Source organism: Erwinia sp. S43, assembly GCF_016624745.1.
GTDB classification, from domain to species: domain Bacteria; phylum Pseudomonadota; class Gammaproteobacteria; order Enterobacterales; family Enterobacteriaceae; genus Erwinia; species Erwinia coffeiphila.
Genome location: NZ_JACVTX010000002.1, coordinates 115343 through 230685, shown reverse-complemented (window position 1 = coordinate 230685; position 115343 = coordinate 115343). Strand labels below are relative to the sequence as shown.

The 115343-nt window shown below is 56.5% G+C and carries 105 protein-coding genes and 1 pseudogene (2 of these 106 running past the window's edge); 63 read left to right on the top strand and 43 right to left on the bottom strand.

All coding sequences use genetic code 11. The features are described 5' to 3' along the window. Both IBT47_RS03275 and IBT47_RS26950 read left to right on the top strand, forming a co-directional pair. A protein-coding gene (locus tag IBT47_RS03275; protein ID WP_200559144.1) for a LysR family transcriptional regulator crosses the window boundary here: on the top strand, window positions 1-32 show its end. 883 nt of this gene lie to the left of the window's left edge; only the last 32 of its 915 coding nucleotides appear in the window; the start codon falls outside the window, past its left edge; the stop codon is at window positions 30-32. A 153-nt stretch (window positions 33-185) separates the two neighbouring features. Continuing rightward, window positions 186-950 (top strand): antibiotic biosynthesis monooxygenase, encoded by a 765-nt coding sequence (locus IBT47_RS26950; RefSeq protein ID WP_234471676.1) that lies wholly within the window; start codon window positions 186-188, stop codon window positions 948-950. Between the two features lie 107 nt (window positions 951-1057). Here the strand turns inward: IBT47_RS26950 and IBT47_RS03265 are convergent, their stop codons facing one another. The 3 genes from IBT47_RS03265 to IBT47_RS03255 all read right to left on the bottom strand — a co-directional run bounded on the left by IBT47_RS03265 (window position 1058) and on the right by IBT47_RS03255 (window position 4676). Then, window positions 1058-2188 carry an alpha-hydroxy-acid oxidizing protein gene (locus tag IBT47_RS03265; protein ID WP_200559143.1) on the bottom strand — a complete coding sequence of 377 codons (1131 nt, stop codon included), beginning with the start codon at window positions 2186-2188 and terminating at the stop codon, window positions 1058-1060. Continuing rightward, the gene (mdlC, locus tag IBT47_RS03260; protein WP_200559142.1) at window positions 2185-3780 is read right to left on the bottom strand and encodes a benzoylformate decarboxylase; all 1596 of its coding nucleotides are present in this window, start codon (window positions 3778-3780) and stop codon (window positions 2185-2187) included. Before mdlC ends, IBT47_RS03265 begins: the two co-directional genes overlap by 4 nt. A gap of 233 nt (window positions 3781-4013) precedes the next feature. Next, window positions 4014-4676, bottom strand: a complete 663-nt coding sequence (locus IBT47_RS03255) for a GntR family transcriptional regulator (RefSeq protein ID WP_200559141.1) — start codon at window positions 4674-4676, stop codon at window positions 4014-4016. A gap of 124 nt (window positions 4677-4800) precedes the next feature. On the opposite strand from IBT47_RS03255, the gene IBT47_RS03250 reads away from it, so the two are divergent. The 5 genes from IBT47_RS03250 to IBT47_RS03230 all read left to right on the top strand — a co-directional run bounded on the left by IBT47_RS03250 (window position 4801) and on the right by IBT47_RS03230 (window position 8934). Continuing rightward, window positions 4801-5277 carry an OsmC family protein gene (locus tag IBT47_RS03250; protein ID WP_200559140.1) on the top strand — a complete coding sequence of 159 codons (477 nt, stop codon included), beginning with the start codon at window positions 4801-4803 and terminating at the stop codon, window positions 5275-5277. Window positions 5278-5408: 131 nt separating this feature from the next. Continuing rightward, the gene (locus IBT47_RS03245) at window positions 5409-5849 is read left to right on the top strand and encodes a VOC family protein (protein ID WP_200559139.1); all 441 of its coding nucleotides are present in this window, start codon (window positions 5409-5411) and stop codon (window positions 5847-5849) included. Between the two features lie 33 nt (window positions 5850-5882). Further along, the gene (locus IBT47_RS03240; RefSeq protein WP_200559372.1) at window positions 5883-6353 is read left to right on the top strand and encodes a GNAT family N-acetyltransferase; all 471 of its coding nucleotides are present in this window, start codon (window positions 5883-5885) and stop codon (window positions 6351-6353) included. A 213-nt stretch (window positions 6354-6566) separates the two neighbouring features. Further along, window positions 6567-8264 carry an assimilatory sulfite reductase (NADPH) hemoprotein subunit gene (cysI, locus tag IBT47_RS03235; RefSeq protein ID WP_200559138.1) on the top strand — a complete coding sequence of 566 codons (1698 nt, stop codon included), beginning with the start codon at window positions 6567-6569 and terminating at the stop codon, window positions 8262-8264. 391 nt (window positions 8265-8655) lie between these two features. Next, a complete protein-coding gene (locus IBT47_RS03230) occupies window positions 8656-8934 on the top strand; it encodes a hypothetical protein (RefSeq protein WP_200559137.1) in 279 nt (92 codons plus the stop codon). Window positions 8935-8972: 38 nt separating this feature from the next. Here the strand turns inward: IBT47_RS03230 and cyoD are convergent, their stop codons facing one another. From cyoD to cyoA, 4 genes are read right to left on the bottom strand one after another with little or no spacing between them, the layout of a single operon-like run. Then, the gene (gene cyoD / locus IBT47_RS03225; protein WP_200559136.1) at window positions 8973-9308 is read right to left on the bottom strand and encodes a cytochrome o ubiquinol oxidase subunit IV; all 336 of its coding nucleotides are present in this window, start codon (window positions 9306-9308) and stop codon (window positions 8973-8975) included. After that, complete coding sequence (gene cyoC / locus IBT47_RS03220) at window positions 9309-9923, bottom strand: cytochrome o ubiquinol oxidase subunit III (RefSeq protein WP_200559135.1); 615 nt, start codon at window positions 9921-9923, stop codon at window positions 9309-9311. Between the two features lie 2 nt (window positions 9924-9925). Further along, window positions 9926-11905 carry a cytochrome o ubiquinol oxidase subunit I gene (gene cyoB, locus IBT47_RS03215; protein ID WP_200559134.1) on the bottom strand — a complete coding sequence of 660 codons (1980 nt, stop codon included), beginning with the start codon at window positions 11903-11905 and terminating at the stop codon, window positions 9926-9928. 17 nt (window positions 11906-11922) lie between these two features. Next, on the bottom strand, window positions 11923-12849 hold the full coding sequence (cyoA, locus tag IBT47_RS03210) for a ubiquinol oxidase subunit II (protein ID WP_200559133.1): 927 nt from the start codon (window positions 12847-12849) through the stop codon (window positions 11923-11925). A gap of 363 nt (window positions 12850-13212) precedes the next feature. Here cyoA and IBT47_RS03205 point away from each other — a divergent pair, with 363 nt between their 5' ends. Both IBT47_RS03205 and IBT47_RS03200 read left to right on the top strand, forming a co-directional pair. Then, the gene (locus IBT47_RS03205; protein WP_200559132.1) at window positions 13213-14517 is read left to right on the top strand and encodes a PLP-dependent aminotransferase family protein; all 1305 of its coding nucleotides are present in this window, start codon (window positions 13213-13215) and stop codon (window positions 14515-14517) included. Window positions 14518-14668: 151 nt separating this feature from the next. After that, window positions 14669-15556 carry an SDR family oxidoreductase gene (locus tag IBT47_RS03200; RefSeq protein ID WP_105591873.1) on the top strand — a complete coding sequence of 296 codons (888 nt, stop codon included), beginning with the start codon at window positions 14669-14671 and terminating at the stop codon, window positions 15554-15556. A 42-nt stretch (window positions 15557-15598) separates the two neighbouring features. Here the strand turns inward: IBT47_RS03200 and IBT47_RS03195 are convergent, their stop codons facing one another. Further along, the gene (locus IBT47_RS03195) at window positions 15599-16267 is read right to left on the bottom strand and encodes an alpha/beta fold hydrolase (RefSeq protein ID WP_370569854.1); all 669 of its coding nucleotides are present in this window, start codon (window positions 16265-16267) and stop codon (window positions 15599-15601) included. Window positions 16268-16501: 234 nt separating this feature from the next. Between IBT47_RS03195 and IBT47_RS03190 the strand changes: the two genes are divergently transcribed. The 3 genes from IBT47_RS03190 to IBT47_RS03180 all read left to right on the top strand — a co-directional run bounded on the left by IBT47_RS03190 (window position 16502) and on the right by IBT47_RS03180 (window position 18330). Beyond that, window positions 16502-16894: a VOC family protein gene (locus tag IBT47_RS03190; protein ID WP_200559131.1), complete on the top strand. Its 393-nt coding sequence runs from the start codon at window positions 16502-16504 to the stop codon at window positions 16892-16894. Window positions 16895-17227: 333 nt separating this feature from the next. Continuing rightward, window positions 17228-17797 carry a TetR/AcrR family transcriptional regulator gene (locus tag IBT47_RS03185; protein ID WP_200544848.1) on the top strand — a complete coding sequence of 190 codons (570 nt, stop codon included), beginning with the start codon at window positions 17228-17230 and terminating at the stop codon, window positions 17795-17797. A gap of 56 nt (window positions 17798-17853) precedes the next feature. Next, window positions 17854-18330, top strand: a complete 477-nt coding sequence (locus IBT47_RS03180; RefSeq protein WP_105591868.1) for a DUF1348 family protein — start codon at window positions 17854-17856, stop codon at window positions 18328-18330. 55 nt (window positions 18331-18385) lie between these two features. On the opposite strand, the gene IBT47_RS03175 is transcribed toward IBT47_RS03180, so the two are convergent. Then, window positions 18386-18943 carry a histidine phosphatase family protein gene (locus IBT47_RS03175; protein WP_234471675.1) on the bottom strand — a complete coding sequence of 186 codons (558 nt, stop codon included), beginning with the start codon at window positions 18941-18943 and terminating at the stop codon, window positions 18386-18388. 40 nt (window positions 18944-18983) lie between these two features. After that, window positions 18984-19385: a helix-turn-helix domain-containing protein gene (locus IBT47_RS03170; RefSeq protein ID WP_200559130.1), complete on the bottom strand. Its 402-nt coding sequence runs from the start codon at window positions 19383-19385 to the stop codon at window positions 18984-18986. A 113-nt stretch (window positions 19386-19498) separates the two neighbouring features. On the opposite strand from IBT47_RS03170, the gene namA reads away from it, so the two are divergent. Beyond that, window positions 19499-20575, top strand: coding sequence for an NADPH dehydrogenase NamA (gene namA, locus IBT47_RS03165; RefSeq protein WP_200559129.1), 1077 nt, complete (start codon window positions 19499-19501; stop codon window positions 20573-20575). A 155-nt stretch (window positions 20576-20730) separates the two neighbouring features. After that, complete coding sequence (locus IBT47_RS03160) at window positions 20731-21342, top strand: TetR/AcrR family transcriptional regulator (protein WP_200559128.1); 612 nt, start codon at window positions 20731-20733, stop codon at window positions 21340-21342. Window positions 21343-21473: 131 nt separating this feature from the next. Here the strand turns inward: IBT47_RS03160 and IBT47_RS03155 are convergent, their stop codons facing one another. Both IBT47_RS03155 and IBT47_RS03150 read right to left on the bottom strand, forming a co-directional pair. Further along, window positions 21474-22139, bottom strand: coding sequence for a DUF3313 domain-containing protein (locus IBT47_RS03155; protein ID WP_200559127.1), 666 nt, complete (start codon window positions 22137-22139; stop codon window positions 21474-21476). Window positions 22140-22244: 105 nt separating this feature from the next. Next, window positions 22245-23114: a DMT family transporter gene (locus IBT47_RS03150; protein ID WP_200559126.1), complete on the bottom strand. Its 870-nt coding sequence runs from the start codon at window positions 23112-23114 to the stop codon at window positions 22245-22247. Window positions 23115-23256: 142 nt separating this feature from the next. On the opposite strand from IBT47_RS03150, the gene IBT47_RS03145 reads away from it, so the two are divergent. Continuing rightward, window positions 23257-24129, top strand: a complete 873-nt coding sequence (locus tag IBT47_RS03145; protein WP_200559125.1) for a LysR family transcriptional regulator — start codon at window positions 23257-23259, stop codon at window positions 24127-24129. A 164-nt stretch (window positions 24130-24293) separates the two neighbouring features. Continuing rightward, window positions 24294-25295 (top strand): type I glyceraldehyde-3-phosphate dehydrogenase, encoded by a 1002-nt coding sequence (gap, locus tag IBT47_RS03140; RefSeq protein ID WP_200559124.1) that lies wholly within the window; start codon window positions 24294-24296, stop codon window positions 25293-25295. Window positions 25296-25437: 142 nt separating this feature from the next. Here the strand turns inward: gap and IBT47_RS03135 are convergent, their stop codons facing one another. Beyond that, entirely contained in the window at window positions 25438-26316 is an 879-nt protein-coding gene (locus tag IBT47_RS03135; RefSeq protein WP_200559123.1) for a LysR family transcriptional regulator, read from the bottom strand. 125 nt (window positions 26317-26441) lie between these two features. Between IBT47_RS03135 and IBT47_RS03130 the strand changes: the two genes are divergently transcribed. Next, the gene (locus tag IBT47_RS03130; RefSeq protein WP_105591859.1) at window positions 26442-27167 is read left to right on the top strand and encodes a pirin family protein; all 726 of its coding nucleotides are present in this window, start codon (window positions 26442-26444) and stop codon (window positions 27165-27167) included. Window positions 27168-27235: 68 nt separating this feature from the next. Here the strand turns inward: IBT47_RS03130 and IBT47_RS03125 are convergent, their stop codons facing one another. After that, window positions 27236-28861: an MFS transporter gene (locus tag IBT47_RS03125; protein ID WP_200559122.1), complete on the bottom strand. Its 1626-nt coding sequence runs from the start codon at window positions 28859-28861 to the stop codon at window positions 27236-27238. Window positions 28862-29051: 190 nt separating this feature from the next. Further along, complete coding sequence (locus IBT47_RS03120) at window positions 29052-30929, bottom strand: amidohydrolase (protein ID WP_200559121.1); 1878 nt, start codon at window positions 30927-30929, stop codon at window positions 29052-29054. 316 nt (window positions 30930-31245) lie between these two features. On the opposite strand from IBT47_RS03120, the gene IBT47_RS03115 reads away from it, so the two are divergent. The 5 genes from IBT47_RS03115 (at window position 31246) to IBT47_RS03095 (ending at window position 38436) form a co-directional block, all read left to right on the top strand. After that, on the top strand, window positions 31246-31932 hold the full coding sequence (locus IBT47_RS03115) for a hydrolase (RefSeq protein ID WP_105592021.1): 687 nt from the start codon (window positions 31246-31248) through the stop codon (window positions 31930-31932). Between the two features lie 62 nt (window positions 31933-31994). Continuing rightward, complete coding sequence (locus IBT47_RS03110; protein WP_105591856.1) at window positions 31995-32153, top strand: DUF1427 family protein; 159 nt, start codon at window positions 31995-31997, stop codon at window positions 32151-32153. 25 nt (window positions 32154-32178) lie between these two features. Continuing rightward, on the top strand, window positions 32179-32430 hold the full coding sequence (locus IBT47_RS03105; RefSeq protein ID WP_200559120.1) for a XapX domain-containing protein: 252 nt from the start codon (window positions 32179-32181) through the stop codon (window positions 32428-32430). Window positions 32431-32470: 40 nt separating this feature from the next. Next, window positions 32471-32857, top strand: coding sequence for a response regulator transcription factor (locus IBT47_RS03100; RefSeq protein ID WP_200544861.1), 387 nt, complete (start codon window positions 32471-32473; stop codon window positions 32855-32857). Further along, on the top strand, window positions 32854-38436 hold the full coding sequence (locus IBT47_RS03095) for an AAA family ATPase (RefSeq protein WP_200559119.1): 5583 nt from the start codon (window positions 32854-32856) through the stop codon (window positions 38434-38436). Before IBT47_RS03100 ends, IBT47_RS03095 begins: the two co-directional genes overlap by 4 nt. A 36-nt stretch (window positions 38437-38472) precedes the next feature. Here the strand turns inward: IBT47_RS03095 and IBT47_RS03090 are convergent, their stop codons facing one another. Both IBT47_RS03090 and IBT47_RS03085 read right to left on the bottom strand, forming a co-directional pair. Further along, window positions 38473-39093: a response regulator transcription factor gene (locus IBT47_RS03090; RefSeq protein ID WP_105591852.1), complete on the bottom strand. Its 621-nt coding sequence runs from the start codon at window positions 39091-39093 to the stop codon at window positions 38473-38475. Between the two features lie 768 nt (window positions 39094-39861). Beyond that, window positions 39862-40071 (bottom strand): YdgH/BhsA/McbA-like domain containing protein, encoded by a 210-nt coding sequence (locus IBT47_RS03085; RefSeq protein ID WP_200559118.1) that lies wholly within the window; start codon window positions 40069-40071, stop codon window positions 39862-39864. Between the two features lie 455 nt (window positions 40072-40526). On the opposite strand from IBT47_RS03085, the gene IBT47_RS03080 reads away from it, so the two are divergent. Next, on the top strand, window positions 40527-40994 hold the full coding sequence (locus IBT47_RS03080; RefSeq protein WP_200559117.1) for a helix-turn-helix domain-containing protein: 468 nt from the start codon (window positions 40527-40529) through the stop codon (window positions 40992-40994). A gap of 146 nt (window positions 40995-41140) precedes the next feature. Here the strand turns inward: IBT47_RS03080 and IBT47_RS03075 are convergent, their stop codons facing one another. The 6 genes and pseudogenes from IBT47_RS03075 to IBT47_RS03050 form a co-directional block, all read right to left on the bottom strand. Next, entirely contained in the window at window positions 41141-41794 is a 654-nt protein-coding gene (locus IBT47_RS03075) for a flavin reductase family protein (protein ID WP_200559116.1), read from the bottom strand. 1 nt (window position 41795) lies between these two features. Further along, window positions 41796-43220: a M24 family metallopeptidase gene (locus IBT47_RS03070; protein ID WP_200559115.1), complete on the bottom strand. Its 1425-nt coding sequence runs from the start codon at window positions 43218-43220 to the stop codon at window positions 41796-41798. Between the two features lie 25 nt (window positions 43221-43245). After that, entirely contained in the window at window positions 43246-44070 is an 825-nt protein-coding gene (locus tag IBT47_RS03065; protein WP_200559114.1) for an ABC transporter permease, read from the bottom strand. After that, window positions 44063-44890: an ABC transporter permease gene (locus IBT47_RS03060; RefSeq protein ID WP_200559113.1), complete on the bottom strand. Its 828-nt coding sequence runs from the start codon at window positions 44888-44890 to the stop codon at window positions 44063-44065. Before IBT47_RS03060 ends, IBT47_RS03065 begins: the two co-directional genes overlap by 8 nt. Window positions 44891-44899: 9 nt before the next feature. Beyond that, the gene (locus IBT47_RS03055; protein ID WP_105591845.1) at window positions 44900-45949 is read right to left on the bottom strand and encodes a PotD/PotF family extracellular solute-binding protein; all 1050 of its coding nucleotides are present in this window, start codon (window positions 45947-45949) and stop codon (window positions 44900-44902) included. A 10-nt stretch (window positions 45950-45959) separates the two neighbouring features. After that, window positions 45960-47060, bottom strand: a pseudogene (locus IBT47_RS03050) (ABC transporter ATP-binding protein). Between the two features lie 540 nt (window positions 47061-47600). Here IBT47_RS03050 and IBT47_RS03045 point away from each other — a divergent pair. The 3 genes from IBT47_RS03045 (at window position 47601) to IBT47_RS03035 (ending at window position 50414) form a co-directional block, all read left to right on the top strand. Continuing rightward, entirely contained in the window at window positions 47601-48704 is a 1104-nt protein-coding gene (locus tag IBT47_RS03045) for a sugar phosphate isomerase/epimerase family protein (RefSeq protein WP_200559112.1), read from the top strand. A gap of 72 nt (window positions 48705-48776) precedes the next feature. Further along, on the top strand, window positions 48777-49502 hold the full coding sequence (locus IBT47_RS03040; RefSeq protein WP_200559111.1) for a GntR family transcriptional regulator: 726 nt from the start codon (window positions 48777-48779) through the stop codon (window positions 49500-49502). A 3-nt stretch (window positions 49503-49505) separates the two neighbouring features. Continuing rightward, a complete protein-coding gene (locus IBT47_RS03035) occupies window positions 49506-50414 on the top strand; it encodes a LysR family transcriptional regulator (protein WP_200559110.1) in 909 nt (302 codons plus the stop codon). Window positions 50415-50420: 6 nt separating this feature from the next. Here IBT47_RS03035 and IBT47_RS03030 read toward each other — a convergent pair whose 3' ends face one another. Then, window positions 50421-50906, bottom strand: coding sequence for a universal stress protein (locus tag IBT47_RS03030; protein WP_200559109.1), 486 nt, complete (start codon window positions 50904-50906; stop codon window positions 50421-50423). A gap of 180 nt (window positions 50907-51086) precedes the next feature. Here IBT47_RS03030 and IBT47_RS03025 point away from each other — a divergent pair, with 180 nt between their 5' ends. From IBT47_RS03025 to IBT47_RS02975, 11 genes are all read left to right on the top strand, one after another. Next, window positions 51087-52634, top strand: coding sequence for an MFS transporter (locus IBT47_RS03025; RefSeq protein WP_200559108.1), 1548 nt, complete (start codon window positions 51087-51089; stop codon window positions 52632-52634). A 9-nt stretch (window positions 52635-52643) separates the two neighbouring features. After that, window positions 52644-53696 (top strand): HlyD family secretion protein, encoded by a 1053-nt coding sequence (locus IBT47_RS03020; protein WP_200559107.1) that lies wholly within the window; start codon window positions 52644-52646, stop codon window positions 53694-53696. Beyond that, window positions 53693-55108 carry an efflux transporter outer membrane subunit gene (locus IBT47_RS03015; protein ID WP_200559106.1) on the top strand — a complete coding sequence of 472 codons (1416 nt, stop codon included), beginning with the start codon at window positions 53693-53695 and terminating at the stop codon, window positions 55106-55108. Before IBT47_RS03020 ends, IBT47_RS03015 begins: the two co-directional genes overlap by 4 nt. Before the next feature lie 485 nt (window positions 55109-55593). Beyond that, the gene (locus IBT47_RS03010) at window positions 55594-56757 is read left to right on the top strand and encodes an FAD-dependent oxidoreductase (protein WP_200559105.1); all 1164 of its coding nucleotides are present in this window, start codon (window positions 55594-55596) and stop codon (window positions 56755-56757) included. Window positions 56758-56771: 14 nt separating this feature from the next. Continuing rightward, a complete protein-coding gene (locus IBT47_RS03005) occupies window positions 56772-57578 on the top strand; it encodes a transporter substrate-binding domain-containing protein (protein WP_200559104.1) in 807 nt (268 codons plus the stop codon). A 114-nt stretch (window positions 57579-57692) separates the two neighbouring features. After that, a complete protein-coding gene (locus IBT47_RS03000; protein ID WP_200559103.1) occupies window positions 57693-58637 on the top strand; it encodes an amino acid ABC transporter permease in 945 nt (314 codons plus the stop codon). 13 nt (window positions 58638-58650) lie between these two features. After that, window positions 58651-59469, top strand: coding sequence for an amino acid ABC transporter ATP-binding protein (locus tag IBT47_RS02995; protein WP_234471674.1), 819 nt, complete (start codon window positions 58651-58653; stop codon window positions 59467-59469). After that, window positions 59462-61471: an FAD-dependent oxidoreductase gene (locus IBT47_RS02990; RefSeq protein WP_200559102.1), complete on the top strand. Its 2010-nt coding sequence runs from the start codon at window positions 59462-59464 to the stop codon at window positions 61469-61471. The genes IBT47_RS02995 and IBT47_RS02990 overlap by 8 nt, the downstream gene beginning before the upstream one ends. 26 nt (window positions 61472-61497) lie before the next feature. After that, entirely contained in the window at window positions 61498-62307 is an 810-nt protein-coding gene (locus tag IBT47_RS02985) for a transporter substrate-binding domain-containing protein (RefSeq protein ID WP_200559101.1), read from the top strand. Between the two features lie 12 nt (window positions 62308-62319). Then, on the top strand, window positions 62320-62664 hold the full coding sequence (locus IBT47_RS02980) for a hypothetical protein (RefSeq protein WP_200559423.1): 345 nt from the start codon (window positions 62320-62322) through the stop codon (window positions 62662-62664). Next, window positions 62640-63197 (top strand): AlpA family transcriptional regulator, encoded by a 558-nt coding sequence (locus tag IBT47_RS02975; RefSeq protein WP_200559100.1) that lies wholly within the window; start codon window positions 62640-62642, stop codon window positions 63195-63197. Before IBT47_RS02980 ends, IBT47_RS02975 begins: the two co-directional genes overlap by 25 nt. 64 nt (window positions 63198-63261) lie before the next feature. Here the strand turns inward: IBT47_RS02975 and IBT47_RS02970 are convergent, their stop codons facing one another. Then, a complete protein-coding gene (locus IBT47_RS02970; protein ID WP_200559099.1) occupies window positions 63262-63543 on the bottom strand; it encodes a hypothetical protein in 282 nt (93 codons plus the stop codon). Between the two features lie 32 nt (window positions 63544-63575). After that, window positions 63576-64997 (bottom strand): PLP-dependent aminotransferase family protein, encoded by a 1422-nt coding sequence (locus tag IBT47_RS02965; RefSeq protein ID WP_234471673.1) that lies wholly within the window; start codon window positions 64995-64997, stop codon window positions 63576-63578. 345 nt (window positions 64998-65342) lie between these two features. On the opposite strand from IBT47_RS02965, the gene IBT47_RS02960 reads away from it, so the two are divergent. From IBT47_RS02960 to IBT47_RS02925, 8 genes are read left to right on the top strand one after another with little or no spacing between them, the layout of a single operon-like run. Beyond that, window positions 65343-65825, top strand: a complete 483-nt coding sequence (locus IBT47_RS02960) for an MSMEG_0572/Sll0783 family nitrogen starvation response protein (protein WP_105591827.1) — start codon at window positions 65343-65345, stop codon at window positions 65823-65825. A 13-nt stretch (window positions 65826-65838) separates the two neighbouring features. Next, a complete protein-coding gene (locus IBT47_RS02955; protein ID WP_200559098.1) occupies window positions 65839-66819 on the top strand; it encodes a Nit6803 family nitrilase in 981 nt (326 codons plus the stop codon). Beyond that, complete coding sequence (locus IBT47_RS02950) at window positions 66800-67909, top strand: MSMEG_0568 family radical SAM protein (RefSeq protein WP_200559097.1); 1110 nt, start codon at window positions 66800-66802, stop codon at window positions 67907-67909. Before IBT47_RS02955 ends, IBT47_RS02950 begins: the two co-directional genes overlap by 20 nt. Before the next feature lie 10 nt (window positions 67910-67919). Continuing rightward, the gene (locus tag IBT47_RS02945; RefSeq protein ID WP_200559096.1) at window positions 67920-68480 is read left to right on the top strand and encodes an MSMEG_0567/Sll0786 family nitrogen starvation N-acetyltransferase; all 561 of its coding nucleotides are present in this window, start codon (window positions 67920-67922) and stop codon (window positions 68478-68480) included. Continuing rightward, window positions 68477-69442 carry a sll0787 family AIR synthase-like protein gene (locus IBT47_RS02940; RefSeq protein ID WP_234471672.1) on the top strand — a complete coding sequence of 322 codons (966 nt, stop codon included), beginning with the start codon at window positions 68477-68479 and terminating at the stop codon, window positions 69440-69442. The genes IBT47_RS02945 and IBT47_RS02940 overlap by 4 nt, the downstream gene beginning before the upstream one ends. Window positions 69443-69455: 13 nt before the next feature. Further along, complete coding sequence (locus IBT47_RS02935) at window positions 69456-69746, top strand: MSMEG_0570 family nitrogen starvation response protein (RefSeq protein WP_200559095.1); 291 nt, start codon at window positions 69456-69458, stop codon at window positions 69744-69746. Between the two features lie 17 nt (window positions 69747-69763). Beyond that, on the top strand, window positions 69764-71026 hold the full coding sequence (locus tag IBT47_RS02930; protein WP_200559094.1) for an MSMEG_0569 family flavin-dependent oxidoreductase: 1263 nt from the start codon (window positions 69764-69766) through the stop codon (window positions 71024-71026). Beyond that, window positions 71001-72686 carry an AMP-binding protein gene (locus IBT47_RS02925; protein WP_234471671.1) on the top strand — a complete coding sequence of 562 codons (1686 nt, stop codon included), beginning with the start codon at window positions 71001-71003 and terminating at the stop codon, window positions 72684-72686. The genes IBT47_RS02930 and IBT47_RS02925 overlap by 26 nt, the downstream gene beginning before the upstream one ends. A gap of 97 nt (window positions 72687-72783) precedes the next feature. Here IBT47_RS02925 and IBT47_RS02920 read toward each other — a convergent pair whose 3' ends face one another. Then, window positions 72784-75213, bottom strand: coding sequence for a membrane-bound PQQ-dependent dehydrogenase, glucose/quinate/shikimate family (locus IBT47_RS02920; protein WP_200559093.1), 2430 nt, complete (start codon window positions 75211-75213; stop codon window positions 72784-72786). 333 nt (window positions 75214-75546) lie between these two features. Between IBT47_RS02920 and codB the strand changes: the two genes are divergently transcribed. From codB to IBT47_RS02885, 7 genes are all read left to right on the top strand, one after another. Beyond that, window positions 75547-76815 (top strand): cytosine permease, encoded by a 1269-nt coding sequence (codB, locus tag IBT47_RS02915; protein ID WP_200559092.1) that lies wholly within the window; start codon window positions 75547-75549, stop codon window positions 76813-76815. Between the two features lie 2 nt (window positions 76816-76817). Then, window positions 76818-78053 (top strand): PucR family transcriptional regulator, encoded by a 1236-nt coding sequence (locus IBT47_RS02910; protein WP_105591817.1) that lies wholly within the window; start codon window positions 76818-76820, stop codon window positions 78051-78053. Then, window positions 78050-79288, top strand: a complete 1239-nt coding sequence (codA, locus tag IBT47_RS02905) for a cytosine deaminase (RefSeq protein WP_200559091.1) — start codon at window positions 78050-78052, stop codon at window positions 79286-79288. Before IBT47_RS02910 ends, codA begins: the two co-directional genes overlap by 4 nt. Before the next feature lie 494 nt (window positions 79289-79782). Beyond that, a complete protein-coding gene (locus IBT47_RS02900; protein ID WP_200559090.1) occupies window positions 79783-82215 on the top strand; it encodes a membrane-bound PQQ-dependent dehydrogenase, glucose/quinate/shikimate family in 2433 nt (810 codons plus the stop codon). Window positions 82216-82341: 126 nt separating this feature from the next. Then, window positions 82342-83166 (top strand): sugar phosphate isomerase/epimerase, encoded by an 825-nt coding sequence (locus IBT47_RS02895; protein WP_200559089.1) that lies wholly within the window; start codon window positions 82342-82344, stop codon window positions 83164-83166. A gap of 106 nt (window positions 83167-83272) precedes the next feature. Then, window positions 83273-84184, top strand: coding sequence for a myo-inosose-2 dehydratase (gene iolE / locus IBT47_RS02890; protein ID WP_200559088.1), 912 nt, complete (start codon window positions 83273-83275; stop codon window positions 84182-84184). A gap of 14 nt (window positions 84185-84198) precedes the next feature. Next, complete coding sequence (locus IBT47_RS02885) at window positions 84199-85629, top strand: sugar porter family MFS transporter (RefSeq protein ID WP_200559087.1); 1431 nt, start codon at window positions 84199-84201, stop codon at window positions 85627-85629. Between the two features lie 97 nt (window positions 85630-85726). Here IBT47_RS02885 and hisC read toward each other — a convergent pair whose 3' ends face one another. The 6 genes from hisC to IBT47_RS02855 all read right to left on the bottom strand — a co-directional run bounded on the left by hisC (window position 85727) and on the right by IBT47_RS02855 (window position 91614). Then, entirely contained in the window at window positions 85727-86851 is a 1125-nt protein-coding gene (hisC, locus tag IBT47_RS02880) for a histidinol-phosphate transaminase (protein WP_200559086.1), read from the bottom strand. A gap of 12 nt (window positions 86852-86863) precedes the next feature. Then, window positions 86864-87979: an iron-containing alcohol dehydrogenase family protein gene (locus IBT47_RS02875; RefSeq protein ID WP_200559085.1), complete on the bottom strand. Its 1116-nt coding sequence runs from the start codon at window positions 87977-87979 to the stop codon at window positions 86864-86866. 11 nt (window positions 87980-87990) lie between these two features. After that, window positions 87991-88749, bottom strand: coding sequence for an ABC transporter ATP-binding protein (locus IBT47_RS02870; protein ID WP_200559084.1), 759 nt, complete (start codon window positions 88747-88749; stop codon window positions 87991-87993). A gap of 13 nt (window positions 88750-88762) precedes the next feature. Beyond that, complete coding sequence (locus IBT47_RS02865; protein ID WP_200559083.1) at window positions 88763-89599, bottom strand: ABC transporter permease subunit; 837 nt, start codon at window positions 89597-89599, stop codon at window positions 88763-88765. Between the two features lie 18 nt (window positions 89600-89617). Beyond that, the gene (locus tag IBT47_RS02860) at window positions 89618-90613 is read right to left on the bottom strand and encodes an ABC transporter substrate-binding protein (protein WP_200559082.1); all 996 of its coding nucleotides are present in this window, start codon (window positions 90611-90613) and stop codon (window positions 89618-89620) included. A gap of 563 nt (window positions 90614-91176) precedes the next feature. Next, on the bottom strand, window positions 91177-91614 hold the full coding sequence (locus IBT47_RS02855; RefSeq protein WP_200545062.1) for a VOC family protein: 438 nt from the start codon (window positions 91612-91614) through the stop codon (window positions 91177-91179). A 299-nt stretch (window positions 91615-91913) separates the two neighbouring features. Here IBT47_RS02855 and IBT47_RS02850 point away from each other — a divergent pair, with 299 nt between their 5' ends. The 5 genes from IBT47_RS02850 to IBT47_RS02830 all read left to right on the top strand — a co-directional run bounded on the left by IBT47_RS02850 (window position 91914) and on the right by IBT47_RS02830 (window position 98147). Next, window positions 91914-93947: a beta-galactosidase gene (locus tag IBT47_RS02850; RefSeq protein WP_200559081.1), complete on the top strand. Its 2034-nt coding sequence runs from the start codon at window positions 91914-91916 to the stop codon at window positions 93945-93947. Continuing rightward, window positions 93944-95368, top strand: coding sequence for an MFS transporter (locus tag IBT47_RS02845; protein WP_200559080.1), 1425 nt, complete (start codon window positions 93944-93946; stop codon window positions 95366-95368). The genes IBT47_RS02850 and IBT47_RS02845 overlap by 4 nt, the downstream gene beginning before the upstream one ends. 88 nt (window positions 95369-95456) lie before the next feature. Next, window positions 95457-96335: an arabinose operon transcriptional regulator AraC gene (gene araC, locus IBT47_RS02840; protein WP_200559079.1), complete on the top strand. Its 879-nt coding sequence runs from the start codon at window positions 95457-95459 to the stop codon at window positions 96333-96335. A gap of 215 nt (window positions 96336-96550) precedes the next feature. Beyond that, complete coding sequence (locus IBT47_RS02835) at window positions 96551-96895, top strand: helix-turn-helix domain-containing protein (protein WP_123333512.1); 345 nt, start codon at window positions 96551-96553, stop codon at window positions 96893-96895. Further along, complete coding sequence (locus IBT47_RS02830; RefSeq protein ID WP_200559078.1) at window positions 96885-98147, top strand: type II toxin-antitoxin system HipA family toxin; 1263 nt, start codon at window positions 96885-96887, stop codon at window positions 98145-98147. Before IBT47_RS02835 ends, IBT47_RS02830 begins: the two co-directional genes overlap by 11 nt. A 102-nt stretch (window positions 98148-98249) precedes the next feature. On the opposite strand, the gene IBT47_RS02825 is transcribed toward IBT47_RS02830, so the two are convergent. Further along, window positions 98250-99320, bottom strand: a complete 1071-nt coding sequence (locus IBT47_RS02825; protein WP_200559077.1) for a LacI family DNA-binding transcriptional regulator — start codon at window positions 99318-99320, stop codon at window positions 98250-98252. 261 nt (window positions 99321-99581) lie between these two features. Between IBT47_RS02825 and IBT47_RS02820 the strand changes: the two genes are divergently transcribed. Beyond that, entirely contained in the window at window positions 99582-100844 is a 1263-nt protein-coding gene (locus IBT47_RS02820; protein ID WP_200559076.1) for a maltoporin, read from the top strand. Window positions 100845-100947: 103 nt separating this feature from the next. Here IBT47_RS02820 and IBT47_RS02815 read toward each other — a convergent pair whose 3' ends face one another. Genes IBT47_RS02815 through IBT47_RS02790 form a run of 6 tightly spaced genes read right to left on the bottom strand, consistent with a single transcriptional unit; the run spans window position 100948 to window position 108063 of the window. Continuing rightward, entirely contained in the window at window positions 100948-101262 is a 315-nt protein-coding gene (locus IBT47_RS02815; RefSeq protein ID WP_105591803.1) for a glucose PTS transporter subunit EIIB, read from the bottom strand. Between the two features lie 58 nt (window positions 101263-101320). Beyond that, entirely contained in the window at window positions 101321-103378 is a 2058-nt protein-coding gene (locus tag IBT47_RS02810) for a beta-galactosidase (protein ID WP_200559075.1), read from the bottom strand. Window positions 103379-103424: 46 nt separating this feature from the next. Continuing rightward, window positions 103425-104618 (bottom strand): glycosyl hydrolase 53 family protein, encoded by a 1194-nt coding sequence (locus IBT47_RS02805; RefSeq protein ID WP_105591801.1) that lies wholly within the window; start codon window positions 104616-104618, stop codon window positions 103425-103427. 3 nt (window positions 104619-104621) lie between these two features. Then, a complete protein-coding gene (locus IBT47_RS02800) occupies window positions 104622-105473 on the bottom strand; it encodes a sugar ABC transporter permease (protein ID WP_200559074.1) in 852 nt (283 codons plus the stop codon). A gap of 10 nt (window positions 105474-105483) precedes the next feature. Continuing rightward, a complete protein-coding gene (locus tag IBT47_RS02795; RefSeq protein ID WP_305038772.1) occupies window positions 105484-106791 on the bottom strand; it encodes a carbohydrate ABC transporter permease in 1308 nt (435 codons plus the stop codon). A 51-nt stretch (window positions 106792-106842) separates the two neighbouring features. Beyond that, complete coding sequence (locus IBT47_RS02790; RefSeq protein WP_200559073.1) at window positions 106843-108063, bottom strand: extracellular solute-binding protein; 1221 nt, start codon at window positions 108061-108063, stop codon at window positions 106843-106845. Between the two features lie 303 nt (window positions 108064-108366). Here IBT47_RS02790 and IBT47_RS02785 point away from each other — a divergent pair, with 303 nt between their 5' ends. From IBT47_RS02785 to IBT47_RS02770, 4 genes are all read left to right on the top strand, one after another. Further along, window positions 108367-109497 carry an ABC transporter ATP-binding protein gene (locus tag IBT47_RS02785; RefSeq protein WP_370569853.1) on the top strand — a complete coding sequence of 377 codons (1131 nt, stop codon included), beginning with the start codon at window positions 108367-108369 and terminating at the stop codon, window positions 109495-109497. 445 nt (window positions 109498-109942) lie between these two features. Further along, window positions 109943-111247, top strand: a complete 1305-nt coding sequence (locus tag IBT47_RS02780) for an enolase C-terminal domain-like protein (protein ID WP_200559071.1) — start codon at window positions 109943-109945, stop codon at window positions 111245-111247. Between the two features lie 130 nt (window positions 111248-111377). Further along, the gene (locus tag IBT47_RS02775; RefSeq protein WP_200544899.1) at window positions 111378-112760 is read left to right on the top strand and encodes an MFS transporter; all 1383 of its coding nucleotides are present in this window, start codon (window positions 111378-111380) and stop codon (window positions 112758-112760) included. Between the two features lie 156 nt (window positions 112761-112916). Then, entirely contained in the window at window positions 112917-113225 is a 309-nt protein-coding gene (locus IBT47_RS02770; RefSeq protein ID WP_200559070.1) for a type VI secretion system tube protein Hcp, read from the top strand. Window positions 113226-113244: 19 nt separating this feature from the next. Here the strand turns inward: IBT47_RS02770 and IBT47_RS02765 are convergent, their stop codons facing one another. After that, window positions 113245-113535, bottom strand: a complete 291-nt coding sequence (locus IBT47_RS02765; RefSeq protein ID WP_200559069.1) for a hypothetical protein — start codon at window positions 113533-113535, stop codon at window positions 113245-113247. Then, on the bottom strand, window positions 113536-114042 hold the full coding sequence (locus IBT47_RS02760; protein ID WP_200559068.1) for a DUF2778 domain-containing protein: 507 nt from the start codon (window positions 114040-114042) through the stop codon (window positions 113536-113538). A gap of 269 nt (window positions 114043-114311) precedes the next feature. Here IBT47_RS02760 and vapB point away from each other — a divergent pair, with 269 nt between their 5' ends. Continuing rightward, complete coding sequence (gene vapB / locus IBT47_RS02755; RefSeq protein WP_200559067.1) at window positions 114312-114542, top strand: type II toxin-antitoxin system VapB family antitoxin; 231 nt, start codon at window positions 114312-114314, stop codon at window positions 114540-114542. Between the two features lie 141 nt (window positions 114543-114683). On the opposite strand, the gene IBT47_RS02750 is transcribed toward vapB, so the two are convergent. Beyond that, window positions 114684-115343 carry the 3' portion of a lysozyme inhibitor LprI family protein gene (locus IBT47_RS02750; RefSeq protein WP_200559066.1) on the bottom strand. Its footprint extends 567 nt past the window's final position, so the window shows 660 of its 1227 coding nt (coding positions 568-1227); its start codon lies off the right edge, out of view; it ends in the stop codon at window positions 114684-114686.

Sequence of the window (115343 nt, the reverse complement as noted above, 5' to 3'; positions counted from 1 at the left end):
ACCTTGCCGATCCCGCCTGGCGCTGGCCCTGACAGGCGAGGCATTTGATTGACCGCAATCGTGCCTGTGTTTTCAATTTTGAAACGATAGCTTTCATTCATTGCTGTTTTCAGCGCTTCTGAAGTTTTTTATTGTTACCCCACGCCACCGAAAACGGGGCATTCACTTAATACTTCAGGAGCAACATGATGAAAACCGCTATTCAGTTACTGCAAAACTATCTCGATGTTATTCAGAATCCGCAGGCTGCCGCCGCACTGTTTGCCGAAGATGGCGTTCTTGAGCTGCCTTACCTGCAGACGCTGGGTTTACCGCACCGCGTGCAGGGCCGCGAAGAGATCCAGGCCTTTATCGCCGGGTTGTTGAAAAAGGTGCCGGATTTCCGCTTCCGCAACATCCGGTTCCTGATCGATACGCCTGCTCAGGCGTTTGCCGAATACAGCGTTGAGGCGGAGGTTCCCGCTACCGGCCAGATCTATAAGCAAACCTATGCCGGGCGTCTGGTGGCAGAAAAGGGGCAGATTACTCTGCTGAGAGAGTCAATGGATACGCTGGCCGCGCAGCGGGCCTTTACTGACGGGCGTATTTCCACCGCTGGCGATCACGATAAAACCCAGCCAACGGCGATCGTTGTCAGCGCTTATTACCGCGTGCATCCTGAAGACCGCCAGACATTTATCGACGCGGTAAAACCGGAAATGCAGGCCGCGCAGCAGCTTCCCGGCTGTGTGTTCTATGCTTTCTCACAGGACCTGGTCAATCCCGATGCCTTCCATCTTTCTGAAGGTTGGGCAGATATTGACGCTTATGAACGTCATGAACATTCTGCGACCTTTTTACAGGCGTTATCTACCGTGGTGAAAGAAGTCCGTATCCTGCATCGTGAAGGCGTTCGTTATGATGTGGCAAAACAACATATTGACGATCCGCGCGGAAAAGTGACGGACTGAACCGAAATCGAACTCTCTAACAGACCGGTGAAGATGATAAACGGCCGGCCGGGAAAGCTCCCGGCAGGCTGTCCGGCAATATGATTGCATCATCCCTGGTCATCAGTTCAGGACATTCGCTGAAGATATGCCGCTGACAAATCGTCTACGGCAGGGCAGCCAATCTGTGCCAGGTTACAGTCCACTTCACTCTTCAGCAGCGCAATAACCTCATCAACGCCCCGCAGCCCCCGCGCTGCCAGCCCGTAAAGGGTTGCCCTGCCCAGTAACACCATATCTGCACCCAGACACAGCGCTTTAACGATATCCGAACCCCGTCGGAATCCACTGTCTGCCAGTACCGGGCTGTCGATGCGCGCGGCCACTTCGGCCAGCGTTTCTAGTGGGGAAAGATTGCCGTCCAGCTGGCGTCCACCGTGGTTGGACAGGATCACCCCGTCTGCGCCGCAGGCCACGCACAGCTCAGCATCCTCTGGACGGATAATGCCTTTGACCAGCAGCTTGTGTGGCCACATTTCGCGAATGCGTTTCAGGCTGTTCGGGTTAAAACCGGCGTCCATCTGGCGGCTCATCACCGCTGCCTGCGCTTCCAGACTGCCGCTTTCGGCGCTGACAAAATTCGCCAACTGCGGCATGCCGTTTTGCAGGAAACGCATTGACCATGCTGGGTGACAACAGCCTGACATCAGTAGCGAAGGCGTAATCTTCAGCGGCAGGCTGAACTGATTGCGCCTGTCGCGTTCGCGGTTACCGTTAACGCCAACATCCACCGTGACGATAAGCGTGGTATAGCCCGCGTTCAGCGCGCGCATCACCAGCTGCTCCGCCAGTTGCTGTTGAACAACATAGAGCTGGAACCATTTTTCACCCTCGGCGCAGCGGGCGACGTCTTCAATCGACGCATTGGAGGCGGTTGAAAGAATAAACGGAATATTGGCGCTTGCGGCAGCCTTAGCCAGTTTTATATCGCCACCGGGCCAGAGTGCGCCGTTAAATCCCGTGGGCGCAATAGCAAAAGGCGCACTCCAGTTTTTCCCGAACAGGTGCGTGGAAATATTACGTTCGCTGACATCCACCAGTCGGTGGGGCGTAAAGCGCCACTGGTCAAACACGTCGCGATTGTGCACCAGACCTTTTTCATCCTCGGCACCCCCTTCAAGGAAATCAAAAATGATTCGCGGCAGCGTTTTGGCTGCCAGCCGCCGGTAATCTTCAACGTTGACCAGCTTGCCCTTCATTGCTTCTCTCCCTGTTCTGTCCAGCAGGTTTCTACCTCAATTAATGCCGGTTTACCCGAGGCGCGAGCCCTGCTGACGGCATCGCTGATTTGTTCCGGCGTGTTGGCCCGGAAGGCCTGGACACCGTAACCTTCTGCCAGCTGTGAAAAATGGATATCCGGCAGGTTCAGGCCGGGAATATCGGTGGCATTCAGCACGTCGGCGAACCATCTCAACGCGCCGTAAGTGCCATTTTTCATCACGATAAAGATCACCGGGATGGCATAGTGCGCGGCGGTCCATAGCGCCTGAATGCTGTAGTTCGCCGAACCATCACCCACCACCACAAACACCTGTCGATCGGGGCTTGCCAGTTGAATACCAACACCGGCAGGCATGGCAAATCCCAGCCCGCCGGCCGCTGCGAGGTAGTAGCTGCCCTGAGTGGCGATATTGATACACTGCCAGAGCGCCGGAATGGTTGAGGTCGATTCATTGACGAAGATGGAATTTGCCGGGGCGACGCTGTTTAATATATCGAAGACGGACTCTGCTTTGAGCGGACGGGAGGCCGCGACGGGTAACGGTGCAGGCAGTGCATCGGGCATGGCTTTAGCGCGGTCGGCAACGTGACCTGCAAGCTGGCTTAGAATGGGATGGATATCGCTAATCCAGGCATCGCCCACCGGCGCGCGAGCGGCTTCCTGCTGGTCGCAGGAGATCAGGATCAGTTCAGATCCCTCAGGCAGAAAAGGCCCTGCCTCAAACTGGTGATAGCGAAACACCGGCGCGCCGATAACGAGAATTAAATCGTGACCGGACAGCAAACGGCCGATGGAGGCAATTCCGGCAGGCAACATTCCTCTGAAACAGGCGTGGCGCGTTGGAAACGCGCAGCGCGGCGAAGAGGGTGCGGCCCAAACCGGGCACTTCAGCTTTTCTGCCAGTTCGACAGCGTGATTGTTCGCCCGCGCGGCATCGACATCGGCTCCCAGCACCAGCACCGGATTTGTTGCCGTATTGATGCGTTGAACCAGTTCCGCCAGTTCGTCACTGCTTAAAGAACGTGCGTTTTTGACCCGTCGGTTCAGCAGGCTGGCGGATGATTCATCGGCGCGCTTATCCCAGTCGTCATACGGGATGGAAAGATACACCGGTCCGGGTGCTTCAGAGGTGGCGGTATGAATAGCGCGGCTGAAGGCATGAGGTACTTCCTGCGCGGATGCCGGTTCGCGGCTCCATTTGACCAGCGGTTTTGGTAGCGTTGTCGCATCGGTATTGGTCAGCAGCGGCTCCAGTGCGACCATGGCGCGGTTTTGCTGACCGGCGGTAATAATCAGCGGTGAGTGACCGTTGCAGGCGTTGGCCAGTGCCCCCATCGCGTTCCCGGTACCTGCTGCAGAATGGAGGTTGACCAGCGCGGGTTTACCGGATGCCTGGGCAAAGCCATCTGCCATGCCCAGGGCAACGCCTTCGTGCAGGGCCAGTACGTATTCAAAATCTTTGGGGAAATTTTTCAGGAAGGGCAGCTCGTTGGAACCCGGATTGCCGAACACTTTATTGATGCCGTTGCGGCGCAGTAATTCGTAAGTCACATTACGTACAGTCTTCATCGTAGCGTCTCCCTTAACGATGGTGATCCGTCATGATCCTCAACGTCAGTCTTTAACCCTGCGTTGAGTGCGGATCCAGCGTATACCAGGAGGCCATCGGCCTTTTTGTGAAAACGCGACAAATGCCTGTAACTGAAACACTTTGTTAATATTTGGTTTTGCTTTGTGGGGAGGCGGCGCTATCGCATGAGCCTGCTTCAACCGTTTTCAAAGAACCCGTTCAGACTCTTCTTTCAAGATGATGATTTACGCTCAGCAGAGCGAGCCACGGCATCCAGAACGATTTTCCCGGCTGACAGGATATGCTCAATGGTCATTTCACGCGCTTTCTCCGCATCGCCGCTCCGGCAGGCGTCAAGAATAGCGGCGTGTTCATCTTGAAACATCGGTGTATCGGCAAGCAGCTTCCGCTGCAGGTGTTCATAGCGCTCTATCTGGTTGCGCAGTTCAGCAATCAGCAGCAGCTGGCGTGGATTACCGCAGGCAGCATAGAGAATGTTATGGAACTCCAGATTCAGCGCCCCTTGCTTTTCTGTATCGTTTGCACCACCCAAAAGATGGTGGACAAGCTCGGCTCGCGCCAGGGATTCGGCATCGAAATCAGGTACGCTGTAGAAAATTGCATCGCCTTCCAGTAGCGCTCGCAGGTGGTAAATATGGCGAATATCATCGGCTGAAAGCGTTCTGACTACCGCCCCGCGATTAAGATAGAGATCCACGAGCCCTTCCTGTTCCAGCAGCCGGATGGCTTCCCGCATCGGAACGCGGCTGACTGAAAACTGGCTGGCGAGGTCGCGTTCCACCAGTCTGGTGCCTTCTGTCAGCGTACCGTTGTTAATCATCGCCCTTAGACGATCGGCCAGAAGACTGGCCGTGGATTGCGTTTTAAGTGTCATAAACATCCCCTGTTGATTTTGGTTTAATGGTATACCATTATGATATTCTCAACCAGAGCGGGGTAAGCAGCACGCTGTCTCTGGGGCAATAAACAACGGGAAATTCCAGACAGGAGAAATCATCATGGCGCAGCGCGAGCATCACTATCGTGTAAATATCGAATGGGTGGGTAACAAAGGGCAGGGTACGGAATCCTATAAAGCGTACAGCCGTGACTTTACGATTTCAGCATTAAATAAAGCTGAGATAAGCGGTTCGTCCGACCCGGCTTTTCTCGGTGACAAATCGCGCTGGAATCCGGAAGACCTGCTGCTTGCATCGGTATCGGCCTGCCATAAGCTGTGGTATTTGCATCTTTGCGCAGAAGCGGGGATCAGCGTGTGTGCCTATCTGGATCGTGCAGAAGGCTCGATGATTGATGGCGATCGCGGGCATTTTACCCGCATCACATTACGCCCTGAAATTGTGATTCGCGAAGGTGATGACATCCAGCTGGCGACAGACCTTCATCATCAGGCCCATGAACAGTGCTTTATCGCTAACTCTCTTAATTTCCCCATCGAGTGTCAGCCTGTAATTTCAACTTCATCAGAGGGATAATCGATTTTACTCAATCGTCGGCGTACCGTTGGCTGTTGGTCCTGGGAATATTGTTCTACTCGTTCACGTAATCTTGCTAAGTTATCGACATCAGAATGTACTGATGTCGCTAACATGAAAAGGGAAGCACCATGACGCAGGATTTAGCAGGAGTTGATGTTCTCTTCGTTGCCGGTTTTGGCCCGGTCACGCGCAGCACCGAAGCCAGCGCTGCATTTTATCGCGACGCTTTCGGTTTACCGCTAAAGGCGATGGAAGGAAATGAAGATTATCTGCTGAGCGAGCACGATGCGCTGGGTGGGGTAAAACATTTCGCCCTGTGGCCGCTGGCGCAGGCCGCATTGTCCTGCTTCGGCAGCGAGCGGTGGCCATCTGACCTGCCTGAACCACAGGGATGGATCGAATTCGAAGTGCGTGATATCCAGGCGGCGACCCGCACGCTGGAGGCAGCAGGCTATCGTTTGCTGGTGGCACAGCGCGAAGAGCCATGGGGCCAGACGGTGACGCGCCTGCTCAGCCCGGAAGGCCTGCTGACGGGCGTGACCTTTACACCCTGGCTACGCGACGCGTAATGAACGGCAGGAAATCAAACTGAGAGGTCAATGATGAATATCAGAAAGGCATTACCGTCTGAAGCTGAAGTGTGCTGGGATGTACGCAATCAGGCGATACGCCACGGATGCCGGGAATGTTACGACGCGGAGGTTATCCATGCCTGGACACCGGAAGCGATGCCGGAGGGATATCGTCGGGCGATTACCCATCATCCCTTCTTCGTGGCAACAGACGCGGATAATCAACCGGTTGCGACCGGATTTCTCGATCTGTCGTCCGGCAGCGTTGAAGCTATCTTCACCCTGCCTTCTTTTACCGGCAGGGGGCTGGCTGGGAGTATCCTGGAGGCTATCAAACAGGAAGCACGGCAGCGCGGCTACAGTTCGCTGACGCTTTCTGCCACGCCGAATGCCCGGTCGTTTTATGAAAAGCACGGATTTATCTTTATCACTGAGAATCTGTACCCTTCTGAACTTGCCGGTGCGTCGCTTCGCTGTAGTGATATGCGAATTGATCTATAACCTTTCCCACACTGATATTTCAAATTGATATAATAATAAGTCGACCTTTCATGGCTGGCTTATTATTTGTTTAATTGATAGATGTAATAAATAAAAGCGGTTAATAAATCAGGGTTAACTGTTATAGCTCGCTAAATTGTTTCTGTGCATTGTTACAGTCAGTATTCAGTGATTAACTTTCTGCTCATTATGATAAAGAGTGGTAAGTCTATTATGAGCGATGAAAAACTTTCTGATAACGAACGATTAAAAGGCGATAGCGCATTACTTCGCGGCACCATCACCAGCGATCTGGATGATAATATTACCGGTGGCTTTAGCGGCGATAATTTTCAGCTGATACGTTTTCACGGGATGTACCAACAGGACGATCGCGATATCCGCCAGGATCGTATTGCGCAAAAGCTTGAGCCGCTGCATACCGTGATGCTCAGGATAAGACTGCCGGGTGGAATAATTACCCCGCAGCAGTGGCTGGGTATCGATGAGTTTGCGCGCGATAATACATTATATGGCAGCATTCGTATTACCAACCGGCAGACGGTACAGTTTCACGGCGTATTAAAACATAATATTAAACCGGTTCATCAGCTACTTCACCGGCTGGGGCTGGATTCCAGGGCCACCGCCGGTGACGTCAACCGCAATGTGTTATGCACGGCCAATCCTGTTGAGTCGAATTTACATATTGAAGCTTACGAATGGGCGAAAAAGATTTCCGAACATCTGTTACCCCGCACCAATGCCTACGCCGAAGTCTGGCTGGATAAAGAAAAGGTGTCGCTGAATGAAGAAAAGGAACCTATTCTCGGCACCACCTATCTGCCGCGAAAATTTAAAACCGCGGTGGTTATCCCGCCACAGAATGATGTGGATCTTCACGCCAACGATCTGAACTTTATTGCCATCGGTGAGAATGGAAAGCTGACCGGTTTCAATGTGCTGGTCGGTGGCGGTCTGGCCATGACCCAGGGCGATGTTTCCACCTGGCCACGCCTTGCATCGGAATTTGGTTTTATCCCGCTGGCAGAAACGTTGCAAATTGCCGAAGCGGTGGTTGCGGTGCAGCGTGACTGGGGCAACCGAAGCAACCGGCGCAATGCCAAAACCAAATACACCCTGGAGCGTGTGGGCGTTGAAGTGTTTAAAACCGAGGTGGAAAAGCGAGCGGGGGTCAGCTTCCTGCCGGTCAAACCCTATCAGCTTACCGGGCGCGGGGATCGCATCGGCTGGGTAGAGGGTGTGGACGGGCAGTGGCATTTAACGCTGTTTATTCCCAGCGGGCGGCTGATTGATAAACCCGGCTATCCGTTTAAAAGCGGCGTTGCGGAAATCGCGAAAATTCATCAGGGTGACTTCCGCCTGACGGCGAATCAAAACCTCATCGTGGCGGGCGTCAGTGAGGAGAATAAGCAGCAGATTGATGCCATTGCCCGCCAGCACGGCCTGATCGACGATACGGTCACCAGCCTGGAAAAAAATTCCATGGCCTGCGTATCGTTCCCCACCTGTCCGCTGGCGATGGCCGAGGCCGAACGCGTACTGCCTGATTTTGTGAAAAGCCTCGAACAGTCACTGGATCGCCATGGGCTTAGTGACGAATCGATTGTGTTCCGCATCACCGGCTGCCCGAACGGCTGCGGCCGCGCCATGCTGGCGGAAATGGGGCTGGTGGGCAGAGCGCCCGATCGCTACAGCCTGTATATTGGCGGCAACCGGCAGGGCACGCGCATACCACGGCTTTATCGCGACAATTTCAGCAGCGCTGAATTGATAGAGATGATGGATGAGCTGATCGCCCGCTGGTCTGAAGGACGGGAGGAGAATGAAGGTTTCGGTGACTTTGTTATCCGCAGCCAAATCGTTGCCCCGGTGATGGATTCCGCCAGAGATTTCCATGCCGTCAGCTAAGGGTGGAACATCATACATCGGTTACAATACTCAAGATTATATGCAATCGGTTTATATTGCCGCAGTTTTATTCCTTATTAAGGGATAAGAAAAAAGCTATGCAGAGGGATTTTTAATTTTCCACATAAAGCGTAATAAACGTCATAATTGTAGTGGTAATCATTATTATAAATAGAGGTGGTTATTAACAATAACAGTCAGTGAAATAAAAACTATAACAGTTTTATTTATATATTTAACTTTACCTGGTCTGATGTGGGGTGTAGTATTTATTTCGACAAGGGAGGTGTTGTTGTTTAAGTGTGTGATCCTCCTATTCATACGCCCGCCCCGTTTTGGGGTCGGGCTTTTTTTGTTATTTCAATGCGGGTTGAATTAAGCGGAGTCAGTTATGGAATTAAAGAGGGTGAATAAAAAAGAACGCGGTAAAGGTGGATGTTTAATGCTGATGCTGGCGGCCTGCATTTTTATCGCGGCGGTATATGGTGTGATGATCCTCTGCATGACTATGCAGGATAAATCATCCGCAAAGGAAAATTCGTTAAAGCAGATTGATGCCTGCAATCAGACAGAGCGAGAAGGTAAAGATAAAATAAGAGATTACTTCGATAACGAATCCTGCACCGAACTGATTAAACAGCACGCGGCGAAATTTAAAAATGAACACTGAAAAATGGCCTGTTGAATAGAAACAACAGGCCATTTTTATTATCGGTTAATCATCATGTGGTAATGCATACTCCAGATGATCCAGATTGACAGCCCGATAATGATTAACAGAATCAGCAGGGTGAAAACAAAGCTTGCCAGATTCCAGCCGTCCTCGGTCTTACGATTTAAATGCAGGAAATAAACCAGCTGTACTAGCAGCTGCGCCACCGCCGTGACCACAAAAAGGGTGATGGTGACCCAGCGCGGGCCAACCGGATACATCACCAGCATAAAAGGGATCAGCGTGAGCACTACGCAGAGCACAAAGCCGGTGATATAGCTTTTATAGCTGCCGCTATCGTGGCTGTCGGAATGTAAAACCGCCTTGCTCATTTAATAGACCCCCAGCAGATAAACAACGGTGAACACGCAGATCCAGACCAGGTCGAGGAAGTGCCAGAACAGGCTCAGGCACTCCAGCCGCAGGGTGGTTTTGCCACCCAGCCCCCGGGTCATAATCTGATGGATCATAATACCCATCCAGATCAGACCAATGCTGACGTGCAGGCCGTGGGTGGCCACCAGAGTAAAGAACGCCGACAGCCAGGCACTGCGATCGGGACCGGCATTGTTCTCAATCAGATGGTGGAACTCGTTGATCTCCATTCCGACAAAGGCGAGGCCGAACAGAAAGGTCACTGCCAGCCAGAACAGCACCTGATTCTTTTTCCCCTGGCGCAGCGCGAGCATCACGAAGCCACAGGTGATGCTCGACAGCAGCAGCATAAAGGTTTCGGTGAGCACGTAGGGGATCTCAAAGATGTCCTTCGGCGTTGGCCCACCGGCAAAGGCATCGCTTAACACCGCGTAGGTGGCGAAAAAGCTGCCGAACAGAATGCAGTCGGACATCAGATAAATCCACAGACCCAGCTTGGTGCCGTGATCGTGATGCTCGTGGTCATGCTCTGCCTGATGATGCAGAGCCGGAGTGAGTGTGTGACTACTCATAGTTAAGCCTTTTCCGTAACTGAATGAATGCGCTGGTTTTCGATCTTTTCAATCTCTTCCGCCGTGACGGTGTACTCAATGTCCTGGTCGTAGACGCGCAAAAAGACGCCGGCGGCCATACCAAATACGCAGAAGATCGCCAGCCACCAGATATGCCAGATCAGCGCGAAGCCAAGCAGCGTGCCGATCATCGACACCACAAACGGCGAAGCGGAATTGCGCGGCATCTGGAATGCATCGTATTTAGCCGGTTTTGGCGGCAGTCCTTTTTTCTTCGCTTCGTGCCAGTAGTCGAGGCTGTCGACATGGGGAACGACGGCAAAGTTATAGAACGCCGGTGGTGATGCGGTGGCCCACTCCAGCGTGCGGCCGTCCCACGGATCTTCCGCGCAGGGTTGCTGCCGCTGTTTATAGTGGTCGCGGACGCTGACGTAGATCTGCGCAAGGAAGAAAAGAATGCCGAACAGGATAAAGAAGGCACCGACTTCCGCGATCTTCAGATAGGGTCCCCAGTCCGGGTTAGTGTAGTGGTTCAGGCGGCGGGTCATCCCCATAAAGCCGAGGATATACATCGGGATAAAGGCCAGATAGAAGCCGATAATCCAGCACCAGAACGAGTAGCGACCCAGTTTTTCATTCAGCTGAATGCCGAAGACTTTCGGGAACCAGAAGCCGAAGCCTGCGAAGTAGCCGAACAGCGCGCCGCCAATAATCACGTTATGGAAGTGAGCCACGAGGAACAGACTGTTGTGCAGCAGGAAGTCCGCGCCGGGGATGGCTAACAGCACGCCGGTCATGCCGCCGACGGTAAAGGTGACCAGTGAACCCAGTATCCACAGCATCGGCGTGGTAAAGACCAGATTGCCGCGATACATGGTAAACAGCCAGGTGAAGATCTTCACCCCGGTCGGGATGGCGATAATCATGGTCATAATGCCGAAGAAGGCGTTAACGCTGGCACCGGAGCCCATGGTGAAGAAATGGTGCAGCCAGACGATAAACGACAGAATGCCGATCGCCACCGTGGCGCTGACCATAGAGGTGTAGCCGAACAGTTTTTTGCGCGCAAAAGTAGGAGTGACTTCCGAGAACACGCCAAAGGCGGGCAGCACCAGAATGTACACTTCCGGATGGCCCCAGGCCCAGATCAGGTTCACGTACATCATCGCATTCCCACCCAGTTCATTGGTGAAGAAATGCATATCCAGATAGCGGTCCAGCGTCAGCATCGCCAGCGCCGCCGTCAGGATCGGGAACGCGGCAACGATAATCGCGCAGGTCACCAGGGTGGTCCAGGTGAATACCGGCATGGTCATCAGCTTCATGCCCGGCGCACGCATTTTCAGGATGGTGACAAACAGATTCACCCCGGTCAGCAGCGTACCCAGCCCCGAGAGTTGCAGGCTCCAGATATAGTAATCGACCCCCACCCCGGGGCTGAACTTGATCCCCGATAGCGGCGGATAGGCCACCCAACCGGTCTGGGCGAATTCGCCGACGCCGAGTGACAGGTTGACCAGAATCACCCCGCCGACAAACAGCCAGAAGCTGAGCGCGTTAAGCCAGGGGAACGACACATCGCGCGCGCCAATCTGCAGCGGCATGATGATGTTCATCAGCCCGGTAATAAACGGCGTGGCGACGAAGAAGATCATAATCACCCCGTGAGCGGTGAAGATCTGATCGTAGTGATGGGGCGGCAGGAAACCTTCGCTGCCGCCACCGGCCACTGCCAGCTGAGTACGCATCATAATCGCATCCGCAAAACCACGGATCAGCATAATCAGCGCCACGAAAATATACATAATGCCGATGCGTTTATGGTCAACGGTGGTCAGCCAGTCGTTCCACAGCACGGTCCATTTTTTAAACCAGGTAATCCCGGCCACCACCGCCAGGCCGCCCAGAATAATGGCGGCCACCGTCACCATGACGATGGGCTCGTGATAGGGGATTGCATCAAGTGTTAATTTGCCAAACATCGCTTGCTCCATCGTTCTTATTCGCCTGCGTGGTTCACAGGCATTTCGGCTGAACCCATATTCATCCCGGCGTGCGCGTCATCTGCGTGCCGGTCCATGCCGGAATCCATGTACTGATCGATAATCCGCTGGAACAGCTCCGGCTCAACGCTTGAGAAGTGTTCAACCGGATGTTTTTCGGAAGGCAGGGCCAGCGTTTTAAAGCCACTGAAGCTCAGCGGATGGTTCTGCGCTTTAATCCCGCTGACCCAGCGCTGGAAATCACCGTCGGAGGTCGAGTGGGTGATGAACTTCATGTCTGAGAATCCCGGGCCGCTGAAATTGCCGGAGATACCGTCAAACTGCCCGGTTTCATCGGCAATAAGGTTCAGCTGGGTACGCATTCCGGCCATGGCATAAATCTGGCCGCCCAGCTGCGGAATGAAGAAGGTATTCATCGTTGAGTCAGAGGTGATCTGGAAGGAAACCGGGCGGTCGACCGGAATATAAAGCTCGTTAACCGTGGCAATGTTCTCTTCCGGGTAGATAAACACCCACTTCCAGTCGGTGGCGACCACTTCAACGGTCAGCGGCGGTTTTGCAGATTCCAGCGGCTTGTAGGGATCGAGGCGGTGGGTGCTTATCCATACAATAATTGCCAGCGCGATGATAATGATCAGCGGTATCCCCCAGACAACCACTTCGACTTTGGTGGAATGCGCCCATTCCGGAGTGTATTTCGCCTTTTTGTTCCCTGCGCGATAGCGCCATGCAAAGGCAAAGGTCATCAGAATCGCCGGAATCACCACGATCAGCATCAGCAGAATCGCGGTGATAATCAGGTTTCCCTGTTCCTTACCTACCTGTCCTTTGGAGTTAAACAGCGTCCAGCTACAGCCGGTCATTAAGGGAATAATTGCCAGAACAATCATTGCCTTAACTGATTTTATTGTGTTCTTCAACATCCTGAATACCCTATAATTTCTTCGCATTTATGCAGAGTTCCGCAGGCGAAATGTTGTATCCTTCTGGCAATACGCGGTGCTCAGATAGCGCTTTTACGTTTATCTGTTCCACACCATTCTTAGTCGACCCTGTTATCAATTTGTTATCCTCTTTTTGGTTTTGTGTTTATATGCCAACAAAATCCATACAAGATAGCGATTAAATGCATTTTATTTGCAACAACAGGCGCTTTTTATACTCTTATGTATGGGTATTTTAAAGGGTGATCTATGTCATTTGCCGAAAAAAAGAAGACAACATCGATAAAAACGCATTGGATCTATCCAATAAAGCCGGGCAATGGGGCAAGATATAAGCAGATCGTGAATATGGTCACCGCCGCGATCGACGCCGGAGAGCTGTTGCCCGGTGACCGGATGCCAACCCAGCGCGAACTGGCGGAGATGCTGAAGGTGGATTTGACCACGGTCACCCGCGCCTACAATGAGCTGCGTGAAAGAAATCTGACGCAGGCGGCGAGCGGCCGGGGATCGTTTATCTCCTATCAGCCGGATACGCTGTCGCATATCGACCTGAGCATGAACACCCCGCCGGGATCGGCAAAAATACTGCCGCTGATAAGCCGCTCCTTAGAACGTTTGCAGTCCTCGATTGATGCGGAATCGCTGATGACCTATCACGTGGGGGCAGGTTCAGCAGTAGAGCGCAATGCGGCGGTGAAGTGGCTGAAACCGCTGCTCGGCGAGTTCGACAGCCAGCGGGTGGTCGCCTGCCCGGGTGCGCAGACGGCCATCAGCGCGCTGCTCTCACTGCTGACCAAGCCCGGTGATGTGGTGGTGACGGATGAACTGACCTATCCGGGATTTATCTCCGCCGCCCGCCAGCATAATTTGCAGATTGTCACCGTAGCAGCGGATGAGCAGGGGATGGACCCCGACGGACTGATCCACGCCTGCAAGACCTACGGTGCGAAGGTGGTGTATCTGAATCCGACGATCCACAATCCTACGGCCCTGACGATTTCCGCCGGGCGACGTAAAGCCATAGCGGAAGCGCTGACAGCGCATAACCTGACGCTGATCGAGGATGACCCTTACGGCCTGCTGCCCGATGAGCCGCCTGCGCCGATTGCCACGCTGGCACCGCACAATACCTGGTATGTCTCCACGCTGTCGAAGTGCCTGACCCCTGGCGTGCGGGTGGCGTGGGTGATTTGCCCCGAATCCACATCCTGGGAGCCGCTGGCGGGCGTTATCCGCGCCAACGTATTGATTGCTAACCCGCTGATGCTGGCGGTGACGGCGGACTGGATTAACGCCGGGGCGGCGATGGAACTGTTGCAGGAACTGCGTCAGGAAAACGCCCAGCGCGTGGCGTTAGCCAACAGCATTCTGCCCGGTAAAATCATTTCCAGTCCGTTTGGCCTGCACGTCTGGCTGGCCGGAGAGGCGGGGTTCGATCCCCATTCGCTGGTTCATTCGGCGGCGAAAGTCGGCCTTGGAATTACGCCCTCGTACGTGTTCTCACCCGTTGGGGGCGTACTGTCCGGCATTCGAATTTCTCTCGGCGGCGCGCGGGATCTCTCCCAGCTTGCTAACGCTTTACAACGGCTGAATAACGTGCTGAAGAACGCCAGCCATACACAGGTTGGTGGGGGATATGTCTAATAAATAGATAAAAATAACCGGCGTAAATTAACGAAATATTATTTAACGCCGGTTTTCAGATTGTGAGTAAATATGTCTCCATGGGCTTTGACTGGCGAATGAAAATATCTGTGCCAGGCTTAAATCTCACTGAAAAACTGAAGGAGAATACATGCCTACTCACAAGAATATTAATCCTGTTGACTACCCTGTACCTCCCTTCGTCGAACAGCCTCAGCCAATGCCGGGGCTGGCCAGTAAGATGATTCCCGTGCCCGATCACGGCGAAAAAAGCTATAGAGGCAGTGGTCGCCTTGCCGGGCGCAAAGCGCTAATTACCGGTGGTGACTCCGGCATTGGCCGTGCGGTGGCGATTGCCTACGCCCGTGAAGGTGCCGATGTGGCAATCGGCTATCTGCCTGAAGAGGAGCCCGACGCGGTGGAGGTTATCCGACTGATCGAGGCGGAAGGGCGGAAAGCCGTTGCGCTGCCGGGCGATATCCGCAGCGAAGCATTTTGCCAGCAGCTGGTAAAAGAGGCCGCTGAAAAACTGGGCGGACTGGATATTCTGGTCAACAATGCCGGCCGCCAGCAATATAACGAATCGATTCGAACGTTAAGTACCGAAGATTTTGACGCGACATTTAAAACCAATGTCTATGCCATGTTCTGGATCACCAAAGCGGCACTGGAATATCTTCCGCGCGGCGCGTCAATTATAAATACCAGCTCGGTTCAGGCCTATAAGCCCAGCGAAATTCTGCTGGATTATGCACAGACCAAAGCGAGTATTGTCGCCTTCACTAAAGCGCTGGCAAAACAGCTGGGTAAAGAGGGCATTCGCGTCAATGCCGTAGCACCTGGACCCTACTGGACCGTGCTACAGTCCAGCGGCGGCCAGCCGCAGGAGAAAGTAAAAGAGTTTGGCGCTTCGGCCCCGCTCGGCAGACCCGGTCAGCCAGCGGAAATTGCGCCGCTCTACGTCACGATGGCGTCGGTCGAAAGCAGCTACACGTCCGGCCAGGTGTGGTGCTCGGATGGTGGCACCGGCACGCTGTAAGAGGGAAATCGAGCGCTGGTGATTACAGCGCTCGCATTCAACTTATTTGATACTGTTAACCGCTGCTACAATGACGTTTGCCACGGCTGCCGGCTGGGAAATTTGTGGCGTATGGCTGGCCGCAAGGTGCGTGGTGCGGGCGTTGATTTTCTTCGCCATCGCATTTTGCAGGCCGGTATCCAGCATATGATCCTGCTCGCTGACGATGTACCAGGACGGCTTCGTCTGCCACGCCGCCGCGCTGGCTTTCTCGGCAAAGACGTGGCTCTGCACCGTTCCCTGGGTGGCATACATCAGCCCGGCCTGCTCTTCGGACACATCCTGCGCCAGATGTTTTGCCACGCCCTCACGAGTGAGTTTCAGATAACCCTGGCTGTCCGCATCAATATGGCTGAAGCCGGAAGGTGTCGGGTAACCCTGAGTTAAATCGCTCACCGACTGGCCTTGGGATGGCGCAAATGCTGCAACGTAAACCAGCGCTTTCACTTTTTCATCCACGCCTGCCCCGGTGATCACCGCGCCGCCCCATGAATGCCCCACCAGAACTACCGGGCCTGCCAGCCTGTCCAGTGTGCGTTTGGTGGTGGCGACGTCTTCGGCCAGCGAGGTCAGCGAATTTTGCACGGCAACCACATTCAGCCCTTCAGCCTGAAGAAGAGGAATAACCTGATTCCAGGCGGAGCCGTCCGAAAACGCTCCGCGAACCAGCACCACCGTCGGTTTAGCGGCCTTATTCTCTACGCCCGCGACCGGAGAATGACGCCCGCGCTGCGCGGTTTTCTGGATTTTTGCGTGGCGCGGTTTGGCCAGGGCTAAAGAGTTTAATTATACGATGTGAAGCGCAAAACGTTTTCCCCCTCAGGGCATGATGACTGAGTTAAAGTGAGAACGGTTCCGTTCATATCCATCGTCGACCAAATCAATTACTGAAGGAGAGCAAAGATCATGTCATTGACCACCGGCGTGCATCACATTGGCCTGGCCGTATCCAAACTTGAAGAAAGTGCTGAGTTTTTCACCAAATTACTGGGCTGGGAGGAAGTTAAACGACGTGAAGATTATCCCGCCATCTTCGTGAAAGATGAGTCGATAATGATTACGCTCTGGAAAACGCAGACCGAAGAACCCGTTAATTTTGATCGCAAACTGAATGTCGGGCTGCATCACTTAGCCCTGCGGGTTAACAGCAAAGAGAAGCTGTTCCAGCTCCATGATCTGTTGCAGGCCAATGGTATTGAAATCGAATTTGGGCCAACACTCCTCAGAGGCGGTCCGTCAATGCACATGATGTGCTACGAGCCGAGTGGTATAAGAATCGAGTTTCATTATTCTGAGTAAGTGATTGACCCCATTTCCCTCCGGGCCATAGCAGCGTATTGATTTTACAGTCTTTTCGTTAAGGGTGATCGCGCTTGTGGTCACCCCTGTCCGGCGCAAGATCCGCCATCTCCACCGCTGACCCCGTCCCTTCACCCGTTCTGCTGCTACCGCTTAATCTGCCCTGAACACTCCCGCATCCTCAGATACTTCCGCTTAAGACCAGAAACTGATGCATTTTTTTATCATAAAAATCAGTGCCCTATGTTTAATTTTTTATCGTGCATCTTCATCACAGGATCTTTTTTATAAAAATACGTTGACGAGGTAGAACGATCGTTCTACCTTTAGGGCATGAAAACGAAAACGAGCAATACCCGAGAAAAGATCCTGCAGACCGCTGAGCAGCTCATTTATCAGAACGGTATCCACGCAACAGGCATGGACCTTCTGGTTAAGACCTCAGGAGTCGCGAGGAAAAGTATTTACCGCCATTTTGCAAACAAGGAGGACGTGGCCGCAGCGGCGTTAAACGAGCGCGACGAGCGGTGGATGCACTGGTTCAGGACCGAGTCTGATAAGGGCGAAACGCCGCAGGATCGCATTCTGAATATGTTCACCGTGCTGAAAAGCTGGTTTGAGTCCGACGGTTTCCGGGGCTGTGCGTTTATCAACACGGCCGGGGAAGTAGGGGACCCTGACGATCCTGTCCGCCAGATAGCCAGGATGCATAAACAGAAGCTGCTGGATTACGCCCTTGAAGTGGCCGGGCAGCTGAACGTAGAACACCCGGCGGTTTTGGCCAGGCAGCTGCTGATTCTGATGGAGGGGGCGATCACCACGGCATACGTAATGGGTGACGCGAGTGCAGCCGACAACGCCAGGGACGTGGCGAAGCTTTTACTGGAACAGGTCTCTTCCTGAGGCCTGTATTTCGAAAAGATTGATGACATTAAACCAAAATCTACAGGAGATTCACCATGACAGATTCACAAGTTCGCCCACCGCTTCCGCCTTTCACTCTGGAAACGGCCATTGAGAAAGTCCGACTGGCTGAAGATGGCTGGAACACCCGCGATGCGGCAAAAGTGGCGCTGGCTTACTCGCTGGATACTCAATGGCGCAACCGTGCCGAGTTCGCCAATAACCGTGAAGAGGCGCAGGGCTTCCTTGACCGTAAGTGGAAGAAAGAACATGAATACCGTCTGATTAAAGAGCTGTGGGCATTCGGCGGCAACCGTATTGCGGTCCGCTACGCTTATGAATGGCACGATGACTCCGGTAACTGGTTCCGCTCTTACGGCAACGAAAACTGGGAGTTTGAGGCTGATGGCCTGATGAAACGTCGCTTCGCCTGTATCAACGACATGCCGATCAAAGAGAGCGAGCGCAAATACTTCTGGCCGCTGGGCCGCCGCCCGGACGATCATCCGAGCCTGTCAGACCTGGGACTGTAAGTCCGTATGTTATTCCGCATAAAGCCCACGGCGACTGTCCTCGCCGGGGCTTTTCTTACCGAACCGAATACACCCCCGCACCCCAATAGCCTTTCCCCGGCTGGCTTTCCTCCTGCCAGCACAGCGACTTCAGCTCGCGGGCGATGAGGCGGTTGATAATCCCGTGCCCCATCAGCAGTACGGGGCGCTGACTTTCCCTGGCCAGTTCGACCAGCATCACTGCGGCCCTGGCCGCACGCGCTTTCGCCATTTTCAGCGATTCAACCTGACGAGAAAGTCCGCAAAGCCACAGCAGGCGATAAACCACCGCCCAGTGAAACGGGGAAAGCCGAACGCCGGGAACGAGGTACAGCGGCAGTTCTGCCTCTTTGAATACTTCATCGACCAGCACCGGCTCGCAGCCCAGGGTCTGAAGCGAGGAGATCGCGCGGGGCAGTGGACTGCTGATGGCAACCGGTTCTTTTTCTATCAACGCGATGGCTGATTGCGGCGGTATGTCGCCGCCCGTATCTGAAATATCGTACTGCTTAACCCAGTCGGCCATCTCCCGGGACGTGACTTTTGCCGCACCCACAAACGTCGGTTTGCCGTGGCGCATCAGAATAATTTTCATCGGTATCCCTGGCTGGTGATTCATTTTTACCGCTGCCGCATCATTTCACCGGATCGGCCAGCGCCTTTTTGAGCTCGTCCAGATCTTCCTCAATCGCCGTTTTCATACCGCGGCGCTCAAGCCACTGTCGGCCCCACAGACTCAGATCCAGCACCAGCTTGTTCAGCTCCCGGCCTTCATCGCTGAGTGAGTACTCGACTTTCGGCGGCACAACAGGATACACCTGCCGCAGGATCAGTCCATCCTCTTCCAGCTCGCGCAGCTGTTTGGTCAGCAGACGCTGGTTGATGCTGGGCATTGAGCGCTGCAGTTCGCTGAACCGCTGCGTACCGTCCTTGAACAGGTGATAGAGGATCACTCCCTTCCATTTTCCGCCCATGATATGCAGTGCGGCTTCCATCGAACAGCCCGGTGCAGAGTCGTAGTTACGTAGTTTTTTCATAGTAATCCTACAGTTACCTTTTGGTAAGTATATGAATTTTTTTAGTGTATAAACGAAAATTAACCCTATGGTACTTTCAGCGCTCTGAATATCAATCGCTTTTTGGAGTTGCTATGTCTGCTTTACTTTTTGAACCCATCACCATTAACGGCGTGCAGTTTCGTAACCGCATCGCCATGTCGCCGATGTGTATGCACTCGGCATCCGATGACGGGGAAACCAACGATTTTCACGTGATTCACTACGGCGCACGGGCGTTAGGCGGCGCGGGTCTGGTGATGCTGGAAACGGCAGCGGTGCTGCCGAATGGTCCCATTGGACCCGGTGATATCGGTATCTGGGACGATCGCCACATTGAAGGGCTGTCCCGGGTGACGTCGGCCATTCAACGCTTTGGCGCGAAAGCGGGTGCGCAGATTGGCCATGCCGGTCGCCAGCTGGGGATCGACCTGCCGTCCATTGCGCCATCGGCCATTCCCTTTACTGCAGAATCCCGCGTGCCGCAGGCGATGAGCGTGGAACAGATTAAACAGGTTATCCGCGCGTTCGGTGAGGGGGCCCGCCGCGCCCGCGAGGCCGGTTTTGACGTGATTGAAATCCACTGCGCCCACGGCTATCTGCTGAACCAGTTCCTCTCTCCGCTGGCGAACACGCGGACCGACGAATACGGCGGCAGCCAGGAAAACCGCTACCGCATTGTGCGCGAGGTGATCGATGCTGTGCGCCGCGAGTGGAACGGCCCGCTGTTCCTGCGGATCTCATCGACGGACTATGCCGAAGGCGGCAACCGCCCGGAAGATTTTCTGCTGTGGGGCAAATGGATGAAAGAGCAGGGGATCGATCTGATTGACTGCTCCAGCGGCGGCATCGCGATGGTGCAGGTGAACACTTATCCGAACTATCAGGTTCCGGCCGCCGAACTGCTGCGCCGCGAACTGGATATCAAAACCGGTGCGGTTGGCCTGATTGAAACCGGCCGCCAGGCGGAAGAAATTTTGCAGAACTGCCGCGCCGATATAGTGCTGGTGGGGCGTGAAATGCTGAAAGATCCGTTCTGGGCACGTACCGCTGCCGACGATCTTAACGCGGTGATGCCGGTTCCGCCGCAGTACACCCGCTACGGCTCCGGCTGGCAGCGTTCGCAGCCGCGCCTGCCGGCGGCGGAGTTAGCCAGCACGGTTGAGCGTTAATCTCGATACTCAGGAGAGCCTGTTCACCTTTGCAGAACATGGCTCTCTAACGAACCTCAATAATGTTTTCCCGATCTCACTCTCTGTTTGCGTCGTACTTCCTATTATGAACCCACTGGTTTTGTTATCATTCATACTGGTTTTAGGAGGAAACAATGCGAACGCTGACTGATGAAAAACGGAATGCCATTCTTGCTGCTGCCTCGGCGGTGTTTCAGGAGTTTGGCTATGAACGGGCATCGATGAATGAAGTGGCTAAGCGCGCCGGGGGATCTAAGGCGACGCTGTATAACTATTTTCCGTCCAAAGAAGCGCTGTTTGAAAGCGTGGTCAGAACCTACAGTACCCACTATCTGACCCAGGCCGCCAGCGGATTAGCGGGGAAAGAGGCTGCGGGCCTTAGCCTGGAAGAAAAGCTCACCGTGTTCGGCAGGCGCATGCTCAGCGTGTTAACCACCGACAGCCAGGCGATGCAGCTTTATCGCGTCGTGGTGGGTGAGGCGGGGCATTCGGATATTGGCGAACTGTTTCGTGAATCCGGCGTACGGGAAAGCATGACCGCACTAACCGTGCTGATGCAGGCGTCTATGGCGCAGGGGGCATTGGCTGTCAGCTCACCGGAACTGCGGGCAAAGCAGTTTACGTCACTGGTCAAAGCGGAAGTGGATGAGCTGCTGCTGAAAAGACAAGTGGAAACCCTCAGCGAAGCGCGAATTCAGGAAATGGTATCTGCGGCCGTGACGCTGTTTATCAAAGGTGCCTGCTAAACCGGGCATGTTGATGTTAAAAAAATCCTGCAGCCAGCATCGCTGCAGGATTGCCCTGGTGGTGGCAGACTTAAAGGAAGCGGTCACTGAACCCGACCGGTAACGGCATTACTTTCGTGGGCGTATCGCGTTCACTGTAATTTTTCCAGCAGCTGATCGGCACCTTTATCAATGCCGGTTTCGGCCGCGCTGAGTGCGCCAAAGGTCGCGCCCACGTTCATTGCATTAGGATACTGCTCGGCGATATAGGCCAGCAGCAGCTCATTGGTTGCCGTATCATGGATCTCCACCGCGTAGTTCACATAGCCGCTCATCAGACCGCGCCCGCCTCTGACGGACTGAACGATATTGTAGGGGCCGCCCGCCAGATCGAATTTGGTGAAGGTGCCGATCACCTGCGGTGTGGTATCCGCACCGGTCAGCGTCAGTTTTAAATTCAACGTGCCGGGGGCCGGGGAAGAGACAACCTTGAATTTTTTACCCAGCACCTCGCTGAACTTTTTCTGCATATAGTCTGCCAGCTGCTGGCGGTCGGAGCGTTCAACGTCATTGAACTGACCATCGCTGCCCTGATAAATCGTCACGGGCGCAATATTGATGCTGTCGTATTTCTTCCAGTTAACCGGGGACGCGTACTTGAACGGGATGCGGTCGCTGTCCTCCGACGGATTGGCCGTCAACCGTGAGGAAGAGTCCAGCCCCGCGTACTTATTCGGTGCCGATCCCGCACACCCGGCCAGCAGGGCGACGGAGGCTAACAGGGCCAGAGAGGGAATTTTTCGTGCGATTAACGTCATGGTGCTCACTCCTTAAAATAACTGGAAACACAATAACTAAACTGTACGGTACAGTTATGATATTTTATTATCGCAGTGTCAAGGGGGAACCGTTGCGTAGGGTGATTAAATTTTCTTCACGCGCGGCGCACGAAACACCAGCACGATACCCAGCAGAATCGCCGTCATCCCGGCGATGCCGGACCACGGCAGGCGGTTGCCGAGCAGCAGATAATCCAGTACGGCGGTAATCACCGGTACCAGATAAAACAGACTGGTGACATTCACGATGCTGCCGGCGCTGAGCAGACGATAAAACAGCAGCTGCGCGACCACGGAAATCAGCACGCCGAGGAACAGCGCCGAGGCGATCAAGTCGGCATTAATGCGAAGGTGGAAAGCTTCGGTCGGCAGAAGCAGCAGGCACAGCAGCAGGCTGATGGCGTACTGCATCGGCAGGATCTCCGCCGGAGCCTGGCGGTTCTTCTTCTGCTTGAGGGTGCCGCAGGTCATAAAGCCGAGTGCGGCAAGCGCGCAGGCCACGCCGGAGAGGGGCAGGCGTGAGGCGATCAGGCTCTGCCAGACCATCAGCACCAGCCCGCCCAGCGCAATCAGCAGGCCACAGAGCCGCAGCCCCTGCAAACGGCGCTCGGTCAGGCACAGCGTCAGAATCGGCTGAATGCCCATAATCGTGGCGATGGCTCCCGGCGTGACGCCGTCTGACATCGCCCGGAAGTAACACACCGAATAGCCGCCAATCAGCATCAGCCCGGTCAGCGCTACCCGCAGGCGCGTTCCTTTGGCGGGCAGCGCGGTTTTGCGCAGGCCGCTGATAATCAGCAGCGCGGTAAGGGCAATGCTAAAACGCACGATCAGCAGGGCCAGCGGCGAGGCGTTATCCAGCCCCAGGCGGGTGAAAATCGCCGCCGATCCCCACAGCAGCACAAACCCGGAAGTCGCGCCCTGCGCGGCCAGGGTGGTTTTACAGATACGCATCGATGTCGTTGTTCCTTATGTCTTTGGTTCAGGCCGGGCAGATGCCGCTTCAGATAACGGGCAATCTACCATCGGCTTTGAAATGATAAAAACGAATGTTTATCATGGACTGCATGACAAAATCAGATGGGTAGATCGCCGGATGGATATCAATATTCAGAAATACAAAGCCTTTATCAAAGTGGTGGAGCTGGGCAGCTTTACCCGTGCGGCTGAGAAACTGTTTTATTCCCAGTCGGCGATTAGCCGGATGATTAACGATCTGGAAAAAGAGTGGCAGGTATCGCTGTTTGAACGCAACCGTAGCGGCGTGCGGCTGACCTCCGACGGCATCACGCTGCTGCCCTTTGCGAAAAGCGTCTGTGAGGAATACCTGAAGCTGCAGGCGGAGGTGGATGCGCTTAACGGGCTGCAGTCCGGCATGATCCGTATCGGCACCTTTTCCAGCGTCGCCACCCATTGGCTGCCCGGGATACTTAGCGCCTTTCAGCGCGATTACCCGAATATAGATTTCGAACTGCTGCTGGGGGACTACAGCGAAATCGAGTCGTGGATTGCCGAGGGCCGCGTCGACTGCGGCTTTACCCGCCTGCCATCACAGCCGGGGCTGGAAACGATATTCCTGGAAAAAGATGATTATCTGGCGGTGCTGCCGCAGGATCATCCGCTGGCGGAAAATGATCTCGTTCCCCTTGCCGCACTCTGCGATCGGCCTTTTATCCTGCTGGAAAAGGGCAGCAGTCACGAAATATCCGAGATATTCAGCGCGGCGTCGCTGAGCCCGCGCGTCAAATTCACCCTGTGGGATGACTACGCGGTGATGGCGATGGTCGCACAGGGGTTGGGCGTCAGCATCTTGCCCCGTCTGATCCTGAGAAGCGTGCCGCATCAGATTGTCACCCGGCCGATAGACGGTGCCCCGTATCGTGATATCGGGCTGGCGTTAGGCAGCAGCAAAACCTGCTCCCGCGCCGTTCAGCAATTTATTTCTTACCTGAGTTACCGAAATCTCTGATCTATCGGAGAAAATAGCCTCATTCACTTTTTTTGACGTTAGACGACAAAGCTTTTCGCTGTTTGTTCTTCGCTATGGGGATTATGCTTTTTAACAGCTGCGCAACACCCGGCTGATTAAGCGGGTGGCGTAATCAACTACTGAACAGAATGGTGGAGAGCCCCATGAAAAAGATTGGCATCAATGGTTTCGGACGTATCGGCCGCCTCGTGCTTCGTCGTATTCTCGAGCAAAACGAGCCGGTGGAAATCGTGGCAATTAACGACCTCACCTCGCCGGAAATGCTTGCCTACCTGCTGAAGTATGATTCCAACTACGGCGCGTTCCCCGCCTCCGTCAGCGCCGGTGAAAAATCGCTGGTTGTGGGCGGCAAAGCGATCACCGTCTTCGCTGAAAAAGACGCGCGCAACATTCCGTGGGGCGATCTGGGCGTTGACGTGGTGATTGAGTGTACCGGCTTCTATACCTCAACCGAAAAAGCGCAGGCGCACATTGATGCGGGCGCGGCACGCGTGCTGATCTCTGCCCCGGCCGGTGAGATGAAAACCATCGTTTATAACGTCAACGATGACCAGATGACGGCGGACGATACCATTATCTCCGTCGCGTCCTGCACCACCAACTGCCTGGCACCGATGGCGAAAGCGCTGAACGACAGCTTCGGCATCCGCGTGGGCACCATGACCACGGTTCACGCCTACACCGGCACCCAGGCACTGGTTGACGGGCCGCGCGGCAAGGACTTCCGCGCCTCGCGTGCGGCGGCAGAAAATATTATTCCGCACACCACCGGCGCGGCGAAAGCCATTGGTCTGGTGATCCCGGCGCTGTCGGGCAAGCTGAAAGGCCATGCGCAGCGCGTACCGACCAAAACCGGTTCGGTAACCGAGCTGGTCAGCGTGCTGGAGAAAAAAGTGACGGTGGCCGAAATTAACGCCGCGCTGAAAGCCGCCTGTGAGAATAACGAATCGTTCAAATACAACGATGACGAGATCGTTTCCTCGGACGTGATCGGCCTGCCGTTTGGTTCGATCTTCGATGCAACCCAGACTGAAATCAGCGAAGTGGGCGATTTGCAGCTGGTGAAAACCGTCTCCTGGTACGATAACGAGTACGGATTTGTGACCCAGCTGGTGCGCGTGCTGCATAAGTACATCAGTCTGTAAGCCGATACGCCGATACGCCGATACGCCGATACGCCGATACGTTGAAAAGCTGAAATGTTGAGACGCTGAAATGTTGAGACGTTGATAAGTTAATACGGGCCGCCGTTTCTCAACTACTGAGAAGCGGCGGCCCGTTTGCGTTTCAGCGCCCCAGCTCGGCCAGTAAAAAGTCGATCAGCACGCGGATGGTTTCACTCTGCTGACGATGCTGCGGATACACCGCGCTAAGCATCAGTGACGACGGATGGCACGCATCCAGTACCGTGACTAAATCCCCACGCTTCAGCGCCTCACCGACGATAAACTTCGGCAGCAGCACCAGACCCAGCCCGGCCACCGCCGCATCGCGCAGCACCTCGCCGTTATTGCTCTGCATCGGACCGCACACGGCGAAAACCTTCGTTTTACCCTCAACGTTCAGCTCCCAGCCGTACTGTCCTTCTCGCCCGAAGCGCAGGCAGGCGTGGTGCTGCAAATCCTCCGCCACCTGAGGCGTGCCTGCCCGCTGAAGATAGGCCGGGCTGGCGCAGATCACCCGCTTCAGCTCACCCAGACGGCGGGCCATCAGCGTGGAATCCGCAAGGGTGCCGATGCGAATCGCCATATCAAACCCTTCGCCAATCACGTCCACGTAGCGGTCCGCCAGTTCGGTGTGCAGCTGCACGGCGGGATGGCGGGCCAGAAAGGTGGCCAGCAGCGGCGACAGATGGCTCATGCCGAATGACATCGGCATGCTCAGGCGAAAGGTGCCGTGCAGCTCGCGGCGGTGCTCCGAAACCGACTGCTCCGCCTCCTGAATGTTGTCGAGGATCTTCAGCGCGTGCTGGGCAAAGGTCTGCCCGGCGTCGGTCACCGATAGCTTACGGGTGTTGCGGACCAGCAGGCGTGCGCCGAGCGACGCCTCCAGCGCGGCCATGCGGCGGCTGACGTACTGCTTGGACAGCAGCAGCTGTTCGGCCGCGGCGGTGAAGCTGCCGGCGTTAATCACAGCGACGTAAATTTTGAGGTCTTCTATCTGCATATTGTCCACTAAAATGTGACAGTGATTGCCGGTGAAGGCCATTGTTGGGCATATGAGTTTACTTATATTCTGTCTCTATCGGAAGGGCAAACGCCCGCCACCCAACAAAAACTAAGGAACACATCATGATCGAGCAAAGACTTTCAGCACAGCGCGGCCTGGGCGATCACGGCTGGTTGCATTCACGTCACACTTTCTCATTCGCTAACTACTGGGACCCAAAACAGGTCGGTTTCTCAGACCTGCTGGTGATTAACGATGACCAGGTGGCCAAATCCCGCGGCTTTGGCGCACACCCGCACAGCAACATGGAGATCATCTCCTACGTACTGGAAGGTGCGCTGGCGCATAAGGATTCCATGGGAACCGGTTCGGTGATTGTCCCCGGTGACGTGCAGTTGATGAGCGCGGGCAGCGGCGTGACCCACAGCGAGTTCAACCATTCGCAGACGGAAGGCGTCCACTTCCTGCAAATCTGGATTGTGCCAGCGGAAAAAAATACCGCGCCGGGCTATCAGCAGGTTTCCGTGCCGGACAGCGAAAAGCGCGGCCAGATGCGGCTGATTGTCTCGCCGCAGGGCACCGACGGGTCGCTAAAGGTGCGTCAGGACATGCGGATTTACGCCGGTCTGTTTAACGGTGACGAAAGCCAGACGGTGACGCTGCCGGACGATCGTTACGCCTACATTCACGTTGCCCGTGGCAGCATCACCGTTAACGGCATTGAGTTTAAGGAGGGCGATGGTGCGCGGGTTCGCAACGAGCAGACGCTGACCTTTACCCAGGGTGAAGATGCGGAAGTCCTGCTGTTCGATCTGCGCCCGGTGGAAGTTAACCAGCCAACCCGCTAAGCGGCAGATAACATTAAGCGCTGACCCCGGTCAGCGCTTTTTTTATGCGTTAACGTTAAGCGAGTCGTTTAAACCGGGGCCACCAGATAACGAACGTCCGGCACGTTATCTTTCTGGTGAAATTCCCACACCCGGTTCTGAATTTTCTGATCGTTCATGGTGTAGCGATCCTGCTGGCGCAGGTGCTCCATCCAGGAACCCACGATGAAGGTTTCCACAAAAATACCCGGCTGCAGGATATCTTCATACACCGACCAGTTAATGGCCCCGCCGCGCCGCCTGACCCGTCGCATATCCTGCATACAGAGGATAAAGTCATGCGCATCCTCTGCACGGATCAGATATTCATAGCTCACCATCACCGGTCCGCGATCGTGATGAATATCCAGTGCCGGAACGGCGCTGTCGACATTGCTGAGGTCAAGATCCAGGTCCGGGTCCTGATTCAGCCGCCAGCGCAGTACCGTCGTGCTGGCCAGTATCATGCCGACCGTGGCCACGCACAGAGACACCGGAATACCGTAATGCGAGGCCAGCTGCCCCCATACTGCGCTGCCGACGGTCATGGAGCCGAAGAACACGGTAAGGTATACCGCCAGCGCGCGGGCTTTCACCCATTTCGCCGCGCTGCGCTGCGCCCCCAGATTCAGCGTGGAGAGCACCGCAATCCACGAGAATCCGGTGAAGAACTCGAAGGCGTTCAGCAGCCAGAAATTTCGCACAAAGGCCAGCGCCAGCAGGGTAACCGCGAACATCAGGCTGGACAGCACCATCAGCCGATCCGGGTTAAAGCGCTGGCGCAGGCGCGGCAGCAGCACGGCACCGAAAATCGCCCCGACGCCGATAAACGCCAGCATAATCCCGTAGCCGCCGGGGCCGAGATTTAATTCGCGGCGGGCGACCAGCGGCAACAGCGCCCAGCCCGCGCTACCGAAGACAAAGAAGGCAACCGTACGGACCAGCACGTTTCTCAAAACCGGTGCGGCATGCACGTAGCGTAAACCCGCGCGCACCGCAGAGAAGAAGTGCTCCGGCGGCAGGCGCTGCACCGCAGGTTCCGCTTTCCAGCGATAAAGCACCCACGCCACGCCGAGAACGGACAGCGCGTTGAGCAGGAACACCATCCACGGACCGGCAAAGGAGAGGATCAGGCCGCCCAGCGCCGGGCCAATGGCACGGCTGATATTAATGCCCAGCGAGTTAAGCGCAATGGCCGGGCCAAGTTCCTCCTTGCGCACCAGATCCGGCACGATTGCCTGGAACGGTGGTGAACTCATCGCCGCCCCGGCGCTGAGCAGGAATGCCGCGATCAGCAGGATCAACGGCGTCACGTGGCCGGTAAAGGACAGCACGGTTAGCCCGGCTGCGGCAATAAACACCCACAGCTGAGAAAACAGTAAATACTTTCGCCTGTCGACAATGTCGGCCATCACCCCGGAAGGCAGGGCAAACAGAAACATCGGCAGGCTGGCGGCCGCCTGCACCAGCGCCACGCTGAGCGGATCGGCGCTGAGCGTCAGCATGGTCCAGTTGATGCCGACATCGTTCATCCAGGAACCGATGTTAGAAACGACGGTGGCAATCCACAGCAGGCGAAAGACCGGCTGGCTCAGCGGCTGCCACGGTGATGTTCCGGCCTGCGGCGATTCGGCAACCTCCGGCGTGGCGCTGTGAATATCGTTAGTTTGCGCCATAAGCGCACCTCCTGTTACCAACCCGCCCTGAAAGGCATCCGCAATCGCGATCTTTCATTCGGCGTCGGTCGGTGACTAAAGTTAAGCGCCTCAGGAAACCCGGCAAGACGGCACGTCACGCTGGAATTCAGGCGCAGAAAAACCGCCCCGTAGTGATACGGAGCGGCAGAGTTAATCGTGTTTCAGGGGATCAGAATGCGAAGCAGCTGCAGCCCAGCGCGCCCCAGAAGGCGTTGTCCTCGGCCACCGGCACGCTGGAACCGCGTGCGATATCATGATGATGGCTGTGCACGCCGCACGGGCCACTGCACTGGTGAGGCTGCGAAGCAAAGGCGGCACGACCGTTTGCCTGCGGCGGGGCGCTGCGGTAGTGGCCAGGGAATTTGATCACCGGTGACCATTCCGGCAGTACCGGAATCGACGGTGGCGCCTCGGAGGTAAACGATCCCGCTGCATACACCACGTTGCCGTCGACCACGGTCAGCACCGACTCAATGCCTTTGATCTCTTCTTCCGGCACCGCAAAGTAGTCTTTGCTCAGCACGGCCAGGTCCGCCAGCTGACCGGCTTTGATCTGGCCTTTTTTACCCTGCTCGCTGGAGAACCACGCGCTGCCCTGGGTCCACAGCATCAGTGCGGTATCGCGATCCAGACGGGCGTTGACGTCATACATCTGCATGCCGCCGACAGTGCGGCCGGAAACCAGCCAGTACAGCGCGGTCCACGGGTTATAGCTGGCCACGCGGGTGGCATCCGTTCCCAGCCCGACCGGCACGCCGGTTTCCAGCATCCGCGCAACCGGCGGCGTGTGTTTGGTGGCTTCAATACCGTAGCGTTCGGCAAAATATTCCCCCTGGAACGCCATGCGGTGCTGCACCGCGATGCCGCCGCCCAGCTCTTTGATGCGATCGATATTCTTCTGGGTGACGGTTTCCGCATGGTCGAAGAACCAGTGCAGGCCGTTGAACGGAATATCACGGTTCACCTTCTCGAACACATCCAGCATGCGGCTGATGGATTCGTTATAGGTGGCGTGCAGGCGGAACGGCCAGCGGTGTTCCACCAGGTGGCGCACCACGCGCTCCAGCTCATCTTCCATCCCCGGCGCCAGGTCCGGGCGCGGCTCAAGGAAATCCTCGAAGTCGGCGGCGGAGAACACCAGCATCTCGCCCGCGCCGTTGTGGCGGAAGTAGTCTGTCCCCTGGCCCGGGGTCAGCATATCGGTCCACTTTTCGAAGTCTTCCAGCTCGTGGCCCGGGCGCTGCGTGAACAGGTTATAGGCGATACGCAGCGTCATCTGCTTTTTCTCGTGCAGCTCGGTGATCACTTCGTAATCTTCCGGGTAGTTCTGGAAGCCGCCGCCCGCATCGATGGCGCTGGTCAGCCCCAGACGGTTCAGCTCGCGCATAAACTGGCGGGTGGAGTTGACCTGCTGTTCCAGCGGCAGCTTCGGCCCTTTGGCCAGCGTGGAGTACAGGATCATCGCATTCGGACGGGCAATCAGCATACCGGTCGGGTTGCCGTTGCTGTCGCGCTGGATCTCACCGCCCGGCGGGTTTGGCGTATCGCGGGTGTAGCCCACCACTTTTAACGCCGCGCGGTTCAGCAGGGCGCGGTCGTACAGGTGCAGCACAAAGACCGGGGTATCCGGCGCGGCTTCGTTGATCTCTTCCAGCGTTGGCATGCGGCGCTCGGCAAACTGGAACTCATTCCAGCCGCCGACCACGCGCACCCACTGCGGGTTTGGCGTGCGCAGGGCCTGTTCCCTCAGCATACGCATGGCGTCGGCAATCGACGGCACGCCTTCCCAGCGCAGCTCCAGGTTGTAGTTCAGCCCGCCGCGGATCAGGTGCAGGTGTGAATCGTTCAGCCCCGGTACTGCCGTGTGCCCCTTCAGATCGATGATCTTCGTGCCTTCACAACTGTGCTGCATCACCTCGGCAAGGGTGCCGACTTCCAGAAACTTGCCGTCGCGGATCGCCACAGCGTCGGCAATCGGATTTTCGCGATCGACGGTATGAAAACGGCCGTTGGTTAAAATCAGGTCTGCTTTACCCAGCGTTACCATAGAACCTCCTGAACTGAGATGTCCGAATCAGGCCGACGGCCACGGACAAAGAAAATCGCTGCCGCAAAGGGCAGGACGTATAGGTAGATGGCGGGATTATGGTCAGCAGGGTGGACGAGCGTCTAGTTATACAAACGGATAGGTATCCCTCCGTATAGGTATACACAGAGATAATAGTGCGGCGAAAAAAAGCTTCGTAGACTGCGCTCCATGGTCAACCCGGGACGCTCCACAGAGCCGTGACCCGGGTGATGCAGAGTCATTAACGTCGTCATTTTTTATTAATCCAGCAACATTAACCTCAATGGGTATTACTATGACTAACTCGAAGCTTGAAGTCCTGACGCCACATAACAGCCAGATCATCTTCATCGACCAGCAGCCGCAGATGGCCTTTGGCGTGCAGTCAATCGACCGTCAGGTGCTGAAAAACAACACCGTTGCGCTGGCAAAGGCGGCGAAGGTCTTCAATATCCCAACCATTATCACCACCGTGGAAACCGAAAGCTTCTCGGGCAACACCTATCCGGAGCTGCTGGACGTGTTCCCGGGCCAGGACATCCTGGAGCGTACGTCAATGAACTCCTGGGATGACCAGAAAGTGCGTGATGCGCTGGCGGCGAACGGCAAGAAGAAAGTGGTGGTGTCCGGCCTGTGGACCGAAGTGTGTAACAACAGCTTCGCCCTGTGCGCCATGCTGGAAGGCGGCTACGAAATCTATATGGTGGCTGACGCATCTGGCGGTACGACCAAAGAAGCGCATGACTACGCGATGCAGCGCATGATCCAGGCCGGTGTGATCCCGGTGACCTGGCAGCAGGTGATGCTGGAATGGCAGCGCGACTGGGCACACCGCGATACCTACAACGCCGTGATGGACATTGCGAAAGAGCATTCTGGTGCTTACGGTATCGGCGTGGATTACGCCTACACCATGGTGCACAAAGCGCCTTCACGTCAGAAGAGCGAACACCGTACCCTGGCTCCGGTCCCGGCACGTTAATTGTTCTTTGCCGGCCGGTGCCCCGTGCGCCGGCTGGCTTTGACTTATGACGGGGGAAAACCATGAGTCCATTACTCGTTTCGCTGGGCGCAGGTGTGTTGATCGGGCTGGTTTACGCGCTGCTGAACGTGCGCTCACCGGCACCGCCCGCCATTGCGCTGATTGGCCTGCTGGGCATGGTTATCGGTGGTCAGCTTGCCGCGCAGTTCCTGTCGCGTTGATTTCTGCTAACAGGATGGGGTGAAGATGTTAAAGTCTTACGCTATTTCACTGCTGGTCGGCATGCTGGCCGGTGTGATTTATTCACTGATCGCCGTTGATTCACCGGCTCCACCGATTTTCGCGCTGGTGGGACTGTTTGGCATGCTGGTGGGGGAACAGATTATCCCGCTGGTTAAACGGTTGATTAAACGAGAGCCGGTGACGCTCACCTGGTTTAAACAGGAGTGCGTACCGAAAATCAGCGGCACGCCGCCGCCAGACGCAAAGTCTGGTTAAGGACGCTCTCACGTTCCTGAGCATTTCAAAGGATAACAGCATGCAGCTGTCGCAGCGCATTGTCGTCGTTGATGACGAACGTTCCGTTCGCAGTGGGTTGAGTAACCTGCTCCAGTCGGAGGGATACTCAACCCGGATTTATGAGTCGGCGGAAACGCTGCTGGATGATGCCGATGCGCTGGCAGAGGCTGCGCTGTTTATCATTGATGTCAGGCTCAAAGGGATCAGCGGTTTTGAGCTGTTTATCGAACTTACCCGGCGCATTGAAAATCCGCCGGGTATTATTATTTCCGGCAACGGTGATGACAACACGCTGCGCTATGCCATCAGCCTCGGGGCCATCGCGTTTTTACCGAAGCCCATTGATATCGATACGCTACTTGATAGTGTGCGTCTGGCGCTGGCGACGGACAGGAGGCGCAGATGAGTACACTGCCGGAGGCGCATCCTCCCTTTGAACCCAGCGTATTTTCCCTGTCCGATGAGCTTATCATCACCGCCCTGGCGCAGGAGGGAAACAGCGAATGGTTTTTATGCCGCCATCCCTCATCAGGCGAACAGTTTGTTCTCACCGCCGCCGCCAGCGAAGCCGCTCAGTTTCAGGTTTCACAACTGCTTAAAAATGAATACCTTCTGCGCGACAATCTCTCAACGCAGTGGGCGCTGAAGCCCTCTGCCCATACGCTGTACCACGGTCGCTATGCGCTGATTTACCCGGATTTCGCCTATCAGACGCTGGCCGATATGATGCGCGAGCAGCGGCCATCGCTGGAGAGCTTTCTGCACAGTGCCGCCATGCTGGCCGGTACGCTGGGGATGATGCACCAGCAGGGGCTGATCCACGGAGATATCAAACCGGCCCATTTTTTCGTTAGCGGGGAGGGCGGTTTCAGGCTCGGTGGTTTCGGCCTGTCCTGTCCTGCTTCGGAGGTGCTGCTGCAAACGCAGCTGCCCGCATCGGGCGGTACACTGGCCTATATGTCCCCGGAGCACACCACGCGCACCACCCAGCGGGTCAGCAGCCTGAGCGATCTCTACAGCCTCGGCATCGTGTTGTATGAGCTGCTGACCGGCAAACTGCCGTTTGGCACGCCGGGAGCCGGGCATTCTGAGTGGGTGCATCATCATATTGCCTCCGAGCCGCTTCCTCCTGAACGGGTGCGTCACGATATCCCTGCCGTGGTCTCGGCGATCGTGCTGCGTTTACTGTGTAAATCGCCGGAGCAGCGCTATCAAAGCGCCGAAGGGGTGCAGGCCGATCTGCGCCGCTGCCTGTCGCTTATCACCCCCGACGGCCAGATTGAAGGCTTTGACCTCGGTTCACAGGATCTGCCACAGACCGGCCCGTCTTCGGATGTGATGTACTACGATCACCCGCAGGCACAGGAGGTGCTGGACGCATTTGAGCGGTTCAGCCACAGTGGCAAGCACAAGCTGGTGATGATTGGCGGTGCACTCGGTTCGGGGAAGACGTCGCTTATCGCTTCCGCCGCGAAAAAACTACAGCAGAAGAAACTGCTGCTGACGGTGGTGAAAGCCGATCGGCATTCGCCGATTCTGCCGCACGGTATCCTGATCTCCGCTATCCGTACGCTGACCCTGCAACTGATGGGACTGCCCGCGATGGATATCGCCCGCTGGCGCGCGCATTTTACCCGCCTGCTGGGTGACTACAGCGAACTGGCGATTCACTTTTTTCCCGAACTGGGCGTATTGCTCAATCAGAAAGGCCACTTCGCGGTCGATATCCACTCGCTGGATGCCCGCGACCGCTTCAACACCATGGCCTGCAGTATGATTAAAGCGTTTGCCACCCCCGGCAGACCGCTGGTGATGATGATTGATGATATTCACTGGGCAGATCGCGCCAGCCTGGCCCTGCTGCAAAACCTGCTCAGCCAGAGTGAAGATATTCCGCTGATGGTGGTCGTGAGCCACAAGGATTTCGCTACTTTGCCCTGCCAGACTATGCGCGGGCTGCTGACCACGCTGCGGGCATCGGCCGTGCGGGTCACCGACATTACGCCGCAGAGCCTGAGCATCAAACAGATTGCCCGTCGGCTGGCGGGCATGTTTCACGTGCGGGCGTCCGCCACCTGCGAACTGGCGCGGGTAGTGCATGAAAAAACGGGCGGCAATCCGCTGTTTACTCAGGAGTTTATCCGCCAGGCCGTGCAGCACGGCTTAATCAGTCACCGTAAATTCCCGCTGACCTGGCACTACGATCTCGATGCGATCAAGGCCTGCCAGTACAGTGAAAATGTTGCCAGTCTGGTCTTACAGCGCATGGAGATTGTGCCGGACATCACCCGGCGGGTGCTGAGTAGCCTGGCGTGCCTGGGCGGCTCCGGCGGGCTGACTCTGCCCGGCAAAGTGTTGAATCTGACGCAGGAAGAGATCCGCATGCACCTGCTGCCGGCGGCGGTGGCGCAGCTGATTACCCTGCATCAGGATGACTATGCTTTTACTCACGATCGTGTGCATGAAGCGGCAATCAACCTGATCGGTACGGATGAGAAAGATCGTCTTCACCTGCGTGCCGCCAGCCTGCTGGCAGAGCGGGCCAATGAGGATCTCAGCAACGATGCGCTGTTTCGGGTCGTTCATCATGTGGCCGCGATTAAAAACGCCGGGCTGCTTCGTCAGAGCGCGAGCCGATATCGTCAGCTGATCCTGCTGGCAACCCGGCGGGCAAAAAGCACCGGGGATTATGTTTCGGCGCTGCGATTTTTACAGGCCACCCAGCGAATGGATGCGCCGCTGACGGCGGAAGAAGATTTCACCTTTACCCTGGAAGCAGCGGAGTGCGAATTCCTGCACGGCAACCTGTCGACCGCGCAGGGCCACTGCACTAAGCTGCTCAGCGCACCGGGGAACCCCACCGATAAGGCGATTGCCGCCTGCATGATGGCGGAAATCCATATGCGCCGGTCAGACAGCAAGCTGGCGCTGGAGACGGCGATTGCGTGGCTGGCGGTGTTCGGCATCCATCTGAACCGCGAGCCGGACAAAGCCGAGTGCGATGCCGCCCGCATCAAACTCAAGGAGCAGGTGGGTAAAAACCCCTATACCCGCCTTAGACCGCTGCCGCTGATGACCTGCCGTAAAACCGAAGCGATCATGAATCTGATGGCCAGCGCCTGCATGTTCGCCGCGTTTGTCAGCCCGCGCCTGCACTTTATGATCGTCTGTAAAATGCTGCATCTGACTATGGACAAGGGCATGACCGGTGCCTCGACGTTTGCGCTTTCCTGGTATGGCGTGCTGTGCGGCGATCATTACAACGAATACAGCCGGGGATTTGCCAGCACGCTGCTGGCCCGCGAACTGGTCTATAAACACGATTTCACCAGCTTCAAGGCACGCACGCTGCTGCCGCTGGACCAGGTCAGTATCTGGACCATGCCAACCACCTATTCTATCGAATGTGCCAAAACCACCTTTGACACCGCTGTCGCCGTAGGGGATCGCACGTCTGCCTGCCTGGCCCTGCGCCACCTGGTGATGAACTATTTAACGCGCGGCGATCACCTCGAAGGGGTGCAGACCTCCATCGAGCGCGGCCTGGCGTATGTCAGCAAGGCACAGTATCGGGACGTTGAGGTGATTTTGCAGATGCAGCGCGACTACGTGCTGTTTCTGCGTTTCGCCGGGGATGAGCCGTTCTCCGGCAAAAACTTCACGCCGGTGCCCATTTTGCAGATGAAACCGGGCACCGCCATTGAACCCCTTCTGCTGATGCAGTTCTGGTCGTGGCTATATCGCGGCATGGCGCACTTCTTCGCCGGGGAATATGCCTGCGCCAGCGACTGCTTTGCCCAGGCCGCGCCGCTTACCGGTTCGATCCCCGGTCATATACACCGGCTTGATTTCCACCTCTACAGCGCGCTGTCGGTGACTATTCCGCTCACTTCACAGGCCTGTACCGAGGAACACCGGCAGTTTGTCGCCGCACACTATGAAATGATTGCCACCTGGGCGGTTGAAAATCCGCGCACCTTTGCCGATAAAGCCGGGCTGCTGCGCGCGGAAATGCTGCGTCTGGAAGGGGATTCACTGCAGGCCGCACAGCAGTACGAGCTGGCAATCACCCTGTCGCGCGAAGGCCGCTTTGACCATATCAACGGCCTGGCCTGCGAGCTGGCCGCTGGCTATGCCAGCACCTGTGGACTGAGCGTGGCGGCGGATGGCTATATCAAAGGGGCCATGGCGGCCTGGGAGCGCTGGGGGGCCTGGGCCAAAGTCAGACAGCTGGAGCTGCGCTATCCTCACCATGGCTCTTCGCAGCGCCACGCCGCCTTCAGCACGGTGTCGTTTGAGCAGAGTGCGGAACTGAGCGATTTGCAAAGCGTGATTACCGCAGTGCGGGCGCTGACCGAAGAGATTAACCTCGACCGGCTGATCAACACGCTGATGATGATGCTGCTGGAAAGAGCAGGTGCACAGCACTGCCTGCTGATCCGCCTGCTGGACGGCAACGTGCCGGAAATTGAGGCGCGGGCGGCCACCACCGCCGACGGTATTCGGGTGAAAATCGTGCAGGAAACACCGCTGGCTACGGATTTGCCGCTGTCGGTGCTGTCGGCGGTGATCCGTACCGGGCAGGAGATCCGCACCGGCAAACCGGAGGTGTTCAGCCCGTTCAGCCAGGACCCTTACCTGGTGGCCTCCGGCGCGGCGGTGATGTGCGTACCGATGTTTAAGCAGGCGCGTATGGTCGGGGTGCTGTATCTGGAAAACCGCCTGATGCCGGATGTGTTTACCGCCGAACATTCGCGCGTGGTATCGATGCTGGGCGCGCAGGCTGCCGTCTCACTGGAAACCGCGCGGCTGTATGCCGAGCTGATGGAGGAGAACGTTAACCGCCGCCGGGTTGAAAAACAGCTGCGCGCCAGCCAGACCTCGTTGATTATGGGCGAGAAAATCAGCCATACCGGCACCTGGCACTGGAATCTGGCAAAGGACCAGATGATGATTTCTGAAGAATATCGCCGCATCCTCGGCCTGCCACAGGAGCAAACCAGCCTGTCGATGGTGGAGTTTATGACTATGGTGCATCCTGACGACCATGGCTGCATCAGCGAGTTAGTCAGAGAAAGCGTGATTGACGGCGTCAGTATGCAGGCGGAATTTCGTATTATTCGCCGCGACGGCGAGTGCCGCTATATCAAGGGCATCGGCGATCCCGTCGAGAATCTGCCCGACGTCAGCGAGTATTTCGGCACCATTTCCGATATCACCTCGCAGCGCCTGGCTGAAGATGCCGTACGCATCGCGCAGGCCGATCTCGCCCGTGTTTCCCGTGCGACCACGGTCGGGCAGCTTACCGCCTCGATTGCTCATGAGATTAATCAGCCGCTGATGTCGATTGTGGCGAATGCCGGTGCCAGCATGCGCTGGATCAAACGCGGCCCCGAACATATCGACAACGCCTGCCACGGCCTGCAGGAAATTCTGAGTGAAGGGAAGCGCGCGGGGGACATTATTCGCGGGCTGCAGGCGCTGACCCGCAATCAGCTCTCTGAGTTTGCTCCGGCAAAACTGCACCATCTTGCGCGGGATATTCTGTCTCTTTCGCGTATGGAGCTGGAACGGCGCTGGATCTCGCTGGATTTAGATTTGCGCGCGATGAATGACAACATTTACTGCGAGCGGGTACAGATCCAACAGGTGCTGCTGAACCTGGTGGTGAATGCGATTGATGCGATGGTAGAAAAAGGTCGGGGTTCCAGCGTGCTGAAGCTGTCATCGTGTAATCCGACCCCGGATACGATTCTTTTCGAAGTGGCGGATAACGGCACCGGCCTGTCGGATGAGGTGATATTGCGTATTTTCGACTCTTTTTACACCACCAAAAAAGAGGGAATGGGGATGGGACTGACCATCAGCGAAGGGATTATCAAAAGGCATAAGGGCGAACTGAAAGCGGAGAACCGCACGGGCGGCGGCAGCCGGTTCTGGTTTACGTTGCCAACGGAAGCCGAAAGCTCACATCCTGTCCCCTGAAAAACGACCCAGAGAATGTTCGGGGCCTGCAAAACGCTAGCGGCTGGCTGATTTAACGATGCTGAGCCGCTCGGCGGCCCTGACCAGGTCCGACAGCGATCGTACCTGCATTTTTTCCATCACCCTGCGCTTATGTACCTTGGCAGTGATCTCACTGACGCCCATCTCGGCGGCAATTTGTTTATTCTGCAATCCGCCAATCGCCAGCATCATGACTTCGTTTTCACGCGGGGTCAGCGTCAGATGGCGCTCGGTTAATGCCAGCTTTTCCTGCGCAGCTTCCATACCCTGTTCGGAAATCCGTAGCGCTTCTGCCACGGCCTGCAGCAGTTGTTCAGGATCGACCGGCTTGGTTAAAAACTCACAGGCTCCGGCCTTCATCGCCTTTACCGTGATCGGAATGGTGCCGAACCCGGTAAGAAAGATGGTGGGAATTGAGTAGCCGCGTTCGCTGAGCGCACGCGTTACATCGAAACCGTCAGATCCTGGCATATTGATATCGACAATCAGACAGCAAGGGCCTGTGGAGAGTGATTCTGCAAGGAAAGACTGAGGAGAGGTAAACGGGGCGACACGATAATCTTCAGATTTAAGCAGGTTGGTCAGTGCGGCAATCACGGATGCATCATCATCAACAAGATAAACAGTATGATTCATTGGCAGATTCTCAGTTGATGTTATGGTCGTAACGAGAAGGTATGTACTTTAAGGTGCGAGATATTTAATTTGTAAGGATTATATAAAGGCCGCATCCTTTGATTATTAAATACTATACCAACTATCTGTAAATGACGACTATTTTTCTTACGGCTGGATTGTCGTTAACTTGATGAAATCATGTGCAAAATGCATTTTGCGTGGCCAGTTTATTGTAAATGACCATGATGGAGTGATTATTGCAAAATATTTCCCGCTGGTGAATTGATACTGTTATTAAGAATAATCTTAGTTATCATGACGAATTTTTTACTCTGACGTTGGTCAATACTTATCTTAATACCTCATTTTTGGGGAAATAGTTAAATAATATTATTCAAAAAGGTAAAAAGTAATGAAACGTACCGGACGTTATTTTCATATTATCACGCGGTAATATTATCCTTGCAAAAAGAAGGGAATAAAGTGGATCGGGATTTTATGGGCAATTAACATCCGAATCGATCATAAAATTAACTCCTTGCGGTGATGTTTGATACTTCCGGGCTTTTCTGCGGCAATGCTTAAAAAGCAAATAGAAATTGGCGGATTATGATGGAGGGAAGGCGCGAGAAATCAGCGTGAAATTTTTCTTATCATTAATAAGCAAAGCGGATGAGGATGACGCAACAGAGAGGAACGGTGTGAAACAAACCCATGCAGGGCGCACTCCCGGCCGCCTGCGATTAACCGTTCACAGGCGTCAGGAGAGAGTTCCGGTATGGGAGATTATTTGATCAGCTCGGCGGTAACGTAAGCCTGGTTATCCACGCGTGCACCGGTAATTTTATAGCTTGCACCACTCTGTTTTGCCTGTGCGGCCACTTTAGCTTCTGCCGCGTCCAGAGTAGAGGCAGTTGCGGAGATGTTTTGCGCCATGCTGCCGAATGAAACCAGAGCCAGTGCGGATACTGCAACGAAAGTTTTGATAGATTTCATGATTAATTCCTCAGTTGATTTTGTTTTGTGTGAAGCATTTCGCCTCGATGGAATGCATAGTAGACCTGTGGCGGGATGAAAAACATCCCTGTCTTTTGCTGAAGTAAGTCAGAAAATTTGAACAATGTTGAGCGAGTCATATGGCTGCCTGTAAATTGCGTGTTTGCCTGGCAGACAACGGCAGTTCAACCACTCAGGCACATCTTAAAAGCGCATGAACGTGCTTAAAGGGGGGGGACGAATCATGGCTGGGATTTTTCGCGTTTAATTGTCCATTTAAAAATTAATCAATTATCTCTTCGTATAATTATCTGCCTGTATACCTATCCATCTGTATAATTTATTTTTCCACTCCGCTAAGTAGATAATCATCCTCCACTTTTAGCTTGCTCGCCGAGCGAATAACTTCGATTTATCCGCTGTCCGATCTGTAAAATGAGCGGAATGGAGAAAACATGCACATTATCAGCCCTGAACGAGAGCCGTTAACCCGCAAGGAGCCCTGCTCGGCATGGGGAATCAAGTCGGTGGTACAGGATATTCTTCCGTGGATCGAAGATAACCTTGATAACGAACGTATCAGGGTCAGTACCGTCACCCGCAAGAGCGGCTATGGCCATTCGCACTTCCAGCGCGTGTTCAGAAAACAAACGGGCTACAACCTGGCCGAATATATTCGCACCCGGCGTTTGATCCGCGCGGCACAGTCGCTGTTGTTTACCGATAAAGACATTATGCAAATCGCGTTTGATAACGGATTTACCAGCCAGCAAACCTTCTCACGAACGTTCCGTAAGTATCTGAATGTGCCGCCTGCTACGTTCAGAAAAAGGCACGCCCGGCGGGCGCAGCAACCGCGAAACAGCGTTATCTTTGCCTGGCGCTGCCTGTCCGGTGCGGAGCAACATCGTTTCACCTGCTAGTGCTGCTGGCGAGCTGCCGCGACGGCGCTTCGCCAGCATCAAACGACGTGGCTGTGCTTCATCAGATTACCTACGAAACACCGATCTTCAGCGGTTTTTCGGACACAAGAAAGAAGATAATCAACGGTGAGCGGGATTATCTTGCCTTACGTTCGCGATAACCCTTCCCACTGCTCCGGGGTCAGAGTTTTCACATCAAACTGGTCGCGGGTGCGGCAATAGGTGTTGCCGCCCATGCGGCCAATGGCATCCATCAGCTGCTGATCGATGTGCAGATTCTCGGGATTAACCACATCGCTACGCACGTAAACGCCCACCACTTCGCCCAGAATGATTTCCCGTGCCGGGCCAACCTGCAGGGTGGTGTGGCGGCGGCACTCCAGCGCGGCCGGGGCGGAAAGAATGCGCGGGCTGCCAACCCGGTGACCCGCAACGGAGGCCAGCCCGGCTTCCTCCAGTTCGTTCACCTCGGGGCCAAATTTGATTGCGCAGATCTCCATCTGACGCACCTGCGCATCATCGACGATATGCACGGTAAATTCGCCGGTTTCACGGATATTGCGTGCGGTATCCTTAAAACGCATGTCGCTGTAGTTTTCCACGCCGATGGCCACAATCGCCGGGTCGTGCGTCAGCACGTTAAAGAAGCTGAACGGCCCGGCGTTCGGTTTACCGTTTTTATCGACCGTGGTCACCAGAGCAACGGGCCGGGGGATAACAGTACCTATCAGGATCTTATAGCGTTCCCGCTCGTTCAGTTCGGCAAAATCAAACCATGTATGATTTTCAGGCAGGCTCATATCAGACTCCGGCGCGAACGCGGTGGGTTTCCAGCGGGGTATGGCGGCTGAGGTTCTCAAAACCGTCCTCGGTGACAACGTAACAGTCACCAATGTTACACCCTGCCGACAGCGGCTCCAGCCACTGCGTATGTAGAACAAACACCATACCGGTTTCCAGCCGATCGTAGTTGTGCGATGAGATGTTGAAGCTGTTTTGCCCGCCCGCCATACCAACCGAATGGCCAAGATTCGGATTGTGCGGTCCATGGGTTGCCGGGTAAACATGCATCAGTTTACGCCCCTGGGCTTCCCAGTCGACATCGCGCACGTACTGCTGCGGGATCAGCCGCGCCTCGCCGTCCGGCATCGCAGACCAGTTGTAGGGCATGGTGCGCGCTTCGGCATCGTTCAGCATGCCCTGCTCAATCATTGGGCCAAAGGCGGCATTGTTGATATCGCGCATCAATGCACCGGGCTTAATCAGCCGCTCGGCGCGCTTCACGCCTTCAGTACAGGCTGCCAGTACGGTTTCCTGGCGCTCGGTAATGTCACCCACAGCAATCATGCGCGCCGTTTGTGCGGTATAGCCACGCCAGGTGACGTTAGAGATATAGAGGTTGATCAAATCTCCCGGACGCACGACGTGTCCGTAGGGCTTGCCGCAGTGCGTACCAAATTCGTTAATACCAATCTGGTAACCGTCGCCGGTTTCGCCACCAAAGGCCATTTGCGCGGCGGTGAAGGCGGCAAAAATTTCATGATCGGTGACGCCCGGTTTGGCCACATGATACGCCGCCTGAGTGCCGATACTGATTAACTGTGCGGCCGCGCGGAACATCTCGATTTCACGCGGGGAGCGAATTTTTTGCAGGCGGTCGAGAATCGGGTTATCGCTGACAAAGCGACAGCCGGGCATGAAGGTGTGCAGCGCGGCCTGGAAGGTCAGCGATGTCCGATCGCCAATTTCCCCAATCTGCGCTTTGCTCAGGCCGAAGCGGGCGAGGATGTCCGCGCATTTCTCTGCGGTTTTCAGGACGGCATCGCCGGGGCGATCGGCATACTCGCGGCCAATCGGCCCAATCTGCCAGATATCTTCAACCAGCAGCGGTTCACCCGCAGGCGGCAGCAGCACCGACTGCGTGAAAAAGGAGAGCAGGGTCAGCGGCTTGTCGGCGTCGGTGGGAATAATCAGTACCCCTTCGCGCATCCAGTCGCAGAGGTAACGCAGGTAAGCGTTGGACGCATGAAACCAGCCGACGCTGCCCGCATGGACGACAAGCGCATCGTGACCGGCCTCTACCGCCTGGCGACGGATGCGTCTGAGTCGCTCGGCGAACTCGGCTTCCGGCAAAGGCAGCGGTGCCGAAAAGGTGAAGTCCGGCTGGAAATCGGCCAGCAGAGAGCCGATGCGATAGCCCGCCGATGCGGTCGCATGAGTATGCATAATAGTTCCTTGTGAAATCAGTCGATCAGTGATTTTGCGGTCGCGGAGCCAGCACCCGACGAGCGACCAGTAATCCCAACAGGGTGAGGCCAATCAATATCCCGGAGATCGCCGCCACGCGGACGTCCAGTGATTCTTCAATCAGCGCAAACATTCGCAGCGGCAGTACCGTGGTACTGGCGTCCGCGAGGAAAAGTGACACCGTGACGTTATCCAGCGACTGGATAAACACCAGAAACGCACCGGCCAGAATGCCCGGCATCAGCAGCGGCAGCGTGACGCGGCGCAGCGTCATAAACCAGCTGGCCCCCATGGTGGTCGATGCTTCGGCCAGCGACGGGTTCATCCCCTGAGCCACCACCGAGGCAGCGCGATACATCAGTGGGCCAAACACCACGATATGACCGGTGACCGTCAGCCAGAGCGAAGGCTGGAAGCCGACAAAATTGGCGACAATCAGCGCGGCCAGCCCGTAAACCAGGCTCGGCATCACCAGTGGCGCAAGCAGCAGGGGTTCTATGCTGTTCACGCTTTTCCGTTTCATGCGCGTCATTCCAATGGTGGCTGGTACCGCAAACAGCAGCGATCCCGCCACCGCCAGAGCGGCAATTTTCAGCGAATTGCCCGCCGCAATATGCTCGGTTGCGGAGCGAACCGGGTCCAGCAGCGCTTCATACCAGCGCAGTGAAAACCCTTCCGGCGGGTATTTCAGCGTCTGACCGGCGGTGAAGGACATCATCAGTGCGATAACGATCGGCGCGATCAGATAGATCAGGCAGAGTACGCCAAAACCGTAGACAAACACCTTGTAAAGCAGCGCTGGAACAGGATTCTCGCGAAAATTAAGCATGACCGTTCAGCCTCCTGTGGCGTGAAATCATGGAGAGGGCAACCAGTAAACAGCCGGTGGACAGCAGCAGTACAACCGCAATCGCCGAGGCCAGCGGCCAGTCAAACAGCGTGCCGACTTCACGATAGATCAGCTGCGGAACGTAGACGTTGCGTGCCCCACCGATCACCGCCTGGGTGACGAACGAGCTGCTGGTGCTGGCAATCACCAGTATCCAGCCGGCCAGCAGACCCGGCAGCATGACGGGCAGCATCACGGTAATCAGAATGCGCCACGGACCGGCACCGGAAACCTGTGCGGCTTCGGTCAGTGAGTAAGGCGTGCGGGTCAGAATGGCAATCAGCGGCAGCAGGATCAGCGGCAGATCGATCTGACACATCGCCATCACCAGCCCCAGCTCGGTAAACATCAGGCTGGTGGGCGCGCCGGTGATCCCCAGCGCCATCAGCGCATCGCTGATCGGCCCCTGGCGGCCCAGGATGACGATCCACGCGAATGTACGCACCACGTTGCTGGTCAGCATCGGGATCAGCGTCAGAAAAATAATCATCTGCCGCATCGTGCGCCCGCTGTGCCAGTAAAGCAGGGCAATCGGCAGGCCCAGCAGGGTGGTGCCGATGGCCGTCTCCAGCCCCAGTCGGGCGGTGTTCACCAGTACGCGAAAGTTAAAAGCATCGCCAAAAAATCGCGCGTAGTGTTCAAGGGTAAGCCCGCCGGGGTGGATAAAGCTGAATCCGATCAGTACAACGAGCGGCACGGCAAAAAACAGCACCGACAGCACCAGCATCGGAACAACATAAGGAAAGCCGCTCTGCTTCATTCCGTCACCTCAGCCTGCAACAAGGGTGTCAAATTCGCGTATCCATGCATCGCGATTTTTGTTGATGCTGTCCCAGTCGGGATAGACCAGCGTTTTCAACTGCTCGCGAGTGACATAGGCGGCGATCTCCGGCGTCAGTGCGACTTCGCTGTTGGTGGGAAACATTTCGGCCGGTGGCAGCTTGAACCGGTCCTGCGCCGCCTGCGAGATGGCGGCATCCATATAGGCGTAGACCGCATCGGCATTGCGACTGCCGCTGGCAAGATGAATGTTGACCGGGGCGGCCGGGGAACCACTTTCCGGGTGAACAAACTCGGCATTCATCCCCAGGCTTTTCAGGCGCGCCACGTTGCCGGTACTGCACATAAACACCGCGATTTCGCCCTGCTGGAACAGCGTCATCTGATGGTTGGTACTGTCGACGATGTTTTTCATCTGCTCGGGATATTTGCGGAACAGGTCGAACACCGCTTTCATATCGTCCGGGCCGCTGCCGTAGAGTTTGGCGATTTCCGTGTAGGCCATCACCGCCGTGTTCGAGGCAAAGCCGGTCCAGGACACCAGCCCTTTGTAAGCCGGATTTTCAAAAAGGTCTTTATAGCCACGCGGACGCGGCACCAAATCCGGGTTATAGGCAATGCCGTTCACTTCCACAGTGACCGTAGGCCCGTACTCCCCCTGAAAATCGGGGGCGATCAGGTGCCAGTTCTTCAGCCTTGTCGGATCGATTTTCTGAATCAGGTTGTTTTGTACTGCCACCGTCATCTGCCCCGGTGACATCAGCAGCGCGTCGTAGGAAGGATTTCCCCGACTTGCCATCACTTTTGCCAGCTGATCCTGCGCCATCGCCGGGGCGATAGTCAGTCCGTAGCCCTCTTTTTGCAGCATCGGCGTGAGGACAGTTCGATAGGCATCCTCCCAGGTTCCGGGGAAGGTCGCCGCTACCGCGCGGCCTTTATCGGCAGCCATCGCGCGCAGTGAAACGGGTAACATTGCGGCGGCGGCGGAGCCTGCCAGTAGCTGACCAAACCGACGACGACTGATTGGGAAATCTTTCATGGTGTTGACCTCAGGTTAAGCATTCAGGGTTGCGGTTCAGCCGGGAAGGCGTGACAGCGTGTGGTATCAATGTCGGCAAAGAGTGACGTGCCGGGTAACGGGGCCGCTGTACCGGGGCGGCGGACCTCAGGGCGCGCAGGCTGCTGCCGCAGTCCAGTTTCAGTTCATGAAGCAGCACCGGGCCAAGCTGCACGGAAACGGTGACCGTCACCTTCTGGCTGTTCTCGCCGGGTTGAGGCAGCAGACGCACTTCCTCCGGACGACAGGTCAGGGTCACTTTTGATCCAGGGGTAAAGCTGAGACGGCGCGGCAGGCGCAGCGTGGTATTGTCCGCCAGGCCGACCAGCGTGGTGTCATCGTCAAAACGCAGCACGGTGGCAGGCAGCTGATTGGCCTGGCCAATAAAAGTATTCACAAACAGCGAGCGGGGCCGGTCGTAAACCGCCATGGGGGTATCGATCTGCTCAACGTGGCCTTTGTTCATCAGCACCAGGCGATTGGCCAGACTCTGCGCCTCTTCCTGGTCGTGGGTGACGATCAGCGTGGTAATACCCAGCGTTTTTTGCAGATGCAGCAGCTCCACCTGTAAATCAAAGCGCAGGGCGCGATCCAGTGCTCCAAACGGTTCATCGAGTATAAGCAGAGAAGGGCGACCGGCAATCGCACGAGCAACCGCCACCCGCTGCTGCTGGCCACCCGACAGTTCACGCGGCAGACGGTTGCCGAATTCATCGAGCCGCACCATCGCCAGCATCTCTTCAACCCGCTTCTGCCGTGCCGGGCGGGAAATCTGCTGACACGCCAGCGGATAGGCGATGTTTTCCGCAACGGTCAGGTGCGGGAAAAGCGCGTAGTTCTGGAAAACCATACCGATGCCGCGCGCTCTGGCGGATAACGATGCGAGATCGTCATCCCCCAACACGATTTTTCCTGCCTAAGGCTGGATCAGTCCGGCGATCGCCCGCAGCACCGTTGATTTGCCACAGCCGCTTGGCCCTAAAAGCGCAACGACTTCTCCGGGTTCGATAGTGAAGGAGATATCGTTTATCGCATTACTGCCGCCGTAGCTGTGAGTCAGGCCCTGCACGCTCAGGCGCTTGCGTAAGGACATGGATTGCATTTCTGCCATAGTGCTTCCCTGGTTGAAGGTGCTGAAAAAAGCCAGGAACGATGTATCAAGGAGATAGCAAGCGATGTGCCAGATTGAATGAAAGAATGAGTTTTGTTTTTAACGATATGAAATTAAACGAAAATATATTTAAAATATAAATTCGCACAAAGTTTCGCATAAATATGAATCTTTAATTAATCCTGTTTTTACTCATCAATGCTGTTCACGGTGGTGCAAAATCATCCTCATATTGGTGCATTCGCATACACTGGTGGGGAGTTGCCGGAAGATGCAGGAGCTGTAAAGTCTGGTGATTGTGATGAATTATTTAATTAAATCATTGTGATAGATAAATGCTTTGCTTTTCACCGTCATTATTATCCTTGCAATCAAAATTAATAATTAACTTTCGAATATAGTTAAAACAAAAATTAATTATATAAATGTTATTTAAAATTAGTTTGTTAGGTGATTTTTTCCTTTTGTGGCACATGATTTGCACCCTCTCTGAGCGTTACTAACTATCAAAAGGAAAGAGTCGTGAGATTAGGTATCGATGGGTTGAAGCTGCCCGAAGTGAAAAAGCGCGGCGCGCTGGCCAGTCTGGATCATGTCAAGTCTCTGGGGCTGGGTGGGGTGTTCTTCAGTACACTGCTGGATATGAGCCCCACGCTGGATCGCGGTGCGCTGCGGGAACTGCGCAGCAGGGCCGACGAGCTGGATCTTTATCTGGAAGCCGGACTGGGAAAAATTAATCCGTTCTGCAACGCCGAAGTGCCTGAACTGCGTGCCGCAGGCGGCGGTGACATTATTGCAGGGCTGATCCGGATGATTGAGGCCGGTGCTGAAATTGGCTGCCGTGAACTGTGGGTTTCCTCCGGGAACTTTAAACCGCAGTTTCCCGGGCGCTTTGCGGTTGATCGCTTCCGCACCGACGTCAGCTGGGAAGATCAGCTGCTGGCCACGGAGAAAGTGCTGCGTTTGCTGGCTCCCGTGGCGCGGGCGCACGGTGTGCATATGAATATCGAAACCCATGACGAGATTACCTCATTTGAGATCCTGCGATTGATCGAGGCGGTAGGCGAGGATTGCGTTGGCGTAGTGCTCGACACGGCGAACATGCTGCAGCGGGGTGAACATCCGCTGCTGGCGGCACGCAGGCTGGCACCCTGGGTACGGCAAACCCACATTAAGGACGCCTACGTTGGCCGCGCGCCGGGCGGGCTGGACTTCCAGCCGCGCCCCTGCGGTAGCGGTATTGTGGATTTTTCCCCGATTCTGGCCCTGCTGGCCGGGGTGAATCCGCAGATTAATCTGTCGCTTGAAATTGCTCAGTCCTGCGAGGATAAGCCGCGCCAGGCCTGGCCACGGCAGTGTATTCAGATAGACGATCCGCTGTGGCGCGCGGGCCATCCGGACCTCAACGAGCAGGAGCTGGATGCCTATTTCGTCATGCTGGATGCCTTTGAACAGCAGGTTGCCGCCGGAGAGATTGCCGACTGGGAGAGCTATGAACGCGCGCACTATGGCTATCCCAGCTATCAGCATCAACCCTACGGTTACACGCAGACCGTAGGCTTTATTCAGCAATCCGCCGATCATATCCGCGCACTCTGCGCCGCACAGGGCATCGATTTAAGGTAAAAGTTGCGCAGGAATTTAATTACAGAGATAGTGAAGCAACCGTCTGAATTCAGGTGTGAACAGGGAGAAAACATGAAAAAGCCGCGCGGCCGTCCTGCGGCAGCCGATAAAAGCGCCGACAGCCATGATGATGTCTCTGAGCGGATACGCATTACGCTGGCGAAAGCCATCAGCGAGGGTGCGTTAAAACCGGGCAGCAAAATTCTGGAAGAGGCGATTGCCGATCACTTCGGCGTCAGCCGTACCGTGGTTCGCGGTGCGCTGGGCGTGCTGGAGAGCGATCACCTGCTGGAGCGCAAACGCAATCGCGGCACTTTTGTGGCCGAACCCGGCATTGAGGAAGCGCGCAGCCTGTTTGAGGCCCGCCGCAAGCTGGAAGGTATTTTACTTGAGCTGGTGGCCGCAAGGGTCACTGCTGCCGAGCTGGAATCGCTGGAAAAACTGGCTGACGAGGAAGAACGGGTTCATCAGCACGGTGACGAGAAATCGCGTGCCGTGCAGTCCGGACAGTTCCACATCGCACTGGCGGACCTTGCGCACAATGCGGTGCTGACTGAAGTCCTGGCGAAAATTGTTGCCCGCCTGTCGCTGGTGATGTCGCTGTATGAGGATCATCGCCATGACGACTGTGGCGCGGATCATCACCGGATGATTGTTCAGGCTCTGAAGGATAAAAATCTGCAGCAGGCCCGGCAGCTGATGGAGCACCATCTGGCCGATATCGAAAGCCGCGTCAAGCTGACAACCGGGCAGGGCGATCGCCATTCGTTTATCTCCGTGCTGGAGAATTTTTCCTGACCGATGAAAATTCCTGATTTAAATCTGATTATTGCGCTGGATGCGCTGCTGGACGAGGGTTCGGTGATTGGTGCCGCGCGCAGAATGAACCTCAGCCCGCCGGCGATGAGCCGCACCCTGACCCGTATCCGGCATCAGCTGGGCGACCCGATTCTGGTTAAGTCGGGGCGGAAAATGGTGCCCACCCCCCGGGCGCTGGCGCTCAGGGACGAAGTCCATCAGGTGATGGGCGAGGCGATTCGCCTGCTTCAGCCGCAGTCGGGGGTGGATTTATCCCAGCTGGAGCGCACCTTCACGCTGCACGCCAACGATGTGTTTATCAGCGCGTTTGGCGGCGTGCTGCTCAGCCGCCTGCGGCAGGAGGCGGTCAATGTCGGCCTGCGCTTTACCCCGGAAAACGGCAGCGATGAAGACAGCCTGCGCGACGGCAAGGTGGATCTGTATATCAGCGCGATGCGACCGCTGGGTGACGATATCCACGTGCAGTCGCTGTTTTCCACCCATTTTATGGGGCTGGCGCGAGAGGATCATCCGATTTTCGCCAGCGAGATCACCCCGGAATCCTTTGCCCGCTATGAGCAGATCAGCGTGTCGCGGCGCGGGCGCGCGCGGGGGCCGATCGACAAACGCCTGGCGGAGCTGGGGCTGGTGCGCCATATCTCGCTGGTGGTGCCGACCTTCCATTCGGGAGTGTTTTCGCTGGGGAATTCCGATCTGATACTGCCGCTGCCGGGCCACGTGGTCCGCGCGGTGCAGGAGATGGGGATTAAAACGCGGGCGTTTCCGCTGCCGGTGGAGCTGGATGCCATTCCCATCGTGCAGGCCTGGCATCCGCGATTCCAGAACGATCCCGCCCATCAGTGGCTGCGGCGGACTATTCACCAACTCTGTGTTCAATCCGATGGGGCGTAACCTGGCTTAGCACGACTGCTCCGTCTCTTCGTTTTCAACCAGCACCGGACAGGCCGCGAGGTCGATCACTTCCTTCACGATGGAGTGTTCGACCCAGCGCTTCAGCGACGATAAATGCCGGTGCCCCATCACAATCAGATCGACCTTCAGCCTTGCCGCCTGCTGGATAATCACCTGCGTCGGCTCACCGCCGACGATCAGCCCGCTCACCTTGCGATTCTCCCAGCGCAGGCTGCCAACGGCCTGGTTCACCGTTTCCTGCGCGGCCTGATATTCGCGATCTGCCGGAGGGTAAATCAAACCGTCGCTGGCCTCCGTTGCATGCTGTTCCTCCAGGTAAAAATAGTTTTCCTCTGGCAGCAGATAGGCGCCGTCGACCACGCACAGAATATGTATTGTTGCCGGGTGTCCGGCGGTGATTTTACGGCTGAGCTCAATCACCGCCAGCGACTGCGGCGAACCGTCCAGTGCGACAAGTATCGTATTAAACATGCTGTTTCCTTCTTAGACAGGGTTAAAGCACGCATCTTCCGGTTCTCAGGCGGGTAAATAAATGCCTCCGGGCGCATCTGACCAGTGCGCCAGACGCACGCCTCGGCTGCACACATCGCAATTCCTGTCCCTCCTGCATCTTTCTAGACTGTGCGCCTGATCGACTGGAAAGGATGAATTATGCAAACACTCGCGCAACCCAAAGCTGCGCCGCCCGCGGCGGCGTTTGACCTGCGCATCATGACAGGGCTGACCGGTATTTTGCTGGCATCGCTGGTGGCCGGATTAAACGAGCACGTAACGGATATCGCCATGACCGACGTTCGCGGCGTGCTGTCGGTCAGCCACGATGAAGGCAGCTGGCTGACTACGCTGTATGAAGCCGCGCAGGTGGCGGCAATGGCGTTTGCACCGTGGTTTTCGGCCACGCTGTCGCTGCGCCGTTTTACCTTCGGCGTGACTGCCGTGTTTATGCTGGCGGGGATGCTGTGCCCGCTGGCACCCAATCTGCCGACTCTCTACGTGCTGCGCACGATCCAGGGACTGTTTGGCGGCTGCCTGCCGCCGATGCTGATGAGCGCGGCGCTGCGTTTTTTACCGCCGGGGATCAAGCTGTACGGCCTGGGGGCCTATGCGCTGACGGCAACGTTCGGACCGAATCTGGGCATCCCGCTGGCGGCGCTGTGGACTGAGTACACCGGCTGGCAAATGGTGTTCTGGCAAATCATCCCGATCTGCCTGCTGGCGATGGCCGCCGTTTCCTGGGGTATTCCACAGGACCCGCTGCGGCTGGAACGCTTCGCGCAGTTCAACTGGGTGGGTCTGCTGCTCGGACTCCCGGCCATTACCTCGCTGGTGGTGGTGCTGGAGCAGGGCACGCGGCTGGGCTGGCTGGATTCACCGTTTATCTGCCGGATGCTGCTGCTGGGGCTGACGACCCTGACGCTGTTTATGATCAACGAATGGTTCCATCCGCTGCCGTTTTTCAAAGTGCAGCAGCTGGCGCGGCGTAACTTAAGCTTCTCGCTGATTACCCTCGGCGGGGTGCTAGTTGTTCTGGTGGCGGTGCCGGGGATCCCGGCTGGGTATCTGGCGGAGATCCAGGGCTACCGGCCGCTGCAAACCGTGCCGCTGGCGCTGTACGTGGCGCTGGGTCAGCTGGTTGCGCTTCCGCTGGTCTCGGCGCTGTGCAATTTCACCCGCGTTGACTGCCGCTGGGTGCTGGCCTGCGGTCTGGGTCTGATCGCCGTGACCTGCTACCTCGGCAGCGCAATGACCTCCGACTGGATACGCGACAACTTCTACGGCCTGCAAATGCTGCAAATCCTCGGGCAGCCGATGGCGGTGATACCCCTACTGATGCTGGCGACCAACGGCCTGCCGCCCGCCGAAGGGCCATTTGCTTCGGCGTGGTTTAACACCGTGAAGGGCATGGCGGCGGTGGTGGGTAGCGGCGTACTGGAAGGGTTGACCACCGCGCGTGAGCATTTTCACTCGAACACGCTGGTCAATCAGTGGGGCAACAGCGGTCAGGCGCTGTCGATCCCTTCTTCTGACGGTGAAGGCCTGTCTGCGCTGGCGGAACAGATCCACGTACAGGCGGTGGTACTGGCTTCCGCCGACGTTTATCAGGTGATGACTCTGCTGACCGCGATTCTGATTTTATTTATTCCTTTAATGGCAACCCGCGTGTATCCACCGCGACCGCTTGCCGCTTCTCATGCATAAGGCTTGAACATGACTTTATTGAAATTGACTAAGAAGAACGTAGCGATTGTGGCCGGGGCCGCCGTACTGGCCGTGGCGGCGGGGATCGGGTTTGGCCTGCTGGGCGACAGCGCTGACCAGCGAACCAACGATGCCTTTATCCGCGCCGACTACACCGTGGTCACGCCGCGTATCACCGGGCAGATTGCGCGGGTGGCAGTAAAAGACAATCAGTATGTGGAACAGGGGCAGCTGCTGGTGGAGATCGATGACCGCGATCTGCTGTCGGAACTGAACGCGGCAGAGGCCAGCGTGGTGGTGCAGCAGGCCACGGTGGCCAATGCCAGCGCCAGCCTGGCGCAGCAGCAGTCGATGATTGCCCAGGCTGACGCCACGCTGGCCGCCAGCCGGGCCGGTTATGTCTTTGCTAAAGCGGAACTGGCGCGCTATCTCGACCTGGCCGCCCACGGCGCGGGCAGCCAGCAAAATGCCCAGCTGGCACGATCGCGGATCGACACCGCTCAGGCCAACGTGGCACGCGATACCGCCACGCTCAACGCCGCCCGGGCGAAAACCGTGGTGTTACAGGCGGAGTTCCAGCGGGCGCAGGGGGAGCTACAGCGATCGCAGGCGATGCTGGATACCGCCAGACTGAACCTGTCGTACACCAAAATTCTGGCTCCGATTGCCGGATGGGTCGGGCAGCGCGTCGTGCGTGAGGGGGCGTACGTCACGCCAGGCACGCCGATGCTGGCGGTGGTGCCGCTGAATAAAGCCTACGTGGTGGCCAATTTTCAGGAAACCCAGCTTGAGCACGTGCGGCCCGGGCAGCGGGTGGATATCCGCGTCGACAGCTTCGGCGGGGCGCTGCTGCACGGTGTGGTAAATAGCTTTGCCCCGGCGACGGGCGTCACCTTCTCGGCGATTACGCCGGATAACGCCACCGGCAACTTTACCAAGGTGGTGCAGCGTATTCCGGTCAAAATTGAACTCGACGGCGGCCAGCGGCAGGCAGAACAGCTGCGGGTGGGCATGGCGGTGGAGGCCACTATTCATACCGTGAAGGCAGGAGAGAAATCATGAAACTGACGGCCTTAGCCACCAGTATTTTGCTGCTGAGCGGCTGCATGGTTGGCCCGGACTTCACGCCGCCTGCGGTGAAAAGCCCGAAGACGTGGCCGCAGGGTCACGCACCGGGGCGCATTGCTGAGCGCGAACTGCAGCCGCAGTGGTGGCAAATTTTCCATGATGACACGCTGACCGCGCTGGTTGAGCAGTCCGAACGCAGCAACCTCGATGTGCAGGCGGCGGGCGCGCGTCTGTTACAGGCGCAGGCGGAGCACCGCGTGGTGACCGGGGAGAGCCTGCCGTCGGTTGACGCTACGGCGTCGTACCAGCGCGCCCGCAACAGCCAGAACGGGCTGCAGGATATCTCCGGGCTGGGCGGTAAAAAGGCCTGGAGCGTGTGGCAGCCGGGCATCGGCGCATCCTGGGAGCTGGATATGTGGGGACGGCTGCGGCGGGAACGCGAATCGTCCGCCGCCCGCGTAGAGGTCAGCGACGACCAGCGCCGTGCGGTGCTGTTAACCGTGCAGGCGGCGACCGTCAGTGATTATTTCCAGCTGCGCAGCGTGCAGCTCCAGCGCGATATCAGCCTGCAAAACCTGGACATCGCCCGCCACAGCCTGAAGCTGACCGGCATCCGCATGGACGACGGCGTGGCTACCCGGCTGGAGGTGGCCCAGGCGCAGGCGCAGGTTGCCTCGGTGGAATCGACCCTGCCGATCCTCGAACAGCAGGAAGCGCACCTGATGAATTCGCTAAGCTTCCTGCTGGGTGAAAACCCGGGGGCGTTAACCGAGCGGCTGGCCGGGAGCCGACCGCTGCCGCTGACGCCGCCGGAAGTGCCGGTCGGTCTGCCGTCCGAGCTGGCGCAGCGCCGACCGGATATCCGCGCCGCCGAGGCGCAGCTGCATGCGGCCACCGCCGACATTGGCGTGGCGACCGCAGATTTCTATCCAAGTATTACCCTGAGCGGCAACGTCGGGCTACAGGCGATGCAGTTCAGCCAGCTGGGGAACTGGGGATCGCGCCTTTACAGCTTCGGTCCGTCGCTGAATCTGCCGATATTCGAAGGCGGACGGTTGCGCGGCCAGCTGGCGCTGAAAAAAGCACAGCAGCAGGAAGCGGCAATCCACTTCCAGTCCACGGTGCTCAAGGCCTGGCATGAAGTGAGTGACGCGATGGTGGATTACGACACCTATCAGCGCCAGCGCAGCCAGCTGGCAACCCTGGTGGAAAACGATCGCATCGCGCTGGCGGCGGCCTCGAAGCAGTACGAGGCGGGTGCCACCGACTTCCTCAACGTGCTGACCATGCAAAAAGAGCTGCTGGCTTCGCAGCAGGAGCAGGTAAAAAGCGATGCCAATGTGTCGCTGGCGCTGGTACGGCTGTATCAGGCGCTGGGAGGAGGATGGGAGAGCGGGAAGAGTTAACCCTCGCGGTCTCATAAAGTAAAACGCTCAATTAAAAAGGTTACGCAACTGGCGTAACCTTTTTATTGTCGGCGGTAAAAATACCCGATGACGGCTTATTCAACCCACAACGATCGGATTATTATATTGATTCACTGAAATAACGATAAATCCCGGCCTTTTTTAAAAAGAGTTTATTAATTTTTTTAATTCATTATGTTCATTAAAGAATAAAGAAACCGTTATATAATTTTTCGCATATCTGTTTTACCGAATTACATAGCCGATATAGTGATTTTACAACCCCCTCTGACCATTCCAGTATGGTTGTCTTATTCAGGCGGAATGAATGATGGCAGATGCCATATCGATTATTTCTCCCTGTCTCCCGTTTAATATTTTGCGCACCTGATGCTGAACGCTTTCCCCGTGCCGCCTGTCCGCTGCGCGTAAGGGAGAGCCGTCGACATGCGCAGATCGTATTTTCTTTTAAGGCTGTCGCCATCATGACCATCAAGATAGCAGTGGTAGGACTGGGTGCGCTGGGCTGTGCAACCCTGCTGGCACTGGCACGCAAAGGCTTTCACGTTGAGGGATTCGAGCAGTATCGCGTCGGGAATAATATCGGTGCATCAGGGGGGCGTTCTCGTCAGCATCGACTGATCTACGGTGAAGGCGCTGCTTACACGACCTTGCTCCAGCGCGCCAGCCAGCTCTGGCATCAGTTGGAGGAGGAACAGCAAACCCAGCTGTTTTGGGGGGGAGGATGCCTCACCATCGGTACGCCTGACAGCCCGTGGTTTACGGCGGTGGAAAACTCGGCGAAGCAGCAAGATCTGCCCTATGAGCGATTATCGCGCGCGGCGCTGAATCAGAGATTCCCGCGCCTGAATATTAATGAAGATGAGGAAGGCATTTTTGACCCCGCCGGGGGCATTTTGCTGACGCATGAACTGCTGCTGGCGTCCGCCGAACAGGCGCAGCAGCTGGGGGCAAAGGTGCATGAACAGACTCAAATCGATCGGATTGTGGCGCGAGACGGCGCGGTCGAACTGACCATTAACGGTAAGGTAAGCTCTTTTGACCGGGTGATTGTGACCACCGGTGCGTGGAGCAAGCGGCTGCTCCCCGATTTACCCATCTCCTCACGCCGACTCGGTATGAGCTTCCACTTGGGCAAAGAAACCGGCTTCGACAGTGTGGCGTTCCCGCCGACGATGCGCGTAAGCGCCGGGCGGGCGATGTGGAATACCCAGCCCCTGCCGGATGGCAAAAACTTTAAATTCTTTGTGGGCGATGCCGAGCTGAATGAACAGCACGACCCCGAACTTGTCGCCACGGAAGCCACTAGCAGTCTGACGCCTGTTCTCCACGAGCGCCTCGATCGTCACGTGACGGATGCGGTGAACGGCGCACACCGTACCATTGTGGGCGGCGGCACCTGGCCGGAAGCCTACACCCACGATCAGGCTCCGCTGATTGGCGAACTGAAAAACCATCCCCACGTCTGGATTGGCATTGGCCTGTCCGGGCATGGCTTCAAACTGGCCCCCGCGCTGGGCGAGTTGCTGTCTGAGGCCGTTGCAGGCGAAGTCAATATTGCCCGCGACTGGCCTCTCTTTTCGCCTGAACGGCATTTTGCTGAACCGCAGGCGGTTTACTCTCGATAATCACCGGGTATCTCATGAAGAAAATATTACTGGCTGCTTTAATCGGTAGCCTGACGCACGCTGCACTGGCCGCGCCTTTAGCGACAACGTTAAAAGATAAACAGCTGCACGGCATTATGCAGAATGACTACGAACCGGTCGTCTTTGTAGACGATAAGGGGGAGAACAGCGGCTATTTCTACGAAATAGTTTCAGCGGCGGCAAATAAGCTGGGCGCGAAGCTGGACGTTAAGAATGGCACTTTTGATACCTTTATTCCCGGTCTGCAGAGCCACCGTTACGATCTGGCGCTCGGCACCGATGCCACCGTGCCGCGCCAGCAAGTGGTGGATATCGTGCCTTTGATTGATGCCGGTTATTCGTTTATTACCCGCAGCGATGGCCCCGTAAAACTCTCCAGCGAGCTGACATCGCTCTGCGGTCATTCCGTTGCCGCACTGGCCGGGCAATCTACTATTGACGCGCTGAACCAGCAGGCAGCGGCCTGCCAGCAGCAGGGTAAACCGGCGCTGAAGGTGGCCATCTATCCGTCGCGCTCTGCGGCGTGGCTGGCGGTAAAAAGCGGTCAGGCGGAACTCACCCCGGTCTATACCGGCGAAGCGGGCTGGATAGTTAAAAAAGATCCAACCTGGCGAGTTACCGGGCCGGTATTTAACAGCGGTCAGTCCGGTTTCGCCGTTGATAAACAGCAGGGACATGCCCAGCTGTGGGCTGACGCGGTGAATGCGTTGATTGCTGACGGCAGTTATCAAAAGATTTTACAGAAATACGGTGTAGAAAGCGTGGCGCTGAAAACGGTGGTGATCAACCCGGCTAAATAAGCCCCCGTCAACATCGTAAAAAACCGGCAAAGGAATGCATAAATCGGCATTGAGCAGAATAGTGATAACTGACTTAATGCCATTTCATTACCTTTATTGTTAACCGGTAATATCATGAGTGAAATAAATGAAAGCCTGGTGAAAGTTGTGCCGGGTCATACTATTCGACCGCCCAATCAGGCCGTTTCGTCCTCTAATTTCGACACGCTACAGCGTATTAATCAGGCGGAAGAAAAACACGGCGTTCGCCAGGCGTGGCGCTGGCGCAGACATCTTTCTGCGATCGCCGTCAGCGCTGTGTTAATTATTTTAATCTGGCAGGCAGCGGAAAACCCGGCATTTGACTGGCCGCTGGTCGGGCATTATTTATTTGACGGCCAGATCCTAAAAGGCCTGTGGACAACACTCTGGCTGACCGCTCTGGTGACCCTGCTGAGCGTGGTCTTTGGTGTTGTGGTTGCTTTAATGCGGCTCTCGCGTAATCCGGTCGTTTCACTTTTCGCCTGGAGCTATATCTGGCTGTTTCGCGCCACGCCACTGCTGGTGCAGCTGCTGTTCTGGTTCAACATTGGCTATCTTGTACCGCGCCTGACGCTGGGCTGGCCCGGCGGTGAGCCCTGGTTCAGCGTGTCAACGAACGATCTTATTAGCGCGATTGGCGCCTCGATTCTCGGTTTAACCCTGCACGGCATGGCTTATTCAGCGGAGTTTATTCGGGGAGGGCTGCTGGCGGTTCCGCAGGGGCAGAAAGAAGCGGCCACCATGCTGGGACTTTCGCCGTCAGAGATATTTATCAAAATTACCCTGCCGCAGTCGCTTCGCACGATTATTCCTGCACTGGGGAATTTCCTGATTGATAATTTAAAAGGCACATCAATTATCAGCGTGGTGGCGGTGACGGAGCTACTCTATTCTGCCCAACTTATTTACAACCGAAATTACAAAATTATTCCGTTATTACTGGTGGCGACATTCTGGTATGTGGTTGTCACTTCCATATTGTCTTTATTACAACACTGGAGCGAGCGTTATTACGGTCGCGGGTATCATCGAAAATAATTAAGGTTCTGCTATGAGCGAATCCCCTGTCCCGGCTTTGGATAATAAAAAGTCGACGGTGCTGCGCGCCCGTCGTTTACAGAAACGCTATGACGATAACATCGTCCTGCAGCATATCGACCTTGATATTGTCGAAGGTGAAGTGCTGTGCCTGATTGGTCCATCGGGTTCGGGTAAAAGTACCCTACTGCGCCTGCTGGCAACGCTGGAGTCGCCGGACAGCGGGGTGGTGTTTTTTCACGACACGCCGCTGGGCATCGTGGAGCGAAGCGGCAACTTATATACCGCCCCGGAAAAAATCATCCGGCAGCAGCGCGATCGCATTGGTTTCGTCTTCCAGCAGTTCAACCTGTTTCCGCATCTGACCGTTCTGCAAAACGTCATGCTGGCCCCGCGCCTGCAGGGCCAGCGTGGGAAAGCCGAAGGTAAAGCGCGCGCGCTGCTGGAACGTGTTGGCCTGGCGCACAAAGCGGATGCCTGGCCCGCATCGCTTTCAGGCGGGCAGCAGCAGCGCGTGGCCATTGCCCGAGCCCTGGCGCGCGATCCCGCGTTGATCTTGTTTGATGAGCCGACCAGCGCGCTCGACCCCGAGCTGGTTAATGAAGTGCTGGCGGTGATGACCGATCTGGCGGCAACCGGGATCACTATGGTGGTTGCCACTCATGAAATGCAATTTGCCCGCCGGGTTGCCAGCAATGTGGCTTTTCTGGATAAAGGCCACATTGTGGAATATGGCTCACCGCAGCAGGTGCTCGATGCCCCCCAGCAGCCGCGGACGCGGGCCTTCCTGCAACAAATCTCCTCTCTGCGCAGCGAGGCCGAACATGTCTGAGATCATCGTTAAAACACCGGTATTTGAGGCCGTTTTCCAACCGCTGCGGGTGGGGCATTTGCTGCTGCGAAACCGCATCATCAACTCCGGCCACGGTACGTCTCTGGGGCCGGGTACGCACAACGAAGATTTACTGGCCTATGAAGCGCGGCGGGCTGAAGGCGGCGCGGCCGTAGTGATCACTCAGGCGAATGCGGTCAGTGCGGGCTGCGGTGATTTTTACGTGCACGATGAAGCGCGGGACGGCAAATACGATCGCCTGGCCAGCCGGATACAGGCGCACGGTGCTTACTGCTTTGTGCAGCTTAATCATCCCGGCCGTCAGGCGTTTCTTGGCCCGAATCGCAGTGACGAAATTTTGTTTTCCGCGTCGGCAATCCCGCAGCGCGAATATGGAGGCGCAGTCCGCGTGCCGCTGGCGCTGGATGAGGCGCAGATTGAACAAATCATCGACGATTTCGCCGCCGCTGCGGAGGCCGTCGCGCAGACGAAAGTGGATGGCATTGAACTGCATTTTGGCCACGGCAATCTGGTGCAGCGATTCCTCAGCCCGGAAACCAATGTGCGGGAGGACCGCTGGGGTGGCAGCGCGGAAAACCGCAGCCGTTTTGCGCTGGCGATCCTGGAACGTATCCGCGCCCGCATCGGCACCCGATTAGTCGTGGGCGCGCGCGTCAATCTGGAACTGGCACCGCAGGCGGAAGAAAGGGCGGAACTCACCGAGCAGATTGTGGCGCTGGGCAACAGCGGCCTGCTGGATTATCTCTCCGTGAGCGGTGGTAATTTTTCCAGCGGCTGGGGGGTGGCAACCAATCTCCCGGACTCCAGCTTTCCGCCTGCATTGTGGCAGCAGGCGGCGGCCACGTTGAAACGTCGATTACCGCATTTACCGATCTGGCTGGCCGGGCGCGTGCTGAACGTGGCGCTGGCGGACAGGTTAATTACCGAGGGTGTTTGTGACGCTGTCACCATGGCGCGCGAGCTGGTTGCCGATCCCGATCTGCCGCGCAACGCGCAGCAGGGAGCAAGCGACCGCACGCGCCCCTGCGTCGGCATCCAGTCCGGCTGCTGGCAGCGCGTTGCCGACGGCAAGCCTATTCACTGCGCATTCAATCCGGTTGCCGGACGTGAAGCCGAGGCCGCACGCTGGCAGGCTCAGGTCAATGACAAAGCCTTAAAAGTGGTGGTGGTCGGCGCCGGGCCTGCCGGTCTGGAGGCCGCGCGTAATGCGGCTTTGCAGGGGCATCAGGTGGTGCTGTATGACCGCGCATCGCGGCCCGGCGGGCAGCTGGCGCTGATAGAACAGGTGCCTCATCGCCAGGATCTGCGCAATATCATCGACTGGTATGTCCGCGAACTGACGCACAGCGGGGCAGAGTTTCGCCTGGGTGAAGAGGTGACGCTGGAAAAACTACGCGCGGCGGCGGCCGATCGGGTGATTATCGCCACCGGCAGTCAGGAAACCGCGGTCGGCAGCGGGCACGCGGGTTTTTCGGGCGAGATCCTCACCGTTAATCAGGCGTTACAACACGCCTCCGGCGTTCCCGATTCGGTGATGGTTTATGACGAATGGGGCGGCCGCGCGGCACTCAGCGTGGCCGAGTTTCTCGCGCAGCAGGGCCATCAGATTGAGTTTGTCACCTCCCTGAAATGGGCGGGACAGGGACTGAATGACACCGTTCGGCTACCCGCAGTGAGTCGTCTGGCGAAGCTTGGGGTGAATTTCCAGGCCGAACACCGCGTGGCGCTGTATCAGGGATGTTTACAGGTACAAAATCAGCTCAGCGGTGCGTGGAACCCGCTCTCCGATTCATTCGCCATGCTGGTGACCTCACTGATCCCCGCCGGGAATAACGCGCTGTATCTCGCCGCGAAGCAGGCCGGATTTTCTGTACAGCTGGTGGGGGATGCCCGTGCACCGCGCGGACTCACTGAAGCCACGCGGGAAGGCTATCTGGCGGCGCGTTCATTTGGCAACGTTTCTTTAATTCAGGCTTTGTAGCCGTCACTTCAACTGGGGAAAAAAGAATGAAAAAGAGCTTTATTGCACTGTCAGTCCTGCTGGCGGCGAGCCAGGCTAATGCCACCACGATCGCCAACTCACCCTACGAGGGAAAAACGCTGGTCACCGCAATCCAGTATGACTGGGAGCCGCTGTCGTACAAAAACGACCAGGGGCAACCAACGGGCTATTTTTACGATATTGCCAATGAGGCAGCACATCGCCTGGGGGCAAAATTAGCCGTGACCAGCGGTGATTTTGCCACCGTGATACCGGCGATTCAGTCGGGTAAATTCACGCTGGCGGCCGGGCTGGACGCCACGCCAGAGCGGCAGCAGGTGGTCGATATCGCCTCAACGGTGCGGGCGGGCTACCAGCTGATTGTGCTGAAAAACTCCCCCCTGAAACAGGACGTGAAGCTCAGCGATCTGTGTGGTAAAAACGTTGCGCTGCTTGCCAGCCACCCGTCGACGAAAACCTTTGAGCAGATCTCACAGCAGTGTGAATCGAGTGGCAAATCAGCGGTGAAAGTGAGTCAGTTCCCCGATCGCGGGGCGACCTGGCTGGCGCTGCGCTCCGGTCGTGCAGATGCCACATTGGGTTATACCGGGGAGAATGGCTGGCTGTTGCAGAAACAGGCTGATTTAAAGCGCGTCGGGCCCATCTTTGACACGGTCTATGCCGGAATTCCCGTCAGTAAATCTTCAGGCAATGCGAAATACTGGGTCGAAGCGATCAATTCATTGATCAAAGATGGCACTTACCAAAAGATCCTCGCCAAATATGGCGTTGAGGATGTCGCCATTGATCATTCTGAGCTTAACCCGGGGAAATAGTCACCCGGGCTGATGGCGGGTGCAACCGCTTTGTCGTCTGCTGCTGGCGCAGGAGGTGGGGAGGTGGTATATCAGGCCTGGAAAGAGGGGCAGGTATTCTTCTACGTCAGTGGCAACGTGCTTGAAATTACGCCGTTGTTGACATTCGTCAACGGTCACAATAAGATCCTACAATCGGAGGCTAAGGAAGAGACATCCGAACAAGTGAAAAGACATCCGAACAAACACATTCAGGCAGCGATTGAATATGCATTGAGTCAGGGCTGGACTTGGGTTCCATCAGGTGATTCGGCACACTGCTTCTGCAAGTGCACACTAAACGAAGAGGCATTATGGCGCTTTATAACTTCACGCTGACGCTTTCAGGTGTCACGTATGAAACCGAAGGACTGGAAGACGCGCTGTATGAAAGTGGCTGTGACGATGCGCTGATCTGCGCATATGGGAACTCTATCTACGTTGAGTTTGACCGTGAAGCTGATTCCCTGGATGAAGCTATTGCATCAGCGGTTGAAAATATCGAATCAGCCGGAATCGGCGCTGTGGTTGCCTCTGTCGATTCTGCCCTGGTGGGGTTGAGCGATATCGCTGAAATCACACAAATGTCACGGCAGGCTATTGCGATGCTGAAAGATGGTACGCGCGGCAGCGGCGACTTCCCATGCCCTATCCAGCGTATCAAAGGTCAGTCCCCGCTTTGGGACTGGGCGGACGTGGCTGAATGGCTGTTGAAAAACGGCCGACTGAAAGAGGGCAGCGAGCTGGTTGTTAACGCTCGCGTATTAAGTAAATGGAATCTGGCGCTGAGGTCCAGCGCCTCAAAAGACTTTAAAGAAGTCGAATCCATCGCAGCATCACTGGTTGAGAGACGCCGAAGAACGGTCGCATAACTTCCTTCAGCTTACTCATCAACGATCCTGCTATTGGCACTCCCACATCATTCTCTCCCGCATATCAGATTCTGATCGGCCGACGAGTAAGAATTTTGACGAAGGCACCGACCAAAAGCGCAGAGTAGTACAGGGGAACGAAAACTAACCCTAAGGCAATCAGCATCGCACCGGCGGAGAGTAATAACGCCACGGTGCTGTCGGGGGATTGTAAGGCCAGCAGCCCCTTTTCAATTCCCGTCAGAAATGCCAGCCCCTGTAGCTTTGCGTAAAGCCATGACGTGCCGACCAGAACCGTACCGATCCAGAAGCTTATCCAGCAAAGCGCTGAAGTAAAACTAACCATCGTTTGTCGCTCTCCCTCCCTTTTTAGCTATTTTACAACAGGATGCTGTGATAGTGCTCTGGGTACTGCAACACGTGGGAAATCGTCTGGAGATTTTCTGCGCACAGTTCGCGCGACCACGCGCCGCCCAGGCAGATGCGCAATGCGTCGGGGGGATTGTTATCGGTACAGAACGCCGCGCTGGAAACGGCACTGACGCCGAGTTCGCGCAGCTTCACGGCCACTTCTGCCGGATTCCAGTTATGGTGGCGCGGCAGCAGCAGCCACAGGTGAAATCCCTGCTTAGAGGCACGCACGGTGAACGGCTGCAAAATATCCGCTGCCAGTTTCTGGCGGATGCCGGCTTCCACACGAATCGAGTCCAGCACGCGGTCGGCGGTGCCATCCTGAATCCACTGCGCGACCAGGCCATTGGTTATCGGGCTCGCCATCACATTCAGTGCGCGCAGCGCCCCGGCCAGCAGCTCCGTATTGCGCCTGCCCGGTCCCTTAACGAACGCGGTGCGTAAGCCGGGACCGAAGCATTTCGACATGCCGGTAATATACCAGGTCAGCTGCGGTATCAGCTCACTGAAACTCGCAATGTGCTCCGTTGCCAGCGCGGCATAGGCTTCATCTTCAATCACCGGAATGCTGTAGCGTTCGGCGACATCGGCCAGGGCTTCGCGTCGGCGCAGGGGAATGGTCAGCGTGGTGGGGTTCTGTAGCGTCGGGTTGACGTAGAGCGCGCCGATATTTCCCGTCTGACACTGATGCTCAAACGCACGTGGCAGCGGGCCGTCTTCGTCACAGGGCAGCGACTGTAGAGGAATGTTCAGCTGGCTGGCAATGGCTTTCAGACCGGGATAAATCAGCGAGGCCACCGCCACACTGCCACCCCGGCGGCACAGCAGAGTCAATAACCCCACCAGCGCACTGTGGATACCGGGCGTAATCAGCACCTCCTCAACGCTGACCGGCGGCAGCTGCTTTTCCAGCCACACTTTAGCCATCACCTTATCGTCAGCCGTGCCGCCAAAATCCTGATAGCGCAGCAGGTGGATAATGTCTTTCTGCGCGAACATGTTAACAGCCCCGTCGCGGATAGCCTGCGCCAGCTCTTCACCCGGCTCAATCGGCGAGTTCATCGTCATCTCGTAACTGCTGCCGCCGGTGAGCGGTACGGCAGGCACCTTGCCGCGGATAAAGCTGCCCAAACCCGGCCGGGAATCAATCAACCCGCGCCGTTTCGCTTCGGCATAGCCCCGGGTCACGGTGGTGTAGTTAAGCGACAGCGACACGGCCAGGTCGCGAAGGGGCGGCAGCCGGTCGCGTGGCTGAAACTCCCCGCTGTTAATGCCGTCAGCAATGATATCGGCGATCAGCAGATAAGCCGGGCGCTGGGTCTGATGAGTGAGATGGGTGTTCCAGCTGCTGGAGAGTTTGGTCAGCATCGTCGTCGCGCCTCGGGTCATAGCAAGACCCACACTATGCAGCCCGCCGTGACCCTCTGCAATCAAATTCCTATTGATTGCATCATTGATTGCATGATGATTTTCGTTGTGTGCTTTTTTGGTGCAAAACAGCATCAAACCAGTGCATTTCTGCCGTTATCGTCCACTGATGTCCGTGAAAAAGTCAGGGGATTACGCCGGATAAAAAATTTTTTGGCTCACAAAATAAGCAATTGATAGGAGCTTGATTGCATCGGGTGAAATCGCGGCTGGCACGTCCCTTGCTCCCGTTAATACAGCATCACCTGCGGATGCGCCAACATGGGGAGCCAGACTCCCCCAGACACTAAACGGGAGAAACGTGCTATGCCAAAAGTCACATTACCAGCTCATGCCACCGGTGATTTCTTTGTCGATTACGAAGAGAAGGTGTTCGAGGATGTGAAAGCGGAACCGGGCCAGAAGGCGTTAGTGACCTTCCATACGGTGGCCTTTGAAGGATCGATTGGCTTCGTCAATATGCTGCAGGCCACCCGGCTACAGCGCAAAGGGTTCGAAACCTCGATCCTGCTTTACGGCCCGGGCGTTTTACTGGGCGTGCAACGTGGCTACCCGACTATCGGCGCGGAAGCGTTTCCCGGTCATCAGAACTATGCCAACCAGCTGAACAAATTCATGGCCGAGGGCGGCAAAGTGTACGCCTGTCGTTTTGCACTCCAGGCGCTGTACGGTCACGGCGAGCCGTCGCTGCTGGAGGGCGTGCGCCCGATCAACCCGCTGGATGTGCTGGATCTTAAGCTGCTGCACGTGCGTGACAATGCACTGGTTATTGACACCTGGACCATGTAAGCGGAGGTGCAAGATGGCTGGATCACGCATTATCCGCGCCGCTGCAGCTCAGATTGCTCCCGATCTTTACGAGGCCAGCAAAACGCTGGCCAAAGTACTCGAAGCAATCGACAAGGCCGCAGAACAGGGCGCTGAAATCATCGTATTTCCTGAAACCTTTGTTCCCTATTACCCGTACTTTTCGTTTATCACTCCCGCGATGACCGCCGGTGCTGAACATCTGAAACTTTACGAGCAGGCGGTGGTGGTGCCCGGTCCAATCACTTATGCCGTCGGCGAGCGTGCCCGCGTGCGCAAGATGGTGGTGGTGCTGGGGGTGAATGAACGCGATCGCGGCACGCTGTACAACACGCAGCTGGTGTTTGATGCCAGCGGAGAGCTGGTGCTCAAACGCCGCAAGATCACCCCAACTTATCATGAGCGGATGATCTGGGGGCAGGGGGACGGTGCCGGGCTAAAAGTGGTTGAAACCGCCGTCGGCCGCGTGGGCGCGCTGGCCTGCTGGGAGCACTACAACCCGCTGGCACGCTACAGCCTGATGACGCAGCACGAGGAGATCCACTGCAGCCAGTTCCCCGGTTCACTGGTGGGGCCAATTTTCGCGGAGCAGATGGACGTCACCATCCGCCATCATGCGCTGGAGTCCGGCTGCTTTGTGATCAACGCCACCGGCTGGCTGACGGAGGCGCAGATCGGTGAACTGACAGCCGATCCCACCTTGCAGAAAGGGCTGCGCGGCGGATGCAACACCGCGATTATCTCTCCGGAAGGCCGCCATCTGGTGCCGCCGCTGACGGAAGGGGAAGGTATCCTGGTGGCCGATCTGGATATGGCGCTGATCACCAAACGTAAGCGGATGATGGATTCCGTGGGGCACTACGCCCGCCCGGAGCTGCTGAGCCTGGTGCTGAATAATACGCCAGCACGCTACGTGATCCCCCACAGCCCTGAGGCTGAACCAGAAGGAGCGCGCGATGCAGAACGCCCCACTTAATCGTCAGCAGCTGATCACCGAGCTTCTTACCCAGGGAGTACAGGTGATCAACCCGCAGCAGCAGCATGCCAGCCGCCACGGCGGGGCCGGGCCTTCCGATCATCAGGCGATGAATATTGACGGCGTGACGGTGATGGTGCCGGTCTACACCCATTCCGCCCACCGTTCGCCGTGGCAGGTGAAGCACGAAGAATCGGGCACAACCCGCCTGTACAACCAGAGCATTCCCGTGCGGGAGATCGGGATTACCCGCAAGCCGCGCTTCTATGAGCGGCAGACGGAGGAGGGAATACCTTATTCACAGATTGCGACCCTGCACGGCACCGACGTGCTGGCGACTACGGTACTCCAGACCTGTATTCGTTATGAAAATCGGGCCAAAGCCTGTCAGTTTTGCGCCATCGGCCAGTCCCTGGCGGCAGGGAGTACCATCGCCCGCAAGACGCCCCAGCAGCTGGCCGAAGTGGCTAAAGCGGCGGTGGAATTAGACGGCGTTAAACATATGGTGATGACCACCGGCACGCCGTCGGGCAGCGACCGGGGCGCGCGCATCCTGGTGGAAAGCGCCGAAGCGATTAAAGCCGCCGTGAATCTGCCGCTACAGGGGCAGTGCGAACCGCCGGGCGATCCCCGCTGGTTTCAGCGCCTGAAGGATGCCGGTATCGATGCATTAGGCATGCACCTGGAGGCCGTTACGCCAGAAGTGCGTGCGCGCATCATGCCGGGTAAAGCGCAGGTCAGCGTCGATCAGTATCTGGTTGCCTTCGCCGATGCGGTGGCGGTATTCGGTCGCGGCCAGGTCAGTACCTATATCCTGGCGGGGCTGGGGGATACGCCGCAGGCCATTCTGACGCTGTCGGAGAAGCTGATTGCGCTGGGCGTTTATCCCTTCGTGGTGCCGTTCGTACCGATCAGCGGCACACCGCTGGAGCATCACGCCGCGCCGGACAGCGCCTTTATGACGTCAATTCTGCAACCGCTGGGACAGATGCTGAATCAGGCCAATCTTCGCTCCCGCGATATCAAAGCCGGCTGCGGCCGTTGCGGTGCCTGTTCGTCACTCTCCAGTTTTGAGCAGGCGATGGCCTGAAGGAGTACCGATGAATCACTACGCGGGATACACCATAAAATGGGTCACGCTGCCGTGGGAGCGGCAAAAAGCCTATGACCTGCGCCAGCGCGTCTTCTGCCATGAGCAAAAGCTGTTCCAGGGCGACGATCGCGATGACATTGATAAGCACGCCTGCCTGCTGGTCGCGCTGGGCAGCGTCGGCGGCTGGCACGATGAGGTGGTGGGCACCGTGCGTATTCATCAGCCGGAGCCGGGCATCTGGATCGGTTCCCGACTGGCCGTGGACAGCCTCTACCGACGTCAGGGGCAGCTCGGCCCGACCCTGATTCGGCTGGCGGTATGCAGCGCCCATGCGCTGGGCTGCACGGCCTTTTATGCCCAGGTTCAGCACCAGAACGAACCGCTGTTCAGACGGATGCACTGGCACACGCTGGACAGTTTCGACCTGCACGGCGTGCGGCATGTGCGCATGCAGGCCGACCTTAATTTCTATCCTCCCTGCCACGATCCCCGCAGCGGGATGGTGATCGGCAGCGCCACGCGGCCACGCGTTGCCTGGACCGCGGACTTCCTGACGGGGGCGGCATGATGGAAAACGAACTGACCGCGCTGATTTCCCGTCTGCATACTTTCAGCGGCCTGGTCCACAAGCAGGATATTCAGCTTATTGCGCAGCAGCTGCGTGAAGCGTGGCCTAACCCCTGTGCCAACGGCGATGACGGCGCGCTGATCCCCGACGGCGAGGGGTACAAGCTGCTGGCGATGGAGGGATTTATCAATCGCTTTGTCGCGGAAGATCCGTGGTTCGCCGGCTGGTGTGGCGTGATGGTGAACCTGAGCGATATCGCTGCGATGGGCGGGCGGCCGCTGGCCATCGTTAATGCTTTGTGGAATGACTCGCTGCCGCACGCCGAGCGGATCGTACAGGGAATGGCAGCCGCCTCCCGGGCTTATCAGGTCCCAATCGTCGGTGGGCATACCAACCTGCGTGGCGATCGGCCACAGCTTGCGGTGGCGGTGCTGGGCGAAACGCGGCATCCGCTGAGCAGCTTTCTGGTGCAACCGGGGCAGGCACTGATGGTGGCGATCAATTTGCAGGGGCGCTGGCATCCACCGGGCCACAACTGGGATGCAGCGACGGAGGCTGACCCTGCCGCACTGCGGCACGCGCTGGCCTTACTGCCTGAACTGGCAGCTTCGGGCCGGGTCCATGCCGCGAAGGACATCAGCCAGGCCGGGCTGGCGGGCACGCTGGTCATGATGCTGGAAAGCGCTGGCGTCGGGGCTGAAATCAATCTGGCCGAGATCCCCATTCCGCCGCAGGTTGACCTTCAGCAGTGGCTGTGTGCTTTCCCCAGCTTTGGTTTTCTGCTTGCCGTGGAGCCGGAGCAGTGTTCAGCCGTACAGCAGCAGTTTAACAGCGGCGGTATCGCCTGCGCGCGCGTCGGCCACTTTACCGCTGACAGACAGCTGATGATGCAACTCGGGCAGCAGCGCGCCTGCTACTGGGATCTTGACCAACAGCCGTTAACCGGCATGAGCAATCACTAGAAAGGAGCGAGCAATGCCTGCAATGCACTTTGTCGTTTGCTGGCCGGACGGCAGCAAAGAAACCTGTTATTCCCCGTCTACGGCGATTGAGAAACACCTGTTGGTCAATCACCCCTACCGGCTGGATGAGTTTATCGCCACGACGGTCCGCGCGCTGGATGAAGCCAGCGAACGGGTGAAAGCAAAATTCGGTTATTTCTGCTCCAGCGCGATGGATCAGTCGGCGGCAATCAGGCTCAGGGCGCAGCAGTTCAGCCCGGAGCAGGTCGTCATTGTCGAAACTATTAAGCCTGTAACGGCCTGACAACAAGCGGACACCTTATGAACAATCATTATCCTGTGGTCATTATTGGCGGCGGGCAGGCCGGGCTCGCCATGAGCTGGCATCTGACGCAAAAGCACATTCGCCATATCGTACTGGAACGCCATCAGCTGGCCTGGGCGTGGCGGCATCAGCGCTGGGACAATTTCTGCCTGGTGACCCCTAACTGGCAGTGCAGACTGCCGGGATTCCCCTATGACGGCAGCGATCCGAACGGGTTTATGCTGCGTGACGATATCGTGGCTTACATCGAACGCTATGCCCGCAGCTTTAACGCCCCGCTGCGTGAAGGGGTGACGGTGGAGCAGGTGACTCAGCGCGGTGAAGGATTCCAGCTGCGCACCTCCGCCGGGGAGTTTCTCGCCGACCGGGTGGTGGTGGCCGTGGGCAATTACCATCGCCCGCGTTTCCCTGAAATTGCGGCACAGCTGCCGAAACACATTGCTCAGGTGCACTCCGCCGACTACAAATCCTCGCAGCAACTCCCTGAGGGAGAGGTGCTGGTGGTGGGGTCCGCGCAGTCGGGCGCGCAGATCGCCGAAGATCTGCATCTTGACGGCCGCCGCGTGCATTTATGCGTCGGCAGCGCGCCCCGCGTGGCACGCTTCTATCGCGGCAAGGATGTGGTTGAGTGGCTGGAGCAGATGGGCCATTACCGTTTAACGGTGGACAATCATCCGCTGGGCGAAGACGCCCGCCGCAAAACCAACCACTACGTCACCGGGCGCGACGGCGGACGCGACATCGATCTGCGGGCCTTTGCCTTACAGGGCATGCAGCTTTACGGGCGGCTGCTTGGCTATCGCGAAGGCCAGCTGCTGACGGCCGATGATCTGCAACACAATCTTGACGGCGCGGACGCCACCTCGCAGAAAATCAAAGACAGTATTGATGTCTGGATTGCGGAGCAGGGTATTGATGCCCCGGCGGAGGCGCGCTATCAGCCTCTGTGGCAGCCTGAGCCCGGGGCCAAACCGATAGACCTGCGCAATATCAGCGCCATTATCTGGGCCGTCGGTTTTCACACCGACTTCAGCTGGATTGATGCTCCCGCCTTTAACGCCAGCGGCTATCCTCGCCATACCCGCGGCGTGTCGGTGCACCCAGGGCTGTATTTCCTCGGTCTGCCGTGGCTGTGGACGTGGGGATCGGGCCGCTTTGAAGGGGTGGGCGAAGATGCCGAATGGCTGGCACAACATATTGCACATCACGCTGCGCGCGCGGAGCCTGCTGAAAATGACTATGTTAACGATGCACGATGATCGGGATGGATTCAGCCTGGCGTTCTGGCAGCAGGAAGCGCGCCGCATCCACTGGCAGCGCCCTTTCCGGCAGGTGGTGTCGCTAACGGAACAGGGGCCGCGCTGCCGCTGGTTTGCTGATGGCCGCACGAATTTGTGCTTCAACGCGCTGGATCGCCATCTGGATCGGCGCGGGGAGCGATGCGCCATTATCCATCGCGACTATCAGGGGCAGACGCATCGCCTGAGCTATCGCGAACTGTGGCAGCAGGTCAATGCGCTGAGCAGCCTGATGATTCACTGGGGCATTAAACCGGGCGACCGTGTATTGATCGCCCTGCCGATGACGCCGCAGGCCGCGGTAGCGATGCTGGCCTGTGCGCGTATTGGGGCGGTACACGTCGTGGTGTATTCCGCGACGACCGGCGATGCCCTGGCTCAGCGCATCGCGGCCTGCCGCCCTTTGCTGCTGCTGCATCACGGCGACCCGCGCGGGCGCGGCATCCTGCCGCCTGTTCCGCCCTCGTCAGAAACGATGCGGGTCGTTGATACCGCATCGGTTGAGTTCGCTGAGCACCTCGCCCGGCATCAGGGGCAGATCGCGCCCTGCGTGTGGCTGGGGTCCGGCCAGCCGTCACATATTCTGTTTACCTCCGGCACCACCGGCACGCCGAAAGGCATCGTGCGGGATACCGGTGGCTATGCCGTTGCCCTGCTGGCGAGCCTGCATCATCTGTTCAGGCTCGGCGACGATGAAATCTGCTTTACCTCGGCGGACGTCGGCTGGGTAACCGGGCACAGTTATGGGGTTTACGCGCCGCTGCTGGCGGGTTTAACCACGGTGATGTGCGAGGCCAGCCCGGCAAACGCGCCCGGCCAGAGCTGGTGGCAGATGATTGATGCGCTGGGCATCACGCGCGTGCTGACCATTGCCGGTGCCATTCGTCTGGCACGGCAGCAGGGCGCGCCGCGCGGCCTTTCTTCCCTGCGCACCCTCTACCTTGCGGGGGAACCGCTCGATGATGCCACCGAACAATGGGTTAAAAATCATCTGGCGGTGAGATGTGAAAACCACTACTGGCAGACGGAATCCGGCTGGCCGCTGCTTGCCGGGGAAGGATCGGCGCTGAACGCCGTTTTTAGCCGCAGGGTAGATATCGTTCATCCGGGAACGCACCAGCCCTGCGCGGAGGGCGTTGCCGGGCTGCTGGTGGTGAAAGACACATTAGGCCCCGGCGCGATGCTGACGTTATGGGACGGCGATGAGGCGCACGACCGGCAATACTGGATCAACATCGCCGGGCGCTGGCATTACCTGACCCACGACTGCGCGGTCAGGCAAAATGGCCGGATTGTGGTGCGGGGCCGCATGGATGAAGTGATCAACGTTGGCGGCAAAAGGGTGGCAACGGCCGAAATCGAAAATGCGCTGACCGGGCTGGAGGGGATCGTGGAAGTGGTTGCGACCCGCGTACCGCATCACCTTCTCGGCGAAATGGTCGCGCTGTACGTGGTGACTCAGGACTCAGATGCGCAGCAGCAGGAGATATTGAAACAGCAGATCCGCGAAACGCTGACGGCGCGATGCGGGCGGCATGTGCTGCCTCGGCGGATCTATTTCCGGCAGTCGCTGCCTAAAACGTTTTCGGGGAAAATCGTCAGGCGAATGCTGGCGGTTTAACGCGGGGGAGTGGGGTAGGATTGCTGTGGCAGAGGCATTTTCGTGGGGTCAGAACCGGTCATCCCGCTAAGGATGACCGGCTTTCCAACCTGTTAAATCACGGCAGTTTATAAGCAATCACGTAATCACCGCGATCCGGCGAATTACGCGCGCCGCCTGCGGAGATCAGCAGATACTGCTGACCGTCTACCGGCGATTTGTAGCTGATTGGCGTGCCCTGGCTGCCGACCGGTAGGCGGGCTTTCCACACTTCTTTACCCGTTGAGGTATCGAAAGCGCGCAGATAGTAGTCCTGCGTTGAGGCAATAAACACCAGGCCGCCCTGCGTGGCGAGCGTCCCGCCAATGGTCGGCATACCGATTGGCATCTGCAGGCCAATTTTCACCCCAAACGGTCCGGTATCCTGGACGGTGCCAACCGGAACCTGCCAGGCAATTTTCTGCGTTTTCAGGTCAACGGCGGTCAGCGTGCCGAACGGTGGCTTCTGGCAGGGGATTTCCAGCGGCGACATAAAGCGCACTTTCGCATTGATCGCATACGGGGTGCCTGACAGCGGCAGAGGGCGACTGATGGCCGCCGCTTCGTTACCGTCGTTTTTCATGCCCTGGATTTCTGGCGAAGCCGGGATCAGCTGTACTTCCAGACCCACGCGCATATCGTTGATAAACAGTAAATTATTAACCGGATCGGTCGACAGGCCGCCCCAGTTCATACCGCCCAAAGAACCGGGCAGATTCAGTGAAGGATCGGTGCCCGGCGGGGTGAACAGCCCGTTGTAGCGTTTGGATTTAAACTGAATACGGCACAGCAGCTGATCGAACGGCGTTGCACCCCACATATCCGACTCTTTCAGTACATCCGCGCCAATGGTCGGCATGCCAACGGAGAAGGGCTGCGTCGGCGAGTAGTTTTCATCCGGGATCTGCCCCTGGGTGACCGGGCGCTCTTCCACTTTGGTCAGCGGCTTGCCGGTTGCACGATCCAGAACAAACAGCTGGCCTGACTTGGTGCCGAAAATCAGCGCCGGCGTTTTTTTACCGTCCGCACCCGGGAAATCAGAGAAGGACGGCTGCATCGGAACATCGAAGTCCCACAGATCGTTGTGAACGGTCTGATACACCCATTTTACCCGGCCCGTGCTGGCATCAACCGCCACCATCGACGCACCGAACTTACGGTCCAGATCGTTATGCTTGACGCCCCATAAATCTACCGCCGCGCTGCCGGTCGGCATATACACGGTGTTTGAATGGCTGTCGTAAGACATCGGCGCCCACACGTTCGGCGTGGAGCGGGTATAGGTTTTATCCCCCTCCGGTGCCTGTTTCTGCTCAGGGTTACCCGGGTCAAACGCCCAGCGCAGCTGGCCGGTGATCACATCGAAGCCGCGAATGACGCCACCGGGCATATCGGTCGCCACGTTATCCGCCACGCGGCCACCGATGACCACGGTGGTGCCCGCCAGCGTCGGTGCGGAGGTCGGATAGTACTCACCTTTGTCCGCGCCTTTGCCCATATGGTCGCTCAGGCTGACCCGGCCGTTGTTGCCAAAGTCATGGCAGAACTCACCGGTGTCGGCATCCAGGGCGATCAGCTCAGGCGTGACGCTGTTCATCAGAATGCGGCGCTGACACTGGGCCGCTGCCGGAACGGACACGCTGGCGACCGGCGTGGAGTCCGGCATATCAGGCTGCTTTAACGGTGCCTGGGCATCGAAGTAGGCCAGCCCACGGCAGCGCATCCACTTTTTCTGCTTCGCGTTGATTTCCGTTTTCCACAGCTCTTTACCGGTGGTGGCATCCACGGCAATCACGTTGTTATGCGGCGTGCATAAGAAGATGCGGTTACCGATCTGCAAAGGCGTCTGCTGATCTTCTGCGCCGCCGCCGTTCGGGCTGACGGGGATATCCCCGGTGCGGTAGGTCCAGGCGACCTGCAGGTTTTTCACATTGTCGCGGGTGATCTGGTCCAGCGCGACAAAGCGTGAACCGCCCGAGGTGTTGCCATAATTGTCCCAGTTGACCTGCTCTTCGCCCGGCTTCACTTTTACCAGCGGCAGAGACTCACCCGACGCGCTGATGGGCGCATGAGGGATAAACATCCCGCCCAGAGTCGCGCCGAAGGCGATCGCCAGCACCCCGGCCAGCGATGCAGAGAATTTCCAGCAGGCTTTTTTACCCGACCGCTTCAGCAGAAGCGGCAGCGACAGCGCCACTAAAATGCCAAATCCGGCCAGCGTCAGCAGCCTTGAAACCAGCGGCCAGAAATCCAGGCCCACGTCCCACAGCGCCCAGATACCCGTGCCCACCAGCACTGCGCCATACAGCACCGCGCCGCTAACACGCTGGCGGATAATCTGGATGCCAGAGACCAGCAGCGCGATTCCCGCTATCAGGAAGTAGGCGCTGCCGTGCAGGCTGACAAGCTGCCAGCCGAAGTAGATGAAGAAAGCGGCCATCAGCAGAATGATGGCACCCAAAACTGACAGCCAAACGGCCGCCGCTTTGGTGTTTTTGTAACCCGACATAATTGTTCCCTTAGGTGTAACTCATGCGCTAACGACAATACTAAAGCCTTACAAAATGTAAGGCTTGTTAATCACATGTAAAAAAGAGCCGCAATGTTAGTTTTTTTTTAAAATAAAGGCCATCGAACTTTGAGTAGATGTGCATACATACACCGCTGCTCCGTCATGGTGCGAAAGCCTGCATTCTGCACACTTTCATGACAATTGTCGGCGCGTTATTGGTGTTTTATGTGCAAAGTGCCCACTTTGCTATGTAGTCTCTGCCCGGATAATTTTGGCATATCTCTTGCTGTTACTGGCATAGCCATTCAGACAGCCACTCAGAGGTTAACTATGTCAAACAGCAATGATTTCCCGCTCGTCGAAGCGCCCGCCTCGGGGCGCAAGGGTGTATTTTCGATTTCCATGGTCCTGTTCAGCTTTACGTTCTTTACCGGCACGATGTTCGCGGGAGGAAAACTTGGCGTCTCGTTTTCCATTGTTAACCTGCTGTGGATTGCCGTAATTGGTAACCTGCTGCTGGCCCTCTATGCTGCGTCGCTCGGCTGGATCGCGGCCCGCAGCGGGCTGAATACCGTGCTGATGGGGCGTTTCTGCTTCGGAGAAATCGGCAGCAAGCTGGCGGATTTTATCCTGGGCTTCGCTGAGCTGGGCTGGTACGCCTGGGGAACGGCGACCGTGGCTATTTCACTGGTCAAAATCCTCGGCATACCCGAGGTGATGACCGTTCCGCTGATGATCCTGTTCGGTATTCTGTTCTGCGTCACCGCGCTGGTGGGCTACAAGGGGCTGGATGCGCTGTCCCGCGTGTCTGTGCCGCTGATGTTTATTCTGCTGGTGATATCGATGTACATCGCTGCCCATCACGCCGGTGGCTGGCAGGCGATGACTCAGATCGAGCCGAACGCCAGCGAAACCATGACCTGGTCGGCGGCGATTACCATGGTATTCGGCACCTTCGCCAGCGGCGCGACCCAGGCGACAAACTGGACGCGACTGGCCCGCTCCAGCCGTACCGCCATCGTGGCCAGTATGAGCAGCTTCCTGATTGGTAACGGGCTGATGATTGTGGCCGGAGCCTGGTGTGCGATCGTTTATCAGCAGGCCGATATCGTCGAGGTACTGATTTTGCAGGGGCTGTCCGCCGCTGCGGTGGTGATGCTGTGCCTCAACCTGCTGACGATCCAGGGGCCGACGATTTATAACGTTTCGGCGGCTGCCTGCCACCTGCTGCGCAGCGAACGCCGCCGCACCCTGACGGTCGTTTCCGCTGGGGTCGGTATTCTGCTGGCGATTGGCGGCATGTATGAAATGCTGATCCCATTCCTGGTTCTGCTGGGCAGCATTATCCCGCCGATCGGCGGCGTTATCCTCGCAGACTACTGGTTCTATCGCGGCGGCCGCTATCCTTTACTGCACACGGCCCGCTTACCGCGCTTTAACTGGTCGGGGCTCTGCGCCTACGCGGTGGGGGCAGTGGTGGCTTATCTGTCGCCGTGGATCGCACCGCTGGTGGGGATTACTGTTTCCGCGCTGGTCTATATTGCTCTGACCCGCCTCGGCAAACGCCAGCCCGCCGCTGATTCAGTCGCGGAGCAGTAGCCATGAGCCTGACGCTAAGCGATATCCTTGCTCTGGAAGGGCTCTCCGCCATGCGGCTGCGCGCGGGCGGGCAGGGGTTGCAGCTGGCGGTGCGCTGGTACTACGTGGCGGAAAATGAAACTATCGCGGACTGGATCATGGGGGGTGAGCTGGTGTTTATCACCGGCATCAATCATCCCCGCGATGAGGATAATCTGATCCAACTGCTGATGGAGGGCAAACAGCGCGGGATCGCCGGCATGGTGATCCTCACCGGTGACGCCTATATTCAGTCAATCCCGCCGCGCCTTATCGCACTGGCCGACGAACTGGGTATCCCGCTGATCGAGCAGCCCTATCTGCTGAAGATGGTGATCGTGACCGAGCGCATCGGCACCGCCCTGGTGCGCAGCGAAAATGCCCTGCAGTCGCAGCGCGATATTCTGATGCAGCTGTTAACCGGAGATTATCCCGATTTGCAGATGCTACAGCAGCGCGCAATCCATCAGCAGCTGGATTTCACCCGCCCGCTGCGGGTGGCCGCACTGCGCCTGGAGGGGATACAGAACCTGTTTCGCCAGTTTCCCCCCGAGCAGGCCGAAGCCTGGCTACAGCAGGCGCGCCGTACTCTACGCCAGCGCCTGCAGCAGCAGCTGAACCAGCAGGGCAACAGCTTTCCGCTGGTCGAGCGCGGCAATATGTTTATCTTCCTGCTGCCGGACGAGGAAGATGATTTTTATCAGCAGAAAACGTGGTTGCAGCAGTGGCTGCGTGAACTGGCGGAAGGCAATGAGGGGCTGTCGCTGCTGTGCGGCCTGTCGGCGAAGGTACAGCAGTTGCAAGACTATCAGCGCGCGCTGTCGCAGGCGCGTCAGGCACTGGATCTGAGTGAAAACCTGCGCCCGGCGCAGCGCATCAGCGACTATCAGCAGCTGGGGTTTATCAAGCTGCTCTCTGCCATTAACGACCCGGCGCTGCTGAGTGATTTTATGCATGACCACCTCGGCTGCCTGATAGAGCGTGACCGCAAAAGCCCCTGGCTGCTGATGGAGACGCTGGAAACGCTGTTTCAGGAGAACGGCAACGTGGTCAGGGCCGCCGAGCGGTTGGGCATCCACCGCAACACCCTGCATCAACGCATTCAACGTATTGAAAAGCTGACCGGCTATGCGATCGGTCATCCACAGTTCCATCTCAACGCCTCGGTCGCGCTGACGATCTGGCGTATGTCACAAAACCATTTACGGGAACATCTATGAAACTGATCAACGCGCGCCTGCGCCATAAAGCATCACTCTATACCCTTGAATTAATTGACGGCGTGATTAACCGCATCACCGAGCAGTCCTCTGTGCAGGTGGCCGGGACCGACGATCTCGACGCGCAGCAAAAACTGGTTATCCCGCCGTTTGTTGAGCCGCACATCCACCTTGATGCCACGCTGACGGCGGGCGAGCCGGAGTGGAACCGCAGCGGCACGCTGTTTGAAGGGATCGCCCGCTGGAGCCAGCGCAAACAGACCGTCACGATTGAAGATACGCGCCAGCGCGCGCTGAAAACCATTGGTATGCTGCGCGATAATGGCGTGCAGCACGTTCGTACCCATATTGATGTTACCGACCCCTCCCTGACGGCGCTTGAGGCCATGCTGGCCGTGAAAAAAGAGGCCGCTCATCTTATTGACCTGCAGATCGTGGCGTTCCCGCAGGAGGGCATTGAATCCTTCCCCGACGGCCGCGCGCTGATGACCCGCGCCATTGAGATGGGTGCCGACGTGGTGGGCGGCATCCCGCACTACGAATTCACCCGTGAGAAGGGCATCAGTTCGCTGACTTTCCTGATGGACCTGGCCGAGCGCCACAACTGCCTGGTGGATGTACACTGCGATGAAATCGACGATCCGCAGTCGCGCTTTCTGGAAGTGCTGGCGGAAGAAGCGCGGGTACGCGGGATAGGGGCGAAGGTAACCGCCAGCCATACCTGCGCCATGGGATCTTACGACAACGCTTACTGCTCCAAGCTGTTCCGATTGCTTAAGGCGTCGGGCATTAACTTTATCTCCTGCCCAACGGAGAGCATTCATTTACAGGGCCGCTTCGACACCTGGCCGAAACGCCGTGGGGTGACGCGGGTGGCAGAGTTGGACCGTGCCGGGATCAACGTCTGCTTTGCGCAGGACTCCATCCAGGACCCGTGGTATCCGCTGGGCAACGGCAACATCATGCGTATCCTTGATGCCGGTCTGCATATCTGCCACATGCTGGGGTATGACGATTTGCAGCGCTGCCTTGACCTGATTACCGATAACAGCGCGCGGGCGATGTGCCTCGGGGATAATTACGGTATTGCCGAAGGTCGCCCGGCGAACCTGCTGATCCTGGATGCCGAAAATGACTACGATGCGGTGTGCCGTCAGGCCCGGGTGCTGACCTCTATTCGACACGGTAAAATTATTATGCAGCGCCAGCCGGAACGGATTGGCTATCCCGAGTAACTGATAAGTTCGCCCGGCGGTTAGCTGCCGGGCGAAAGACACCGCGACAGTCACCGCTAAACATACAGAACTGAGTTAATGGCAAGCCGATCGTCGCAGTCAGTTCGGCTTTGCCGCGATTCTCCGGGCGTGCGTATATCGAATCTGATCGTACGCCCACAATTGCCGATTAAAACCCCTTTATAACCCGTAGGTAAGTGAGAAATTATTAATGAGTCTTTTTGCGTCATTCTTGTGAAAAAACCAATAGCTGGCATAAGTTGATGTTCTTAGAGCTTTAACTATGTACTTTTTCAGACTGCATGATTCATTTTCAAGCATTTTTGAAATAAAAATTCGATTTGCGTCTCATTTTTGATCTTCTTTCATTGTCTCAATTGTCTCTTTCGATCTATTTTGTGTCTAATTTGATTCTTTATGTTTCAATAAGGGGCGATTTAAATATCGATTTATGCCTCACAGATAACAATGGCAAGTAAGCGGAAGAAGACAAAATGACAAAATCTGTTTGGCTACTGGGCGCTATCGGTGCACTGGTGATTATCCTGGGAGCAGCACTGGCGGCAGGCGGTGCCTGGCTCGCGGTATTAGGTGGAGCCTGGTTCTATTTGTTCGCAGGGGTTCTGTTGTGCATCACCGGCTACGGCTTAATGCGCAGGCGTTTCTTCGCCTGGCCGGTCGCGCTGGGCCTGGCGCTGTACAGCGTGATCTGGGCCTGCTGGGAAATTGGCGATGATTTCTGGCAGTTCCTGCCGCGCGTAACGGTGTTCCTCGGTATCGGTCTGCTGGCGTCGCTGTGCGCGCCGTGGCTGACCCGGAAAAATGGCCTGCCTACCCCCGGCAAAAAGTCGGCGTTTACCACGGCCGGTGCCTTCTTTATTGCCCTGGTCGCGCTGCTTAGCGGCATCTTTATTCCCCATGCGGAAGTCACCGCATCGGGCGAAGCCGCGCCGGTGATTAATCCTCAGGCCGGTCACGAGGGCGGCAACGACTGGTCGGCCTGGGGGCGTAACACCCTCGGCGAAAAATACGTCCAGTTTGACCAGATCAACAAAAGCAACGTCAAGGATCTGAAGGTCGCCTGGACCTATCGCACCGGAGACATGGCGGTGGACGGTGCCGAATATCAGGTTACCCCGCTGAAAGTCGCCGACACCGTTTATCTGTGTACGCCGCTGAGTAAGGTGATTGCGGTTGATGCGACAACCGGTAAAGAGAAGTGGCGTTTCGACCCGCAGCCGAAAATCTTCGAAAGCAACCAGGGCTGGAAGCGATGCCGCGGAGTGGGCTATGCCGATCTCGACGCGCTGTCGGCGACCAGCCCGACCACCGGCGAGGTTACCGGAGCGGGAGTTTCCGCTGCGGCCACCTGCCGCAAACGCATCATTGAAACGACCATCGATGCCCGTATCGTGGCGCTGGATGCCGAAACGGGAAAACTGTGTGAAGACTTTGGCAACGGCGGCTACGTCGATCTGACCGTGGGCCTGCCCGCTGACGCCAAAGGGGGACAGCAGGGCAGTTATAACGTGACCTCCGCGCCGCTGGTGGTCGACGGGGTGATCATGGTGGGGGGCCGTCTGAACGATAACCTGACCGTTGGCGAGCCCGGCGGTGTGGTGCGTGGCTATGATGTGGCAAGCGGCAAGATCCTGTGGGCCTGGGATGCGAAACGCGGTGCCAGCGACAGCAGCCCGCTGCCGACCGGCCAGACCTATCCGATTGAAACGCCTAACTTCTGGGGCACCGCCGCCTACGATCCTAAGCTGGGTCTGGCCTATTTCCCGACGGGTAACCAGACGCCTGACTTCTGGACCGGCGACCGTCATCCGTATTCGAACGAATATAACGATGCCATCGTGGCCGTCGACCTGAAAACCGGCAAGGAGCGCTGGCACTTCCGCACCGCCAACATTGACCAGTTTGACTACGACGTTTCCACTCAGCCGATTCTGTACGATATGCCGCAGAAGGATGGCACCACTATTCCGGTGATCATCCAGGGCACCAAGCGCAGCCAGATTTTTGTGCTGGATCGCCGTACCGGCAAGCCGGTTTACCCGGTGGAGCAGCGTAAAGTGCCGACCGATGTCATGCCGGGGATGCAGGTCGCTGATACCCAGCCTTACTCTGCGCTCTCCGTGGGCGTCGACCGGCTGAAAGAGTCCGATATGTGGGGAGCCACGATCTTCGATCAGCTCTACTGCCGCGTGCAGTTCAAGAAGCTGCGCTACGAAGGGGAGTGGACGCCGCTGTCGGATAAGCAGGACACGCTGATCTGGCCGGGTTATTACGGCGGGCAGAACTGGGGCAGCATGGCGATCAACCCGGCGACCGGTGTGCTTTACGTCAATGACATTCGCATGGCGATGGTGGGGCGCTTCCTGTCCCGCGAAGAGGCCGCGAAGGGCGGGCTGAAACCGTCAACCGAAGGCGAATATTCCGAGCAGAAGGGCACGCCGTGGGGCGTGGAGCGCGGGATGTTCCTGTCACCGCTGGGTACACCGTGCTTCAAACCGCCGTTCGGCTCGCTGACCGCTATCGATCTGGCGAACAACCAGGTTAAGTGGCAGGTGCCGCTTGGCGGCATCCAGGATGCACCGATCCATAACAGTTTTTTACCGAAGGAGGGCATTGTGCCGAACCTGTATATTCCACTGGGCATGCCCAACCTCGGCGGTCCACTGGTCACGGCGGGCGGGCTGAGCTTCTTCCACGGCACGCTGGACTACTACCTGCGCGCATTCGACAACGATACCGGTAAGGAAGTCTGGCGCACCCGTCTGCCGGTCGGCGGGCAGGGCACGCCAATGAGCTATATCGGCAAGGACGGTAAGCAGTACATCGTGGTGGTGGACGGCGGCGCGACCCGCACCGGCACCAATAAAAATCGCGGCGATTACGTGATTGCCTACGCCTTACCCTGATTCAATTTTACCCTGAATAGTCTGTTAAACGGCGCTCTGCATAATCAGAGCGCCTGCCGGGCGGCGCGATTATAAAATCGGTTGCCGGAATAACGATCTTATTATCTGCATATTAAGGTGATTATAATGCTGACCTCATTACATGGTATTTCAACCAGCCACGGTAATTTAATAACGGATGTGCGACTCGCGAAAGAGGCGGGTTTCGACGCGCTGGAAATATTTTATCCTAAACTGGTTCGTTATTTAGACAATGGCGGAACCACGCAGGAAATAAAACAGATTATTGCCGATGCGGGGCTTTCCGTTTCATTTCTCAGCGCGCTCGACAGAATTGAACGGCATGAGGGAAGCGAGAAGCAGCAGCTGCTGGCCGAGGCGGAAAAAATCACCCGTGAGGCCGTTGAGCTGGGTACTGAAACCGTCATGATATTACCGCGCACCGGCATCGACCATTATGCTGATGACAAGATCATGGACATCATGAGCGAAAATATTTCTGCTATCGCCGCCATCGGTGAACAGCACGGCATTCGCTATATGATCGAGCTGCCCGCCTTCACCAAATTCCGTACGCTAAGCCAGGCGCGGGAGGTGATCCGCCGCATTGATAAGAAGAATGTCGGTGTGGTGGTCGACTTCTGGCACTTCTACGCCTCCGGCGCCACGCCGCAGGATGTCGCTACGATGGATAAAGAGATGATTTTTGGCGTGCACTTCGGTGACGGCCGCGTGCCGCACAGCCCGCAGGAACCCTGGGATGAAACGGTATTACGCGATTGCATACCGGGAGAAGGGGAAATCGATCTCCGCGCCTGGTCCGAAGCCGTTAAATCCACCGGCTATAACGGAGCCTGGTCAATTGAATTAATCAGCCCGCGCCTGTGGGAACGGGATCCTGCTTTATTAACAAAGGAGCTGTTGGCCTCCATTAAGAAATACGCGAATTAATTTAACTATTATCGAACCTCGAGTGTTAACGTTCATTCTTAATTAATGAATTCGATCGTTATCACCTTAATATCTCCCTGTATTAATGCGTGACGTAGAGAATAATATGAAAACAAATAATGCTCCCCGTTTACCGGTGAGAGTGGCAATCAGTCCGCTCTCCTGGGCCAATGAAGTCATAGAAGAGTTTGGTAAAGATGCCACGGCAGAGCTATGCCTGACGGGCGCGCAGGCTGCGGGTTATGAAGGCGTTGAGATGAGCCGTTTATTTCCCCGCGATCCTGACGAACTGAATACGCTGCTGTCCGGTTATCACCTTTCCCTGGCATCCGGCTGGCACAGCGGTTTTCTCGCCGAGCGCAGCGTGAATGAGGAACTGATCGCGGTTGATGAGTTTGCCACGCTGCTGCAGAAAACCGGGGCGCGGGTAATGGTGTACGGCGAGTGCGCCGCGATGGCGGAGAACGCGCTGGATGTGCCCATGTCCCGCCGTAAGAAGTTAACTCCGGCGCAGATGGCGGCGTATGGTGCGCGGCTGACTGAGTTCGCCAGGGCGCTGGCGGAACGCTACGGTCTGGCTATGGCGTATCACCACCACCTGATGATGGTGGTGGAAACGCGCGATGAAGTTCGCCAGCTGATGGCGGCAACCGGCGATGAAGTCGGCCTGCTGCTGGACACCGGACATGCGCTGACGGGCGGGTTCAGTTACGTCGATCTGATTTCGGAGTTTGGCCCACGGATTAAGCATATCCACCTGAAAGACGTGCGTCCGCAGGTACTGGAAACCGTGCGCAGCGGCGATCTCTCGTTCAACGATGCGGTGCGGGCCGGCATGTTTACCATCCCCGGTGACGGCGCGATTGATTTCCAGCCGCTGTTCGAGTTTATCCGCCGCTCGGGTTACGAGGGCTGGGTAGTGGTAGAAGCCGAGCAGGATCCTTCGCTGGAGTGCCCGGACATCACCGTCGCCAGAGCGCGTGACTGGCTCAGCACCATTCTGCCTGCCAAGGCATAACGGAGAGCAACGACATGTCCTATCAACACAGGTTTAATGCCCGCTACGTGTATATGCTCTGCCTGGCGGCTTCCGCCGGTGGATTTATGTTTGGTTATTCCGAAGGGGTGATTGCCGCCACGCTGGAGTCGATTCAGCACACCTTCGGCCTGAATTCGGTTCAAACCGGCTGGGCGGTTTCCAGCGTGATCTTTGGCGGGGTGATTGGTGCGCTGACCGCCGGGAAAATGGCGAATAAAACCGGCCGCAAACCGGTGATGCTGCTCAGCGCCATCCTGTTTGTGGTGACCTCTTATTTTTCGGCCGTCGCGGACTCGTTTACGCTGTTTACCGGCTCGCGGCTGATATGCGGTATCGCCGTGGGCCTGGCAGCGACGGTGGCCCCGATGTATATCTCTGAAATGTCGCCGGCCAAAATGCGCGGCAAAGCAACCGGGACGTACGATCTGTCGATGGTGGTCGGCGTGCTGGCGGTGTTTATCGTCAACTATCTGATTGCACGCGGCATGCCGCAGGCCTGGATGGTCGAAACCGGCTGGCGGATTATGATGGCTGTGCAGCTGGTGCCGTCGCTGGCGATGCTGGTGTTGATCATTTGCTTACCGGAGTCGCCGCACTGGTGTATCCGGCATAACCGCAGCGAGCAGGCGATTAAAGTGCTGTCGCGTATCTATCCGGAGCTTAATCAGGAAGAGGCCCGTCAGCTGTTTCAGCTGCCATCATCACCCGCCAGAAGCTCAAACACAGCGAGCAAAGGCGCGTTGGCGGACAACCCGGCGCTGCGCTATATCCTGGTAGTTGGTGTGGCGATTGCGGTTCTGCAGCAGTTCACCGGCATCAACGTCATCAACTACTACACCCCGATGATGCTGGAAGGCACCACCAGTGATAAAGACATCATCTTCTTCGAAACGATTTTTGTCGCCCTGCTCAATGGTATTGGCGCATTTATCGGTATGCACCTGTTCGACCACTACGGCCGTCTGCCGATCATGAAGATTGGCACCGTCGGTGCCATCGTCGGGCTGCTGATCGCCTCGTGGGGTCTGTACAGTAATGATGTCGGCTATATCGCCATCAGCGGCATCCTGATCTTCACGCTGTTCTTTGGTATGGGTTGGGGTGCGGGTGCCTGGGTGATGATCTCGGAAATTTTCCCGGACAGAATCCGTGAATTCAGTATGGGACTGGCCGTGGGTCTGATGTGGATCAGCAACTTCCTGATCACCCTGGTGTTCCCGATCGTCAACGACAATGCCTGGCTACAGGAGCAGTTCCACGGCGCGTTCTCCATGTGGATCTTCGTGGTGTTTAACGTCGTCTGTTACTGGTTCCTGTCGCGTTACGTTCCGGAAACCCGAGGCGTGGCGCTGGAAGATATAGAAAAGGTCGCGGCAGCGAAGATGCTGAAAAATTCGCTGTCTGTGCAGACGGAGAAAGGCTGATTTTTCTGCTGCTGAGGGTGATAATCCGCCAGCGTATTTCCCGGCACATAACGGAAAGCGGGCCAGATGACAGGCCCGTTTGACCGTGCAGCCCCGTTCAAATCATCTGCAGGGTGCGGCGTTGCTCCGTTTGTACCAGCGCCTGCGGCAGCAGCGCCAGCACCCGCCGGTTCTCTTCTGGCGTGCCAATGGTGACGCGTAGCCAACCCGGCAGGCCGAATCCTTCGCCCGCACGAATCAATATTCCCTGTTGGTAATAGACGTCGACCACCGGCTGGCTGTTCGGCAGCCCGGTATGGAACAGCACGAAATTGCCGTGCGAGCGGATGTAGCGCAGTCCCAGCGCGTCCAGCGTCCGGTAGTACAGTTCCCGTCCCGCCTTAACGCCATCGACGACCCGCTGGTAATAGTCCCGATCCGCCAGACTGGCGATGGCGGCGAGCTGCGACGGGGTGCTGATGTTGACCGGCAGGTGCAGGCGGCTCATCAGGTCGATCAGTTCCGGGCGGGCGATGCCGTAGCCGATGCGGAACGACGCCAGCCCGTAGGCCTTGGAGAAGGTGCGCAGGATGACCAGATTGCCGAACTCGCGCAGCAGGCGCGGGCTGTCCGGGAAATCCGGGTCGTCGACGAAATCCACATAGGCCTCATCCAGCACCACCACGATATCGCGTGGGATCGACTGAAGAAACTGGCGCAGAGTCGGCTCGGTCACGATGCCGCCCGCCGGGTTGTTGGGGTTGCACAGCCAGATGACGCGGGTCTTGTCGTTTATTGCCTGTTTGAGCGGCTCCAGATCGATGGTGAAATCCTGCAGCGGCACGGAAACGAAACGGGCTGCCATCTGACGGGTGGCGTTGTAGTAGTAGGGGAAGGACGGCGTCAGCGCGATAGCTTCATCACCCGGCGAAAGAAACGTCTGGGCGACCAGCTCAATCAACTGGAAAGAGCCGGTGCCGAAAATCAGTTGTTCGGGCGGCAGTTGATGATAGTCGGCCACTTGCCGCCGCAGCGCGGCGGCGGTGGAGTCCGGGTAGTAGCTGAGATCGTTCCAATGGTCGAGCAGCGCCTGCTTCACCCGCGGTGACAGGCCGAAGGTGTTCTCGTTAGCCGACAGATTGAGGATCTGCTGCGTGCCCAGCTCCTGCCGGGTGGCTTCCAACGTTCTCGCCGGAATGAACGGGCTAAGCTCGTCAAGGATTTTACGATGGGTCGGGATCATTTAAGGCTCCTGTCAGGCGGCGGTGTGATGGGGAACGGCGGCACGGATCTGCCGCACCCAGCGGTCGGTCTGGCGGATGGCGGTTTCAATCTGCTGCGGGCCGGAGGCGAAGGGCAGGCGCGTCAGGCGTTGCAGCTCGCTGAAGGTTTCCTGCGCCAGCAGGGCGATATCGGCGTCGATGTCGTCGCTGATGCCGATCTCTTCCAGCGTCAGCGCCAGGTTGAACTGTTCGAACAGCTGCACGCGCTCGCGGAAGCTGTCGTAGTCGATGCCGCTGATGACGAACTGCGTCAGCAGCCCCAGCGCCACCTTGTCGCCGTGCAGGCGGTAGCGGGTATGGGCCAGTCGGGTGGAGGCTTGATAATACGGGTGGGCGAAGCCGCCGAAGTAGCGACCGTCGTGCAGGGTGCCGACCTGTCCGGCCAGGTAGATGATGGCGTCGACGGTGTCCAGCCCGGCCTGCGTTATCACGCCGCGTTGCCCCTCTTCAATGGCCTGCCTTGCCTGACGCGAAAGCACGTCGAACGCCAGTCGCGCGGTGTGGATCATTTGCGGCAGAGTGAGCGAATGGACGTCTGGCGTATGGTTCGGCTCGGTTTCGTACCATTTTGCAAGCGTGTCGAGCACCCCGGCGTGGGTGTAGCGCGCCGGGGCGGCCAGAATCACCCTGGTGTCGGCCAGCACCAGCACCGGGGAACGGCGGTTGAGGTGTACGGCGTCGAAGTCGCCCTCTTCGTCGTAGAGGATCGACACCGCCGCCCAGGCGGCGCAGGTGGCGGCGATAGTGGGCACAGCCACTACCGGCAGGCCGAGCCGATCGCCCACCACTTTGGCGGTGTCGCACACCCGGCCGCCGCCAATGGCGATAATCACGTCGGCGGTAAAGTCTTTAGCCTGCTGGCTGAACAGCTCGATGATGCGCCGCGTCGGGTAGCCGCTGAGCGTCACCGTCTGGTGGGCGATACGCTGCTCGCCCAGACTGGCGGTCAGCGTGCCGCCGACCTGTTCGAACGCGGTCTGGCCGGTGATGATAAAGGCGCGTTTGCCGTAGCGCGAGATGTGCTCGCCCGCCTGCGACAGCAGATCGGGCTGGTTGAGATACTGTTCCGGTGCCTTGATAGTAAGCATGATGATTCCTCTCAGATGGTGAATTCTGCCTGTGGGCTCTGATGTTCCGGCAGGTGCAGGATCTTGCTGAGAATCAGTTTCTTGTAGTGCAACTGGTCCTCTTCGGCGGTATGTGGACGGCTGAGTTCGATACGGACATCCAACGCGATGTGCTGGTGCGCCATAACGATCACCCGGTCCGCCAGCCGCACGGCTTCGTCCACGTCATGGGTAACCAAAATGCCGGTGAAGCGCTGCTCCAGCCAGACATTCTCGATCAGCGCCTGCATGTCGAGGCGGGTGAGTGCATCCAGCGCACCGAGCGGTTCGTCCAGCAGCAGCACGCGCGGTTCGGCCACCAGTGCGCGCGCCAGTGCCACTCTCTGCTTCTGCCCGCCGGACAGCACGCCCGGCCAGCTGCGCTGCTTATCGGCCAGCCCGACTTTGGTCAGCACGCTTCGCGCTACGTCGTCGTCCCGGTTCGGAGAGCCGGAACGCACGTTGTCCAGCACGCTGCGCCAGGGCAGCAGACGCGCTTCCTGAAACAGCACGCGGACGTGCGGATTGACACCGTCGATCGGCTGACGGTCGATGGTGATGGTGCCGCTGGTAGGCTGTTCCAGCCCGGCGATCATGCGCAGCAGCGTGCTTTTGCCGCAGCCGCTGTGGCCGACGATGGCGACGAACTCGCCGGGTGCCAGCGTCAGGCTAACGTTGTTGAGAATTGACACGTCGCCGAAACGCTTGCTGACGTTGTCGAGGGTAATGCCGTAGCCGTTGGGGGACGTCATGATGGAGTTCCTGTTAGTTGCGCCAGCGCAGCACACGGCGCATCAGCGACGAAGCGATGACGTCGGACAGTTTGCCGAGCAGCGCATAGATGATGATGCTGAGTACCACTTTGTCCATTTGCATCAGCTCGCGGCCGGTGATGGCCATGTAGCCGATACCGGCGTCGGAGGCGATGGTTTCAGCGGCTATCAGCACCAGCCACATGATGCTCAGCGACAGCCGCACACCGACCAGAATCGAAGGCAGCGCGCCGGGGAAGATGATGTCGCGGAACATTTGCAGCGGCGTGAAGCCATAGACCTTGCCCATTTCCAGCAGACCGCGATCGATGTTCCTGATACCGTGGAAGGTATTGACGTACACCGGGAAAAACACGCCGAACGCCACCATGGCGATTTTCACTTCCTCACCGATGCCAAACCAGACGATAAACAGCGAGATCACCGCCAGCACCGGGATGTTGTGCACCATGTTGATTGTGGTGCTGAGGGTAATTTCAGCCCGCCGCGACACACCGTTGAGCAGCCCGAGCACGAAGCCGATGCTGCCGCCGAGCAGAAAACCGGCGATGGCGCGCCGGGCGCTGACGTACATGCTTTCGGCCAGATCGCCGTTCTCCAGACTGGTGATGGCGCGCGTTACTACCTCAAGCGGCGACGGCAGAATGGAGCGGCTGGCTTCGTTCAGGCTGGAAAGGTGCCAGACGATCAGCAGGGCAATGGGCAGCAGCCACGGGGCGAGCAGGCGTAGCAGCCGCGCCAGCGCAGGTTTGAAGCGCGGCGGCGAGATAACGCGCGGCTGCTGAATCACCGACTCGGCGGTGAGTGAAACGGGATGATTTTTCTGCATGGCGGTCATTCCGTGAAGTTATCGGGGAAGGTATTTGGCAAGGGCCTGATTGATTGGAACGTCCAGCGTCGAGTCGTAGAACGTGGCGACATTGGCCGGTTTTTCCAGCAGCCCGGTGGCGTACAGTGTGTCGGCTACGTCCTGCTGGGACTTGAGCGCTTCAGGCGAAACCACGAGGTAGCGGGACGGGCCCTGGACGTACTCTGCTTTGATGTCCGACAGCGCGACGTCGTAGGGGCGGCCGGTTGGGTCGGCTGAGACTTTAGCCCAGTCTTCCGGGTGCGTTTCGGCATAGTGGTAAGCGGCGTTCAGGCGGCCGATGTAGTCGGCGAAGGCGGCGCGTTTGCCGGGGTCTTGCAGCGAAATTTCAGACGCCGCAATCGGGAAATTGCCAGACAGAATATTTTCGGCGCTGGCCAACTGGGTAGCGCCGCGCAGTTCGGCGGCTTTAATCGAGTTGCCGTAGCTGGCGAAGGCGTCGATGCCGCCGCTGAATAGCGCGGTGACGCCGTCGGCGGTGGTAATTTCTACACGCTGAATGTCGTCCCATTTCAGACCTGCGTTTTTCAGCATCTGATACAGGAAATAATGGGCGGTGGTGGATTTAATATAGCCGACGCGTTTGCCTTTTAATTCCGCCACGCTTTTTATCGGCGAATTGGGCGGAACGATCAATTCCTGATGCAGGGTGGAGCTGTTTTTAATCGCGATAATTTTGAAATTACCTTTATTTGCTGCCAGCGACGCAAATACCGGCGGAATTTCGCTGGTGACGGCGAAATCCACTTTGTTGGCCGCCATCGCCTCCAGCCCCAGCGCGCCGCCCTGGAAGGCCTGATACGTAACGCGATAGGGCGTATCGTCCAGTTTCGCCAGCTTTAACACCGCCTGTTCGACTTTCCAGCCGGTACTGGCCACGCTCAAGGTGGTCTTGCTCAGGTCGGGGGCGGCGATGGCGCTTTGTGCTGCCAGCGTCAGTAAGGTAAATACCCATCCCAAAGATCTTATTCTCATATCGTGTTTCCTGTTGTATTGGTATTTTTAATTGATGTTATTGCAATGTTATTCGTGGTCGAGAATAAGATAATCTTTGTGATATATGTACGTTTTCGTCATGCTTTTTATAGGATTGCTTATGCGGAAGTTTATTAGGTTCTCAAAATAACTAGCCCAATAGAAATGCCCGTATATTCGAAGCGGATATGACTAAGTTGCACCAATAATAAATGTTTACCCGAAGTTGAAATATCATCCTCAGTTCCCAAGTTAAAATGAAAGGTGGTAAACGCGCCGTAACTGGGTGACATTATAAACTAGCTAAAAAGTGACGTTATCAGGTTGATATTTAACATAATTAACACCTGTACTTGGTGCGCATAATACTAATTATGTTAAATTAACTATCTCCGCTAAAGTGTTATCGGTGGAACCTGCCGTGTCCGTCAATAGTTAATTGACAACAGCAACTTAATATCTGGCGTTATGAAAATCAGTACCCTGAATCCAATATGAGGCATGCCTTCCCCTTCATCAGGCGGAAGGCAGTTTACTGTCCTGACAACAATCAGAACTGTGGTTTATTGCTTTATAGCATTACCCGAGGACTCCAGCCCTACGCGCTGTCCGTAAGAGAGCTCCAACGTATTGCCGTCTGGGTCAGCGAAGAAAACGTAATAACCCACTGGATCGCCTGCATCTACAGGTTCTTTCCGCAAAACATTTTCAGCACGTGCCAAACTAATTTTTTCATCAATTTCCTGGCGACTGGCACAGGCAACGCCCAGATGACCGAAGTTCCCTAATGGGGTGTCCGTCACATTATCTGACTGTACCAAAACGAGGGCAAACGGGCGGGTTCGATCGCTCAGCCATGCCACTTTTCGCGCATCGGGAACATCAGGTTCGCGCTGGTGAACAACAGACATACCGGCATAGCGTTCATAAAACGCAATACTTCTATCCAGGTTTCTGACGACAAATGCAACATGCGTGAAACCAACATCTATTTCGTTCATATCCATAATTTGCCCATAGAAGTTAAGAGCAGGCATTCTAAAACCTCATGTTAAGTTGAGGTCAAGGGCCGGTCTGAGCTGCTTTTACACCAGGAATGAGTCATATACCCTGGATTAACTTCCGAATGCAGTAGCCAGAACAAAATGATTGAATGCTTCACGCCGTCCTTTTGTGATGACCTTCATAAGACTCACCGGGCAGCGAGTTTCTCTATGTTGCCAGCGACATGCTTTATCTATCACCGACCAACTTCCTCTAATTTATCTGCCGAACGCTTAAAATAAGAGGCAGGATAAAAGTGGAAAAATTACTCTATGGTGTGGCTTACTACCGTGAATATATGCCTGAAGAACGGCTGGATGAAGATATACGGCTGATGAAGGCGGCAGGCATCAATGTGGTTCGTATTGCGGAAAGCACGTGGAGCAGCTACGAACGACAGGACGGTGATTTTAACTTTTCCAGCGTGCTGACCGTTCTGGACCGTATGCATGCTAACCACATCGCCGTTATCATCGGTACGCCAACCTATGCCATTCCTGCATGGCTTGCGAAAAAACACCCTTCGGTCATGGCCACCACCCCGCAGGGGGTGAATAAATATGGTCACCGCCAAAAGATGGATATCACCAGCCCTGTTTACCTGCGATATGCAGAGCGGATTATTCGCGAGTTGCTGACCGCCACCGCCAGTCACCCGGCCGTCATTGGGTATCAGATCGATAATGAGACTAAATACTACGATACCTGCGGAGCACCCGTTCAGAGGGGCTTTATTGAGCAGCTGAAGAAGCAGTTTGATGGCAATCTCGACAAGCTGAATGCCGAGTACGGCCTTGATTACTGGAGTAACAGAATCGACGCCTGGGAGGATTTCCCGCCGCTGGAAAGTACCATCAACGCCAGCCTGGGCGCCGCCTTCCAGCGCTATCAGCGCGGCCTGGTGACAGACTTCCTGGCCTGGCAGGCAACGCTGGTCAGCGAGTATCGCCTGCCCGGTCAGTTCATCACCCATAACTTCGATTTCGAGTGGCGGACCTGGTCCTTTGGTGTGCGAGGAGAGGTCGATCATTTCACGGCATCGTCAGTGCTGGACATTACCGGCGTGGATATTTATCACCCGGGCCAGCATCAGCTTACCGGGGTAGAAATTGCCTTCTGCGGGGACATTGCGCGCACAACGAAGGACGCAAACTATCTGGTTCTGGAAACGCAGGCGCAGGCGTTTAAAAACTGGACCCCTTACCCCGGCCAGCTCCGCCTTCAGGCTTTCAGCCACATTGCTTCCGGCGCAGCGATGGTAAGCTACTGGCACTGGCATTCCCTGCATAACTCCTATGAAACGTACTGGAAAGGACTGCTCAGTCACGATCTGGAGCCAAACCCTGTTTATGATGAGGCGAAAGATATCGGCCAGGCATTCGCCCGCCTTTCCCCGCATCTTGCGGGCCTGAAAAAACATAATCGCGTCGCCCTGCTCGTCAGTCACGACTCATTGACCGCCGTTGACTGGCATCCTTACAGCGGGCATCAGTTTGGTCGTAACAAGGAACATCAGTATAACAACACCGTTCGCGCTTATTATGATGCTCTTTACCGTCTCAACATTGAAGTAGACATTCTGACCGTTGACGATCCCCGTCTCTCACGTTATCAGCTACTGGTAGCCCCCCTGCTTTACGCCGTTTCTGAGTCATCTCTGCAACGCCTGAATCAGTTTACCGAACGGGGCGGGCATATCCTGTACGCCTTCAGGTCGGGCTTTGCTAATGAACACCTCAAAGTCAGAACGAACCGGCAGCCGGCCGTCATCAGAGAAGCGGTGGGTGCAAGCTATCAGCTATTTGTCGAGCCACACGAGGTGACCCTGCAGTCCGGGCTGCTGGACATTCCTGCCGGGAAAGCCGCTGTAGCTGACTGGATGGAACTGCTGGAGGCCGATGCCGGTGCCGAGGTTTGGGCCAGTTATCAGCACCCCTACTGGAATAAATACGCGGCTATCGTTCATAACCGCTACGGTGCCGGAACGGCTACCTACGTGGGCTGCAGCATCAGTTCTGAGGCCGTGGAGGCGGTGCTGCTTCGATTGATTGAAAAAGCGGCTCTGGACGTCGCAGCCCTATCGCCGGGTTACCCGGTCACGGTCAGGCGTGCGGTAAACCGTTCAGGCAATACCGTTCTTTTCTTCCTGAACTATTCCAGCCAGCCTCAAACTCTGTCCTTCCCGTTTAAGGCCGGAGAGGAGTTACTGAGCGGGCAGCGTTACCGGCAGGGACAGACGCTTGAACTGGCTGACTGGGGCGTGGCGATTTTTGAAGTGGAGAAAGAATGATGAACTCTGACTCATCGAATCAGGATCTGCAGCGTATCGGCACCCGGGAACGCCTGGCCTTTGGCGTGGGCGATTATGGCACCAACTTAACCTACACGTTAATGGTGACTTTTCTGGCGTATTACTACACCGATGTGGTGGGCATCTCTGCTCTGCTGGTGGGATCGCTGATGTTCTTTGCCCGCGTGCTGGATGGCATTATCTGTATCTACGTCGGCATACGCATCGATAAGACGCGCTCCCGCCTGGGCAAAGCCCGGCCGTGGGTTCTGTGGACCGCCGTCCCGTTTGGCCTGTCGGCCTTTCTGATGTCGACCATTCCGGACGTCAGTTACACACTGAAAGTCGTCTACGTCTGCATTACCTATCTGCTGACCAATATTATGTTTACCGCAAATAACATTGCCTACGGATCGCTCCTGGCGTTGATCACCCGTGACAATTATCAGCGCGGCATGCTGAGTGTCTTCCGGAAAGGGTTCTCAACCTGTGGATCGCTTACCGTTGGGGTGTTAACCCTGCCGATGGTGGCATTTTTCGGCAACAGCAGTACGTCCTGGATTATCGTATTCGCTATATTTGGCTTGTTCACTGCCCTGTTCCTGCTTCTGACCGCGCTGGGTACCCGCGAGCGTGTAGAACCGGTGAGCAGCAACAACAGCCAGAGAATTAATGCCAGACAGGTTACGCGTTCAGTCATGGCAAATCGCTACTGGCTGATCATCTTCTTCTATCTGATGATTACCTTCACCAGCCTCACCGCGTTGTCGGCAGTCGGGGTGTATTACTCGAAATATGTTCTTTCGGATGTCTCACTGATTGCCTACATCAGCATGGCCCAGTACATACCGGGATTGCTTACGCTGATGATCATTCCGACGCTGCTTAAAAAGCTGGGCAAGCGGCGCCTGGCCATGCTCGGGTTGATCGTTTGCTGTATTGCTTACCTGCTGCCGCTGTTCGACAAACAGAATGCGCTGTTTGTGATTATGGGAACGGCGGTACGCAGTGTGGGATTCTGCGGCATTGGTGCCACCATGTTCGCCCTGCTGGCAGACACCATCGACTACGGTGAATGGCGAACCGGGCTGCGTATTGAAGGCATTCTCTTCAGTGCGGGTACGCTGGGGCAGACGCTGGGTATGGGGCTGGGTACGGCAAGCGTAGGCTGGATCCTGGGCGCGGCCGGGTTTGTCAGTGGTGGAAGCGCCCCTCAGTCTGAAACCGTCATCCGGACTATCGAATTTTTGTTTATCTTTTTCCCGCTCATCCTCGCGGCGCTAAACCTGGTACTGCTCTGGTTTTACAAGCTGGATGGGTTCTACCATCGGGTCGCGCAGGATTTGTCTGCCGGTCGTTATCAGCAGGCTGACAGCACCGATGTTTCAGCCACCGGCGACAGTTTGCTAAATTTGAAGTGATCTCTACGACAAAAAGAGTACATCCCCCCTTCAGTAATGGAGGGGGTTCCCTATAGTATCTGCAGCGTTGAAACAGGGACGGGTACCAATGGAAGAACTGAACGAAGCCGGTATGTTAAGCTTTTCTCCGCTTATGAGAAGCTTCACCTTTAACGCATTCATGGTTTCCGGCTTCACCCCAATCAGCCCCGGCAGCAAACTCGATTTTTTTATTCACCGTCCCAACGGAATGAAAGGCTACATGATTAACCTGACGCTGAAAGGTGAAGGGATCATTCATCATGCAGAAGGCGAGTTTTACTGCCAGCAGGATGAGATGCTGTTGTTCCCGCCCGGCGTAATTCATCACTACGGCAGGGCCAAAGAGAGCATTGCCTGGGACCATCTCTGGATCTATTTTATCCCCCGCCCGTACTGGATTGACTGGCTGCGCTGGGACAATAAACAGGGCGACATCGGCCGTATGTTGCTTGCTGATAAATCGCACAGCCAGCAAATGGTTCAGCTCTTCAAAGAGGTGATATCTTGTAATGCCGTCGGGGCACTGCTCCAGGAAGCCATGGCCATGAATGCGCTTGAGCGCATCATTCTTAAGGCCTTCCAGCTTCAGCCGGCCAGCAATCGTCATAACCGGGATCCCCGTATTCAGACCGTCTGCGATTACATCAATGAGCACCTGTCCGAGGATACCCGAATTGAAGAACTGGCACGCATGACCTTCCTTTCCGCCTCACGCCTTACTCATATATTCAGGAAAGAGATGGGCAAAACCATTTACGGCTGGCGGGAACAGCAGCGTATTTCACGCGCCTGTGATTTACTTCGCTATAAACAGCTGAATGTCACTCAGGTTGCCCGCGCCGTCGGCTATGAAGACCCGCTTTATTTTTCACGTGTGTTCAGTCAGCACAATCAGCTGAGCCCACGCGAGTACCGAAAGAAATTTGAGCAAGCCGCTTTATTTTGAGCGTACAAAGCATGGGGAATTTTTAAGCTAATGTTCGAACATCAGCTCAAACATCATTGACACGCCATCAACACCTATTTATGACTCATGTATGAGTCATAAACCACAATAAAGCCTCATATGGCGTCCATTAAGTTTGAAGTTCCAAGAGTAAAATGATAATTTGATTTCCATATGATGCACTATGTCAGTTAATGACCTTTAAGGAGGTCAAAATGCCGCGTTCGATACAGAGGGTTTACTCACGCTACACCCTTGAGGCGATCAAATTGTTCGCTGAAATGATCCGTTTTGAACGTAAAAATCAAAAAATGACGGAATCGGAACTGGCGGAACGCGCAGGCATATCGCGGAGTATGCTGCAGCGAATTGAAAAAGCCGATCCGAAGTGCGAGCTGGGAGTTGTATTCGAAGTTGCGGCACTCCTCGGAATTCCTCTCTTCGATGCGACAGCCGACGTCAACCGGCTGATAGCCTATCGCAGGCAAACCGAGGATAAGCTCAGCCTGATGCCACAAAGGATACGTAAACCAGCGAAGGAGACGTTTGATGACTTCTGAAAACGCGCCGCAACAGGCATTTGTATGGATTTGGTTACCAGGTGAAACTGCACCTGTGGTCGCCGGACGGCTGAGTTACGACAATACCGGAAAACTGGTGTTTAACTATGGCCGCAGCTATCTGGAACGCGTCCGCGATCGCTCCCCTGCCATCCCGCTTTACCTGCCTGAACTCCCGTTGCAACCAGGTATTTTACCCCTGCTGCCGGGTCTGACGATGCCTTCGTCAATCCGCGACAGTGCGCCGGATGCATGGGGACGCCGTGTGATCATTAACCGTACGTTGGGGATACGCGGTGCCGATACGGATACCGTGTTACTGGATGAGTTGACCTACCTGCTCGAATCCGGTTCCGATCGGATTGGCGCGCTGGATTTCCAGCGTTCGGCAACGGAATATGAGCCTCGTTACGCAATAAATGTGGCAATGGAAGAACTGCTGCGTTCGGCTGAACGGGTGGAACAAGGTGTTCCGCTGACTCCTGAGCTTGACCAGGCATTATTTCACGGTAGTTCAATCGGCGGTGCCCGACCTAAAGCCCTCATAGAAGAAGACGATAAAAAATACATCGCAAAGTTTTCGGCGAGTAACGACCTTTACAGCGTGGTGAAAGCGGAGTTTATCGCCATGCGACTGGCCGCGATGTGCGGGATAAACTGTGCACCGGTTCGTCTGGCGCAGGCCGCAGGCAAAGATATTCTGCTGATTGAGCGCTTCGATCGGGTTGAAGCTGAGGCCGGTTGGACCCGGCGATCGATGGTGTCGGCATTAACGCTGTTTGGCCTGGACGACATGATGGCGCGCTATGCCAGCTATGAAGAGTTTGCACAACTGATTCGCCATCGTTTTGAACGCCCTGCTGAGACATTGCGTGAACTGTTCGCCCGTATCTGTTTCAACATCCTCAGTGGCAACACCGACGACCACGCACGCAACCATGCCGCCTTCTGGGATGGGCAAAGGCTTTCGCTGACGCCAGCGTATGACATTTGCCCCCAGGGGCGGGCGGGAAATGAGGCCACTCAGGCGATGCTGATTGCCGGTAATAATCGCTTCAGCCAGCGCAGCGCCTGCATGGCAACCGCGCATAATTTCCTGCTTTCTCCGGCGGAAGCTGCGCAAATTTTTGATGGGCAGGTCGAAAAAATAAGTGAGCACTGGGACGCAGTCTGCGAAGAAGCCAGCCTGACTGAGATCGATCGCCGCTATTTTTGGAAAAGGCAGTTCCTTAACCCCTTCGTGTTTGAATGACCGTTCATACATCGCGTTCTGCCTGATGCGGGATGGAACATATCCACATCAGGCAATCACAGATATTTTTGAACAACCTCCAGCCGATACCCCCACCTCACCTCACTGTAACCGGCTGGCAATCTGCCGCAGCTGCGCGGCGATCTGCGCTAAATCCTGCGTACCCGAGCCCAGCGCGGCGGTGGAATTGCGCACCACCAGGCGTGCGGGCAGGATCGAGGACGATCGACTGTGGTCGTCTTCGCTGGCCTGCAAAATGCGGCTCACCGCCTCTTTCCCCTGTAAATCGAGGTCGAGGGAAACCGTGGTCAGCGCAGGATGGAAGAAGGCGCTTTCATAGGTATCATCGTAGCCCACCACCGAAACCTGCCCCGGAACCGCCATGCCGCGCTGGTGCAGCGCGCTCAGCACGCCCAGCGCCATCTGATCGTTGCCGACCAGCAGCGCGCTGAAGCGCGGGGTTTCGTGCAGCATCTGCAGGATGCCGTTAAAGCCGCTCTGCGCATCCCAGTTACCGTGGATCACACTGACCGGCTGTAAGCCATACCCTTCCAGAGTCTCCAGCCAGCTTTTCAGCCGCAGGCGGGCGGAAACCGAGTGCTGCGGCCCTGCCAGCAGCGCAAACTCGCGGTGCCCCTGTTCGTAGAGGTATTTGACGCTGGCGCGCGTGCCGTCCGCCGGGTTAAACGAAACGTTAAACACCGATGAAAACGGATCGACGTCGAGGAACAGGCACAGAATATCGTCGTTCTCCTGCACGATGCGCTCTGCGTCCGCCGTCTCCAGCGGCACGTTAATAATCACTTTATCGACGCGCTGTGACTTCAGCTCGTTGATGCAATCCTGCAGGCTTTGGTTGACGTTCTCATCAATCATCGCGATCAGCACCTGGTAATCCGCCGCGTTAGCGTAGCGTTTTACCGCCGCCGCCACCTGTGAAGGGGCATGCAGTGCCAGCGAGGTGGTAACCAGCCCGAGCGTGGTGCTCTGCTTACCGACCAGCTGCTGTGCCAGGCGGTTAGGCACGTAGCGCAGCACCTCTATCGCCTTCTCAACCTTGCTACGCGTCGCTTCGGAGACGTTGGCAGACTTATTAAGCACCCGGGAAACGGTCTGATAAGACACTCCGGCGTGACGGGCAACATCCTCTAAAGTGGAATTCTTCGATTTCATGGCTCGCTTCCCTGGTAGCAGATGCGGAAATTGTAACACAGCCGAAACCCTGGCCGGGTTAACCCCGTCACACTGTCGAAAAAATCATAAAAAAGTCTGACGTTCACATTCATATTTCGGTGATCAATCTCACCAAACGTTACAATAAGTGCCTAAAAACTTGCAGTAAATCACACAATCTTGACATTTAAATTGCAGGGTATTCGTCACTGGGCGTTTACTGCTCTCACATTGTGAACGTATTACAAAAACGAGGGTGACATGAATACCAGACTACATGCAACCGCTGTGGCACTTGCTGCGGCACTGACTTCCCCGGCGTTATACGCAGCCATCGATAATATTGATTTCCACGGCTATCTGCGCGGCGGCGTGGGCGTGTCGCAGGACGGCGGCATTCAGGAGTGGCAGAAGAACAAGCTTGGTCGTCTCGGCAATGAAGGCGATACCTACGGTGAGGTGGAGCTGGGTAGCGAAGTCTATAAAAAGGACGACGTCAGCTTCTACGTCGACAGCATGGTCAGCATGGTCTCTGATGGGTCTAACGATAACGAAACCACCCTCGGCGACGATGCGCAGTTTGGTCTGCGTCAGCTGAATCTGCAAATTAAGGGCCTGATCCCGGGCGATAAAAATGCGGTGATCTGGGGCGGTAAGCGCTACTACCAGCGCCACGATCTGCACATTATTGACACCAAATACTGGAATATTTCCGGCTCCGGTGCCGGTATTGAAAACTACACCGTTGGTCCGGGCGCGGTGTCATTCGCCTGGATACGTGGCGATGCGAACGACGTTGACTACCGTGAAGACGGTGATAACGACGTCAACATCAACTACCTCGACCTGCGTTACGCTGGCTGGAAGCCGTGGAGCGGTGCCTGGACCGAGTTTGGTATCGACTACGCTATGCCGAACACCACCAAAAAGCAGAAAGAGTACGGCGGCCTGTATGACGCCGACAACGGCGTGATGCTGACCGGTGAAATCAGCCAGGATATGTGGGGCGGCTATCAGAAGCTGGTGTTCCAGTATGCGAATAAGGGCCTGGCGCAGAACGTTATCTCGCAGGGCGGCGGCTGGTACGATATGTGGAACGACACCCGCGACGCCACCGGCTATCGCATCATTAACACCGGCCTGCTGCCGATCACCGACCGCCTGTCGCTGAACCAGGTGATTACCTGGGGCTCTGCGCAGGATCTGACGGCGTACAGCGATAAGAGCACCCTGCTGTCGGTCGTGGGCCGTGCGCAGTACCAGTTCACCGACTATGTGCGCGGTATCGGCGAAGCGGGCACCTTCTGGCAGAAAGATCAGTACAAAGACGGCAGCGATTACAAACAGGCCGGGCAGAAATATACCCTGGCGCTGGGTCTGGCGGCCGGTCCTGAGTTTATGTCTCGCCCTGAACTGCGCGTGTTTGCTTCCTACCTGAATGATTCAGAACAGGGCAACAGCTTCGATGATGGTACAGCCAGCGATACCTGGAACTTCGGCGTCCAGGTTGAGGCCTGGTGGTAATCTCCCACGCTCGCTCCCCGATCACTGCTTGAACACTGGCTGTTTTATTGGATAACCGTTACCGGTTATCCTTTTTTTATTGTGACAACGTCACCCTGTCAACTCAGGCATCGCCAAAGAAACGCGCATCCAGCAGTTGGCGCAGCCGGTCCGACTGCGTGCCGAAGATGGCATGCACCTCATGGCCAAGGATCACCACTCCGATCGCCCCCGCCTGCTGCAGCCCGGCAGAATCCACCGCAGACAGCGATTTAACCGTCACCCGCAGCCGGGTCAGACAGGCATCAACCTGCACGATATTGTCGCGGCCACCGAAGCAGCTTAACAGCCGATCCAGCAGCGCGTTGTCGGCCGGGGCTTCTTCCGCAGGCAGCGCTTCGCGGCTGAAGTAGTGCTTAAACGATTTCAGACTCACCATATTTCTCTCCTTCTGGACATAAAAAAAGGCGGGCTTGCGCCCGCCTGTGTATTCGCCGTTACAGCGGCGCGCGCAGCACGCGGCAGCCCCACGGCGGCAGGACCAGTACCCCGGAGAGCGGCGAGCCGTCCGTCAGGTCACTGATCCCCGCTGGCAGCGTGACTCGGTGCTCTGCCGCGGTGTAGTTCTGCAGGAAGATAAACGACTGCTCGCCGTCGGTACGACGATGTGCCGTCACGCCCGGCGGCAAGGTCACATCGAGCGCGCGCGGCAGCGCCAGCTGTTTAATCAGTGCGCCGTAGAAGTCGCGGTGGAAGGTCAGATCGTTGCGCGAAGCGATGTACCACGCCTTACCGGCACCCACCTCATTCACCGTGACCGCCGGCTGCCCGGCATAGAAATCGCTCTGGTAGCGGGCCAGCGCGGTGGCCCCCTCAAGATGGATCAGTTCGCACAGCTCACGCGCCTGGTACGGGCCGCTCAGCCCCAGCGCATTGCCTTTAATTCCCTGAATCCCGTTTGATTCCTCGTCGGTCAGGCTGTCTATCTCTTCCGCCCAGATACCCAGCAGCGGCCGCAGCGGGCCGGGGAAGCCGCCGAGGTGGCAGAGGTCGGTTTCATTCACCACGCCGGTCCAGTAGCTGGCGACGAACTGGCCGCCGTTGTGCAAATGGCGCTCCACGCGTTCGGCAAAGCCGTCGCGCACCATATACAGCATTGGCGCAATCACCAGCGTGTAAGGCGTCAGGTCAGCGTCGGCGTTGATCACGTCAACGGCCACGCCCTGTTCCCAGAAGGTCCGGTAGTGTTCCACCACCGTGCGCTCGTAGTGCAGGCCGATGTTGCGCGGGCCCTGCGCGTTATCCATCGCCCAGCGGCTTTCCCAGTCAAAGATAATCGCCACGCGCGCTTCCACGCGGCTGCCGAGCACCGGGGTCATGGCGTCCAGCATCCGCCCCAGCTCGCTGACCTCGCGGCCGATGCGCGTATCCAGATGACCCACGTGGTCGATCACCGCGCCGTGGAACTTCTCCACCGAGCCGCGGCTTTTGCGCCACTGGAAGTACTGCACCGCATCCGCGCCGTGCGCCACGGCCTGTAGCGAGGAAAGAATATGCATGCCCGGCTTTTTGAGCTTGCTGGTTGGCTGCCAGTTGGTGGCCCCCGGCGTGGACTCCATCAGCACGAACGGTTTGCCCTGCTTGAGGGTGCGCATCAGGTCATGGAACATCGCGGTGTAGCAGGCCAGCGTGGTGTCATCCTTCTCGTTGTGCCACGTTGGATAGCTGTCCCAGGAGATAAAGTCCAGCGCCTGCGACAGCTTCCAGTAGTCGTAGTCGTAGAAATATTCCATAAAGTTGGTGGTGGCCGGCAGTTCCGGGTTAACCGCCTTCAGCGGCTTGATCTCCTGGGTACAGAAATCGGTCACCTGATCGGTCATAAAGCGCCGCCAGTCGAGGTTCAGGCCGTGGATGGACATCTCGCCCTGCGGCGAAGGCGAGGCAATCTGCGACCAGTCGGTGTAGGTATGGCTCCAGAAGTCACTCCACCAGGCGTGGTTAAGCTGTTCCAGCGTCTGATAGCGGCGCTGTAGCCATTCGCGGAACGCCTGCTGGCAGCTGTCGCAGTGGCACTCGCCGCCGTACTCGTTGGAGATGTGCCAGCCAATCACCGCCGGGTGATGGCCGTAGCGCTCTGCCAGCCGCCCGTTCATTTCCTGCACCTTCTGGCGGTACACCGCCGAGGTCATACAGTGGTTGTGCCGCCCGCCGTGCAGCGCCTTCACGCGATCGCGGCCTATACGCAGCACTTCAGGATATTTTTGCGACATCCAGGCCGGGCGCGCACCGCTCGGCGTGGCGAGGAACACGCGGATGTTCTGTGCATACAGCTTCTCCAGCACGTTATCCAGCCAGCTGAAGTCATAGCGCCCTTCTTCCGGCTCCAGCTTGGCCCAGCTGAAGATGCCGACGGACATCACGTTGCAGTGGGCCTCCTTCATCATCGCCACATCTTCATCGATAATGCCCGGCGTGTGCGACCACTGCTCGGGGTTATAGTCCGCGCCGTGCAACAGGCGGGTGATCCCGGCCGCCAGCGGTGGGAATTTAGTCATACTTCTTCCTTAATCTGTCAGAGATACCGGCCCGCAGGCCGGTCAATTAATGAAAAGCCTGGATGGACGGCAGCACTTTGCCGCGGCAGTCAAACAGCGCCTGATTTTCACGGGCGTTGCCCTGCTTCCACTCGTCGTGGATGTACTTCATGCCTTCCGGCGTGGCCCAGGTATTGCCGCTGGCAGGTATCCAGGCCGGCTCCCAGTACACCACCCCTTTGCCGCGATGATTCGGCACCGCCAGCACTGCCGACATCAGGTCGTGCAGATAGGCTGCCTGGCCCGCCACGGTTGCCGGATAGCCGCCGTCTTTCTCTTCCTTCGCCTGGAAGCTGTTCTCGGCGCTGTCGCAGTTTTCCAGCGTGTAGCCGTAGGCGGCTTCCACCACCATCACGTCTTTCTGATAGCGCTGGCTGATGTCATCCATGTTGGCTTTCAGCGCGGAGATCGGTCCGTTCCAGTAGGTGTACATCGACAGGCCGATCACATCGAACGGCACCTGGCGGCGGGTGATTTCATCGAACCACCAGCGGAACATGTCGTTTTTGGTGCCTTCCGCCAGGTGCAGCATGATCTTTACCTGCGACGGATCGCTGAGGTTCTCACGCAGACCGGCGATGGCCGACTTCAGCAGCCCCGCCAGGCGGTCAAACTCGCCGCCGTTCTGCCCCCAGCTTTTGCCTTCCGGCCACAGCATGCCGCCGTTCAGTTCATTGCCGATCTGCACGATCTCCGGCAGCACGCCCTCCGCCTTAAAGCGGGCGATGGTGTCGCGGGTGTAATCGTGAATGCGCGTTTCCAACTGCGGGAAGGTCAGCTTCTCCCAGGCTTTCGGCTTGTACTGCTTGCCCGGATCGGTCCAGAAATCGCTGTAGTGGAAGTCGAGCAGCAGATGCATTCCCGCCGCTTTGGCACGTTTGGCCAGCGCCAGCGTGGTATTCAGATCGTTGGTGCCGCCGCCGTAGGCTTTGCCACTCGGGTCATACGGGTCAACCCACAGCCGCAGGCGAATGGTGTTGATGCCGTTAGCCTTCAGGATGGCGATCGGGTCCTGTAACTGGTTATTGGCGTTGTAGAATTTCGCGCCCTGCTTTTCCAGCTCCGGCAGCGTGGAGATATCCGCGCCCTTAACAAAATCCGCAGGCACCTGGCCGATCGGGGTGATGACCGACGGCGTGGCGGCGAGCAGAGGGGTCGCCCAGGCCAGCGCCAGGGCGATTAACAGTGATTTACGCTTCATGGTTTATCCCTTTGTACTGCCTGATGTCAGGCCGGAAACGAAGTATTTTTGCAGCGCCAGATAAAGGATGGCGACCGGTACGGCGATCAGCACCGCCCCTGCGGCATAGGTGGTGTAGCTGGCCCCCATTTTCTGCGACACGAGGTTGTACAGTCCGATAGGCAGCGTGAACTGGTCCGGGCTGCGCAGAATGGTGCTGGAGAGGATGAAGTCCCCCAGCGGGCCGGTGAAGGAGAACAGCGCCACCACCGCCAGAATCGGCTTCGACAGCGGCATAATGATCTCAATGAAAATGCGGAAGTTCCCCGCGCCGTCCATGCGCGCCGACTCGTCCAGATCTTTCGGAATGGCGTCGAGGTAGCCCTTCATCAGATAGGTGTTCATCGGGATCATGCCGCCAACGTAAATCAGCACCAGCGCCAGGTGGCTGTTGATTAAGCCCAGCAGCTGCGACAGCACGAAGATGGCAATCAGCGCCGAGAACTGCGGGATCATTTGCAACAGCAGGAACAGCATCAGACCGTTCTGCCGCCCCTTGAAGCGGAACCGCGAAAAGGCATAGGCGGTACAGCTGACGCTGATCAGGGTCAGCACCATGGTGAAGAAACTGATTTTCATCGAGTTCCAGTACCAGCTCAGGTACGGCACCGTGCCGTTAAACAGATTGCGGTAGTGCTGCAACGACGCGTTTTCCGGGATGATCGAGCTGCTGAGCAGGCTGTTGCCCGCGTTCAGCGACGCGCCCACCGTCCACACCAGCGGATAGATAATGATGGTGGAAACCATCAGCACCACCAGCCAGGTCAGCGACAGGCGCATCCATTTTTCGCGTTTAATACTTACTGATTTCGCCATGACTGTGCCCTTACGCCATTTCATCTTGTTTAAACGATTTAGTGGCCCGGAACTGCCACAGCGCCACGCCGACCACAAAAATCGACAGCAGGATCGTAATGGTGGCGGCAATCGCATACTGCGAAGACGACGACATGGTCAGCTTGTAGATCCACGAAACCAGAATGTCGGTGCCACCGGCGTTAGACCCGGCCACCGCCGGGCCGCCGTTGTTAAACAGATAGATAATGTTGAAGTTATTAAAGTTGAAGGTGTACTGGGTGATGATGATCGGCGCGATGGCGTACATCACCAGCGGCAGCGTGATGGTTTTCAGCCGCGTCCAGGCGCTGGCTCCGTCCATCATCGCCGCTTCATACAGGTCGTCTGGAATCGCCTGCAGTACCCCGGTGGTCATGGCGAACACAAACGGGAAGCCGAGCCAGGTCTGCATTAAAATCAGTGCCGTTTTGGTCCAGAACGGATCGGTCATCCACGCCTTCGGCGCAATGCCGAAAAAGTCGAGAATCGAATTGTTGATCACGCCAAAGGTGTCGTTGAACATGCCCGCAAACACCAGGATGGTGACAAAGCCCGGCACCGCCCACGGCAGAATGAAAATGGTGCGGATCAGCGGCTTAAAGCGCAGATCTTTCTGGTTCACCAGAATGGCCAGCATCACGCCCACGCTGCACTGTAACGTCGTTGCCAGCAGCGTCCAGACCACCGTCCACTGCAGCACGTCGAAGAAGGTGGAGCGCCAGATGGATAAGGTGAAGATATTAATGAAGTTCTTCACCCCAACCCAGTCAACCAGCTTCGCGGGCGGTGTGTGATACAGGTTGTAGTTGGTGAAAGCGATGGCGAACCCGAACAGGATTGGGAACACCACCACAAACACCAGCAGGATAAACCCCGGGGTGATCATTAGATAGGGGAAGCCCTCGCGCAGCAGGATCTGATACTGCTTGCGTACCCCGTGCAGCTGCTCGCCGTTATCGCGACGTTGGCCGTTCAGCCACGCGTCGCGGAACGACAGACCCCACAGCGTCAGGCCGAAGGCGATAATCAGCACGCTGATAATCCCCTCCGCCAGCAGGAAGATCGAGTTGTCGCGCGGCACCTCTTCCCCCAGCGTCACCAGTCCCCACAGCCCCTGCTGCAGAAAATCATGGAACACACCGGCAAAGCTGGTGAGCAGGATTAAAAAACACAATCCCTTCGCCCACTGGCGATGATAGAACTGGCCGAAGCCCGGCAGCAGCGCCAGCAGTACGCCAGTTACGGCGTGCTGCCGCGAGCGTTTGTTAAGCATCAGTTTTTCACTGGGGGAAATCATCACACCATTATCCTTCTTGCTTCCTGATTCGGGCCGCGATGCGACGCTGACTTACTGGTTACTGGCCTGCATCGCATCAATCTGCATGGTGATTTGCTTCACCGCGCCGTCGAGCGCCGCTTTCGGTTCCTGCTTGCCGGACACGCTCAGCTCCAGAGCGGCATTCGCCGGTCCCCACACTTCCTGCATTTCCGGTACGCCCGGCATGGCGGAGGCGCGTGCGGCCTGGACCGCAACGGCGTTGGCTTTCTCATCGTCTTTGATAATCGGGTCATTCATCAGCGCCAGCAGCGGTGGGATCTCCTGGGTTTTCTGATAGCGTTCTTTGACGTACTGCGGCTGGTTGATAAACTCGATAAACTGCTGCGCCAGCGCTTTATCCTTGCTCCAGGTAGACACTACATAGCCCTTCACGCCGAGGAATGAGCTCATCGGTTTGCCGTTTGGCAGCTCGGGCAGCGGCGCGACGCCGTAGTTGATGCCCGCCGCTTCATATGGTTGGAACGCCCACGGGCCGTTAATCACCGCCGCCGCTTTTTTCTCGGTAAACAGCGAGTCGATGGCGTTAAGTCCGTTATCCCCGAGGATGCCGCCCGGCAGCAGACCCTGGGTGAAGAAGCTTTTCAGGTAGGTCACGGCCTCGATACTGCCCGGGGTGTTCAGGCCGATGTCGTGGGTATTCAGCCCGCCCTTGCCGTCCTTGCCGAAGATGTAGCCGCCCATCGGCGCAATCGCGCCCCAGCTGTAGTAAATCTGGTCGAACTTCGCCAGCAGGCCGTACTGTTTGGCTTCACGCTGCTTCTGCGAGAAGGTGCGGTATTCATCGAGGGTTTTCAGCGGCGACGGCAGCAGATCCTTGTTATAAATCAGTACCAGGGTTTCAATCGCTTTCGGAATGCCGTACACCACGTTGTTCTGAATAAACGCGGCCATCGCCGACGGGGTATACGCCGCCTGATGTGCCGCATCCACGGTGATTGGTGACAGCAGGCCCTGCACCACGGCGCTGCCTAGCTGGTCGTTCGGGATCACCAGCACATCGGGGCCGATACCGGCCGGGCCATCCAGGCGCAGCTTCTCAATCTGCTGAGCGAAAGGCATCTCCTGCACTTTGACTTCAACGTTATGCTGCTTCTGGAAGTCGGCGATGGCGGTTTTAATGCCGTCAGATTTCTTAATATCTTCCCAGACGGTGAGCTGCTGTGCGGCGTAAGCGGCCTGCGTGGCCATCAGAGCGGACAGTAACAGCGTGATGCTCGTTTTCAATTTCATTGCTGACCTCATGTGAAGGTATGACATTTTTATGTTTTATTGCTGAGTTCGCAGGGCGTTAGCCGGTGAAAGTCAGCCTGTAGAGCGAGAGGAACTACAACGTATTGATGTCATACGCTACGCAAGAGCACCCGATCCCACCAGCCCATATTTATCAATGTGTGATCGACGTTACAGAAATCAAAATACCCGGTAGGGTGCTTACCATCAGGGGGTTATAGTCAACCCGCTTCCCACAACGGTTGAAGCGCATAAGTGAAGATTTGTAATACGTAATACATTTAACCCTGAAAAACATTCCCGATGAGGATTCGCATGTCCAGCATCAGACTGAGAAGCGTGAGTAAGAAGTTCGGCGCAACTGAAACGCTGAAAAATATTCAACTGGATATCGAAGCAGGCGAATTTGCCGTATTCGTTGGCCCTTCCGGCTGCGGCAAATCCACCCTGCTGCGGCTGATTGCCGGGCTGGAGGAAGTCAGCGGCGGTGAGATCCTGATTGGTGATGAGATGGTCAACGACGTTGCCCCCGCCCATCGCGGTGTGGCGATGGTGTTCCAGTCCTACGCGCTTTATCCGCATATGACCGTGGCGGAAAACATGGGCTACGGCCTGAAGGTCAATCGCGTACCGAAAGAACAGATCCGCCACCAGGTTGAGATGGTTTCCAAAACGCTACAGCTTTCCCACCTGCTGGACCGCAAACCGAAGCAGCTCTCCGGCGGGCAGCGCCAGCGCGTGGCGATTGGCCGGGCGATTGTGCGTAATCCGAAGGTGTTTATGTTCGATGAACCGCTGTCAAACCTGGATGCCGAGCTGCGCGTGGAGATGCGCCTGCACATCGCCAAGCTGCATCAGGAGCTGAAGACCACCATGGTCTATGTCACCCACGATCAGGTTGAGGCAATGACGCTGGCCGATAAGATTGTGGTGATGAACTACGGCAAGGTTGAACAGGTCGGCTCGCCGATGGCGCTCTACTACAATCCGGTTAACCGTTTTGTGGCGAGTTTTATCGGCTCACCTAAGATGAATTTCCTGCCCGCCCAGGTCGTGGAGTGCAGCGCCAGCGGGCTGCTGGTCAGCATTAACGAAGGGCAAAACACCCTGGCGCTGCCTGCCCCGCAGCGGCTGCTGCAACCGGGCGAGGCGCTGACGCTGGGCATTCGGCCTGAGCATCTGCGCATCAACAGCGACGCCCCGCTGCAGCTGGATTTCCACTGTGAAGTGGTGGAACGGCTGGGCAACAATACCTATCTGTTCGGTCAGAGCTACGGCCACGACGGCTTTAAAATGCTACTGCCCGGCGATGTTTCCTTCCGTCCTTATCAGTCTCTGCGCCCGTCTTTCTATCCGCATCAGTGCATGGTCTTTGACAGCGAAGGGCTGCGTATCAGCGCGGATATTGAGATCCCGCAGGATCAGGCGGCGTAATGCTGCCGGTTGTTTTCTCTACCCGCTTTATCCGTTGAGTCACTCCTGGCTGCGTGTTTGTTCACTAAGCCTGAAGGGATTTAGCGCCATTAAAAAACCAGACCATGAGGGTATCGGCACTTCTGCCGGGGCGTCATGGACTGGTAGCCCGCTTTGATTTTGATGTCTCTTTGTGCTGTGAACCCGCCCTCGCCGCGTCATAACAGGCCCTTCCTGTCTTTTACCGTCAGAGGGTGTTTGATGATAATTCAAGCCGTTCACGCAGCTATTATTTGCATAACATCTCAGAAACAAATTAAAAACACATAAAAAACATAAAAACTCAGACCTCATCAAAATATGGCTACTCGCTCATATTTCGTTCTAAAACCGCCGATACACTCAAATTATCAACTGAGCCCTACCCTACTTTTTATAACGACCTATAAATAAATCAGGAGATAAAATGGCGATCGCGATCAAGGATATCAGCGTTAAAGATATTCGTTTCCCAACGTCCAGAAACCTCGACGGTTCTGATGCGATGAATGCAATATCTGATTATTCCGCAACGTATGTCACCCTGATAACCGATCGGGAAGATTTAAAAGGCTACGGACTGACTTTTACTATTGGCCGGGGAAACGATCTCTGCGTCAGCGCAGTTAAATCATTAGCCGAATTATTTGTGATTGGCCGCACGCTGGAGGAAATTACCGCTAATTTCGGCCAGTTCTGGCATGAGCTGGTTTCCGGTGATTGCCAGCTGCGCTGGGTCGGGCCGGAAAAAGGTGTTATTCATTTAGCCACCGCGGCAATTATTAATGCGCTCTGGGATCTGTGGGCGCGTTCGGAAAATAAAACCGTGTGGAAGCTGCTGGTGGATATGAAGCCGGAAGAGGTGGTGAAGTGCATCGATTTCACCTACATCACCGATGTGTTAACCCCGGAAGAGGCGCTGACCCTGCTGCGCCGCGTCGAGAGCCGCAAAGCGCAGCGCGAGCAGGAGATGTTTGAATACGGCTTCCCTGGCTATACCACCGCCGCGGGCTGGCTGGGCTACTCGGAAGAGAAGATGCGCCAGCTGGCACGCCAGGCGGTTGCCGATGGCTGGACGCACCTGAAGCAAAAAGTCGGAGCCGATCTGGAGCAGGACATGCGGCGTGCGGCCATTCTGCGTGAGGAGCTGGGCTGGGACCGCAAGCTGATGATGGACGCCAACCAGATTTGGGGCGTAGACCAGGCCATTGCGGCCATGCGCAAGCTGGCGCAGTTCGACCCGCTGTGGATTGAGGAGCCAACCAGCCCGGACGATATTCTCGGCCATGCGGCGATTAAGGCGAGAATCGGTGATATCGGCATTGCCACCGGCGAGCACGCCCACAACCGCGTGATGTTCAAACAGTTCTTCCAGGCCGGCGCGATGGACTTTTGCCAGCTCGATCCCGCCCGCCTCGGCGGCCTGAACGAGGTGCTGGCCGTGGTGCTGATGGCGGCGAAATTTGGCGTGCCGGTTTGCCCGCACGGCGGCGGCGTCGGCCTGTGCCAGTATTCGCTCAATATCGTGCTGTTCGATTATATTGCCGTCTCCGCCTCGCTGGAAAACCGGGTGCTGGAATATGTCGACCACTTACATGAAAACTTCGAAGAGCCCTTAGTCATTAAACGCGGAAGATATTATCCGTTACAGCAACCGGGCTACGGCGTGAAAATGAAAGCTCAGACCCTACTGGATTATTCATGGCCTGACGGTCGCGAATGGTTAAATTAAAAACCTCTCACTATTAATCCTGTCAATTTTCTGCTATCCCGCCATGAAATAATGGCGGGATAGTCAGAATGCCTTATGACGTTATTATCGAAGAGACCGACTGCATAACACTCAACGTGGAAGCACTCCTATGAGTCAGACTGAAGATGATAAAGTTGTTAATTCGGCAGTACGTAAATCTATTATCCGCCTGCTGCCGTTTCTGGCATTAATGTATGTAATGGCTTATTTAGACCGTGCCAATATTGGTTTTGCCAAAGAGGCATTCCAGGTGGATACCGGTTTAAGTAATGCCGCCTACGCGTTTGGTGCCGGGGTGTTTTTTATCGGCTATGCGCTGTTCGAAGTGCCCAGCAACATTCTGCTGTATAAAGTCGGTGCCCGGGTCTGGCTTTCCCGCATTATGGTGACCTGGGGGCTGATCTCTGCGGCGATGATGTTCGCCCACGACGAGAAAACCTTTATCATCCTGCGCTTCTTCCTCGGCGCATCGGAAGCCGGTTTTATGCCGGGCGTGATGCTCTATCTCACCTTCTGGTTCCCGCTGAACGTCCGCGCCAAGGTCGCCGGTTATTTCTGGTTTGGTCCGCCGATCGCCTTTATTCTCGGCGGCCCGGCATCCGGCGCGCTGTTAACCATCCACGGTATGTGGGGCTTGCACAACTGGCAGCTGATGTTCCTGGTGGAAGGATTACTGGCGGCGTTCGTTGGCGTGGTAGCCTATTTCTATCTGGACGATAAGCCTGCCGACCGGCGCTGTAAGTTCCTTAACGAAGAGGAGAAGCAGGCCCTCAGTCGGGTAATTGAAAAAGAAGAGAAGGCCAAGGTGAACCACGGCCCGCAGGGTATCCTGAAAGCCCTGTGCGATCCGCGCGTGCTCTATCTGTGCATGATCTGCTTTACCATCCAGGTGGGTTCCTACGGGATTGCGTTCTTCCTGCCTTCGCAGGTGGCGGCCCTTTCCGGCCAGAAAGTCGGCTTTATCGTCGGCGTGCTGTCCGGTATTCCCTGGCTTTGCGCCCTGTTTGCGGCCTGGTATATTCCTCACCTGTCGACGAAGCGCAAAGAAAGGCGCTGGATAGGCACCATTACCCTGCTGTGCGGCGGCCTTGGCGTGGCGCTGTCGGGGATGTTAGCGGCAACGCCGGTCTGGGCATTTATCGTGCTGTGCATCGGCTGCGCGGGCCTGCTGGCGGTGCAGCCGATCTACTGGACCTTCCCCACCAGCTATCTGGGCGGTGCGGCGGCGGCATCAGGAATTGCACTGATTAACTCGCTGGGCAATCTGGGTGGTTTCGTTGCGCCAAATATCCGCGTGTGGGCCGAAAACACCTTCAATTCTCCGGCGGCGGGGCTGTATCTGCTGGGTGCAATCGCCATTGTCGGTGCGCTGATGCTGTCCGGGGTGTTCCGCATCGGCATCCGCCGCGATCTGGACAGCCCGGCACCGGATATTCAGCGGAATGCGCCAGCGGAAAACAGTGCGACGCTGACTTCGGGCTCGCTGAAGTAACGGAGGCTTAATGATGTTAAAAACCACGCTATTAAATTATTAATATGCGTGGTTATTTTATTCTTGACCGCATAGGGATCTAATTGATCTGTGCTAACGTCAAACTCACTGTGCCAGAATAAAATGCAGAGTTTACCAGTCTATAAGGATATACAGATGCCAATCCCTGCTTACATGTGGCTTAAGGATGACGGTGGCGCGGACATAAAAGGTTCTGTTGATGTTCAGGATCGTAATGGAAGCATTGAGATAATTGGATTATCGCATGGTTTGTCACTACCGGTTGATCCCGCAAACGGAAAAATTACGGGGGTCAATACCTCTGTACCAAATGTTAAGACATCTAGCTCGCAGCTAAATCATATTGAAAATGTCAGCCTTCAGTATGAGAAAATCACCTGGCGTTATGTTGATGGTAATGTGCAGTTTTCTGATGCATGGAATGAACGGTCTACTGCTGGTTAAAAGGTGCAATGCGCCTCTTTTATGGGCGCATTTTTTTATCTAAATGCCGTTGTTTACAGATAGTTGAAAATGCTTTTGTTAAAAACAAATAAAGTGGTATTGTCAATGTCATCGTAAGTAAAAAGTTTAGGTAAAAGTAAACATTATCAATATCTTCAGCGGAAGAACTGTCGTTGATGAGAGCTGAAATCTTGTCAGCAGTTTTTAAGCTTACTATGTCATAGAAATATGGTGAGGATAACCGCCCAACAATTACCAGGGTAATTATAAAAATAGCAATTTTAACTATCCTGCGAAGCATGGTTTTCATCTATATCACCACTTCAATTTGCCCGTAGGCCTGCATATTTTTCATGCATGTCACGGGGATCTTACTGGTTCTCAATAGTGCATTTCTGAGCGTCGCATAATCACTATCATGACAAAGAGTTATACAACCGTTAGATATTCTACCAGGGTGTAATCTGAAGTTTCCTCTCCAGACATCATCAAGCCACCTTCCGTCATTAACGTTACCCCAGGAATCAGGAAACAAAGCAAACCACTCGCTGTGCTTAAAACTTGCACCATATAGATAGTGGTTGATCATATCTCGACTAACTTCATTCACCCGTGAGTAAGAAATAAGCCTTCCTTGTGGCCTGTCTACAATCCAATATCTTCCTGGCGGTACAGGTCCTTGAGAGGGTAGTTTTGAACAACTGACCTGGTTTATACAGGAGCCATTTCCTGAGAAAGCCATAAATACGCCAACGCCTGGGACTATCAGTGGGGCTATGTCTGCTCCATTAAGTATGAACTTTCCGTATAAAGCCATTGAAACTCCTTGTGATTTTTAAATCTGTTCATATTAACGCCAATGACATTTCTATAGATTGAGCCAGAGCAAGGAATTTTCCATTTCTTTTCTTTCGCTACAACCTCATACAGTTTAAAAACGGATTTTTATTTTACAGAAGCGTTGTAAAACTATATCCGCGCAATGCATGTTTTTTTGAGAATCAATAAATGGCTTATTGTGCCTGGATAGTGGCCAGGAAAATACTTAGCATGCGTATCAGGTGGCCGAATAGCTGGGAGAAAACCATGAGAATCGTATCCATCTTTAAAAATGGCAACATCCGTACAATACGACTGCCGCGTGACCTTGATTTCGAGGGCGTCAGCGAGCTTGAAATTATCCGGGAAGGAGACAGCATCATTCTGCGCCCGATCGGACCCAGCTGGGGTTCTTTCGCTCAGCTCGAAAAGGCCGATGCTGATTTTTTGGCGGAGCGTGGTGAGGTTGTGGACGACGAAGGACGGTTTGATCTGTGAACAAGATTTACAGACTTGGAAACATAACCCGGATATGCGCTGGTCGGACGAAGATTGCCATTAAAATACCCCGCACGATGCGGGGTATTTTTTTAACCTGGCCGGAACACTTTCGATTTCCGCTCCGGCCAGGCAAAATAATCAGCGAGGCGTATGCTGAGGCACGCGCAACGCCGCTTCCGACCAGCACTGCTGCATTTTGTCCGTTGCCGCCTGGAAGCGCTGCGTCCACTGCTGCAAATATTCCGACCGCTCTTTCTGCTGACGCTCGCGGGTGGAAGGATCGCTGCTGAACGTGCCCCACTGGCTCTGCACGGCCTTGCTCTCATTCGTCAGGCTGTCCGTTTCGGCACGGCACTGCGGAATAACGATGTTGTCGAAATCAGCCACCGACACGCCGTAATCCCGGTAGATGCTTAACATGCGATAGCGGTCATCGCTGCCGTCGGCATAATTTTTAGCGTCATTATAGACTTTCATATCCAGCGCCGAGCTGCTGCGGAAATCCATCTCAATCGGATCAAGCACCGCTGACGTTGCTGTTAAATGGTAGGTTTTCACTTCACCGGCGGCGGAAGATACGGCACTGGCCTGCGCATTCACCACCGGCTGTTGCTGGCTGGCGCTCGCCGCTACGCCGGTGCGGCAGTCATACAGACTGGCATCAAATCTTGGCTTCATGCTGCCTTTCACCGAGGTGAAGATAAAGCTGAGGAACCCGTTGGCCTCGCTTTTGCGGTAGAAGGAGGTGGTGCCGTCCGGCTCCTGCTTAACGTTCATAAACTCCTTGCCGCGCGGTGA

What these genes read in the sequence shown, in the direction of transcription:
- IBT47_RS02810 (WP_200559075.1), bottom strand. Translation starts at nt 103,378, where the DNA reads ATGACTAAATTCCCACCGCTGGCGGCCGGGATCACCCGCCTGTTGCAC.
- IBT47_RS02990 (WP_200559102.1), top strand. Translation starts at nt 59,462, where the DNA reads ATGTCTGAGATCATCGTTAAAACACCGGTATTTGAGGCCGTTTTCCAA.
- IBT47_RS02845 (WP_200559080.1), top strand. Translation starts at nt 93,944, where the DNA reads ATGATGAACTCTGACTCATCGAATCAGGATCTGCAGCGTATCGGCACC.
- IBT47_RS03265 (WP_200559143.1), bottom strand. Translation starts at nt 2,188, where the DNA reads ATGAAGGGCAAGCTGGTCAACGTTGAAGATTACCGGCGGCTGGCAGCC.
- IBT47_RS03090 (WP_105591852.1), bottom strand. Translation starts at nt 39,093, where the DNA reads ATGAATCATACTGTTTATCTTGTTGATGATGATGCATCCGTGATTGCC.
- IBT47_RS03130 (WP_105591859.1), top strand. Translation starts at nt 26,442, where the DNA reads ATGATCGAGCAAAGACTTTCAGCACAGCGCGGCCTGGGCGATCACGGC.
- IBT47_RS03000 (WP_200559103.1), top strand. Translation starts at nt 57,693, where the DNA reads ATGAGTGAAATAAATGAAAGCCTGGTGAAAGTTGTGCCGGGTCATACT.
- IBT47_RS02795 (WP_305038772.1), bottom strand. Translation starts at nt 106,791, where the DNA reads ATGATTTCCCCCAGTGAAAAACTGATGCTTAACAAACGCTCGCGGCAG.
- IBT47_RS03030 (WP_200559109.1), bottom strand. Translation starts at nt 50,906, where the DNA reads ATGTTTAATACGATACTTGTCGCACTGGACGGTTCGCCGCAGTCGCTG.
- IBT47_RS02855 (WP_200545062.1), bottom strand. Translation starts at nt 91,614, where the DNA reads ATGAACGAAATAGATGTTGGTTTCACGCATGTTGCATTTGTCGTCAGA.
- IBT47_RS03100 (WP_200544861.1), top strand. Translation starts at nt 32,471, where the DNA reads ATGCAGCTGTCGCAGCGCATTGTCGTCGTTGATGACGAACGTTCCGTT.
- IBT47_RS02885 (WP_200559087.1), top strand. Translation starts at nt 84,199, where the DNA reads ATGTCCTATCAACACAGGTTTAATGCCCGCTACGTGTATATGCTCTGC.
- IBT47_RS02815 (WP_105591803.1), bottom strand. Translation starts at nt 101,262, where the DNA reads ATGGTGAGTCTGAAATCGTTTAAGCACTACTTCAGCCGCGAAGCGCTG.
- araC (WP_200559079.1), top strand. Translation starts at nt 95,457, where the DNA reads ATGGAAGAACTGAACGAAGCCGGTATGTTAAGCTTTTCTCCGCTTATG.
- IBT47_RS02805 (WP_105591801.1), bottom strand. Translation starts at nt 104,618, where the DNA reads ATGAAGCGTAAATCACTGTTAATCGCCCTGGCGCTGGCCTGGGCGACC.
- IBT47_RS02910 (WP_105591817.1), top strand. Translation starts at nt 76,818, where the DNA reads ATGAGCCTGACGCTAAGCGATATCCTTGCTCTGGAAGGGCTCTCCGCC.
- IBT47_RS03145 (WP_200559125.1), top strand. Translation starts at nt 23,257, where the DNA reads ATGGATATCAATATTCAGAAATACAAAGCCTTTATCAAAGTGGTGGAG.
- IBT47_RS02765 (WP_200559069.1), bottom strand. Translation starts at nt 113,535, where the DNA reads ATGAAAACCATGCTTCGCAGGATAGTTAAAATTGCTATTTTTATAATT.
- IBT47_RS02790 (WP_200559073.1), bottom strand. Translation starts at nt 108,063, where the DNA reads ATGAAATTGAAAACGAGCATCACGCTGTTACTGTCCGCTCTGATGGCC.
- iolE (WP_200559088.1), top strand. Translation starts at nt 83,273, where the DNA reads ATGAAAACAAATAATGCTCCCCGTTTACCGGTGAGAGTGGCAATCAGT.
- IBT47_RS03020 (WP_200559107.1), top strand. Translation starts at nt 52,644, where the DNA reads ATGACTTTATTGAAATTGACTAAGAAGAACGTAGCGATTGTGGCCGGG.
- IBT47_RS02895 (WP_200559089.1), top strand. Translation starts at nt 82,342, where the DNA reads ATGCTGACCTCATTACATGGTATTTCAACCAGCCACGGTAATTTAATA.
- IBT47_RS03180 (WP_105591868.1), top strand. Translation starts at nt 17,854, where the DNA reads ATGACAGATTCACAAGTTCGCCCACCGCTTCCGCCTTTCACTCTGGAA.
- namA (WP_200559129.1), top strand. Translation starts at nt 19,499, where the DNA reads ATGTCTGCTTTACTTTTTGAACCCATCACCATTAACGGCGTGCAGTTT.
- IBT47_RS03040 (WP_200559111.1), top strand. Translation starts at nt 48,777, where the DNA reads ATGAAAAAGCCGCGCGGCCGTCCTGCGGCAGCCGATAAAAGCGCCGAC.
- IBT47_RS02870 (WP_200559084.1), bottom strand. Translation starts at nt 88,749, where the DNA reads ATGACGTCCCCCAACGGCTACGGCATTACCCTCGACAACGTCAGCAAG.
- hisC (WP_200559086.1), bottom strand. Translation starts at nt 86,851, where the DNA reads ATGATCCCGACCCATCGTAAAATCCTTGACGAGCTTAGCCCGTTCATT.
- IBT47_RS03025 (WP_200559108.1), top strand. Translation starts at nt 51,087, where the DNA reads ATGCAAACACTCGCGCAACCCAAAGCTGCGCCGCCCGCGGCGGCGTTT.
- IBT47_RS02875 (WP_200559085.1), bottom strand. Translation starts at nt 87,979, where the DNA reads ATGCTTACTATCAAGGCACCGGAACAGTATCTCAACCAGCCCGATCTG.
- cyoA (WP_200559133.1), bottom strand. Translation starts at nt 12,849, where the DNA reads ATGTTGAAGAACACAATAAAATCAGTTAAGGCAATGATTGTTCTGGCA.
- IBT47_RS03190 (WP_200559131.1), top strand. Translation starts at nt 16,502, where the DNA reads ATGTCATTGACCACCGGCGTGCATCACATTGGCCTGGCCGTATCCAAA.
- IBT47_RS03095 (WP_200559119.1), top strand. Translation starts at nt 32,854, where the DNA reads ATGAGTACACTGCCGGAGGCGCATCCTCCCTTTGAACCCAGCGTATTT.
- IBT47_RS03245 (WP_200559139.1), top strand. Translation starts at nt 5,409, where the DNA reads ATGACGCAGGATTTAGCAGGAGTTGATGTTCTCTTCGTTGCCGGTTTT.
- IBT47_RS03055 (WP_105591845.1), bottom strand. Translation starts at nt 45,949, where the DNA reads ATGAAAGATTTCCCAATCAGTCGTCGTCGGTTTGGTCAGCTACTGGCA.
- IBT47_RS02760 (WP_200559068.1), bottom strand. Translation starts at nt 114,042, where the DNA reads ATGGCTTTATACGGAAAGTTCATACTTAATGGAGCAGACATAGCCCCA.
- IBT47_RS03015 (WP_200559106.1), top strand. Translation starts at nt 53,693, where the DNA reads ATGAAACTGACGGCCTTAGCCACCAGTATTTTGCTGCTGAGCGGCTGC.
- IBT47_RS03085 (WP_200559118.1), bottom strand. Translation starts at nt 40,071, where the DNA reads ATGAAATCTATCAAAACTTTCGTTGCAGTATCCGCACTGGCTCTGGTT.
- gap (WP_200559124.1), top strand. Translation starts at nt 24,294, where the DNA reads ATGAAAAAGATTGGCATCAATGGTTTCGGACGTATCGGCCGCCTCGTG.
- IBT47_RS03120 (WP_200559121.1), bottom strand. Translation starts at nt 30,929, where the DNA reads ATGGTAACGCTGGGTAAAGCAGACCTGATTTTAACCAACGGCCGTTTT.
- cyoC (WP_200559135.1), bottom strand. Translation starts at nt 9,923, where the DNA reads ATGAGTAGTCACACACTCACTCCGGCTCTGCATCATCAGGCAGAGCAT.
- IBT47_RS03110 (WP_105591856.1), top strand. Translation starts at nt 31,995, where the DNA reads ATGAGTCCATTACTCGTTTCGCTGGGCGCAGGTGTGTTGATCGGGCTG.
- IBT47_RS03200 (WP_105591873.1), top strand. Translation starts at nt 14,669, where the DNA reads ATGCCTACTCACAAGAATATTAATCCTGTTGACTACCCTGTACCTCCC.
- IBT47_RS03010 (WP_200559105.1), top strand. Translation starts at nt 55,594, where the DNA reads ATGACCATCAAGATAGCAGTGGTAGGACTGGGTGCGCTGGGCTGTGCA.
- IBT47_RS02970 (WP_200559099.1), bottom strand. Translation starts at nt 63,543, where the DNA reads ATGGTTAGTTTTACTTCAGCGCTTTGCTGGATAAGCTTCTGGATCGGT.
- IBT47_RS02900 (WP_200559090.1), top strand. Translation starts at nt 79,783, where the DNA reads ATGACAAAATCTGTTTGGCTACTGGGCGCTATCGGTGCACTGGTGATT.
- IBT47_RS02820 (WP_200559076.1), top strand. Translation starts at nt 99,582, where the DNA reads ATGAATACCAGACTACATGCAACCGCTGTGGCACTTGCTGCGGCACTG.
- IBT47_RS02925 (WP_234471671.1), top strand. Translation starts at nt 71,001, where the DNA reads ATGACTATGTTAACGATGCACGATGATCGGGATGGATTCAGCCTGGCG.
- mdlC (WP_200559142.1), bottom strand. Translation starts at nt 3,780, where the DNA reads ATGAAGACTGTACGTAATGTGACTTACGAATTACTGCGCCGCAACGGC.
- IBT47_RS02945 (WP_200559096.1), top strand. Translation starts at nt 67,920, where the DNA reads ATGAATCACTACGCGGGATACACCATAAAATGGGTCACGCTGCCGTGG.
- IBT47_RS02995 (WP_234471674.1), top strand. Translation starts at nt 58,651, where the DNA reads ATGAGCGAATCCCCTGTCCCGGCTTTGGATAATAAAAAGTCGACGGTG.
- IBT47_RS02955 (WP_200559098.1), top strand. Translation starts at nt 65,839, where the DNA reads ATGGCTGGATCACGCATTATCCGCGCCGCTGCAGCTCAGATTGCTCCC.
- IBT47_RS03115 (WP_105592021.1), top strand. Translation starts at nt 31,246, where the DNA reads ATGACTAACTCGAAGCTTGAAGTCCTGACGCCACATAACAGCCAGATC.
- IBT47_RS02965 (WP_234471673.1), bottom strand. Translation starts at nt 64,997, where the DNA reads ATGACCCGAGGCGCGACGACGATGCTGACCAAACTCTCCAGCAGCTGG.
- IBT47_RS03075 (WP_200559116.1), bottom strand. Translation starts at nt 41,794, where the DNA reads ATGAGCCTGCCTGAAAATCATACATGGTTTGATTTTGCCGAACTGAAC.
- cyoB (WP_200559134.1), bottom strand. Translation starts at nt 11,905, where the DNA reads ATGTTTGGCAAATTAACACTTGATGCAATCCCCTATCACGAGCCCATC.
- IBT47_RS02975 (WP_200559100.1), top strand. Translation starts at nt 62,640, where the DNA reads ATGGCGCTTTATAACTTCACGCTGACGCTTTCAGGTGTCACGTATGAA.
- codB (WP_200559092.1), top strand. Translation starts at nt 75,547, where the DNA reads ATGTCAAACAGCAATGATTTCCCGCTCGTCGAAGCGCCCGCCTCGGGG.
- IBT47_RS02940 (WP_234471672.1), top strand. Translation starts at nt 68,477, where the DNA reads ATGATGGAAAACGAACTGACCGCGCTGATTTCCCGTCTGCATACTTTC.
- vapB (WP_200559067.1), top strand. Translation starts at nt 114,312, where the DNA reads ATGAGAATCGTATCCATCTTTAAAAATGGCAACATCCGTACAATACGA.
- IBT47_RS03060 (WP_200559113.1), bottom strand. Translation starts at nt 44,890, where the DNA reads ATGAAGCAGAGCGGCTTTCCTTATGTTGTTCCGATGCTGGTGCTGTCG.
- IBT47_RS02930 (WP_200559094.1), top strand. Translation starts at nt 69,764, where the DNA reads ATGAACAATCATTATCCTGTGGTCATTATTGGCGGCGGGCAGGCCGGG.
- IBT47_RS03240 (WP_200559372.1), top strand. Translation starts at nt 5,883, where the DNA reads ATGAATATCAGAAAGGCATTACCGTCTGAAGCTGAAGTGTGCTGGGAT.
- IBT47_RS03185 (WP_200544848.1), top strand. Translation starts at nt 17,228, where the DNA reads ATGAAAACGAAAACGAGCAATACCCGAGAAAAGATCCTGCAGACCGCT.
- IBT47_RS02950 (WP_200559097.1), top strand. Translation starts at nt 66,800, where the DNA reads ATGCAGAACGCCCCACTTAATCGTCAGCAGCTGATCACCGAGCTTCTT.
- IBT47_RS02835 (WP_123333512.1), top strand. Translation starts at nt 96,551, where the DNA reads ATGCCGCGTTCGATACAGAGGGTTTACTCACGCTACACCCTTGAGGCG.
- cyoD (WP_200559136.1), bottom strand. Translation starts at nt 9,308, where the DNA reads ATGAGCAAGGCGGTTTTACATTCCGACAGCCACGATAGCGGCAGCTAT.
- IBT47_RS03250 (WP_200559140.1), top strand. Translation starts at nt 4,801, where the DNA reads ATGGCGCAGCGCGAGCATCACTATCGTGTAAATATCGAATGGGTGGGT.
- IBT47_RS03175 (WP_234471675.1), bottom strand. Translation starts at nt 18,943, where the DNA reads ATGAAAATTATTCTGATGCGCCACGGCAAACCGACGTTTGTGGGTGCG.
- IBT47_RS03105 (WP_200559120.1), top strand. Translation starts at nt 32,179, where the DNA reads ATGTTAAAGTCTTACGCTATTTCACTGCTGGTCGGCATGCTGGCCGGT.
- IBT47_RS02775 (WP_200544899.1), top strand. Translation starts at nt 111,378, where the DNA reads ATGAGTCAGACTGAAGATGATAAAGTTGTTAATTCGGCAGTACGTAAA.
- IBT47_RS03160 (WP_200559128.1), top strand. Translation starts at nt 20,731, where the DNA reads ATGCGAACGCTGACTGATGAAAAACGGAATGCCATTCTTGCTGCTGCC.
- IBT47_RS02800 (WP_200559074.1), bottom strand. Translation starts at nt 105,473, where the DNA reads ATGGCGAAATCAGTAAGTATTAAACGCGAAAAATGGATGCGCCTGTCG.
- IBT47_RS03255 (WP_200559141.1), bottom strand. Translation starts at nt 4,676, where the DNA reads ATGACACTTAAAACGCAATCCACGGCCAGTCTTCTGGCCGATCGTCTA.
- IBT47_RS02785 (WP_370569853.1), top strand. Translation starts at nt 108,367, where the DNA reads ATGAGGATTCGCATGTCCAGCATCAGACTGAGAAGCGTGAGTAAGAAG.
- IBT47_RS03150 (WP_200559126.1), bottom strand. Translation starts at nt 23,114, where the DNA reads ATGCGTATCTGTAAAACCACCCTGGCCGCGCAGGGCGCGACTTCCGGG.
- IBT47_RS03170 (WP_200559130.1), bottom strand. Translation starts at nt 19,385, where the DNA reads ATGAAAAAACTACGTAACTACGACTCTGCACCGGGCTGTTCGATGGAA.
- IBT47_RS03135 (WP_200559123.1), bottom strand. Translation starts at nt 26,316, where the DNA reads ATGCAGATAGAAGACCTCAAAATTTACGTCGCTGTGATTAACGCCGGC.
- IBT47_RS03230 (WP_200559137.1), top strand. Translation starts at nt 8,656, where the DNA reads ATGGAATTAAAGAGGGTGAATAAAAAAGAACGCGGTAAAGGTGGATGT.
- IBT47_RS02980 (WP_200559423.1), top strand. Translation starts at nt 62,320, where the DNA reads ATGGCGGGTGCAACCGCTTTGTCGTCTGCTGCTGGCGCAGGAGGTGGG.
- codA (WP_200559091.1), top strand. Translation starts at nt 78,050, where the DNA reads ATGAAACTGATCAACGCGCGCCTGCGCCATAAAGCATCACTCTATACC.
- IBT47_RS02780 (WP_200559071.1), top strand. Translation starts at nt 109,943, where the DNA reads ATGGCGATCGCGATCAAGGATATCAGCGTTAAAGATATTCGTTTCCCA.
- IBT47_RS02830 (WP_200559078.1), top strand. Translation starts at nt 96,885, where the DNA reads ATGACTTCTGAAAACGCGCCGCAACAGGCATTTGTATGGATTTGGTTA.
- IBT47_RS02770 (WP_200559070.1), top strand. Translation starts at nt 112,917, where the DNA reads ATGCCAATCCCTGCTTACATGTGGCTTAAGGATGACGGTGGCGCGGAC.
- IBT47_RS03065 (WP_200559114.1), bottom strand. Translation starts at nt 44,070, where the DNA reads ATGCTTAATTTTCGCGAGAATCCTGTTCCAGCGCTGCTTTACAAGGTG.
- cysI (WP_200559138.1), top strand. Translation starts at nt 6,567, where the DNA reads ATGAGCGATGAAAAACTTTCTGATAACGAACGATTAAAAGGCGATAGC.
- IBT47_RS03155 (WP_200559127.1), bottom strand. Translation starts at nt 22,139, where the DNA reads ATGACGTTAATCGCACGAAAAATTCCCTCTCTGGCCCTGTTAGCCTCC.
- IBT47_RS02860 (WP_200559082.1), bottom strand. Translation starts at nt 90,613, where the DNA reads ATGAGAATAAGATCTTTGGGATGGGTATTTACCTTACTGACGCTGGCA.
- IBT47_RS02960 (WP_105591827.1), top strand. Translation starts at nt 65,343, where the DNA reads ATGCCAAAAGTCACATTACCAGCTCATGCCACCGGTGATTTCTTTGTC.
- IBT47_RS02985 (WP_200559101.1), top strand. Translation starts at nt 61,498, where the DNA reads ATGAAAAAGAGCTTTATTGCACTGTCAGTCCTGCTGGCGGCGAGCCAG.
- IBT47_RS02935 (WP_200559095.1), top strand. Translation starts at nt 69,456, where the DNA reads ATGCCTGCAATGCACTTTGTCGTTTGCTGGCCGGACGGCAGCAAAGAA.
- IBT47_RS03125 (WP_200559122.1), bottom strand. Translation starts at nt 28,861, where the DNA reads ATGGCGCAAACTAACGATATTCACAGCGCCACGCCGGAGGTTGCCGAA.
- IBT47_RS03035 (WP_200559110.1), top strand. Translation starts at nt 49,506, where the DNA reads ATGAAAATTCCTGATTTAAATCTGATTATTGCGCTGGATGCGCTGCTG.
- IBT47_RS02825 (WP_200559077.1), bottom strand. Translation starts at nt 99,320, where the DNA reads ATGAAATCGAAGAATTCCACTTTAGAGGATGTTGCCCGTCACGCCGGA.
- IBT47_RS26950 (WP_234471676.1), top strand. Translation starts at nt 186, where the DNA reads ATGATGAAAACCGCTATTCAGTTACTGCAAAACTATCTCGATGTTATT.
- IBT47_RS02865 (WP_200559083.1), bottom strand. Translation starts at nt 89,599, where the DNA reads ATGCAGAAAAATCATCCCGTTTCACTCACCGCCGAGTCGGTGATTCAG.
- IBT47_RS03005 (WP_200559104.1), top strand. Translation starts at nt 56,772, where the DNA reads ATGAAGAAAATATTACTGGCTGCTTTAATCGGTAGCCTGACGCACGCT.
- IBT47_RS03070 (WP_200559115.1), bottom strand. Translation starts at nt 43,220, where the DNA reads ATGCATACTCATGCGACCGCATCGGCGGGCTATCGCATCGGCTCTCTG.
- IBT47_RS02920 (WP_200559093.1), bottom strand. Translation starts at nt 75,213, where the DNA reads ATGTCGGGTTACAAAAACACCAAAGCGGCGGCCGTTTGGCTGTCAGTT.
- IBT47_RS03080 (WP_200559117.1), top strand. Translation starts at nt 40,527, where the DNA reads ATGCACATTATCAGCCCTGAACGAGAGCCGTTAACCCGCAAGGAGCCC.